The sequence below is a fragment of the Streptomyces sp. NPDC048182 genome, from assembly GCF_043202555.1.
Classification (GTDB): domain Bacteria; phylum Actinomycetota; class Actinomycetes; order Streptomycetales; family Streptomycetaceae; genus Streptomyces.
Genome location: NZ_JBIDAQ010000017.1, coordinates 57,672 through 173,014, shown reverse-complemented (window position 1 = coordinate 173,014; position 115,343 = coordinate 57,672). Strand labels below are relative to the sequence as shown.

The 115,343-nt window shown below is 74.0% G+C and carries 95 protein-coding genes, 2 pseudogenes and 1 riboswitch (2 of these 98 cut by a window edge); of the genes and pseudogenes, 66 read left to right on the top strand and 31 right to left on the bottom strand.

The genetic code is table 11. From position 1 onward, the window contains the following. From ACGFZL_RS28140 to ACGFZL_RS28100, 9 genes and pseudogenes are all read left to right on the top strand, one after another. Positions 1–566, top strand: partial view of a two-component system response regulator gene (locus ACGFZL_RS28140; RefSeq protein WP_393695850.1) — the 3' portion only. It extends 109 nt beyond the left edge of the window; the window shows 566 of its 675 coding nt (coding positions 110–675); the start codon falls outside the window, past its left edge; it ends in the stop codon at positions 564–566. Positions 567–710: 144 nt separating this feature from the next. Beyond that, the gene (locus ACGFZL_RS28135) at positions 711–3,467 is read left to right on the top strand and encodes a DNA translocase FtsK (RefSeq protein ID WP_393695848.1); all 2,757 of its coding nucleotides are present in this window, start codon (positions 711–713) and stop codon (positions 3,465–3,467) included. A gap of 273 nt (positions 3,468–3,740) precedes the next feature. Further along, positions 3,741–4,583: a helix-turn-helix domain-containing protein gene (locus ACGFZL_RS28130; RefSeq protein WP_355171566.1), complete on the top strand. Its 843-nt coding sequence runs from the start codon at positions 3,741–3,743 to the stop codon at positions 4,581–4,583. Between the two features lie 89 nt (positions 4,584–4,672). Next, positions 4,673–6,148 (top strand): 30S ribosomal protein S12 methylthiotransferase RimO, encoded by a 1,476-nt coding sequence (rimO, locus tag ACGFZL_RS28125; RefSeq protein ID WP_355171564.1) that lies wholly within the window; start codon positions 4,673–4,675, stop codon positions 6,146–6,148. Continuing rightward, a complete protein-coding gene (pgsA, locus tag ACGFZL_RS28120; RefSeq protein WP_355171562.1) occupies positions 6,145–6,957 on the top strand; it encodes a CDP-diacylglycerol--glycerol-3-phosphate 3-phosphatidyltransferase in 813 nt (270 codons plus the stop codon). Before rimO ends, pgsA begins: the two co-directional genes overlap by 4 nt. Then, the gene (locus tag ACGFZL_RS28115) at positions 6,954–7,499 is read left to right on the top strand and encodes a CinA family protein (protein WP_393695845.1); all 546 of its coding nucleotides are present in this window, start codon (positions 6,954–6,956) and stop codon (positions 7,497–7,499) included. The genes pgsA and ACGFZL_RS28115 overlap by 4 nt, the downstream gene beginning before the upstream one ends. A gap of 109 nt (positions 7,500–7,608) precedes the next feature. After that, positions 7,609–7,989 carry a helix-turn-helix transcriptional regulator gene (locus ACGFZL_RS28110; protein WP_355171558.1) on the top strand — a complete coding sequence of 127 codons (381 nt, stop codon included), beginning with the start codon at positions 7,609–7,611 and terminating at the stop codon, positions 7,987–7,989. 154 nt (positions 7,990–8,143) lie between these two features. Further along, positions 8,144–8,614, top strand: coding sequence for a DNA starvation/stationary phase protection protein (locus tag ACGFZL_RS28105; RefSeq protein WP_355171556.1), 471 nt, complete (start codon positions 8,144–8,146; stop codon positions 8,612–8,614). After that, positions 8,611–8,850: pseudogene (locus ACGFZL_RS28100) on the top strand (hypothetical protein); the annotation flags it as partial. The gene ACGFZL_RS28105 and the pseudogene ACGFZL_RS28100, both read left to right, overlap by 4 nt. A gap of 207 nt (positions 8,851–9,057) precedes the next feature. Here ACGFZL_RS28100 and ACGFZL_RS28095 read toward each other — a convergent pair. Together ACGFZL_RS28095 and ACGFZL_RS28090 are read right to left on the bottom strand one after the other, a co-directional pair. Further along, the gene (locus tag ACGFZL_RS28095; protein ID WP_355171552.1) at positions 9,058–9,897 is read right to left on the bottom strand and encodes a DNA-formamidopyrimidine glycosylase family protein; all 840 of its coding nucleotides are present in this window, start codon (positions 9,895–9,897) and stop codon (positions 9,058–9,060) included. An 18-nt stretch (positions 9,898–9,915) separates the two neighbouring features. Next, positions 9,916–14,985, bottom strand: coding sequence for an ATP-dependent helicase (locus ACGFZL_RS28090; RefSeq protein ID WP_393695842.1), 5,070 nt, complete (start codon positions 14,983–14,985; stop codon positions 9,916–9,918). 139 nt (positions 14,986–15,124) lie between these two features. Between ACGFZL_RS28090 and ACGFZL_RS28085 the strand changes: the two genes are divergently transcribed. From ACGFZL_RS28085 to ACGFZL_RS28075, 3 genes are read left to right on the top strand one after another with little or no spacing between them, the layout of a single operon-like run. Further along, positions 15,125–16,003 carry an AraC family transcriptional regulator gene (locus tag ACGFZL_RS28085; protein WP_393695840.1) on the top strand — a complete coding sequence of 293 codons (879 nt, stop codon included), beginning with the start codon at positions 15,125–15,127 and terminating at the stop codon, positions 16,001–16,003. Continuing rightward, a complete protein-coding gene (locus ACGFZL_RS28080) occupies positions 16,000–16,725 on the top strand; it encodes an AzlC family ABC transporter permease (protein ID WP_393695866.1) in 726 nt (241 codons plus the stop codon). Before ACGFZL_RS28085 ends, ACGFZL_RS28080 begins: the two co-directional genes overlap by 4 nt. After that, entirely contained in the window at positions 16,722–17,030 is a 309-nt protein-coding gene (locus tag ACGFZL_RS28075) for an AzlD domain-containing protein (protein WP_355171546.1), read from the top strand. Before ACGFZL_RS28080 ends, ACGFZL_RS28075 begins: the two co-directional genes overlap by 4 nt. A 19-nt stretch (positions 17,031–17,049) precedes the next feature. Here ACGFZL_RS28075 and ACGFZL_RS28070 read toward each other — a convergent pair whose 3' ends face one another. Beyond that, complete coding sequence (locus ACGFZL_RS28070) at positions 17,050–17,994, bottom strand: hypothetical protein (RefSeq protein WP_393695838.1); 945 nt, start codon at positions 17,992–17,994, stop codon at positions 17,050–17,052. A gap of 80 nt (positions 17,995–18,074) precedes the next feature. Between ACGFZL_RS28070 and ACGFZL_RS28065 the strand changes: the two genes are divergently transcribed. The 3 genes from ACGFZL_RS28065 (at position 18,075) to ACGFZL_RS28055 (ending at position 20,430) form a co-directional block, all read left to right on the top strand. Beyond that, positions 18,075–18,269 carry a DUF3046 domain-containing protein gene (locus tag ACGFZL_RS28065; RefSeq protein ID WP_393695836.1) on the top strand — a complete coding sequence of 65 codons (195 nt, stop codon included), beginning with the start codon at positions 18,075–18,077 and terminating at the stop codon, positions 18,267–18,269. A gap of 81 nt (positions 18,270–18,350) precedes the next feature. Further along, positions 18,351–19,586 (top strand): AI-2E family transporter, encoded by a 1,236-nt coding sequence (locus tag ACGFZL_RS28060; RefSeq protein WP_393695834.1) that lies wholly within the window; start codon positions 18,351–18,353, stop codon positions 19,584–19,586. A 169-nt stretch (positions 19,587–19,755) separates the two neighbouring features. Continuing rightward, positions 19,756–20,430, top strand: coding sequence for a hypothetical protein (locus tag ACGFZL_RS28055; RefSeq protein ID WP_393695832.1), 675 nt, complete (start codon positions 19,756–19,758; stop codon positions 20,428–20,430). A 120-nt stretch (positions 20,431–20,550) separates the two neighbouring features. Here ACGFZL_RS28055 and ACGFZL_RS28050 read toward each other — a convergent pair whose 3' ends face one another. After that, complete coding sequence (locus ACGFZL_RS28050) at positions 20,551–22,776, bottom strand: hypothetical protein (protein ID WP_393695830.1); 2,226 nt, start codon at positions 22,774–22,776, stop codon at positions 20,551–20,553. Between the two features lie 388 nt (positions 22,777–23,164). Between ACGFZL_RS28050 and recA the strand changes: the two genes are divergently transcribed. Together recA and recX are read left to right on the top strand one after the other, a co-directional pair. Continuing rightward, positions 23,165–24,292 (top strand): recombinase RecA, encoded by a 1,128-nt coding sequence (gene recA / locus ACGFZL_RS28045; protein WP_355171536.1) that lies wholly within the window; start codon positions 23,165–23,167, stop codon positions 24,290–24,292. Continuing rightward, a pseudogene (gene recX / locus ACGFZL_RS28040) lies at positions 24,259–24,939 on the top strand (recombination regulator RecX); the annotation flags it as partial. The gene recA and the pseudogene recX, both read left to right, overlap by 34 nt. 76 nt (positions 24,940–25,015) lie before the next feature. Here the strand turns inward: recX and ACGFZL_RS28035 are convergent. The 8 genes from ACGFZL_RS28035 to ACGFZL_RS28000 all read right to left on the bottom strand — a co-directional run bounded on the left by ACGFZL_RS28035 (position 25,016) and on the right by ACGFZL_RS28000 (position 31,546). Further along, complete coding sequence (locus ACGFZL_RS28035; protein WP_393695828.1) at positions 25,016–25,435, bottom strand: rhodanese-like domain-containing protein; 420 nt, start codon at positions 25,433–25,435, stop codon at positions 25,016–25,018. Continuing rightward, positions 25,432–25,974, bottom strand: a complete 543-nt coding sequence (locus tag ACGFZL_RS28030; RefSeq protein WP_393695826.1) for a cysteine dioxygenase — start codon at positions 25,972–25,974, stop codon at positions 25,432–25,434. The genes ACGFZL_RS28035 and ACGFZL_RS28030 overlap by 4 nt, the downstream gene beginning before the upstream one ends. A gap of 97 nt (positions 25,975–26,071) precedes the next feature. Then, a complete protein-coding gene (locus ACGFZL_RS28025) occupies positions 26,072–26,143 on the bottom strand; it encodes a putative leader peptide (RefSeq protein ID WP_309544753.1) in 72 nt (23 codons plus the stop codon). Between the two features lie 280 nt (positions 26,144–26,423). Then, positions 26,424–28,037 carry an FAD-dependent monooxygenase gene (locus tag ACGFZL_RS28020; protein ID WP_393695824.1) on the bottom strand — a complete coding sequence of 538 codons (1,614 nt, stop codon included), beginning with the start codon at positions 28,035–28,037 and terminating at the stop codon, positions 26,424–26,426. Positions 28,038–28,222: 185 nt separating this feature from the next. After that, on the bottom strand, positions 28,223–29,122 hold the full coding sequence (locus ACGFZL_RS28015; RefSeq protein WP_393695822.1) for an amino acid ABC transporter permease: 900 nt from the start codon (positions 29,120–29,122) through the stop codon (positions 28,223–28,225). Further along, a complete protein-coding gene (locus tag ACGFZL_RS28010) occupies positions 29,119–29,784 on the bottom strand; it encodes an amino acid ABC transporter permease (RefSeq protein ID WP_393695820.1) in 666 nt (221 codons plus the stop codon). The genes ACGFZL_RS28015 and ACGFZL_RS28010 overlap by 4 nt, the downstream gene beginning before the upstream one ends. A gap of 84 nt (positions 29,785–29,868) precedes the next feature. After that, positions 29,869–30,702, bottom strand: a complete 834-nt coding sequence (locus tag ACGFZL_RS28005; RefSeq protein ID WP_355171524.1) for a glutamate ABC transporter substrate-binding protein — start codon at positions 30,700–30,702, stop codon at positions 29,869–29,871. A 67-nt stretch (positions 30,703–30,769) separates the two neighbouring features. Then, the gene (locus ACGFZL_RS28000; RefSeq protein WP_355171522.1) at positions 30,770–31,546 is read right to left on the bottom strand and encodes an amino acid ABC transporter ATP-binding protein; all 777 of its coding nucleotides are present in this window, start codon (positions 31,544–31,546) and stop codon (positions 30,770–30,772) included. Between the two features lie 294 nt (positions 31,547–31,840). Between ACGFZL_RS28000 and ACGFZL_RS27995 the strand changes: the two genes are divergently transcribed. Together ACGFZL_RS27995 and ACGFZL_RS27990 are read left to right on the top strand one after the other, a co-directional pair. Continuing rightward, the gene (locus tag ACGFZL_RS27995) at positions 31,841–32,530 is read left to right on the top strand and encodes a response regulator transcription factor (protein WP_393695864.1); all 690 of its coding nucleotides are present in this window, start codon (positions 31,841–31,843) and stop codon (positions 32,528–32,530) included. 10 nt (positions 32,531–32,540) lie between these two features. Next, positions 32,541–33,962 carry an ATP-binding protein gene (locus ACGFZL_RS27990; protein WP_393695817.1) on the top strand — a complete coding sequence of 474 codons (1,422 nt, stop codon included), beginning with the start codon at positions 32,541–32,543 and terminating at the stop codon, positions 33,960–33,962. Here the strand turns inward: ACGFZL_RS27990 and ACGFZL_RS27985 are convergent. Next, complete coding sequence (locus ACGFZL_RS27985) at positions 33,941–34,936, bottom strand: TAXI family TRAP transporter solute-binding subunit (protein WP_393695815.1); 996 nt, start codon at positions 34,934–34,936, stop codon at positions 33,941–33,943. The two genes, ACGFZL_RS27990 and ACGFZL_RS27985, sit on opposite strands and share 22 nt — an antisense overlap. Before the next feature lie 108 nt (positions 34,937–35,044). Between ACGFZL_RS27985 and ACGFZL_RS27980 the strand changes: the two genes are divergently transcribed. Next, the gene (locus tag ACGFZL_RS27980) at positions 35,045–35,440 is read left to right on the top strand and encodes a MazG nucleotide pyrophosphohydrolase domain-containing protein (RefSeq protein WP_355171516.1); all 396 of its coding nucleotides are present in this window, start codon (positions 35,045–35,047) and stop codon (positions 35,438–35,440) included. Here ACGFZL_RS27980 and ACGFZL_RS27975 read toward each other — a convergent pair. Both ACGFZL_RS27975 and ACGFZL_RS27970 read right to left on the bottom strand, forming a co-directional pair. Then, complete coding sequence (locus ACGFZL_RS27975; protein ID WP_393695813.1) at positions 35,373–36,632, bottom strand: cation:proton antiporter; 1,260 nt, start codon at positions 36,630–36,632, stop codon at positions 35,373–35,375. The genes ACGFZL_RS27980 and ACGFZL_RS27975 overlap by 68 nt on opposite strands. 4 nt (positions 36,633–36,636) lie before the next feature. Next, a complete protein-coding gene (locus tag ACGFZL_RS27970; RefSeq protein ID WP_393695811.1) occupies positions 36,637–37,122 on the bottom strand; it encodes a cation:proton antiporter regulatory subunit in 486 nt (161 codons plus the stop codon). A gap of 236 nt (positions 37,123–37,358) precedes the next feature. On the opposite strand from ACGFZL_RS27970, the gene ACGFZL_RS27965 reads away from it, so the two are divergent. From ACGFZL_RS27965 to ACGFZL_RS27950, 4 genes are all read left to right on the top strand, one after another. After that, a complete protein-coding gene (locus tag ACGFZL_RS27965; protein WP_393695809.1) occupies positions 37,359–38,309 on the top strand; it encodes a sensor histidine kinase in 951 nt (316 codons plus the stop codon). Next, positions 38,306–39,004, top strand: a complete 699-nt coding sequence (locus ACGFZL_RS27960) for a response regulator (protein ID WP_393695807.1) — start codon at positions 38,306–38,308, stop codon at positions 39,002–39,004. The genes ACGFZL_RS27965 and ACGFZL_RS27960 overlap by 4 nt, the downstream gene beginning before the upstream one ends. Positions 39,005–39,080: 76 nt before the next feature. After that, entirely contained in the window at positions 39,081–40,598 is a 1,518-nt protein-coding gene (miaB, locus tag ACGFZL_RS27955) for a tRNA (N6-isopentenyl adenosine(37)-C2)-methylthiotransferase MiaB (protein ID WP_393695805.1), read from the top strand. Positions 40,599–40,747: 149 nt separating this feature from the next. Further along, positions 40,748–41,467: a class III extradiol dioxygenase subunit B-like domain-containing protein gene (locus ACGFZL_RS27950; RefSeq protein WP_393695803.1), complete on the top strand. Its 720-nt coding sequence runs from the start codon at positions 40,748–40,750 to the stop codon at positions 41,465–41,467. A gap of 16 nt (positions 41,468–41,483) precedes the next feature. Here the strand turns inward: ACGFZL_RS27950 and ACGFZL_RS27945 are convergent, their stop codons facing one another. Beyond that, complete coding sequence (locus ACGFZL_RS27945) at positions 41,484–41,789, bottom strand: antitoxin (protein ID WP_393695801.1); 306 nt, start codon at positions 41,787–41,789, stop codon at positions 41,484–41,486. Between the two features lie 111 nt (positions 41,790–41,900). On the opposite strand from ACGFZL_RS27945, the gene miaA reads away from it, so the two are divergent. The 6 genes from miaA (at position 41,901) to hflX (ending at position 50,281) form a co-directional block, all read left to right on the top strand. After that, positions 41,901–42,839 carry a tRNA (adenosine(37)-N6)-dimethylallyltransferase MiaA gene (miaA, locus tag ACGFZL_RS27940; RefSeq protein ID WP_393695799.1) on the top strand — a complete coding sequence of 313 codons (939 nt, stop codon included), beginning with the start codon at positions 41,901–41,903 and terminating at the stop codon, positions 42,837–42,839. Positions 42,840–42,947: 108 nt separating this feature from the next. Beyond that, positions 42,948–43,412 carry a hypothetical protein gene (locus ACGFZL_RS27935; protein ID WP_393695862.1) on the top strand — a complete coding sequence of 155 codons (465 nt, stop codon included), beginning with the start codon at positions 42,948–42,950 and terminating at the stop codon, positions 43,410–43,412. Positions 43,413–43,510: 98 nt separating this feature from the next. Further along, on the top strand, positions 43,511–44,380 hold the full coding sequence (gene dapF, locus ACGFZL_RS27930) for a diaminopimelate epimerase (protein WP_393695797.1): 870 nt from the start codon (positions 43,511–43,513) through the stop codon (positions 44,378–44,380). Positions 44,381–44,619: 239 nt separating this feature from the next. Further along, the gene (locus ACGFZL_RS27925; protein ID WP_393695795.1) at positions 44,620–46,821 is read left to right on the top strand and encodes a RelA/SpoT family protein; all 2,202 of its coding nucleotides are present in this window, start codon (positions 44,620–44,622) and stop codon (positions 46,819–46,821) included. A 241-nt stretch (positions 46,822–47,062) separates the two neighbouring features. Next, positions 47,063–48,637 (top strand): M1 family metallopeptidase, encoded by a 1,575-nt coding sequence (locus tag ACGFZL_RS27920; RefSeq protein WP_393695793.1) that lies wholly within the window; start codon positions 47,063–47,065, stop codon positions 48,635–48,637. Positions 48,638–48,784: 147 nt separating this feature from the next. Next, positions 48,785–50,281: a GTPase HflX gene (gene hflX / locus ACGFZL_RS27915; RefSeq protein ID WP_393695791.1), complete on the top strand. Its 1,497-nt coding sequence runs from the start codon at positions 48,785–48,787 to the stop codon at positions 50,279–50,281. Between the two features lie 78 nt (positions 50,282–50,359). Here the strand turns inward: hflX and ACGFZL_RS27910 are convergent, their stop codons facing one another. Then, entirely contained in the window at positions 50,360–51,598 is a 1,239-nt protein-coding gene (locus tag ACGFZL_RS27910) for a trypsin-like serine peptidase (RefSeq protein ID WP_393695789.1), read from the bottom strand. A 285-nt stretch (positions 51,599–51,883) separates the two neighbouring features. On the opposite strand from ACGFZL_RS27910, the gene ACGFZL_RS27905 reads away from it, so the two are divergent. The 4 genes from ACGFZL_RS27905 (at position 51,884) to ACGFZL_RS27890 (ending at position 57,642) form a co-directional block, all read left to right on the top strand. Next, positions 51,884–53,113 carry an aminotransferase class III-fold pyridoxal phosphate-dependent enzyme gene (locus ACGFZL_RS27905; protein WP_393695787.1) on the top strand — a complete coding sequence of 410 codons (1,230 nt, stop codon included), beginning with the start codon at positions 51,884–51,886 and terminating at the stop codon, positions 53,111–53,113. A gap of 74 nt (positions 53,114–53,187) precedes the next feature. Further along, a complete protein-coding gene (locus ACGFZL_RS27900) occupies positions 53,188–55,020 on the top strand; it encodes an IucA/IucC family protein (protein WP_393695785.1) in 1,833 nt (610 codons plus the stop codon). Then, positions 55,004–55,669 (top strand): GNAT family N-acetyltransferase, encoded by a 666-nt coding sequence (locus tag ACGFZL_RS27895; protein WP_393695860.1) that lies wholly within the window; start codon positions 55,004–55,006, stop codon positions 55,667–55,669. Before ACGFZL_RS27900 ends, ACGFZL_RS27895 begins: the two co-directional genes overlap by 17 nt. After that, positions 55,666–57,642 (top strand): ATP-dependent DNA helicase, encoded by a 1,977-nt coding sequence (locus ACGFZL_RS27890; protein WP_393695783.1) that lies wholly within the window; start codon positions 55,666–55,668, stop codon positions 57,640–57,642. The genes ACGFZL_RS27895 and ACGFZL_RS27890 overlap by 4 nt, the downstream gene beginning before the upstream one ends. 68 nt (positions 57,643–57,710) lie before the next feature. On the opposite strand, the gene lexA is transcribed toward ACGFZL_RS27890, so the two are convergent. After that, on the bottom strand, positions 57,711–58,490 hold the full coding sequence (lexA, locus tag ACGFZL_RS27885; protein WP_355171480.1) for a transcriptional repressor LexA: 780 nt from the start codon (positions 58,488–58,490) through the stop codon (positions 57,711–57,713). A gap of 452 nt (positions 58,491–58,942) precedes the next feature. Here lexA and nrdR point away from each other — a divergent pair, with 452 nt between their 5' ends. Next, positions 58,943–59,500, top strand: coding sequence for a transcriptional regulator NrdR (gene nrdR, locus ACGFZL_RS27880; protein WP_393695781.1), 558 nt, complete (start codon positions 58,943–58,945; stop codon positions 59,498–59,500). Positions 59,501–59,619: 119 nt separating this feature from the next. Continuing rightward, the gene (locus ACGFZL_RS27875) at positions 59,620–62,517 is read left to right on the top strand and encodes a vitamin B12-dependent ribonucleotide reductase (protein WP_393695779.1); all 2,898 of its coding nucleotides are present in this window, start codon (positions 59,620–59,622) and stop codon (positions 62,515–62,517) included. A 67-nt stretch (positions 62,518–62,584) separates the two neighbouring features. On the opposite strand, the gene ACGFZL_RS27870 is transcribed toward ACGFZL_RS27875, so the two are convergent. Then, positions 62,585–63,112 (bottom strand): TerD family protein, encoded by a 528-nt coding sequence (locus ACGFZL_RS27870; protein WP_355171600.1) that lies wholly within the window; start codon positions 63,110–63,112, stop codon positions 62,585–62,587. A 160-nt stretch (positions 63,113–63,272) separates the two neighbouring features. Between ACGFZL_RS27870 and ACGFZL_RS27865 the strand changes: the two genes are divergently transcribed. The 3 genes from ACGFZL_RS27865 (at position 63,273) to ACGFZL_RS27855 (ending at position 65,530) form a co-directional block, all read left to right on the top strand. Next, on the top strand, positions 63,273–63,878 hold the full coding sequence (locus ACGFZL_RS27865; protein ID WP_393695777.1) for a YdbC family protein: 606 nt from the start codon (positions 63,273–63,275) through the stop codon (positions 63,876–63,878). 61 nt (positions 63,879–63,939) lie between these two features. Next, the gene (locus ACGFZL_RS27860) at positions 63,940–64,599 is read left to right on the top strand and encodes a phosphoglycerate mutase family protein (protein WP_355171472.1); all 660 of its coding nucleotides are present in this window, start codon (positions 63,940–63,942) and stop codon (positions 64,597–64,599) included. Between the two features lie 22 nt (positions 64,600–64,621). Further along, positions 64,622–65,530: an ADP-ribosylglycohydrolase family protein gene (locus ACGFZL_RS27855; RefSeq protein WP_355171470.1), complete on the top strand. Its 909-nt coding sequence runs from the start codon at positions 64,622–64,624 to the stop codon at positions 65,528–65,530. A gap of 57 nt (positions 65,531–65,587) precedes the next feature. Here ACGFZL_RS27855 and ACGFZL_RS27850 read toward each other — a convergent pair whose 3' ends face one another. Next, a complete protein-coding gene (locus tag ACGFZL_RS27850; RefSeq protein ID WP_393695774.1) occupies positions 65,588–67,147 on the bottom strand; it encodes an MFS transporter in 1,560 nt (519 codons plus the stop codon). A gap of 145 nt (positions 67,148–67,292) precedes the next feature. Here ACGFZL_RS27850 and ACGFZL_RS27845 point away from each other — a divergent pair, with 145 nt between their 5' ends. The 3 genes from ACGFZL_RS27845 to ACGFZL_RS27835 all read left to right on the top strand — a co-directional run bounded on the left by ACGFZL_RS27845 (position 67,293) and on the right by ACGFZL_RS27835 (position 69,384). Continuing rightward, positions 67,293–67,925 carry a TetR/AcrR family transcriptional regulator gene (locus tag ACGFZL_RS27845; RefSeq protein ID WP_355171468.1) on the top strand — a complete coding sequence of 211 codons (633 nt, stop codon included), beginning with the start codon at positions 67,293–67,295 and terminating at the stop codon, positions 67,923–67,925. A gap of 74 nt (positions 67,926–67,999) precedes the next feature. Then, a complete protein-coding gene (locus ACGFZL_RS27840; RefSeq protein ID WP_355171466.1) occupies positions 68,000–68,701 on the top strand; it encodes a ribonuclease HII in 702 nt (233 codons plus the stop codon). Between the two features lie 68 nt (positions 68,702–68,769). Then, entirely contained in the window at positions 68,770–69,384 is a 615-nt protein-coding gene (locus ACGFZL_RS27835; RefSeq protein ID WP_393695771.1) for a hypothetical protein, read from the top strand. 29 nt (positions 69,385–69,413) lie between these two features. On the opposite strand, the gene ACGFZL_RS27830 is transcribed toward ACGFZL_RS27835, so the two are convergent. Together ACGFZL_RS27830 and ACGFZL_RS27825 are read right to left on the bottom strand one after the other, a co-directional pair. After that, positions 69,414–70,028, bottom strand: a complete 615-nt coding sequence (locus ACGFZL_RS27830) for a hypothetical protein (RefSeq protein ID WP_355171462.1) — start codon at positions 70,026–70,028, stop codon at positions 69,414–69,416. A gap of 289 nt (positions 70,029–70,317) precedes the next feature. Continuing rightward, positions 70,318–72,240, bottom strand: coding sequence for an RICIN domain-containing protein (locus ACGFZL_RS27825; RefSeq protein ID WP_393695769.1), 1,923 nt, complete (start codon positions 72,238–72,240; stop codon positions 70,318–70,320). Between the two features lie 207 nt (positions 72,241–72,447). Here ACGFZL_RS27825 and ACGFZL_RS27820 point away from each other — a divergent pair, with 207 nt between their 5' ends. The 9 genes from ACGFZL_RS27820 to ACGFZL_RS27780 all read left to right on the top strand — a co-directional run bounded on the left by ACGFZL_RS27820 (position 72,448) and on the right by ACGFZL_RS27780 (position 86,343). Further along, positions 72,448–73,050 carry a TetR/AcrR family transcriptional regulator gene (locus tag ACGFZL_RS27820; protein ID WP_355171458.1) on the top strand — a complete coding sequence of 201 codons (603 nt, stop codon included), beginning with the start codon at positions 72,448–72,450 and terminating at the stop codon, positions 73,048–73,050. Between the two features lie 79 nt (positions 73,051–73,129). Beyond that, complete coding sequence (locus ACGFZL_RS27815; RefSeq protein ID WP_393695767.1) at positions 73,130–75,346, top strand: DEAD/DEAH box helicase; 2,217 nt, start codon at positions 73,130–73,132, stop codon at positions 75,344–75,346. Positions 75,347–75,468: 122 nt separating this feature from the next. Further along, entirely contained in the window at positions 75,469–77,250 is a 1,782-nt protein-coding gene (locus ACGFZL_RS27810; protein WP_393695765.1) for a DUF4192 family protein, read from the top strand. Between the two features lie 366 nt (positions 77,251–77,616). Then, positions 77,617–79,572 carry a glycogen debranching N-terminal domain-containing protein gene (locus ACGFZL_RS27805; RefSeq protein ID WP_393695858.1) on the top strand — a complete coding sequence of 652 codons (1,956 nt, stop codon included), beginning with the start codon at positions 77,617–77,619 and terminating at the stop codon, positions 79,570–79,572. A gap of 87 nt (positions 79,573–79,659) precedes the next feature. Next, positions 79,660–80,418, top strand: a complete 759-nt coding sequence (locus tag ACGFZL_RS27800) for an NUDIX domain-containing protein (protein ID WP_393695763.1) — start codon at positions 79,660–79,662, stop codon at positions 80,416–80,418. Between the two features lie 90 nt (positions 80,419–80,508). Then, on the top strand, positions 80,509–82,470 hold the full coding sequence (locus ACGFZL_RS27795) for an ATP-binding cassette domain-containing protein (protein WP_393695761.1): 1,962 nt from the start codon (positions 80,509–80,511) through the stop codon (positions 82,468–82,470). A gap of 150 nt (positions 82,471–82,620) precedes the next feature. Next, positions 82,621–83,508, top strand: coding sequence for a FadR/GntR family transcriptional regulator (locus ACGFZL_RS27790; RefSeq protein WP_393695759.1), 888 nt, complete (start codon positions 82,621–82,623; stop codon positions 83,506–83,508). Between the two features lie 341 nt (positions 83,509–83,849). Next, on the top strand, positions 83,850–85,388 hold the full coding sequence (locus tag ACGFZL_RS27785) for an RNA polymerase sigma factor (protein ID WP_393695757.1): 1,539 nt from the start codon (positions 83,850–83,852) through the stop codon (positions 85,386–85,388). Between the two features lie 130 nt (positions 85,389–85,518). After that, complete coding sequence (locus tag ACGFZL_RS27780) at positions 85,519–86,343, top strand: S1 family peptidase (protein WP_393695755.1); 825 nt, start codon at positions 85,519–85,521, stop codon at positions 86,341–86,343. Between the two features lie 151 nt (positions 86,344–86,494). On the opposite strand, the gene ACGFZL_RS27775 is transcribed toward ACGFZL_RS27780, so the two are convergent. After that, complete coding sequence (locus ACGFZL_RS27775; RefSeq protein WP_055419847.1) at positions 86,495–86,725, bottom strand: hypothetical protein; 231 nt, start codon at positions 86,723–86,725, stop codon at positions 86,495–86,497. 442 nt (positions 86,726–87,167) lie between these two features. On the opposite strand from ACGFZL_RS27775, the gene ACGFZL_RS27770 reads away from it, so the two are divergent. The 3 genes from ACGFZL_RS27770 to ACGFZL_RS27760 all read left to right on the top strand — a co-directional run bounded on the left by ACGFZL_RS27770 (position 87,168) and on the right by ACGFZL_RS27760 (position 91,572). After that, complete coding sequence (locus tag ACGFZL_RS27770; protein ID WP_393695753.1) at positions 87,168–89,291, top strand: type IIA DNA topoisomerase subunit B; 2,124 nt, start codon at positions 87,168–87,170, stop codon at positions 89,289–89,291. Between the two features lie 113 nt (positions 89,292–89,404). Next, the gene (locus tag ACGFZL_RS27765) at positions 89,405–89,983 is read left to right on the top strand and encodes a DUF485 domain-containing protein (RefSeq protein ID WP_393695751.1); all 579 of its coding nucleotides are present in this window, start codon (positions 89,405–89,407) and stop codon (positions 89,981–89,983) included. After that, on the top strand, positions 89,980–91,572 hold the full coding sequence (locus tag ACGFZL_RS27760; protein ID WP_393695749.1) for a cation acetate symporter: 1,593 nt from the start codon (positions 89,980–89,982) through the stop codon (positions 91,570–91,572). Before ACGFZL_RS27765 ends, ACGFZL_RS27760 begins: the two co-directional genes overlap by 4 nt. A 6-nt stretch (positions 91,573–91,578) precedes the next feature. Here ACGFZL_RS27760 and ACGFZL_RS27755 read toward each other — a convergent pair whose 3' ends face one another. From ACGFZL_RS27755 to ACGFZL_RS27740, 4 genes are all read right to left on the bottom strand, one after another. Continuing rightward, complete coding sequence (locus ACGFZL_RS27755; RefSeq protein ID WP_393695747.1) at positions 91,579–92,265, bottom strand: response regulator; 687 nt, start codon at positions 92,263–92,265, stop codon at positions 91,579–91,581. Further along, the gene (locus tag ACGFZL_RS27750; protein WP_393695745.1) at positions 92,262–93,917 is read right to left on the bottom strand and encodes an ATP-binding protein; all 1,656 of its coding nucleotides are present in this window, start codon (positions 93,915–93,917) and stop codon (positions 92,262–92,264) included. The genes ACGFZL_RS27755 and ACGFZL_RS27750 overlap by 4 nt, the downstream gene beginning before the upstream one ends. Positions 93,918–94,006: 89 nt before the next feature. Continuing rightward, a complete protein-coding gene (locus ACGFZL_RS27745; RefSeq protein WP_393695743.1) occupies positions 94,007–94,951 on the bottom strand; it encodes a sucrase ferredoxin in 945 nt (314 codons plus the stop codon). Between the two features lie 88 nt (positions 94,952–95,039). Further along, the gene (locus ACGFZL_RS27740; protein WP_393695741.1) at positions 95,040–96,275 is read right to left on the bottom strand and encodes a citrate/2-methylcitrate synthase; all 1,236 of its coding nucleotides are present in this window, start codon (positions 96,273–96,275) and stop codon (positions 95,040–95,042) included. Between the two features lie 112 nt (positions 96,276–96,387). Between ACGFZL_RS27740 and ACGFZL_RS27735 the strand changes: the two genes are divergently transcribed. After that, positions 96,388–97,548: a citrate synthase/methylcitrate synthase gene (locus tag ACGFZL_RS27735; protein WP_393695739.1), complete on the top strand. Its 1,161-nt coding sequence runs from the start codon at positions 96,388–96,390 to the stop codon at positions 97,546–97,548. 31 nt (positions 97,549–97,579) lie between these two features. Then, positions 97,580–98,635 (top strand): CobW family GTP-binding protein, encoded by a 1,056-nt coding sequence (locus tag ACGFZL_RS27730; protein ID WP_393695737.1) that lies wholly within the window; start codon positions 97,580–97,582, stop codon positions 98,633–98,635. Here the strand turns inward: ACGFZL_RS27730 and ACGFZL_RS27725 are convergent. Next, a complete protein-coding gene (locus ACGFZL_RS27725; protein WP_393695735.1) occupies positions 98,632–101,091 on the bottom strand; it encodes a DNA topoisomerase (ATP-hydrolyzing) subunit A in 2,460 nt (819 codons plus the stop codon). The two genes, ACGFZL_RS27730 and ACGFZL_RS27725, sit on opposite strands and share 4 nt — an antisense overlap. Before the next feature lie 257 nt (positions 101,092–101,348). On the opposite strand from ACGFZL_RS27725, the gene ACGFZL_RS27720 reads away from it, so the two are divergent. From ACGFZL_RS27720 to ACGFZL_RS27705, 4 genes are all read left to right on the top strand, one after another. Then, on the top strand, positions 101,349–102,695 hold the full coding sequence (locus ACGFZL_RS27720) for a M16 family metallopeptidase (protein ID WP_393695733.1): 1,347 nt from the start codon (positions 101,349–101,351) through the stop codon (positions 102,693–102,695). Continuing rightward, positions 102,692–104,080, top strand: a complete 1,389-nt coding sequence (locus tag ACGFZL_RS27715) for a pitrilysin family protein (RefSeq protein ID WP_355171418.1) — start codon at positions 102,692–102,694, stop codon at positions 104,078–104,080. The genes ACGFZL_RS27720 and ACGFZL_RS27715 overlap by 4 nt, the downstream gene beginning before the upstream one ends. Before the next feature lie 201 nt (positions 104,081–104,281). Next, positions 104,282–104,445: riboswitch (cyclic di-AMP (ydaO/yuaA leader) on the top strand. 9 nt (positions 104,446–104,454) lie between these two features. Beyond that, positions 104,455–105,225, top strand: a complete 771-nt coding sequence (locus tag ACGFZL_RS27710) for a M23 family metallopeptidase (protein ID WP_393695731.1) — start codon at positions 104,455–104,457, stop codon at positions 105,223–105,225. Positions 105,226–105,349: 124 nt separating this feature from the next. Then, the gene (locus ACGFZL_RS27705; protein ID WP_393695729.1) at positions 105,350–106,015 is read left to right on the top strand and encodes a GntR family transcriptional regulator; all 666 of its coding nucleotides are present in this window, start codon (positions 105,350–105,352) and stop codon (positions 106,013–106,015) included. 174 nt (positions 106,016–106,189) lie between these two features. Here the strand turns inward: ACGFZL_RS27705 and ACGFZL_RS27700 are convergent, their stop codons facing one another. Continuing rightward, on the bottom strand, positions 106,190–106,471 hold the full coding sequence (locus tag ACGFZL_RS27700; protein WP_062671404.1) for an HPr family phosphocarrier protein: 282 nt from the start codon (positions 106,469–106,471) through the stop codon (positions 106,190–106,192). Between the two features lie 100 nt (positions 106,472–106,571). Between ACGFZL_RS27700 and ACGFZL_RS27695 the strand changes: the two genes are divergently transcribed. The 4 genes from ACGFZL_RS27695 (at position 106,572) to ACGFZL_RS27680 (ending at position 111,977) form a co-directional block, all read left to right on the top strand. Beyond that, positions 106,572–109,397, top strand: coding sequence for a GNAT family N-acetyltransferase (locus tag ACGFZL_RS27695; protein ID WP_393695726.1), 2,826 nt, complete (start codon positions 106,572–106,574; stop codon positions 109,395–109,397). An 87-nt stretch (positions 109,398–109,484) separates the two neighbouring features. Continuing rightward, positions 109,485–110,081 (top strand): DUF5998 family protein, encoded by a 597-nt coding sequence (locus ACGFZL_RS27690; protein ID WP_355171409.1) that lies wholly within the window; start codon positions 109,485–109,487, stop codon positions 110,079–110,081. Further along, complete coding sequence (locus ACGFZL_RS27685) at positions 110,081–111,274, top strand: alkaline phosphatase family protein (RefSeq protein WP_393695723.1); 1,194 nt, start codon at positions 110,081–110,083, stop codon at positions 111,272–111,274. The genes ACGFZL_RS27690 and ACGFZL_RS27685 overlap by 1 nt, the downstream gene beginning before the upstream one ends. Before the next feature lie 52 nt (positions 111,275–111,326). Then, positions 111,327–111,977, top strand: a complete 651-nt coding sequence (locus ACGFZL_RS27680; RefSeq protein ID WP_355171405.1) for a thymidine kinase — start codon at positions 111,327–111,329, stop codon at positions 111,975–111,977. A 13-nt stretch (positions 111,978–111,990) separates the two neighbouring features. Here ACGFZL_RS27680 and ACGFZL_RS27675 read toward each other — a convergent pair whose 3' ends face one another. Next, on the bottom strand, positions 111,991–112,761 hold the full coding sequence (locus ACGFZL_RS27675) for a VOC family protein (RefSeq protein WP_393695721.1): 771 nt from the start codon (positions 112,759–112,761) through the stop codon (positions 111,991–111,993). Positions 112,762–112,954: 193 nt separating this feature from the next. On the opposite strand from ACGFZL_RS27675, the gene ACGFZL_RS27670 reads away from it, so the two are divergent. Continuing rightward, positions 112,955–113,806 (top strand): sulfurtransferase, encoded by an 852-nt coding sequence (locus ACGFZL_RS27670; protein WP_393695719.1) that lies wholly within the window; start codon positions 112,955–112,957, stop codon positions 113,804–113,806. 63 nt (positions 113,807–113,869) lie between these two features. On the opposite strand, the gene sepH is transcribed toward ACGFZL_RS27670, so the two are convergent. Further along, the gene (gene sepH / locus ACGFZL_RS27665) at positions 113,870–114,928 is read right to left on the bottom strand and encodes a septation protein SepH (RefSeq protein ID WP_355171399.1); all 1,059 of its coding nucleotides are present in this window, start codon (positions 114,926–114,928) and stop codon (positions 113,870–113,872) included. Positions 114,929–115,320: 392 nt separating this feature from the next. Here sepH and ACGFZL_RS27660 point away from each other — a divergent pair, with 392 nt between their 5' ends. Then, positions 115,321–115,343 carry the beginning of a hypothetical protein gene (locus ACGFZL_RS27660; RefSeq protein ID WP_393695716.1) on the top strand. 886 nt of this gene lie beyond the right edge of the window, so 23 of the gene's 909 nt are visible here — the first part of the coding sequence; the start codon lies at positions 115,321–115,323; the stop codon falls past the right edge of the window.

The following is a 115,343-nucleotide window of genomic DNA, read 5'->3' as shown; positions in this document are numbered from 1 at the left end:
GGGAGGAAGCACTCAAGGCGCTGCTGACGGACGACTTCGCGGTGATCCTGCTGGACGTCCAGATGCCGGGCATGGACGGTTTCGAGACCGCGGCGCACATCAAGCGGCGGGAGCGGACCCGGGACATCCCGATCATCTTCCTGACCGCGATCAACCACGGCCCGCACCACACCTTCCGCGGGTACGCGGCCGGTGCGGTGGACTACATCTCCAAGCCGTTCGACCCATGGGTGCTGCGCGCGAAGGTCTCGGTCTTCGTCGAGCTGTACATGAAGAACTGCCAGCTGCGCGAGCAGGCCGCCCTGCTCAGGCTCCAGTTGGAGGGCGACGGCCGCGCCCCGGGCGCCGAGGCGAAGGAGCCGGCGGGCCTGCTCGCCGAGCTGTCGGCGCGCCTCGCCGCCGTCGAGGAGCAGGCCGAGGCGCTCTCCAAGCAGCTGGGCGACGAGTCGACGGACGCGGCGGCGGTGGCGACCGCGGCCCATCTGGAGCGCAAGCTCACGGGGTTGCGCCGGGCGCTCGACGCGCTGGAGCCGGGCACGACCGGGGGCCAGGCCGCGATCAGCTGAGGCCGCCCGCGTACCGCCGGTGGTGAGCCCCCGTCAGGAGCACTGACGGGGGGCGTCAGTTTGGCGCCTCCCCAGGGGCGACACGAACGGGTGAAGCGGTGGGCACACGTGTCGAGTGCCGCCTCCCCCGGTAATCTCCCACCTATGGCCTCACGTCCCTCCGCAGCCAAGAAGCCCGTGAAGAAGGCGGCAGCCCCCGCGAAGGCTCCGGTGCGGAAGGCCGCAGCGAAGAAGGTGCCCGCCAAGAAGGCGCCCGCCCGCAAGGTCGTCGCGAGGAAGGCCCCGCCCCCGCCCCCGCCGAGCGCCACCAACGGCGTCTACCGGCTGGTGCGGGCCCTCTGGCTGGGCCTCGCGCACGCCGTCGGCGCCGTCTTCCGCGGCATAGGGGCGGGCGCCAAGAACCTCGACCCGGCCCACCGCAAGGACGGCGTCGCCCTGCTGCTGCTCGGCCTCGCCCTCATCGTCGCCGCCGGCACCTGGGCCGACCTCAAGGGCCCGGTCGGCGACCTCGTCGAGATCCTGGTGACCGGCGCCTTCGGCCGCCTCGACCTGCTCGTGCCGATCCTGCTCGGTGCCGTCGCCGTCCGCCTCATCCGGCACCCGGAGCAGCCCGAGGCCAACGGGCGGATCGTGATCGGGCTGTCCGCGCTCGTCATCGGCGTGCTCGGCCAGGTCCACATCGCCTGCGGCTCACCGGCCCGCAGCGCGGGCATGCAGGCCATAAGGGACGCCGGCGGCCTCATCGGCTGGGGCGCCGCCACCCCCCTGTCGTTCACGGTGACCGACATGCTGGCCGTGCCGCTCCTGGTGCTGCTCACCGTCTTCGGCCTCCTCGTCGTCACGGCCACCCCGGTCAACGCCGTACCCCAGCGGCTGCGGCTGCTCGGGGTGCGGCTCGGCCTGATCAGCGACCCGGTCGCGGAGGCCGAGCTGTACGCCGAGGACGACGAGCGCTACGACGAGCAGTGGCGCGAGGCGCTCCCCGCCCGCCCCCGGGGACGGACCGCCGCCGTTGACCCGTACGACCCCGACGCCGCCGAGCAGGAGGCGCTCACCCGCCGCCGGGGCCGCCCGCGCCGCTCCGCCGTGCCGCAGCCCGACGGCAGCCGCCCGATGGACGCCGTGGACGTCGCCGCCGCGGCCGCCGCCGCGCTCGACGGCGCCGTACTGCACGGGATGCCGCCCTCCCCGGTGGTCGCCGACCTCACCCAGGGCGTGAGCACCGCCGACCGGGAGACGCCGACGCCCACCCCCACGCCGGTGCCGGCGGCGCGCCCGCAGCCGGGCAAGCTGAAGAAGGACCCGCGGCCCGAGGAGTCCCGCAGCGCGTCGGGCCGGGTCGAGGTCCCCGACCTCACCAAGACCCCGGCGCCCCCGCAGGAGCGGGACCTGCCGCCGCGCGCCGAGCAGCTCCAGCTCTCCGGCGACATCACCTACTCGCTGCCCTCCCTCGACCTGCTCACCCGCGGCGGCCCCGGCAAGGCCCGCAGCGCCGCAAACGACGCGATCGTCGACTCCCTCACCACCGTCTTCACCGAGTTCAAGGTCGACGCCCGGGTCACCGGCTTCACCCGCGGGCCCACGGTCACCCGCTACGAGGTCGAACTGGGCCCCGCCGTCAAGGTGGAGCGGATCACCGCGCTGACCAAGAACATCGCCTACGCGGTCGCCAGCCCGGACGTACGGATCATCAGCCCCATCCCCGGCAAGTCCGCCGTCGGCATCGAGATCCCCAACACCGACCGGGAGATGGTCAACCTCGGCGACGTGCTGCGGCTCGCGGAGTCCGCCGAGGACGACGACCCGATGCTGGTCGCCTTCGGCAAGGACGTCGAGGGCGGTTACGTCATGCACTCGCTGGCGAAGATGCCGCACATGCTGGTCGCCGGCGCCACCGGATCCGGCAAGTCGTCCTGCATCAACTGCCTGATCACCTCGGTCATGATGCGGGCGACCCCGGAGGACGTCCGGATGATCCTGGTCGACCCCAAGCGCGTCGAGCTGACCGCCTACGAGGGCATCCCGCACCTGATCACGCCGATCATCACCAACCCCAAGCGGGCCGCCGAGGCCCTCCAGTGGGTGGTGCGCGAGATGGACCTGCGCTACGACGACCTCGCCGCCTACGGCTACCGGCACATCGACGACTTCAACCGCGCCGTGCGCGAGGGCAAGGTGACGCCGCCCGAGGGCAGCGAGCGCGAGCTGCAGCCGTACCCGTACCTGCTGGTGATCGTGGACGAGCTGGCCGACCTGATGATGGTGGCGCCCCGGGACGTCGAGGACGCCATCGTGCGCATCACGCAGCTCGCCCGCGCGGCCGGCATCCACCTGGTGCTCGCCACCCAGCGGCCGTCCGTGGACGTGGTCACCGGCCTGATCAAGGCGAACGTGCCCTCCCGCCTCGCCTTCGCGACCTCCTCGCTGGCCGACTCGCGGGTCATCCTGGACCAGCCGGGCGCCGAGAAGCTGATCGGCAAGGGCGACGGCCTCTTCCTGCCGATGGGCGCGAACAAGCCGACCCGTATGCAGGGCGCCTTCGTGACCGAGGAGGAGGTCGCGGCGGTCGTCCGGCACACCAAGGACCAGATGACGCCGGTCTTCCGGGACGACGTGGTGGTCGGCACCAAGCAGAAGAAGGAGATCGACGAGGACATCGGCGACGACCTCGACCTGCTGTGCCAGGCGGCCGAACTCGTCGTCTCCACGCAGTTCGGCTCGACCTCCATGCTCCAGCGCAAGCTGCGCGTCGGCTTCGCCAAGGCGGGGCGGCTGATGGACCTCATGGAGTCGCGCAGCATCGTCGGTCCGAGCGAGGGTTCGAAAGCCCGTGACGTTCTTGTGAAGCCTGATGAGCTGGACGGCGTGCTCGCCGTGATCCGGGGGGAGTCTGAGGGGTAGGGAACAGTACGCGCGGAGCTTCCGGGACGGAGGGCCGCGGCGGCCGGACGGCCGCCGTGACCCACCCGTTAGGGATCACCGGGCAACCGTTTTCCCCAGGCACACGTCAAGTTGAGCAAAGCGACGCACAGGTACTCCACCATCGGGACGACGGGCCGTTCCGAAGGCGTTCGAATGGCGTACAGAGTCCGACCGCCCGGTTGCCCCACCCTTTTGCACCACCCCTAAACTGAACTCCCAGCGCAGGCGGCCACACGCTCGAAAGGCGCTCCCGTGTCCAACGGCAACCACCCCGAGAACGAGCGTCCGTCCGAAGACGTCTCCGAGGAAGCCACCCCCTCCGTCGGCCGCGCCCTCCAGCAGGCCCGGACGGCCGCCGGGCTGACCGTCGACGACATCAGCACCGCCACCCGGGTGCGGATCGCCATCGTGCACGCCATCGAGGCGGACGACTTCACCCCCTGCGGCGGCGACGTCTACGCGCGCGGGCACATCCGCACCCTCGCCAAGGCCGTCGACCTCGACCCCGCGCCGCTGCTCGCCCGCTTCGACCACGACCACGGCGGCCGGCCCGCGCCGACCCCGGCGGCACCGCTGTTCGAGGCCGAGCGGATCCGCCCCGAGCGCCGCGGGCCCAACTGGACGGCGGCGATGGTCGCCGCCATCGTCGCCGTGGTCGGCTTCGTCGGCTTCACCTTCGTCAAGGGCGGCGACGACGACGGCGGCTCCAAGGCGAGTGTCGCCGAGGGCGCCGAGGCATCCGAAGGCGCCTCCGCCTCGCCGTCCGCCAAGCCGAAGAAGCCCGCAGAGCCCAAGCCCGAGCCGACCGACGGCGCCATCGCCGCGGCCCCCCAGGACAAGGTCACCGTCCAGGTCAGCGCCACCGAGGGCCGCAGCTGGATCTCCGCCAAGGACCACAACGGGCGCCAGCTCTTCGACGGGACGCTCAAGGAGGGCGAGTCCAAGACCTTCCAGGACGACGAGAAGGTCGACCTGGTGCTCGGCGACGCCGGCGCGATCCAGCTCTACGTCAACGGCAAGAAGATCGAGGACGACTTCCGGCCGGGCGCCGTCGAGCGGCTGTCGTACACCAAGGGCGACCCGCAGGTGGGCTGACCGCCCTCCTACGCCCTCCTGCCGGCCGCCGCCGGACCGGTCAACCCCGTCGACATGGGCGCTCGGCGGGACGAAGTACTCTTGAGCCCATGCCTGAAAGCCGTACCGTCGCACTCGTCACCCTTGGCTGCGCCCGTAACGAGGTGGACTCGGAGGAGCTGGCAGGCCGTCTGGAGGCGGACGGCTGGCAGCTCGTGGAGGACGCCGAGGAAGCCGACGTCGCCGTCGTGAACACGTGCGGCTTCGTCGAGGCCGCCAAGAAGGACTCCGTGGACGCCCTCCTGGAGGCCAACGACCTCAAGGGCCACGGCAGAACGCAGGCCGTGGTGGCCGTCGGCTGCATGGCCGAGCGGTACGGCAAGGAGCTGGCCCAGGCGCTGCCCGAGGCCGACGGCGTGCTCGGCTTCGACGACTACGCCGACATCTCCGACCGCCTGAACACCATCCTCAGCGGCGGCGTCCACGCCTCCCACACCCCCCGCGACCGGCGCAAGCTGCTGCCGATCAGCCCCGCCGAGCGCCAGGAGGCCGGCGCCGCCGTCGCCCTGCCCGGGCACGGCCCGGCCGACCTGCCCGAGGGCGTCGCCCCCGCCTCCGGGCCCCGCGCGCCGCTGCGCCGCCGGCTCGGCACCTCCTCGCCGGTCGCCTCGGTGAAGCTCGCCTCCGGCTGCGACCGGCGCTGCTCCTTCTGCGCCATCCCCTCCTTCCGCGGCTCCTTCATCTCCCGCCGCCCCAGCGACGTCCTGAACGAGACGCGGTGGCTGGCCGAGCAGGGCGTCAAGGAGGTCATGCTCGTCTCCGAGAACAACACCTCCTACGGCAAGGACCTCGGCGACATCCGTCTCCTGGAGTCGCTGCTGCCGGAGCTGGCCGAGGTGGACGGCATCGAGCGGGTGCGTGTCAGCTACCTCCAGCCGGCCGAGATGCGCCCCGGCCTCATCGACGCGCTCACCTCGACGCCGGGCGTCGTGCCCTACTTCGACCTCTCCTTCCAGCACTCCGCGCCGAACGTGCTGCGGGCGATGCGCCGCTTCGGCGACACCGACCGCTTCCTGGAGCTGCTCGACACCATCCGCTCCAAGGCCCCCGAGGCCGGTGTGCGGTCCAACTTCATCGTCGGCTTCCCCGGCGAGACGGCCGGCGACCTCGCCGAGCTGGAGCGGTTCCTGAACCACGCCCGGCTGGACGCCATCGGTGTCTTCGGCTACTCCGACGAGGAGGGCACCGAGGCCGCCGGCTACGACGGCAAGCTGCCCGAGGACGTCGTCGCCGAGCGGCTCGCCCGGGTCTCCCGGCTGGCCGAGGAACTCGTCTCGCAGCGGGCCGAGGAGCGCGTCGGCACCACGGTGCGGGTGCTGGTCGAGTCGGTGGACGAGGAGGACGGCGTCCGGGGCCGCGCCGAGCACCAGGCACCCGAGACGGACGGCCAGGTGCTGCTCACGAGCGGCGAAGGTCTGGTCCCCGGTCGTATGGTCGACGCGAAGGTGGTCGGTACCGAGGGCGTCGACCTGGTGGCCGAAGCGCTGCCGGGGGCGGCCCCGGACAGTGAGGAGACGGGCAGATGACGGGAGTCCCGGCGTCCGCGGCGGGCGGTCCGCGGGGTGTACCGGGGACCGCGCAGGGCGCGGTGGAGCGGGGAGTCCCGCAGGGGGCGGTGCAGCGCGGGGCGGACGAACCGCGGCGCGGTACCGGCGGCTCCGCGCAGGGCGGGGCGGACGCGTCCGGTGCGGAGCGCGGTGCCGCCGACGCCCGGCGTGGCGGGAAGATCGCCGCGGCGGCGGTCGACCAGGCCAGCGTCTGGAACGTCGCCAACCTGCTGACGATGCTCCGGCTGGTCCTCGTGCCCGCCTTCGTGGCGCTGCTGCTCGGCAACGGCGGCTACGACCCGGCCTGGCGCTCCTTCGCCTGGGCGGCCTTCGCCATCGCCATGATCACCGACCTGTTCGACGGCCATCTGGCCCGCACCTACAACCTCGTCACCGACTTCGGGAAGATCGCCGACCCGATCGCCGACAAGGCGATCATGGGCGCGGCGCTGATCTGCCTCTCCGCCCTCGACGACCTGCCCTGGTGGGTCACGGCGGTCATCCTGGGCCGGGAACTCGGCATCACCCTGCTGCGTTTCCTGGTCATCCGGTACGGCGTCATCCCGGCCAGCCGCGGCGGCAAGCTCAAGACCCTCACCCAGGGCATCGCCGTCGGCATGTACGTGCTGGCGCTCACCGGGCCCCTGGCGACCCTGCGGTTCTGGGTGATGGCGGCGGCCGTCGTGCTGACCGTGGTGACCGGCCTCGACTACGTGAAGCAGGCGATCGTGCTGCGTCGCCGGGGAATCGCCGAGCGCCGGGCGGCGTTGAAGGAGTCCCAGGCTTGAGTTCCGCTGCTGCCGAGGCGGTGCGGCTACTCACGGTGAGGGGCGAGACCCTCGCCGTCGCGGAGTCCCTGACCGGCGGTCTGGTCGCCGCGGCGATCACGGCGGTCCCCGGGGCGTCGAAGGCGTTCCGCGGCTCGGTCACCGCCTACGCGACCGAGCTGAAGCACCGGGTGCTCGGCGTCGACGCGGAGCTGCTCGCCGCCCGCGGTGCGGTGGACCCGCAGGTCGCGGCCCAGATGGCGGCCGGCGTACGCGTGGCGATGGGCGCCGACTGGGGCCTGGCGACGACCGGCGTGGCCGGTCCCGAGCCGCAGGACGGGCAGCCCGTGGGCACCGTCTTCGTGGCCGTCGACGGCCCGTTCGGCGCTGGTGACGGTTCTGCCCCTGGCGGAAAAGTCCGGGAGCTGCGGTTGAACGGCGACCGGGCGGAAATTCGTAGAGAGAGTGTACGGAGCGTACTCGCCCTCCTGCTGGAGGAGCTGGCGGGCGAACGGACCGGGAATGCGCGGGCACAGGATACGGAACGGAACGGGGGGTTTTGATGTTTGCAGCCCTGAGTGAACACGACATCGCTCCCCGCACGGCCGCGGCGCGAGGCGGTACGGTGGGGCGTGAAGGATGCGGCTACGCGGTCCGAGGAGGGAGCCACCGATGATTCTGCTCCGTCGCCTGCTGGGTGACGTGCTGCGTCGGCAGCGCCAACGCCAGGGCCGTACTCTGCGCGAAGTCTCCTCTTCCGCCCGAGTCTCACTCGGCTATCTCTCCGAGGTGGAGCGGGGGCAGAAGGAGGCGTCGTCCGAGCTGCTGTCCGCCATCTGCGACGCGCTGGACGTACGGATGTCCGAGCTCATGCGCGAGGTGAGCGACGAACTCGCCCTCGCCGAGCTGGCCCAGTCCGCCGCGGCCACGCCCAGCGAGTCGGTGCCCGCCCCGGTGCGTCCGATGCTGGGTCCCGTCTCGGTGACCGGTGTGCCACCGGAACGGGTGACCATCAAGGCGCCGACGGAGGCCGTCGACGTCGTCGCCGCCTGATCGACGCGCACCTGTGCGCGCTCGGGGCCCCGGCCATGGCCGGGGCCCTTTCGCGTGCCGGCGCGCGGGGCGGCGCCGGTTGCCGGTACCGGCCCGCGCGGTCATCGTGGAGAGAGGCCGGGAGGGCCCGGGGGCCGGATCGCCGGAGGTGTGGATGTACGTCGTGAAGAGCCCGTTGTCCGACGCGGACCTGAAGGCCGTGTCCGAGGCACTCCAGGGCGCCCTCGTGGACCTCGTGGACCTCGCCCTGGTGGGCAAGCAGATCCACTGGAACGTGGTCGGCCCGCGCTTCCGCTCCGTCCACCTCCAGCTGGACGAGCTGGTCGACACCGCGCGCGCCCACTCCGACACCGTCGCCGAGCGGGCCTCCGCGCTCGGCGTCTCCCCGGACGGCCGTGCCGCCACGGTCGCCGTGGGCAGCGGGGTCGGGGTGACGCCCGAGGGCTGGGTGGACGACACGACCGCGGTCGGGACCATCGTGGAGGCGCTGGGAGCCGTGATCGGGCGGATGCGGGAGCGGATCGCCGCGACCGCCGACCCGGACCCGGTGAGCCAGGACATCTTCATCCAGGTCACCGCCGACCTCGAGAAGCAGCACTGGATGTTCCAAGCCGGCAACGGATGACGCGGACGCGGGCGGTCCCGCGGGCCGTCCGCCGCACGGCCGCGCTGGGGTTCGGCGCCCTGTGGTGGTGGGCGGTGCTCCGGCTCGCCCTCGTGCCCGACGCCGGCGTGGTCGAGGGGGCGGTCGCCGTCGGCGGGTGGGGGCTGAGCGTGCTGCCGGTGCACTGCGCGCCCAAGCGGCGGTCGGCGGGGGTGCTGGGCGCGGGGCGGTGGCGGCGGGCGTTCGCGGCTCGACGTGGCCCGGCAGCGGGCCGCGGTGGCATCGCCGAGGGCGGCCGTGGTGTGGTCGCGGCCGACGGTGGCGCCGGAGCCGGGCACGTGCTGACGCCGGAGGATCGCGTCGAGCATGTGCTGAGGCCCGAGGATGGCGCCGAGCCCGTGGTGAGGCCCGAGGATCGCCCGTTCGAGTGAATTCGCGGTGGCTGTCCCTGGGGCGGCGCGAGATCAGCGCGCCGGGCGTCGGGAGCCGGTCCGGGTGCCGGGCACCCTGCGGGGCGCGGGGCCCGTCTGGCAGGTGGGGCACCAGTACGTGGGGCGGTCGGTGGAGCCGTCGCCCTGGTCGGCCTTGCGGATGGACGTGCCGCAGCGCAGGCAGGGGCGGGGTGCGCGGCCGTAGACGAACAGGTCCTGGCCGCGCAGGCCCGTCGTGCGGCGGACGGGGCGGTCGCGGTTGGCCTCCAGGAGGCGCTTGCAGAGCGCCGGGAGCCGGGCGGCGTACGCCTCGGGCAGGTCGCCGACCGGGAGCCAGGGGGTGGCGCCGAGCAGGAAGCAGATCTCGCACTTGTAGACGTTCCCGACGCCGGCCAGATTGCGCTGGTCCAGCAGGGCCTCGCCGAGCGGCCTGGCGGGGTCCGCGCGGAGGTTGGCCAGCGCCAGCTCCGGGTCCCAGTCCGGGCCGAGCAGGTCGGGGCCCAGGTGGCCGACGGCGCGCTCCTCGTCGGCGGTGTGCAGCAGTTCGAGCACCGGGAGGCGGTAGCCGACGGCCGCGCGGTCGGTGTTGGCGAGGACCACCCGGATCTGATGCCCGGCGCCGCCGCCCCAGCGCTGACCGGGCGCGTACACCTTCCAGGCGCCGTCCATCCGGAGGTGCGAGTGGACCGTCAGGCCGCCCTCGACGCGGGTCAGCAGGTGCTTGCCGCGGGCGACGCAGTCCAGGACGCGGCGGCCGGTGAGGTCGGTCAGGGCGTACTTGGGCACGCGGAAGTCGCTGCGGGTCAGCACCCGGTCGGCGAGGGCCTCGTGCAGCCGCTTGGCGGCCTGGTAGACGGTGTCTCCTTCAGGCATGGCTCAAGGGTGGCAGGCTCACGCCCGGATCCGCAGGCCGCGCGGGGTGGCGACGAACCCCGCCTCCTCCAGGAGCGCGCCGAAGGGCGAGGTCAGCGCCGCCGCGCCATTGATCCGCTCCACCGTGACCGTGCCCAGCTTGCCGGCCCGGGCGGCGTCGGCCAGGGCCTCGGTGGCCGCGCGCGGCCGGGGGTCGTCGGCGGGGGCGCCCTCCGGGTCGGCGGGCCAGATCAGCAGGGTCTTGCCGCCGCGCTCCATGTAGAGCGCCGGTTCGCCCTCGACCAGCACCACCAGGGAGCCGGCCTTGCGGCCCGGCTTGTGCGTGGCACCGGCCGGCGGCTCGGGCCAGGGCAGGGCGGCGCCGTAGGCGTTGGCCGGGTCGGCGGCGGCCAGGACGACCGCCGGTGACCGCTCCGGGCCCCGGCGGCCGGCGCCCCGGCCGGCGAACCCGTTGCCGTGACCACCGCCCGCCCCGGCGTACCCGCCCTGTGGGAAGCCGCCCCGGGGGCCGCCGGCGCCGGGCTCGGCGTAGTCGCGGGGTGAGATGTAGTCACCGCGGGAGGGGCGGCGGCCCAGGTCCTCGCCGGGGGGTGCGAGGGGGTCGCGGGGGTGATCGGAGGCACCGCCGACGTCGGCCGGGAAGCCGTCGTCCTGGAAGCCTTCGAGCGGGAAGTCGTCGGCGGGGATGCGGCCGGCCGTCGGGAAGCCGTCGTGCGGGGAGCCGCCGGTGGACCAGGAGGGGTCGGGTGCCGGGCCGTCGGGCGCGAAGGCGTGATCCCCCGAGCCGTCGGCGCCGCCGGCGGGCGGGGCGGCCGGCCGGGCGGAGGCCCCGTCGCCCCGCTCCCGGGCGTTCGCGACCGCGCGCAGCCGGTCCACCGCGCCGTCCATGGCGAACTGGGCCGCGCCGAGCCCCTCCACCACATAGCCGCGCCGGGCCTGCCCGCTCTCCTCGAAGGCGGCCAGGATCCGGTACACCGCGGCGAAGCCGCCCTCGATCCCCTCGGCGGCGACGGCGCCCCGGGTCACCACGCCGTGCCGGTCGAGCAGGGTGTGGGCGGTGGCGTGGGCGCGCACCGTCAGGTCGCCCTCGCGGGCCGGGAGCAGGGACCAGCGGCCCGCCACGGTCGGCGGCCCGTTGCGGGAGGCGGTGCGGGCGGCGGCCGTCAGCGAGCCGTACCGGCCGCGGGGCATCGCGCGCTTGGCGCGGTGGGCCGTGGAGCCCGCGGTGCGGCCCGAGCCGAGCAGGGAGCGCAGCGGGGTGAGCGTGTCGTTGGTGAGCCGCCCTGACCAGGCCAGGTCCCACAGGGCGTCGGCCAGCTGCGGGTCGGTGGCCTCGGGATGGCCGGCGGCGCGGACCTGGTCGGCGATCTGGCGGAAGAACAGGCCGTACCCGCCCGACAGGACGTCCAGGACCGCCTGGTGCAGGCCCGTCAGCTCCAGGGGGTGCGCGGGCGGCAGCAGCAGCGGGGCGGCGTCCGCCAGGTAGAGCGAGACCCAGCCGTCCTTGCCGGGCAGGGACCCGACGCCCGCCCAGACGACCTCGCCGGCCGCGGTCAGCTCGTCCAGCATCGCCGGCGTGTAGTTCGCCACCCGGGACGGCAGGACCAGCTTCTCCAGGGCGGACGCGGGCACAGACGCGCCCTGGAGCTGCTCCACCGCGCGCACCAGTCCGTCGACGCCGCGCAGGGTGTGCCCCCGGCCGATGTGCTGCCACTGGGGGAGGAACTGGCCGAGCGCGGCCGGCGGCACCGGCTCCAGCTCGTGCCGCAGCGCGGCCAGGGACCGGCGGCGCAAGCGGCGCAGCACCGTCGCGTCGCACCACTCCTGGCCGATGCCCGAGGGGTGGAACTCGCCCTGCACCACCCGGCCGCTCGCGGCGAGGCGGTGCAGGGCGCCGTCGGTGACCGCGACGCCCAGGCCGAAGCGGGCGGCGGCGCCGGTCGAGGTGAACGGGCCGTGCGTGCGGGCATGCCGGGCGAGCAGGTCGCCCAGGGGGTCCTTGACCGGCTCGGTGAACGCCTCCGGCACGCCGACGGGCAGCGCCGTGCCCAGCGCGTCGCGCAGCCGCCCCGCGTCCTCGACCGCCGCCCAGTGGTCGGCGCCGGCGATCCGCACCCGGATGGCGCGGCGGGCGGCGGCCAGCTCCTCGGCCCAGCCCGGCTCGGCGCCCCGCTCGGCCAGCTCGGCGTCGGTCAGCGGCCCGAGCACCCGCAGCAGGTCCGCGACGCCCTCGACGTCCTTGACGCGGCGGTCCTCGGTGAGCCACTGCAGCTCGCGCTCCAGCTCGGTGAGCACGTCCGCGTCGAGCAGCTCCCGCAGCTCCGCCTGCCCGAGCAGCTCGGCGAGCAGCCGGGAGTCCAGGGACAGGGCGGCGGCGCGGCGCTCGGCCAGCGGCGAGTCGCCCTCGTAGAGGAACTGGGCGACGTAGCCGAAGAGCAGGGAACGGGCGAAGGGGGACGGCTCGGGGGTGGTGACCTCGACCAGGCGGACCCGGCGCGACTCCAGGTCGCCCATCAGCTCGACCAGGCCGGGGACGTCGAAGACGTCCTGGAGGCACTCGCGGACCGCCTCCAGGACGATCGGGAACGAGCCGTACTCGCTCGCCACCTCCAGGAGCTGCGCCGCGCGCTGGCGCTGCTGCCACAGCGGGGTGCGGCGCCCCGGGCTGCGGCGCGGCAGCAGCAGCGCGCGGGCGGCGCACTCCCGGAAGCGGGAGGCGAACAGCGCGGAACCGCCCACCTGGTCGGTGACCACCCGGTCGACCTCACCCTTGTCGAAGACGACGTCGCCCGCGCCGACCGGCGCCTGCCCGGCGTCGTACTCGGTGCCCGGGCGGCCCTGCTGCCCCGGCTCCTGGTCGAACAGATCCAGGCCCATCAGGTCGGCGTCCGGCAGGCGCAGCACGATGCCGTCGTCGGCGTGCATGACCTGGGCGTCCATGCCGTACCGCTCGGACAGGCGGGCGCCGAGGGCCAGCGCCCACGGGGCGTGCACCTGGGCGCCGAAGGGTGAGTGGACCACCACCCGCCAGTCGCCCAGCTCGTCGCGGAAGCGCTCCACGACGATCGTGCGGTCGTCGGGGATGTGGCCGCAGGACTCGCGCTGCTCGTCCAGATACGCGAGCACATTGTCCGCCGCCCAGGCGTCCAGGCCCGCGGTGACCAGGCGGAGCCGGGCGTCCTCCTTGCCGAGGGCGCCGACCTCGCGCAGGAACGCGCCGAGCGCGCGGCCCAGCTCCAGGGGGCGGCCCAGCTGGTCGCCCTTCCAGAACGGCAGCCGGCCCGGCACTCCCGGGGCGGGGGAGACCAGCACGCGGTCGCGGGTGATGTCCTCGATGCGCCAGGAGCTGGTCCCCAGGGTGAACACGTCCCCGACCCGGGACTCGTAGACCATCTCCTCGTCCAGCTCGCCGACCCGGCCGCCGCCCTTCTTGGGGTCGGCGCCGGCGAGGAAGACGCCGAAGAGGCCGCGGTCGGGGATCGTGCCGCCCGAGGTGACGGCGAGACGCTGCGCGCCCGGGCGGCCGGTGACGGTGCCGGCGACGCGGTCCCACACCACGCGCGGGCGCAGCTCGGCGAAGGCGTCGGAGGGATAGCGGCCGGCGAGCATGTCCAGGACGGCGGTGAACGCGGACTCCGGGAGCGAGGCGAAGGGGGCGGCCCGGCGGACCACGGCGAGCAGGTCGTCGGCCTGCCAGGTGTCCAGGGCGGTCATCGCCACGAGCTGCTGGGCCAGCACGTCCAGCGGGTTGGCGGGGACCCTGAGGGCCTCGATGGCGCCGCTGCGCATCCGCTCGGTGACGACCGCCGCCTGCACCAGGTCGCCGCGGTACTTCGGGAAGACCACGCCGGTGGAGACCGCGCCGACCTGATGGCCCGCGCGGCCGACGCGCTGGAGCCCGGAGGCCACCGAGGGCGGCGACTCGACCTGGACGACCAGGTCGACGGCGCCCATGTCGATGCCCAGCTCCAGGCTGGAGGTGGCGACCACCGCGGGCAGCCGGCCCGCCTTGAGGTCCTCCTCGACCAGGGCACGCTGCTCCTTGGAGACCGACCCGTGGTGGGCGCGGGCGATCACCGAGGGGGCGCCCTGGGCGGCGCCGGAGCCGCCCATCAGCTCGGCGGGGGAGTGGTGTTCCTCCAGGGGCTCGCCGGTGGCCCGCTCGTAGGCGATCTCGTTGAGCCGGTTGCACAGGCGCTCCGCCAGGCGGCGGGAGTTGGCGAAGACGATCGTGGAGCGGTGCGACTGGACGAGGTCGGTGATGCGCTCCTCGACGTGCGGCCAGATCGAGGGGCGCTCCGCCCCCTCATTGCCGTCGGCGACCGGGGAGCCGCCCAGCTCGCCGAGGTCCTCGACCGGGACGACGACGGAGAGGTCGAACTCCTTGCCCGACTCGGGCTGGACGATCTCCACCTTGCCGCGCGGGGCGAGGAAGCGGGCCACCTCGTCCACCGGGCGGACGGTCGCCGACAGGCCGATGCGGCGGGCCGGCCTCGGCAGCAGCTCGTCGAGGCGCTCCAGGGTGAGCGCGAGGTGGGCGCCGCGCTTGGTGCCGGCCACCGCGTGCACCTCGTCCAGGATCACCGTCTCGATGCCGGTCAGCGCCTCGCGCGTGGCCGACGTCAGCATCAGGAACAGGGACTCCGGGGTGGTGATCAGGATGTCCGGCGGCCGGGTGGCCAGGGCGCGGCGCTCGGCGGCCGGGGTGTCGCCGGAGCGGATGCCGACCCTGACCTCCGGCTCGGGCAGGCCGAGCCGCACGGACTCCTGGCGGATGCCGGTCAGCGGGCTGCGCAGATTGCGCTCCACGTCCACCGCCAGGGCCTTCAGCGGCGACACGTACAGCACCCGGCAGCGCTTCTTCGGGTCGGCCGGCGGCGGCGCCGAGGCCAGCTGGTCCAGGGCGGCGAGGAAGGCAGCCAGCGTCTTGCCCGAGCCGGTGGGGGCGACGACCAGCACGTCGGAGCCCTCGGAGATGGCCTGCCACGCCCCGGCCTGGGCGGCGGTGGGCGCGGAGAAGGCCCCCGTGAACCAGCCGCGGGTCGCGGGGGAGAAGCCGTCCAGGGCTCGGTGTGCGGAGCTGACCATGGCTCCATCCTGCACCCGCCCACTGACAATCGCCCTGAGCTGGGCGGATGCGGACGGAACGGACGCGCGAGCGGGAACGGCGAGGCCGGGGGAACGGTCCGGGGAGCCGGCTCGGTGGGGCGTGGCCGAGAATGAGGGCATGGCGGGATCGGTCGAACGGGCGCGGCACTGGCGGTACGCCGAGCTGCCCGGTGTCGACCTGCTGCGGGCCCGGTACGTGCGGAAGACCTTCGTCCGGCACACCCACGAGCACTTCGTCATCGCCGCCATCGCCGACGGCGTGGAGGTCTTCCACCACGGCGGCGGCGACCGGTCCGCGGGCCCCGGCTCCCTCGCGCTGATCAACCCCGACACACCGCACACCGGACGGGCCGGGGTGCCGGAGGGCTGGCGCTACGGCGCCGTCTACCCCTCGCCCGAGGTCGTGGCCGGCATCGCGGCGGAGACGACGACGCTGCGCGGCACCCCCGGCTTCGTACGGCCCGTCCTCGACGACTCGTACACCGTCCGCCTGGTGCACCGGGTGCTGCGCGCCGCCGACGAGGGCGACGCGCTGGCCGCCGACACGCTGCTGCGGGTGGCCGTGACCCGGCTGCTGCGGCTGAACGGCGGTCCGCTGCCGCGGCGGGAGATCCGCACGGCGGGCGCCCGGACCGCCGCACGCGCGCGTGCCGTGCTGGAGGAGCGGATGACCTGCCCGCCGAGCCTTCAGGCTTTGGCCGAGGAACTGGGCACCAGCCCCTTCGCGCTGCTGCGCGCCTTCCGTGACGCCTACGGCATGCCGCCGCACACCTGGCTGACCGACGCCCGGGTGCGCCGGGCCCGCGGCCTGCTGGACGCCGGGACCCCGCCCGCCGAGGCGGCCGCCGCCGTGGGCTTCACCGACCAGCCGCACCTGAACCGGCACTTCGCGCGGATCGTCGGCGTACCGCCCGGTGCGTACCAGCGCGAGCGCAAAAACGTACAAGACGCGGTCACGGGTCTGCTCCTACCGTGCGAGGCGTGGGAGAACAGATGACCGTCCCGGAGACGGGGACAGCGGAAGCAGACAAGCCGGACAGAGCCGTCGTGCGCGACGCCCTCGGGGTGGGGGTCGCGGTGGGGCTGTCCGGGTTCGCCTTCGGGGTGACCTCGGCCGGCGGCGGGCTGAGCGTGCTCCAGACCTGCGCGCTCAGCCTCCTGGTGTTCACCGGGGCGTCCCAGTTCGCCCTGGTGGGCGCCCTCGCGGCCGGCGGCAACCCGTTCACGGCCGCGGCGGGGGCCTTCTTCCTGGGCGTGCGCAACGCCTTCTACGGGCTGCGCCTCTCGCAGCTGCTGGCCCTCCCGCGCGCGTTGCGGCCGTTCGCCGCGCACTGGGTGATCGACGAGACGACGGCCGTCGCCCTCGCCCAGCCCAGCCGCCGCGCGGTCCGCCTCGGCTTCACCGTCACCGGCGCCACCCTGTACGTGCTGTGGAACCTCACCACGCTCCTCGGCGCGCTCGGCGCGGAGGCCATCGGGGACACCGACGCCTGGGGCCTGGACGCGGCCGGGCCCGCGGTCTTCCTGGCACTGCTCGCGCCGATGCTGACGACGGCCACCGAGCGCGCGGTGGCCGCCCTCGCCGTCGTCCTGGGGCTCGGCCTGCTGCCCGTGCTGCCCGCAGGGGTGCCGGTGCTGGTCGCGGCGCTGGCCGCGCCGGCCGTCCTGTGGGCCCGGGGCCGCCGCGCCGGTGACGCCGGACGGGAGGGGGAGCGGTGAACGTCTGGATCGCCATCGGCGTGACCGCCCTCGGCTGCTACGCCGTCAAGCTGCTCGGCCTGCTCGTGCCCGCCGGCGCGCTGGAGCGGCCCCTGGTCAGACGCCTGGCCGCCCTGCTGCCCGTGGCGCTCCTCGCGGCGCTCACCGCCCAGCAGACCTTCGGCGACGGGCAGGCGCTCGTGCTGGACGCGCGGGCGGCCGGTGTCGGCGCCGCCGCGGTGGCGCTGCTGCTGCGGGCGCCGTTCCTGGTCGTGGTCGCGGCGGCCGTGCTCGTCACCGCGGGGGTGCGGGCGATCGGGGGCTGACCGGGCCGGGCCGGCGGGCTCAGTGGATGCTCCTGCCGTACGCCCGCAGTGTGCCCAGCGCCTCGATGGTCACCTCGGGGCGTGCCTCAACGGCCCAGGTCCGCGCCGCGGAGGTGGCTTCGTGCGGGTGGCCCAGGGGCCAGCCGCCGTCCTCCTCCTGCGTCGCCGCGAGCCGGTCCAGGGAGCGCGTCATCTCCGCGTCCGTGAACCACGCGCGCGCGAGGGAGCGCGGCGCGGGGGCGTAGCAGTGCGGGAGGCAGGCCCCGCTCCGGGCACGCGCGTCCGTGTCGTCGGGACCCGGCGTCGTGTCGTCGGGACCTGGCACCGCGTCGTCGGGATCCGGCACCGCAGCTAGGTGACTCTCGCGCACCAGGCGGCCCAGCCGGGCGGCGGCCTCCTCCGCGCGCGTGCGGTCGGGGACGCGGTCCAGGAAGACCAGAGCGGCCCGGACCTCCGCGGCCCCGGGGGTGGTCAGCGCGTCGATCGCCTGCCAGCAGAAGTCCGTGGCCCGGAACAGCCAGGCGTGCCACACCTCGTTGCCGTGCAGCAGGCCGACCACCGGGGCGGTGGCGAGCAGGTCGCCGCGCGGGCCGTCCGCCGCCGGCAGCGCCCCGTCCGCGGCGGAGGCGGTGGCCAGGCAGCCGCACAGCCGCTCCACGCGCTGCCCGCCGCAGCAGCCCACCGTGTCCAGCACCCGCAGCGCCCGCGCGGCGTGCGCCGGTCGGCTGGCCGGGCCGCGCAGGGCGGGGTCCAGCGCGTGGCCGTAGCCGCCGTCCGCGTTGCGGTAGGCGTCCAGGGCGGTCAGTACCGCCTCGGCGCCCCCGCCCCGGAACCGGTGCGCGAACAGGCGCTGCTCCAGCACGCGCGCGGTGTGCCACACGAAGTGCTCCGCGCGGGCGAGCGGGGAGGGCGGCGGGGACGCGAGGGCGCCCGCCGGCGGGGCGGAGGGTCCGGTTTCGGCCATGCGTCAGACCGTAGGGCGGAAAGCGGTCCCGCCACCCGCCCCTGGGCGAGGGCCACTCTCAGGAGCGGGATACTGGTGTCATGCGGTTGACGGTCTTCTGGGAGCGGATGGCGGAGCACTTCGGTCCGGGGTACGCGGACACCTTCGCGCGCGACCACGTGATGGCGGAGCTGGGCGGACGCACGGTGCTCGAGGCGCTGGACGCCGGCTGGGACGCCAAGGAGGTCTGGCAGGTCGTCTGCACGGTCATGAACGTGCCACAGGAGCAGCGCTGACCTGTAACGAAGTCCGTCCGACCGGTCACGGAGTCCGCCCGACGGTTCTCCGCCGTCGGCGGCGTGGGCGAGACTAGGCCCGTGGCACCCACTGACGAGACCGGGCAGGCGGCCCGGCACGCATCCCCGCCCGGACCCACGCCGCCCGCCCCGCCGCCGGCCGGCACCACCGGGCCGGGTGCCCGCATGCCCCGCTGGCTGCCGCGCGCCATGGTGCTGGCGCTCTCGCTGGTCGCCGTCTTCCAACTCGGCAGCTGGGCCTTCCACCAGCTCACCGGGCTGTTGATCAATATCTTGATCGCGTTCTTCCTGGCCCTGGCCATGGAGCCGGCGGTCAGCTGGATGGCCGGGCGCGGGCTGCGCCGGGGCCTGGCCACGTTCCTCGTCTTCCTGGCCGTCCTGGTCGCCACCGCCGGCTTCGTCACCTTGCTCGGCTCGATGCTGGCGGGCCAGATCGTCAAGATCGTCGAGGACTTCCCGGACTACCTCGACTCCGTCATCAACTGGGTCAACGGCCACTTCCACACCGACCTGAGACGGGTCGACATCCAGGAGGGCCTGCTCCGCTCGGACTGGCTGCGCAACTACGTGCAGAACAGCGCCACCGGCGTCCTCGACGTCTCCGCCCAGGTGCTCGGCGGCCTCTTCCAGCTCCTGACGATCGTGCTGTTCGCGTTCTACTTCGCCGCCGACGGCCCCCGGCTGCGCCGCGCGCTGTGCTCGGTGCTGCCGCCCGCCCGGCAGGCCGAGGTGCTGCGGGCCTGGGAGATCGCCGTCGACAAGACCGGCGGTTACCTCTACTCACGCGGTCTGATGGCGCTGATCTCGGGCGTGGCGCACTACATCCTGCTGGAGATCCTCGAAGTCCCCTACGCGCCCGCGCTCGCCGTCTGGGTGGGCCTGGTGTCGCAGTTCATCCCCACCATCGGCACGTATCTCGCGGGCGCCCTGCCCATGTTGATCGCCTTCACGGTCAACCCCTGGTACGCGCTGTGGGTGCTGATCTTCGTGGTCGTCTACCAGCAGTTCGAGAACTACGTGCTCCAGCCCAAGCTCACGTCCAAGACCGTCGACATCCACCCGGCAGTCGCCTTCGGCTCGGTCATCGCGGGCACCGCCCTGCTCGGCGCGGTCGGGGCGCTGATCGCCATCCCCGCCGTCGCCACCCTGCAGGCGTTCCTCGGCGCCTACGTCAAGCGCTACGCCGTCACGGACGACCCCCGCGTCCACGGCCGCCGCCGCGAACGCCGGCCGTCCGGCCCCGGCCTCGTCACGCGGCTGCGCGGTCTGCGGGGCCGCCGGCCACCGCGACAGTAGGCCGTCAGCCCCAGGAGCACCACGGTCAGTGGTGCAGACCGGACCCAGGGGAAGGCGACGTGATCGGGACCGTCGGACATCGAGTGCGGTGCGGCGGCGTAGGCTTGTGTGATCAGATCGTCGTACTGTGCCCGGCACCCCGCCGCGCCCCGGACCCGAGGAACCACGTATGAGCGACCTGTCAGCCGGCACCGACCACGACAGCGCCCCGGGCGCCCTGCGCAACGTGTACCTGAGGCTGGTCGCCGAGGAGTCGATACCCGCGCAGGCGCGAGGGCAGTTCAGCTACCTGCGGTCGCTGGCCCCGGACCTGCTGGCGGGCATCGCCCTCGACACCCCGGAGAACGTCCGCGTCCTCGACGACCGCGACGTGGCCCTCGTCGAGTGGGACACCCTCGTGGCCGCCGCGCGGAGCAACCTGCTCAGCGAGCCGGTCGGCTACGACCACTTCGAGCTTCCCGGCGGCGCCGCCCTCCACATTCTCGGCCACCCGGAGTCGGTCTTCGCGGCCAGCAAGCTGCTCGTCCTCGAAGAGGCGGTGCGTGCCGCCGGCGGCCCCGAGATACCGGACGAGGGCGTGCTGCTGGTCGTTCCGAACCGGCACAACCTCGCCTTCCACCCGCTCGACGACCGGCACGTGGCCGAGGCCGTCAACGCCTTGGCGCAGTTCGGACAGGGCGCCTACGAAGAGGGCCCCGGGCGTCTCTCCCCCCGGGTGTTCTGGTGGCGTGCCGGCGCCTTGACGTCGATCACGGTCTTCGACCAGGAGAGCCGGACGATGAGCATCTCCCCGCCCGCCGAACTCATGACGATCATGCGTCGCCTGGCCGGCGGCGACGGCTGAGGCACGCCCGCACCCGCACTCGGACGGGCCGTCCTGTGCCATCGAACCTTGATCATGTGCCAGCGAAAGTTGAGTGATCGGCGGGTGCGCGAAGGCTGGTCGCGGTCCTTGGATGTGAGGTCAGTCGCGTTCGTACACCATCACCCGTCGTCCGCCGCTCTGGGTGCGGTCGACAGGGTGGAAGTACTGGTCCAGGACCTGCTGTTTGACGCGTTCTCGGGCGGTGCCCGGGGGGCGGGCGACGCTGTAGGCGTCGGTGACCAGGACGATGCGCTTGCGGGCGAGCATCGCGGCGCGGATCTGCTCCGGCGTGCGTTCCAGGCCCTTGAGCGTTCCCGACAGTGTTCCGCTGCTGAGCAGGGCGATGTCGTCCAGCCCGGCGAACGACTGGGGTGCGACGAGTGCGGTGTCGCGGCGGGCGGCGGGCAGGAAGAGCACGGCGTCGCCGGGTCGGGCGTCGTAGGCCACTGATTGGGCGGCGACGAGGACGTCGTCCACGCGGCCGGAGGACGTGCGGTCCCGGTTCTCCATCGGGTAGAGCACCGTCACGGCCGCGGTGGCGGCCAGCGGCAGCAGCAGCCAGGACTGGCGGTAGCGGTGATCGGTCAGGACGCGCACCGCGGCGGCCAGGGCGGTGCCGAGCAGGAGGGCGAGGCCGAGGTAGGTGTACAGGAGGTAGCGGTCCAGGTAGAGCGGCTTGACGGTGGAGACCAGCAGGAGCGCCAGGTGCGGGACGGCCAGCAGCGGCAGGGCGAGTCGTGCCGGGGTGAGCCGGCCGGCCCCGGGGGCCGGAATCCGGGCGCACAGGCCGGCGATCAGGAGCAGGGCGGCGGGGGCGATCAGGTCGGACCAGGACAGCGGGCGAATCCAGGAGACCTGGCCGGACTGCGCGCGGCTGGCCAGGATCAGCGGCAGCGTCGCCACCACCGCGGCGCCGGACGCGAGGGCCCATCGGCGGCGCGCGGTGCGGTCTGCACGGGCCAGTAGCAGGGTCAGGGCGTGGGCGCCGAGGGCGAGCAGGCAGAACCAGTTGAGCAGCGCCGAGATCCACACCGTGAGCGCGTAGAGGACCCACACCCCGCGCCGGCCGGGCTGGTCGTAGCCCTTGATCAGAAGCCACGTCGCGGCGGCCACTCCGGCGAGGACCAGGGCGTAGGAGCGGCCTTCCTGTGCGTACAGCTGCCCCGCCGGCACCACGGCCAGCACCGTCCCGGCGCCGATGCCGGCGGCCGCGCCGGCCAGGCGGGCACCGATCCGCGCGGTGAGCACGGTCGCCGTGACCACGGCCAGCACCGAGGGCAGGCGCAGGGTGTAGAGGCTGTCACCGAACAGCGCGAACAGGCCGTGCATCAGGACGTAGTACAGGCCGTGCACGAGGTCGACCTCGCCCAGCATGTGCCAGATCTCCGGCAAGGAGCGGTGGGCGACCTGCCAGGTGGCCGCCTCATCACGCCACATCGAGTCCCACCGCGCCAGCCCCCACAACCCCAGCCCGAGCGCGAACCCTCCAGGAACCAGCGGCACCAGCCACGCCCGGACCGTGCCCTCGGACAGCAGGGCCGGCAGGGCTCGCGGCACGGCCGGCGGCGCCTGGTGCAGGCGCCGAGCGACAACCACGGTCAGCGCCACGGCCAGAGCCGTCCAGACGGCCGTGTCGATCCACTGCACCGTCCAGTAAGCGGGCCGGTGCGGCGAACCCAGACCGGGGCGATGCGCCAGGTACTGCACCCACCGGGCTCCGGCCGTCACCGCGACGGTCGCCATCACCGCGAGCAGGGTGCGGCGCAGCAGCAGACCCACGGCCGCGCCGATGACGAGACCGCAGAGTGCGGCGGCCACCGCGGCCGGACCGGTCGCGTACACGATGGCGGGCCGATACCAGCCCAGCCCGTACACGGTGTCACCGGCCGGACTCCACCACCAGGCGACCAGCAGCCCCAGCCCGGCCGCCACCACGACCGTGCCGCCGGCCGCCGCCGCCAGACGCGCCAGGAACCACCGCACGCGCCCCGTGTCGTCACCGGGTATCGCCCAGGAGCCCTTCTCGGCGACCCGCGCGATCATCGGAGCACCCCACGCGGCCCCGGCCAGTGACGGAAGCGCGGCGCTCACCAGCCCCAGCGTCTCCAGCCGGTTCATCGACGCGAACGTCCGCTCCGCCAGACGGGCCGGTGAACACCCCGCCCCCGTACGGCATGCCTCCAGCGTGGAGAGCAGGCCCGTGCGCTCGGCGAGCGCCCAGATCGCGACTGCCACGAGGAAACCCACGACCGCCAGGCCCGCTAGCACCTGCCGACGCCGAATCGAGGGCAGCCGACTGCCGCCCACCACGTCAGTGGTCGCCATACCTATGTCCTCACCCGGCCGGAGCCCGCCCAGATCAGGGCGCCCTACAGCATGCGACGCGCTCGAAGGGCGGGTCAAAGCCATGCCCATGTCCCGCCCGCCCATGAGGGGGTCCCGGACTAACCGCGTCACGCAGCCTGCACTGATCAAACTTCGGTGACACAGGACAACGGGCCGCCGCGGGGCGGCGTGGTGTGCTTGACACGGAATTCGAACATCCATTCCGATGGAGGCGTCGACGCGGTTCGCGGTGGGTGATTCGTGCGGATTCAGGAGGGGAAGTGCCCGAGTTGTCCACAGGCGGAACCCGCATCGGGGCGCATTGTCAGTGGCAGGCATTAGCGTCGTGGACGTGAAGCGATCGAATCAAGCAAACCGGGTGGAACCCATGGCAGGCACGGACCGCGAGAAGGCGCTGGACGCCGCGCTCGCACAGATTGAACGGCAATTCGGCAAGGGCGCGGTCATGCGCATGGGCGACCGGACGATGGAGCCCATCGAGGTGATCCCGACCGGTTCGACCGCCCTCGACGTCGCCCTCGGCGTCGGCGGCCTCCCGCGCGGCCGGGTCGTGGAGGTCTACGGCCCGGAGTCCTCGGGCAAGACGACCCTGACCCTGCACGCGGTGGCCAACGCGCAGAAGGCCGGCGGCCAGGTCGCGTTCGTGGACGCGGAGCACGCCCTCGACCCCGAGTACGCGAAGAAGCTCGGCGTCGACATCGACAACCTGATCCTCTCCCAGCCGGACAACGGCGAGCAGGCCCTGGAGATCGTGGACATGCTGGTCCGCTCCGGCGCCCTCGACCTCATCGTCATCGACTCCGTCGCCGCGCTCGTCCCGCGCGCCGAGATCGAGGGCGAGATGGGCGACAGCCACGTGGGTCTGCAGGCCCGGCTGATGAGCCAGGCCCTGCGGAAGATCACCAGCGCGCTGAACCAGTCCAAGACCACCGCGATCTTCATCAACCAGCTCCGCGAGAAGATCGGCGTCATGTTCGGCTCCCCGGAGACGACGACCGGTGGCCGGGCGCTGAAGTTCTACGCCTCGGTGCGCATCGACATCCGCCGCATCGAGACGCTGAAGGACGGCACGGACGCGGTCGGCAACCGCACCCGCTGCAAGGTCGTCAAGAACAAGGTCGCGCCGCCCTTCAAGCAGGCCGAGTTCGACATCCTCTACGGCCAGGGCATCAGCCGCGAGGGCGGCCTGATCGACATGGGCGTGGAGCACGGCTTCGTCCGCAAGGCCGGTGCCTGGTACACGTACGAGGGCGACCAGCTCGGCCAGGGCAAGGAGAACGCCCGCAACTTCCTGAAGGACAACCCCGACCTCGCCAACGAGATCGAGCGGAAGATCAAGGAGAAGCTGGGCGTCGGCGTGCGTCCCGAGGAGCCGGCCGCCGACGCGGGCACGGACACCGCCGTAGCCACCGCCCCGGCCGACCCGGCGGCCGCGGTGCCCGCCCCGGTGACGGCCAAGGCCACCAAGTCCAAGGCCGCGGCAGCCAAGAGCTGACCGTGACACGACGGACCGACTGGGCCGACCGGGCCGAGTCCGACAGCGAGTACGCCGGTGAGGGCGGCGGGCACGGGGCGGAGCCGGCCGCGACCGCACAGGACGGAGGCGCCTCCATCTCGTCGAGGGCCGAGAAGGAGGAGCTTCCGCGGGACCCGGTGGAGCGGGCGCGGGCGATCTGCCTGCGCCTGCTCACCGGGACCCCGCGCACCCGCAGCCAGCTCGCCGACGCCCTGCGCAAGCGGGAGATCCCCGAAGAGGCCGCCGAGGAGGTGCTGTCCCGGTTCGAGGAGGTCGGACTGATCGACGACGGCGCCTTCGCGGACGCCTGGGTGGAGTCCCGGCACCACGGGCGCGGGCTGGCGCGGCGCGCGCTGGCCCGGGAGCTGCGGACCAAGGGGGTGGACGCCACGGTCATCGACGCGGCGGTGTCCCGGCTGGACTCCGAGCAGGAGGAGGAGACCGCGCGGGAGCTGGTCACCCGCAAGCTGCGGGCCACGCGCGGCCTCGACCGCGACAAGCGGCTGCGCCGGCTCGCCGGCATGCTGGCTCGCAAGGGCTACCCGGAGGGCATGGCGCTGCGCGTCGTCCGCCGGGCGCTGGAGGAGGAAGGCGAGGACACGGAGTTCCTCGGCGGCGAGAACTGACGGGACCAACGAGGGCTGACGGAGACCGACGACGACCGAGACGAGGGCCGACGGAAGCGGCGCGGAGGCCCCGCGGCTACGAAGCCCCCGCAGCCCCCATCGGTTCGGCCGGCTCCACCGGCAGGCCCGCCGCCCGCCAGGCCTGGAAGCCGCCGACCAGGTCGGTGGCCCGGCGCAGGCCCAGGCGGTGCAGGGACTCCGCGGCCAGGCTGGAGGCGTAGCCCTCGTTGCACACCACGACGACGCGCAGGTCATGGTCGGTGGCTTCGGGCAGGCGGTGGCTGCCCTGGGGGTCCAGACGCCACTCCAGCTCGTTGCGCTCGACCACCAACGCGCCGGGGATCAGGCCGTCCGCCTCGCGCAGGGCGGCGTAGCGGATGTCCACCAGCAGCGCCTCACCGGCCTCGGCGGCCTCGTGGGCGGCGCCCGGCTCGATCCGCCGGTAGCCCCGGCGCACCTCCTCCAGGAGCGTGTCGATCCCGGTCGGTTCGCTCACTGCCAGTCCTCCGGTCGCTCGACCTGCTCCAGGCGCAGGATGGGCCCGCTGCGACTGTAGCGGCGGATCTGCGGCAGGGGCGGGTAGTAGGCGTGGACGGAGACCGCGTGCAGTTCGGCGGACTCGTTGAGCACCTCGTGCACGTGATGCCGGCCGAAGGCGCGGCCCTTCCCGGTGGGCAGCCGGCGGTCCCGGTCCACACCGTCGCTCAGTTCCAGGGTCCGCCAGCCATCGGTGGGCAGCCGGACGGCGAGCGCGTGCTCCGTCAGCTCGCCGGCCGCGGTCACGAAGGCGCCCACCGAGTCGGCGTGGTCGTGCCAGCCGGTGCCCGAGCCGGGCGGCCAGCCGATCAGCCAGGCCTCGCTGCCGCCGGGCCCCTCCAGGCGGATCCAGGTGCGGCCCTCCGGGTCGAGCGGGAGCGAGGCGACCAGCTCGGCGTCGGCGGCCGTGCGGCGGGCGAAGTCGAGGAGTTCGGCCTGGGTGGGGGCGGGAGCGGTGGTCGCCGGGGCGGGGGAGGGGAGGGGTGAGGAGACAGACACGGGTACCGTCCTGGGGAGTTCGCGGGGTGGCGCGCTACGGCACGTCGGACGTGCCGGACACGTCGAGGCGCGTACGCGCGGGAGAAGGGATGCGAATTCAGCAGGACGGACGACACACGCAGCCCGCATAGCGGACGAGGTCCATATGGACCCTCCGCCACAGGCGCACATTGGTGTCGGTCACGGTCCGGAGTAGACCATGACGGCGGGGGCCGGTCAACTCACCCTCAGCATGCGGACGCCGTCCGGCGGAGGGGTGGAGCGCCGCACCCGCCTCGGCGCGATGACCAGGTCTGCCCCGGCCGCGCACCCCCCGTCCGGCACCGTGAGGCAGAGGGCCGGGCCGAGGCCGTGCCGGCGGCGCTCGACCGAGAGTCAGCCGGGAGCCGACCCGTCCCACCGCTGTGCCGCCACCGCCGGGCCGCCCGCCCGACCCCGATCCGTACCGTTCAGCGTGAGCCGGCCGGCGCCCCCGTGCGTGTGGCCCTCGGGGGGCCGCCGAGGGCCGTCTCCGTCGCCGTGTAGAGGTCCGCCGGGCGGACGCCGCCGAGGGCGGTGACCAGGTGGCCGTCCGGGCGGATGAGGAGGACCGTGTGCGGGGCCGCGCCGGGGTAGTCCTCGGCGACCAGCAGTTCGGCGGGGTGGGGCAGCGCGGTCACCGCGGCGGCCAGGCGGGGCATGATGCCGGCGGTCACCCAGTGCTTGCGCTCCCAGACCCCCGTCCCCGGCGCGATCAGCACCACGAGGAGCGCCCCGCGCCCCAGCCGGTCGCGCAGCCGCACGAAGGTGCCGTCCTCCGCCGTCACCCGCACGTCCGCGACCTGGCCCCCGGCCGGCGTTCCGACGGCGGCCTCCCCCTCCAGGGGTGGGGGAGCGAGCGGCGAGTCGGCGTACGCCCCCGGGGCGCCCAGCGCCCCGCGCCCCAGGTGGCCGTCGGCGAGCAGCGTGTCGTGGCCGCGCGCCGCGCCGGGCACGTACCCCCTGAGGCCGCCCCCGCCGCGCAGCAGCGGCAGCGTCTGGTCGGCGGCGCGCAGCCGGGCGGCGAGGGCGGTGCGCCGTTCCTCCTGGTAGCTGTCGAGCAGCGCCTCGTGCGGCCCGTGGTGCCAGGCCAGGGCCAGTTTCCAGGCGAGGTTGTCGGCGTCGCGCAGCCCCTCCTCCAGGCCCTGCGTACCCAGCGCGCCGAGGAGGTGTGCCGCGTCCCCGGCGAGGAACACCCGGCCCGCCCGCCAGCGCCGGGCCAGCCGGTGGTGCACGGTGTGGACGCCGGTGTCGAGCAACTCGTAGGCCGGGGCCGCGCCCTCCGTCCAGCCCGACAGGGTCTCCCGCACCCGGTTGACCAGCAGTTCGGGCGTGACCAGGTCCTTGCCGGGCGGCAGCAGCCAGTCCAGGCGCCAGGCGCCGTCCGGCAGCGGACGGGCGGTGACCTCGCCGGCCGACGGCCCCGAGGTCCGCCAGGGAGGCATGCGGTGCAGTACGGCCTCGTCCGGCCGGGGCAGCTCGGTGCGCAGCGCGGCGACGGCGTAGCGCTCGACGGCCGTGCGGCCGGGGAAGCGGATGTCCTGGAGCTTGCGCACGGTCGAGCGGGGGCCGTCGCAGCCGACCAGGTGGCTGCCGCGCCACCAGGTGCCGCCGGGGCCCCGGGTGTGCGCGGTGACGCCGGAGGTCTCCTGCTCGATGCCGTCGAGGCGGCTGTCCACCGCGATCCGCACCCGCGCCTCGCGGGCCAGGGCCGCGCGCAGGACGCCGGTCAGCTCGTGCTGGGCGAGGTGCAGGGGCGCCGGACCGGCGTCGCCGCCCTCGCCGAAAACGACCTCGCGCGTCACCTGCCTGCGCCGCAGCGACCGCCATCCGGCCCAACGCAGGCCCGCCTCGGCGAGGGACGCGCCGGTCAGCCGCTCCACCAGGGCGACGGTCTCCTCGCCGAGCACGACGGTCCGCGCCGGGCGCTGTTCGTCCTTGCCGGGCCCCTCGTCCAGGACGACGCAGGGCACCTCCTGCCTGGCCAGCGCCAGGGCGAGCGTGAGCCCGACGGGCCCCGCGCCGGCGATGATCACCGGGTCCACGGCGCTGCGCCCCCTGCCTGCGACGGCGTCCCCGGGGACGTGGGTGAACAGGACGTTGGGGCAGGGTGCACGGTCACAGAACGTATGCAACCTATTGCCGCTGCTTGCGTCAAGTGACGGCGGGCAGTGGCGATCACGCCGCTGCCCGCCGTCGATGGTCCGATGACCTGACTGGATGTCAGGTGTCAGATGCCTCCGCCGCCCGCGCCGGTGGCCGCCGTCCCGGGAGCGTTCGCGTCGTCGGCCTTGAGCACCGCCCCCGTCGACTTCTTGCCCCGCCGCAGCCGCCTCTCCAGCCAGCTCGCGAAGGTGGTGAGGGCGAAGTTGAGCGCGATGTAGATCAGGGCCACCACCGTGAAGCTGGCGATGGTGTTGGCGCCGTAGTAGGCGCTCATCGTGTTGGCGGAGGAGAGCAGCTCGGAGTAGGTGAGGACGGCGCCGCCGAGCGCGGTGTCCTTCACGATGACGACGAGCTGGCTGACGATGGCCGGCAGCATCGTGGTGACCGCCTGCGGCAGCAGGATCTGCCGCATCAGCTGGCCCTTGCGCAGGCCGATCGCCATCGCCGCCTCGGACTGGCCCTTGGGCAGCGCGAGGATGCCCGCCCGGACGATCTCGGCCAGCACGGAGGCGTTGTAGAGCACCAGGCCGGTGACGACGGCGTACAGCGGACGGTCGTCCGAGGACACGTCGGTGTACTCGGCGAAGAGCGCCAGGCCGAAGATCATCAGGACCAGCACCGGGATCGACCGGAAGAACTCGACCACGACCGAGGCGATGACCCGCACCCACACGTGGTCGGACAGCCGGGCGATGCCGAACACCGCGCCCAGCGGCAGCGCGATGACCACCGCGAGGGCGGCGGCCTTCAGCGTGTTCTCCAGGCCCGGCCAGATGTAGGTGGACCACGCCTCGGAGCCGGAGAAGAACGGCTTCCACAGGGCCCACTCCAGCTGGCCCTTGTCGTTCAGGGTGCCGAACACCCACCACAGCAGGGCCGCGACGGCGGCCAGGAAGACCACCGTGAGGACGATGTTGCGCCGCTTGGCGCGCGGGCCCTGGGCGTCGTACAGGACGGAGCTCATCGCTTCACCGCCACCTTCTTGCCCACCCAGCCGAGGATGAGGCCGGTCGGCAGCGTCAGGATCACGAAGCCGACCGCGATGACCGCGGCGATCAGCAGCAGCTGCGCCTCGTTCTCGATCATCTCCTTCATCAGCACCGCCGCCTCCGCGACGCCGATCGCGGCGGCCACCGTGGTGTTCTTGATGAGGGCGATCAGCACGTTCGCCAGCGGGACGACCGACGAGCGGAACGCCTGCGGCAGCACCACCAGGCGCAGCACCTGGGTGAAGTTGAGCCCGATCGCCCGGGCCGCCTCCGCCTGCCCGACCGGCACCGTGTTGATGCCGGAGCGCAGTGCCTCGCAGACGAAGGACGACGTGTAGAGGATCAGGCCGAGGACCGCGAGGCGGAAGTTGATCGTCTCGACGTCGTCGGCGCCCAGCGAGACCCCGAGCGTCTGGTTCAGGCCCAGCGACGTGAACAGGATGATCACGGTCAGCGGGATGTTGCGCACGGTGTTGACGTACGCGGTCCCGAAGCCGCGCATCAGCGGCACCGGGCCGACCCGCATGGCGGCCAGCAGGGTGCCCCAGATCAGGGAGCCGACGGCCGAGAGCGCAGCGAGCTGCACCGTCGTCCAGAAGGCCCCCAGCAGGTCGTAACCCTCAAGAAAGTCGAACACGATCTCCCGCGCTTCCGCGTGTAGGGATACCCGCCCCGGTGCGCCGCCCCGTCCGGCGGGCGGCGCACCCCGTCAGGCGCGGACTCAGCTCTTGATGTCGCCGATCTTGGGCGCGGGCTCGTTCTTGTAGTTCGCCGGGCCGAAGTTCTTCTCCACGGCCGTCTTCCAGGCGCCGTCGGCGACCATGGCCTCGAGGGCGTCGTTGATCTTCGCCTTGAGGTCGCTGCCCTTCTTGACGCCGATGCCGTAGTTCTCGTTGGTCAGCTTGAAGCCGCCCAGCTTGAACTTGCCCTTGAACTGGGGCTGCGCGGCGTAACCGGCGAGGATCGAGTCGTCGGTGGTCAGCGCGTCGATGGCGCCGTTCTGCAGGCCGGGCAGGCAGGCGGAGTAGGTCGGGTACGGCTGGAGCTGCGCCTTGGGGGCCAGCTTGTCCTTGATGTTCTGGGCGGACGTCGAGCCGGTGACCGAGCAGAGCTTGGCGTTGTTCAGGTCCTCCGGCGACTTGATCTTGTCGTCGTCGGCCTTGATCAGCACGTCCTGGTGGGCCAGCAGGTAGGGGCCGGCGAAGTCGACCTTCTCCTGGCGCTCCGGCGTGATCGAGTAGGTGGCGGCGATGAAGTCGACGTCACCGCGCTGGAGCATCGTCTCGCGGTCGGCGCTCTTCGACTCCTTCCACTCGATCTGGTCCTCGGAGTAGCCGAGCTTCTTGGCGACGTAGGTCGCCACGTCCACGTCGAAGCCGGAGTAGCCCTTGGGCGTCTTCTGGCCGAGGCCCGGCTGGTCGAACTTGATGCCGACGGTGACCTTCTTGCCGCCGCCGCCCGAACCGCTGTCGTCGTCGTCGCCGCCACAGGCGGTGGCGGCGAGGGCGAGGGCGAGCACGGTGGCCGAGGCGGCGGTGACCTTGCGGAGCTTCATGGTGAACATCCTTCGGGAGAGCAAGTGGGCGGCGGCGGACGCCGACGGGGCAGCGGACGCCGGTGTGTCAGTGGTGCAGGATCTTCGACAGGAAGTCCTTGGCACGGTCGCTGCGCGGAGCGCTGAAGAACTGGTCGGGCACCGCCTCCTCGACGATGCGGCCGTCCGCCATGAAGACCACGCGGTTCGCGGCGGAGCGGGCGAAGCCCATCTCGTGGGTCACCACGATCATGGTCATGCCGTCGCGGGCCAGCTGCTGCATGACCTCCAGGACCTCGTTGATCATCTCGGGGTCGAGCGCCGACGTCGGCTCGTCGAAGAGCATGACCTTCGGGTCCATCGCCAGCGCCCGCGCGATCGCCACGCGCTGCTGCTGGCCGCCGGAGAGCTGCGCCGGGTACTTGTCCGCCTGGGCGCCCACGCCGACCCGGTCGAGCAGGGAGCGCGCCTTCTCCTCGGCCTTCTTGGCGTCGACCTTGCGCACCTTGACCTGGCCGAGGGTCACGTTCTGCAGCACGGTCTTGTGGGCGAAGAGGTTGAAGGACTGGAAGACCATGCCGACGTCGGCCCGCAGCCGGGCCAGCTCCTTGCCCTCCTGGGGCAGCGGCTTGCCGTCGATGGCGATCGCGCCGGAGTCGACGGTCTCCAGGCGGTTGATGGTGCGGCACAGCGTGGACTTGCCGGACCCGGAGGGCCCGATGACCACCACGACCTCACCGCGCTTGATCGTCAGATCGATGTCCTGGAGCACGTGCAAGGCGCCGAAGTGCTTGTTGACGCTCTTCAGGACGACCAGGTCGCCGGTCGCGGCCGCGTCCTGCTCGGCCACCGATACTTCGGTCATCGCTTTCGGGCTCCGTCCTCCTCGGTTTCGCAGGACAGTAGTGAGGCCGGTCGAGCCGCGTCTGCACATCTGAGGGGAATCTGAGGATCACGATCCGGTAGCAATCGGACACCTGTCGTAGCACTTGCGAGCAGGGCGCATATCGGCCGGGTAACTTCATGCGCTCGCGCCCCGCACGCCCTTGACGCCGTCCCCTCGGATCGGCGTCACTGCACAGGTGCCCGCGCGCGTGCACACACTTTGTCCATGTTCGCCGCTGTCGATGGTACGGCCGACGAACCGAGGGAGGCCCGGATGCGACTGCTGCTCGTCGAGGACGACAACCACGTGGCCGCCGCGCTGTCCGCCATCCTGGTACGGCACGGCTTCGACGTCACCCACGCGCGCAGCGGCGAGGAGGCCCTGGAGGCGCTGGTCCCGGAGAGCGACGGCTTCGGCGTCGTCCTGCTCGACCTCGGCCTGCCCGACCAGGACGGCTACGAGGTCTGCGGCCGGATCCGCAAGCGCACCGCCACCCCGGTGATCATGGTGACCGCCCGCGCCGACGTCCGCTCCCGCATCCACGGCCTCAACCTCGGCGCCGACGACTACGTGACCAAGCCGTACGACCCCGGTGAGCTGCTCGCCCGGATCCACGCCGTCAGCCGGCGCACCGCCCACGAGGAGGCGCCCGGCACCGCCGGCGAGGACGTGCTGCGCCTCGGCCCGGTCCGCATCGACCTGCCCACTCGCCAGGTCACCGTCGGCGACTCGGCCGTCCAGCTCACCCGCAAGGAGTTCGACCTGCTCGCCCTGCTCGCCCAGCGCCCCGGGGTGGTCTTCCGCCGCGAGCAGATCATCAGCGAGGTCTGGCGCACCAGCTGGGAGGGGACCGGCCGCACCCTGGAGGTGCACGTCGCCTCCCTGCGCGCCAAGCTGCGGATGCCGGCGCTCATCGAGACCGTACGCGGCGTGGGCTACCGCCTCGTCGCGCCCGGCGCGTAGCGGGGCCGGATTGCGCACCCGCCTGCTCCCGCTGCTCATCGTGCTGATGGCGGCCGTGCTGCTGGCGCTCGGCGTGCCGCTCGCCGTCAGCGTGGCGCGGACCGAGCAGCAGGAGGTCGTCGTCGACCGCATCGACGACACGGCGCGCTTCGCGGCGCTGGCCCAGTTCGTCACGGAGACCGCCCCGGGCGGCTCGCGGCGCACCACCACGGACGAGCGCCTGGAGACCCTCCAGACCGAACTCACCAGCTACTACGAGGTCTACGGCATCCGCGCGGGCGTCTTCTACCGCAACCACTTCGCCATGGCCAACGCGCCGACCACCTGGTTCCTGCCGGGCGCCGGCGAGGTGCGGGCCGCCTTCGACGAGGCGCTGCTCAGCCGGCGCAGCCACGACCCCGGACAGGTCTGGCCCTGGCAGGACGGCCGGATCGTCGTCGCCTCGCCGGTCATCCGGGACGGGGACGTCATGGCGGTGGTGGTCACCGACTCGCCGACCGGCGCCATGCGCTCGCGAACCCTCAGGGGCTGGCTGGTCATCGTGGCCGGCGAGATCGCCGCCATGCTGCTCGCCGTCGGCGCCGCGCTCCGGCTCACCGGGTGGGTGCTCCGCCCGGTGCGGGTGCTGGACGCCACCACGCACGACATCGCCACCGGGCGGCTGAAGTCCCGGGTCGCCCCGGCCGGCGGGCCGCCGGAACTCCGCCGGCTGGCCCGGTCGTTCAACGAGATGGCCGACCACGTCGAGGACGTCCTCGAGCAGCAGCGCGCCTTCGTCGCCGACGCCTCCCACCAGCTGCGCAACCCCCTCGCGGCGCTGCTGCTGCGCATCGAACTGCTCGCCCTCGAACTACCGGAGGGCAACGAGGAGATCGCCTCGGTGCGCACCGAGGGCAAGCGCCTCGCGCAGGTCCTGGACGACCTGCTCGGCCTCGCCCTCGCCGAGCACACCGAGGCGGAACTGCGGCTCACCGACATCGGCGAGCTGGCCGCCGAACGGGTGGCCGCGTGGGCGCCGGCCGCCGAGGCCAAGGAGGTGCGGCTGGCCGGCCGGTGCCCGGCGACCACCGGCTGGGCCGACCCGGTCGCGCTGTCCAGCGCGCTGGACGCGGTCATCGACAACGCCGTGAAGTTCGGCCCGCCCGGCTCCACGGTCCGGGTCGCCGTCGCCTCCACCGGCGACACCGCCACCGTCGTCGTCACCGACGCCGGACCCGGCCTCACCGACGAGGAACTGGCCCGCGTCGGCGACCGCTTCTGGCGCAGCGGCCGGCACCAGAACGTCAAGGGCTCCGGGCTCGGCCTCTCCATCTGCCGCGCCCTGCTCGCCGCCGGCGAGGGCACGCTGACCTTCGGCCACCACGCGCCGACCGGCCTGGAGGTGACGGTGACGGTGCCGCGCGCGAAGCCTCAGGGCTTGGCCGAGCGGTAGTAGCGCCGGGCGCCCTCGTGCAGGGCCAGCGGGGCGGTGTAGATCGCCGTGCGCAGGTCCACCAGCTGGGCGGAGTGCACGTGCGCGCCGATGCCGTCCCGGCTGTCGAGGACCGTGCGGGTCAGCCACCGGGTGAGCCGCGGGTCCATGTCGGCGCGGGTCATCAGCAGGTTGGAGACCGCCATCGTCGGCACCGCGACGCCGTTCTGCATCGCCGGGTACGCCGACTCGGGCATGTTCGTGCCCCGGTAGTAGCGGGTCGCGCCGCCGGAGGCGTGCAGCGCGGAGACGAGGTCCGGGCCGATCGGCACGAACCGGAAGGCGCCGCTCCGCGCGATCCGCTTCAGACCGTCGGTCGGCAGTCCGCCCGACCAGAAGAACGCGTCGAGGCCGTGCCCCAGCCGCCCGGGCCCGGTGTCGATGCCGTCCGCGCTGGGCGTGACGTCCTTCTCCGGGTCGAGACCGGCGGCCTTCAGCAGCCGGTCGGCGATCAGCCGCACCCCCGAGTCGGGCAGCCCGATCGCCACCCGCTTGCCCCGCAGGTCGGCCACCGTCTGGATGTCCGAGCCGGCCGGCACCACCAGCTGCACGTAGTCGTCGTAGAGCCGGGCCACCCCCCGCAGCCGGTCGGCGCCGGGCCGCCCGGCGATCTCGTACGTCTCGACCGCGTCGGCGGCGGCGATGGTGAAGTCGGCCTTCCCCGAGGCCACGCGCTCGACGTTCTCCTGCGACCCCGCGCTGGTCAGCAGCCGCACCGTGAGGTCGGGCATGTCCTTGCGCAGCGCGGCGCGCAGCAGCTCGCCGTACTTCTGGTACACCCCCGCGCGCGTGCCGGTGCTGAAGGTGATCGTGCCGCTCGGGGGCTTCTCACCCAGCGGCAGCAGCCACCACAGCAGCAGCCCGAGGGCGACGGCGCCGGCGACCGCCCCCTGGACGGCCCGGCGCCTGCCGATGCGGGCGAGCAGCGTGGACACGGTCGCGATCCTGCCAGCCGGCGACCGGGCTGACCAGGGGCGGGGTCACAGGGACGCGGCGCGGGAGGCCGGGCCGCGCCGGCCACGGCGGCCGTTAGGGTTGTCCGCATGACCTCCTCACCCGCCGAACTCGTCCGCGCCTTCCACGAGGCCTGCGGTCTCCCGGCCCGCAGTACACCGGCCGAGGTGGCCCCCGACCTCGCCGCCCAGCGCGGCGTGCTGCTCGCCGAGGAGGCCGCGGAGGTCGCCGAGGTGTCCGTGGCGGGCCCGCTCGACAAGCTCGCGCACGAGCTGGCCGACGTGGTCTACGTCGCCTACGGCACGGCCCTGGTCCACGGCATCGACCTGGACGAGGTGATCGCCGAGATCCACCGCTCCAACATGACCAAGCGGGGGCCCGACGGACGGGTCGCCCGCCGGGCCGACGGCAAGGTGCTCAAGGGCGACCACTACGAGGCGCCGGACGTGGCGGCGGTGCTGCGCCGGCGGGGCTGGGCGTCCTGAGGGCCGCCTCGTCCGGTTCCACGGGCGGTGCCGGCGGCCGGCGGGGGAACAGGCGGGAGGCCAGCGGCTCGGTGAAGCGGGCGGTGAGCGGCCCGAGGACGACCAGGATCAGCACGTAGGCCGTGGCCAGCGGGCCGAGGGACGGCTCGATGCCCGCCGAGACGGCGAGGCCGGCGATGACGATCGAGAACTCGCCGCGCGCCACGAGCGCCCCGCCGGCGCGCCAGCGGCCCTTGACCGAGATGCCGGCCCGCCGCGCCGCCCAGTACCCGGTGGCGATCTTCGTCACCGCGGTGAGCAGCGCGAGGGCCAGCGCGGGCAGCAGCACCGGCGGGATGCTGGCCGGGTCGGTGTGCAGGCCGAAGAAGACGAAGAAGACGGCGGCGAACAGGTCGCGCAGCGGACTCAGCAGCGTGTGCGCGCCCTCCGCGACCTCCCCGGACAGCGCGATGCCCACCAGGAACGCCCCCACCGCCGCCGACACCTGGAGCTGCTGCGCCAGCCCCGCGACCAGGATCGTCAGGCCCAGCACCACCAGGAGCAGCTTCTCCGGATCGTCGCTGGAGACGAACCGGGAGATCAGCCGCCCGTAGCGCACCGCCACGAACAGCACCAGGCCCGCCGCGGCCAGCGCCACCGCAAGGGTGACGCTCCCGGTCAGCAGCCCGGCGCCGGCGACCAGCGCGGTGACGATCGGCAGGTACACCGCCATCGCCAGGTCCTCCAGGACCAGCACGCTGAGGATCACCGGTGTCTCCCGGTTGCCGACCCGGCCGAGGTCGCCGAGCACCTTGGCGATGACACCCGAGGACGAGATCCAGGTCACCCCGGCCAGCACCACGGCGGCCACCGGGCCCCACCCGAGCAGCAGCGCGGCCAGCGCCCCGGGCACCGCGTTCAGCGCGCAGTCGACCAGCCCCGCCGGGTAGTGCGCCTTGAGGTTGGTGACCAGGTCACCGGCCGTGTACTCCAGGCCCAGCATCAGCAGCAGCAGGATCACGCCGATCTCGGCGCCGGTGGCGACGAACTCCTCGCTCGCCCCCAGCGGGAGCAGCCCGCCCTCCCCGAAGGCCAGGCCGGCCAGCAGGTACAGCGGGATCGGGGAGAGGCGGTAGCGGCCGGCGAACCGGCCGAGGAGCCCGAGCCCGAGGATGATGGAGCCGAACTCGATCAGCAGGACGGCAGAGTGCACCGGCTCACTCCCGACCGAGTATCGCCGCGGCGGCGTCGACGCCCTCGCGCGTGCCGATCACGATCAGGGTGTCGCCGCCGACCAGCCGGAAGTCCGGCGCGGGGGACGGGATCGCCTCGGCGCGCCGCAGCACCGCCACCACCGACGCGCCGGTGTCGGTCCGCATCCGCGTGTCGCCGAGCACCCGGCCGTTGTAACGGGAGGCCGCGGAGATCTCGATGCGCTCGGCGACCAGGCCGAGGCCGGAGGTGTGCAGCAGGTTGGGGCTGTGGTGGGAGGGCTGGAGCGCGTCGATCAGCGCGCCCGCCTCGGAGCCGGTCAGCCGCAGCGAGTGGGCGCAGGAGTCCGGGTCGTCGCTCCGGTAGACGTTCACCGTGCGGGCACCGTCGCAGTGCGCCACCACCGACAGATGGCGGTGTTCCCGGGTGACCAGGTCGTACTGGACCCCGAGACCCGGCAGCGGCGTCGTCCTCAGGCGTGGAGCTGACACGTACGTCCCTTCGATCGTCGTGGCTGGTGAACGGCCGTGCCGCCGCCACCGGCAGGTGAGCGCGCGCACGGCTCCGCCATGCTGGCATCCGCACGTACGGTGGCGATATGGGTGTCGTGACGGATATACGGCTTCGGCCGCGGGGCGGGAGGCTGGCCGCGGGCCGTTCATGGGCGGCAGCCGTGGCCTGGTCACGGGCGGGTTCCGGGAGCGGCGAGGGGAGTGGCAGGCGCACCGTGTCGCTGTTCTGGCGGATCTTCTCGCTCAACGCCGCGGGCCTCGTCCTCGCCACCGGGCTGCTGCTCGGACCGGTCACCGTGTCGACCCCGGTGCTGCCGCACGAGGCTCTGATCCTGCTCGGCGGCCTCACCGCGCTGCTCGCCGGCAACGCGCTCGTGCTCTGGTTCGGGCTCGCCCCGCTGCACCGGCTCGGCCGGGCGATGGCCACCGCCGACCTGCTGGTGCCGGGCGCGCGGCCCGCGGTCGCCGGTCCCGCCGAGGCGGCCGAGCTGATCGCCACGTACAACACGATGCTGGACCGGCTACGGGCCGAACGCGCCGCCGGCGCGGGCCGCGCCCTGCACGCCCAGGAGCGCGAGCGGCACCGCGTCGCCCAGGAGCTGCACGACGAGGTCGGCCAGACCCTCACCGCCGTCCTGCTCCAGCTCAAGCGGGTCGCCGACCGGGTCCCCGCCGAGCTGCGCGACGACGTCTCGCTGGCGCAGGAGTCCACCCGGGCCGGCCTTGACGAGATCCGCCGCATCGCCCGCCGGCTGCGCCCCGGCGTCCTGGAGGAGCTGGGCCTGGCCAGCGCCCTGCGCGCGCTGGCCGCCGAATTCACCCACCACGGGCTGACCGTCCGCCACCAGGTGCCCGGCGCCCTGCCCCCGCTCACCCCGGAGGCGGAACTCGTCCTCTACCGGGTCGCCCAGGAGGGCCTGACCAACACCGCCCGGCACGCCGCCGCCGACCGCGCCGACCTCACCCTGCGCCCGCTGCCCGACCGGGTCGAACTCCTGGTGAGCGACAACGGCACCGGGCTCGGCGCGGCCCCCGAGGGCGCCGGGATCCGGGGCATGCGCGAGCGGGCCCTGCTGGTGGGAGCCGAGCTGCGCCTCGGTGACGGCCCCGACGGGGGCGCCGGCCTGCGGCTGAGCGTGCCACTGCCGGCGGAGGCGGGTCGATGAGGCCGCCCGTCCGGCCCCTCGGGGGAGGTCCGGCGACGCCCGCCCGGCCGCCGATCCGCGTCCTGCTCGCCGACGACCACACCCTGGTGCGCCGCGGGGTCCGGCTCATCCTGGACGGCGAGCCGGACCTCACCGTGGTCGCCGAGGCCGGCGACGGCGCGGAGGCGGTCGCGGCGGCCCGCGCCACCGAGGCCGACCTCGCCGTCCTGGACGTCGCGATGCCCCGCATGACCGGCCTCCAGGCCGCCCGCGAACTCTCCCGCCGCCTGCCGGACCTGCGCATCCTCATCCTGACCATGTACGACAACGAGCAGTACTTCTTCGAGGCGCTCAAGGCCGGCGCCTGCGGCTACGTCCTGAAGTCGGTCGCCGACCGCGACCTGGTCGAGGCGTGCCGGGCGGCGATGCGCGACGAGACCTTCATCTACCCCGGAGCCGAACGCGCCCTGGTCCGCGCCTACCTGGAACGCCTGCACCGGGGCGACGGCCTGCCCGAGCGGCCGATCACCGAGCGGGAGGAGGAGATCCTCAAGCTCGTCGCCGAGGGGCACACCTCCAAGGAGATCGGCGAGCTGCTCTTCATCAGGGCCAAGACCGTCGAGCGCCACCGCGCCAACCTGCTCCAGAAACTGGGCCTGCGCGACCGCCTGGAGCTGACCCGGTACGCGATCCGGGCGGGCCTGATCGAGCCCTGAGGCCGCTTACCTGACCCCCGCGAGAGGTTGTCCACAGGGGCAAGGGCCACTGCCGCGGAGCGCCTACCCTTGTCGCATGAGCAGCATCGACCGGAGCCAGTCAGTGGGCGGCACACGCACGTACGAGGTCCGCACCTACGGATGCCAGATGAACGTCCACGACTCCGAGCGATTGTCAGGACTGCTGGAGGACGCGGGCTACGTGCGGGCCCCGGAGAGCGCCGACGGCGACGCCGACGTGGTGGTCTTCAACACCTGCGCGGTGCGGGAGAACGCCGACAACAAGCTGTACGGCAACCTCGGCCACCTCGCCCCCAAGAAGGCGAGCCGGCCCGGCATGCAGATCGCGGTCGGCGGCTGCCTGGCCCAGAAGGACCGCGACACCATCGTCAAGCGCGCCCCCTGGGTGGACGTCGTCTTCGGCACGCACAACATCGGCAAGCTCCCCGTGCTGCTCGAGCGCGCCCGCGTGCAGGAGGAGGCGCAGGTCGAGATCGCCGAGTCCCTGGAGGCGTTCCCGTCCACGCTGCCCACGCGCCGCGAGAGCGCGTACGCGGCCTGGGTCTCCATCTCCGTCGGCTGCAACAACACCTGCACCTTCTGCATCGTCCCGGCGCTGCGCGGCAAGGAGAAGGACCGCCGGCCCGGCGACATCCTCGCCGAGGTCGAGGCCCTGGTCGCCGAGGGCGTCTCGGAGATCACCCTGCTCGGCCAGAACGTGAACGCGTACGGGTCGGACATCGGCGACCGCGAGGCGTTCAGCAAGCTGCTGCGCGCCTGCGGGAGCGTCGAGGGCCTGGAGCGCGTCCGCTTCACCTCCCCGCACCCGCGCGACTTCACCGACGACGTGATCGCCGCGATGGCCGAGACACCGAACGCGATGCCGCAGCTGCACATGCCCCTGCAGTCCGGCTCGGACCCGGTCCTGAAGGCGATGCGCCGCTCGTACCGCCAGGAGCGCTACCTGGGGATCATCGAGAAGGTGCGGGCCGCCATCCCGCACGCGGCGATCACCACCGACATCATCGTGGGCTTCCCCGGCGAGACCGAGGAGGACTTCGAGCAGACCCTGCACGTGGTGCGCGAGGCCCGCTTCGCCCAGGCGTTCACCTTCCAGTACTCCAAGCGGCCCGGCACCCCGGCCGCCGAGATGGACGGACAGATCCCCAAGGCGGTCGTCCAGGAGCGCTACCAGCGGCTGGTCGCCCTCCAGGAGGAGATCTCCTGGGAGGAGAACAAGAAGCAGGTCGGCCGCACCCTGGAGCTGATGGTCGCCGAGGGCGAGGGCCGCAAGGACGGCACCACCCACCGGCTGTCGGGGCGCGCCCCGGACAACCGCCTCGTGCACTTCACCAAGCCCGACGAGGAGGTCCGCCCGGGTGACGTGGTGACCGTCGAGATCACCTACGCCGCCCCGCACCACCTGCTCGCCGAGGGCCCGGCGCTCGCCGTGCGCCGCACGCGCGCGGGCGACGCCTGGGCGAAGCGCAACGCGGCCGAGGCCGCGGCGCCGGCCGGTGTGCTCCTCGGCCTGCCGAAGATAGGCGTCCCGGAGCCGCTGCCGGCCGTGGCGAGCGGCTGCGGCTGCGACTGAGCGGACGGCCGGGAGCGACTGCCGGAGCCGGCTGCCGGAGTCGACTGCCGGGCGCGGCTGCGAGACGGATGCAGGGACCGGTGCGCGGGCGACTGCGAGACGGGTACAGGGGCGGGTGCGCGGGCGGCTGCGGGGTTACGCTGCCGATCATGCTTGTCGCCGCCGCAGTCTGCCCCTGCCCGCCGCTCCTCGTCCCGGAGGTCGCCGCGGGCGCCGCGCCAGAGCTCGAGCCCGTGCGCGCCGCGTGCGCGGACGCGATCGGCGCCCTCGCCGCGGCCCGTCCCGACCGCCTGGTGGTCGTCGGTCCGGCGGAGGGCGCCGGTTCCGAGGTCTACCCGGAGGGCGCCCCGGGCGGCTTCCAGGGCTTCGGAGTGGACGTGCGGGTGCGGCTCGGCCAGCACAAGGACGCGGGAGCGGTGGCGGACCTCCGGCTGCCGTACGGGCTCGCCGTGGGCGCCTGGCTGCTGGAGCGGGCCGGCTGGACGGGCCCCGTCGACGGGCTCGGCGTGGGCGACGCCCTGCCGCCCGAGACCTGCGCCGCCCTGGGGCGGGACCTGACCTCGGGCGCGGTGCGCACGGCGCTGCTGGTGCTGGGCGACGCCAGCGCCTGCCGCACTCTGAAGGCCCCCGGCTACCTCGACGAGCGCGCCGCGCCCTTCGATGCCGCGGTGGGCCGGGCGCTCGGCGCGGCGGACGGCACCGCCCTGGCCGCCCTCGACACCGGCCTGGCCCGCGAGCTGCAGGTGTCGGGGCGGGCGCCCTGGCAGGTCCTGGCCGGCGCCGCCGAGGGCGCGGCCCTCACCGGCACGCCCCGGTACGAGGACGCGCCGTACGGCGTCGGGTACGTGGTGGCGAGCTGGGCGGCCTGAGCCTTCCGGGCGCCGGTCAGGAGGCCGGCGGCGGACCGCCCGGGGCGTTGCCGGGAGCGCTCGAGGTGCCCGGCGTGCCGTGCGTACCACCGCCCCCGGGCGACCCGGCGTCGTCCTGGTGGGCGAGGCGGTCCATGGCCTCCTTGGCCTTGCCCGTGCCCGTGTGGATCCGGTCGCTGTACTTGCCCTTGGTCCGCTCGTCGACGGTCCGCGCCACCTTGTCGAGCCCGCGGTCGATCTTGTCCCCGTGCTGCTGCGCGAGGTCGGAGACCTTGCCCTTCGCCGGTCCGAGCCGGGCCTTCAGATTGTCCAGGAGTCCCATGGTTCGCCTTCCCTCGGGTTGCCTTCCCCCACATAACGCCCATACCGACTCCATACGCTACTCGTACGGGCGCCGTCCCGCGGCGCACGGCGGGTTTGCGAGACTGGGTCGGTGAGCAGCGCACCCTCCGCCCCCCGCGTCATCGCCGTCGTCGGCCCCACCGCGGCCGGCAAGTCCGACCTCGGGGTCTTCCTGGCCCGGCACCTCGGCGGCGAGATCGTGAACGCCGACTCGATGCAGCTCTACCGGGGGATGGACATCGGCACCGCCAAGCTCACGCCCGAGGAGCGCGGCGGCGTCCCGCACCACCTGCTGGACATCTGGGACGTGACGGAGACGGCCTCCGTCGCCGAGTACCAGCGCCTCGCCCGCGAGCGCGTCGACGCGCTGCTCGCCGCGGGCCGCGTGCCGGTCCTGGTCGGCGGCTCGGGGCTGTACGTCCGCGGCGCCGTGGACAACCTGGAGTTCCCCGGCACCGACCCCGAGGTCAGGGCCCGCCTGGAGGAGGAGCTCGCGCTGCGCGGCCCCGGCGCGCTGCATGCCCGCCTCGCCGCCGCCGACCCGGGGGCCGCGCGGGCCATCCTGCCCGGCAACGGCCGGCGGATCGTGCGGGCCCTGGAGGTCATCGAGATCACCGGCAAGCCCTTCACCGCCAACCTCCCCGGCCACGACTCCGTCTACGACACGGTGCAGATCGGCGTCGACGTGGGCCGCCCCGAGCTGGACGAGCGCATCGCGCGCCGGGTCGACCGGATGTGGGAGGCAGGCCTGGTCGCGGAGGTGCGGGCGCTGGAGGCGCGCGGGCTGCGCGAGGGGCGCACGGCCTCGCGCGCCCTCGGCTACCAGCAGGTGCTCGCGGCGCTGGCCGGGGAGTGCACGCTCGACGAGGCGCGGGCCGAGACCGTCCGCGCCACCAAACGCTTCGCGCGCCGTCAGGATTCGTGGTTCAGGCGGGACCCGCGGGTGCACTGGCTGAGTGGGGCCACGGCGGACCGCGAGGAACTTCCGGGGCTCGCCCTGTCGTTGATCGAACGACCGGTCACAGCCTGATCACGTGATGGCATCGGGACGCTCCGTGCGTCATCCGGGCCTCCGGCGCCGTGCCATCATCGAGCTTCGATCGACCGAGTGAGTCCTATGTTGGGAGGGCGCGTGGCGATGGAGGCCGGCCCTCGCGACACCGCACCGGACACCGGGTCCGGCACCGCCGGGCCGGGCGTACCGGAGCCGGAGGCGGGCACGCTGAGCCCCGACGGCCCGGCCCCCGAGGAGATGTACGGGGACGAGGTCGAGGTCGAACTGCGGCCCCAGCGACGGCTGCGCCTCTGGCAGCTCGCGCCCATCGTCTGCCTCGCCTCGCTCGGCTCCCTGATGTTCGCCTTCCCGCTCGCCTTCGACTTCGGCGACAGCGGGGCCGTGATCGCGATGCTGGGGCTGCTGATCTGCTCCTGCGCGGCCGGCTGGGGCATGATGGCCGCCCGCCGGGTCGGCCACACCTGGCCGGGCCTGCCGCAGCGCGGTTCGGGCCGTCGCGCCGACTGGCGGGTGATCCTCGCCTACGTGCTGACGGTCACGGCCGTCGTCGTCCTCGCCGTGTGGCGGGTCGCCCGGCTGCGCGGCTGACGTCCCTCTCGCGCGGGCCGCCTGTGGACAACCGGCCTGCACGGAAGCGCCTGTGGACAACTCGGCGGCACCGTCGCGGCACCCCGTACGATCGAGGGATGAGCACGCGGATCGCCTTCCTCAAGGGCCACGGCACCGAGAACGACTTCGTGATCCTCCCGGACCCGGAGAACGCCGTCGACCTGCCGCCCGCCGCCGTCGCCGCCCTGTGCGACCGCCGCGCCGGGATCGGCGCCGACGGGGTGCTGCACGTCGTGCGCTCCGCGGCGCACCCGGAGGCCCGCGCCATGGCGGCCGAGGCCGAGTGGTTCATGGACTACCGCAACGGCGACGGCTCGGTGGCCGAGATGTGCGGCAACGGCGTGCGCGTCTTCGCCCGCTACCTCCAGCGCGCCGGCCACGCGGCCGAGGGCGACCTCGCGGTGGCCACCCGCGGCGGCGTCAAGCGCGTACACCTCGCGAAGAACGGGGACGTGACGGTCGGCATGGGCCGCGCCCGGCTGCCGGAGGGCGAGGTCACGGTCCGGGTCGGCGAGCACAGCTGGCCCGCGCGGAACGTGAACATGGGCAACCCGCACGCGGTGGCCTTCGTCACCGACCTCGCCCACGCCGGGAGCCTGTACGAGCCGCCGCCCTTCACCCCGGCCGCCGCCTACCCGGACGGGGTCAACGTGGAGTTCGTGGCCGACCGCGGCCCCCGCCACGTCGCCATGCGGGTGCACGAGCGCGGCTCCGGCGAGACCCGCTCCTGCGGCACCGGCGCCTGCGCCGTCGCCGTCGCCGCGGCCCGCCGGGACGGCGCCGACCCGGCGGTCACCGGCACCCCGGTGACGTACACCGTCGACCTGCCCGGCGGCACCCTGGTGATCACCGAGCACCCGGACGGCGAGATCGAGATGACCGGCCCCGCCGTGATCGTCGCCGAGGGCGAGCTGGACGCCGACTGGCTGGAAGGGGTGCCGGTCTGAACCAGAGCCTCGTGGAACCACTCACTGACGGTCAGGCGATGACACTCAGTGCGAAAACGTAAACCTCGAATCCATCGCTCGAATGGGTGATCCGTTTCACGCTCGGCGAGAGGCGGTCAGCCGCACGTGATGGGCTCGATAGCATCAAGCACCGGCCCGGACGGGGGAGCGACACGATCCCCTGAGCCGCGTCCGCCCTGGGACTCCCCGTCCGCCGGTCCGCGCAGCCGGAGGTGCCCATGAATGCGGAGGCCGTGAATCCCGCGAGCCCAGGCCCTGTCACGCCGCCGGTCACCGGCGCCGTCGCCCCGGCGCCGCGCCGCAAGTCACGCGCCCGGATCGACCTGCGCCGCCTCGGCCGGGCCGCACTGCTCGGCGGCTCCGCCACCCGGGGCCGGCTGCCCGACGCCATCGGGCACGTCGTCGAGGCCCACCGCGCCCACCACCCCGACGCCGACCTCGAACCCCTGCGCCGCGCCTACCTGCTGGCCGAGTCCTCGCACCGCGGCCAGATGCGCAAGAGCGGCGAGCCGTACATCACGCACCCCCTCGCCGTCACCCTGATCCTCGCCGAACTCGGCGCGGAGACCACCACCCTGACCGCCTCCCTGCTGCACGACACGGTCGAGGACACCGAGGTCACCCTGGACCAGGTCGGCGACGAGTTCGGCGCCGAGGTCCGCTATCTGGTGGACGGCGTCACCAAGCTGGAGAAGGTCGAGTACGGCGCCGCCGCCGAGTCCGAGACCTTCCGCAAGATGCTCCTCGCCACCGGCAACGACGTCCGCGTGATGTCGATCAAACTCGCCGACCGGCTGCACAACATGCGCACCCTCGGCGTGATGCGCCGCGAGAAACAGGAGCGCATCGCCAAGGTCACCCGGGACGTCCTCATCCCGCTCGCCGAGCGGCTCGGCGTCCAGGCGCTCAAGTCGGAGCTGGAGGACCTCGTCTTCGCGGTGCTCCACCCCGAGGAGTACGCCCGCACCAGCGACCTCATCGCCGAGAACGCGGCGCGTCCCGCCGACCCGCTCGCCCTCGTCGCCGACGAGGTCCGCGGGGTGCTGCGCGAGGCCGGCATCCCGGGCGAGGTGCTGATCCGGCCCCGGCACGCCGTCTCCGTGCACCGCGTCTCGCGCAAGCGCGGCCCGCTCGGCGGCGCCGACTTCGGCCGGCTCCTGGTCCTGGTCCAGGAGGACGCCGACTGCTACGCGGTCCTCGGCGAACTGCACACCTGTATGACGCCGGTGGTCTCGGAGTTCAAGGACTTCATCGCCGTCCCCAAGTTCAACCTGTACCAGTCGCTGCACACCGCCGTCGCCCGCGCCGAGGACGGCCAGGTCGTCGAGGTCCTCATCCGCACCCAGCAGATGCACCAGGTCGCCGAGGCCGGCGTCGTCGCCCTCGGCAACCCCTACGCCGTGCCCGCCGAGGAGCAGAGCGCCGCCGACGGCGAGCGGATCGACCCCACCCGGCCCGGCTGGCTCTCCCGGCTGATCGACTGGCAGCGGGACGTCCCCGACGCCGACACCTTCTGGTCCGGGCTGCGCGAGGACCTCGCCCAGGACCGCGAGATCACCGTCTTCCGCCCAGGCGGCGGCACCCTCGGCCTGCCCGACGGCGCCACCTGCGTCGACGCGGCGTACGCGCAGTACGGCGAGGACGCGCACGCGGCGATGGGCGCGCGGGTCAACGGCCGCCTCGCGACGCTCGGCACGGTGCTGCGCGACGGCGACACCGTGCAGCTCCTGATGGGCCAGGACCCGGCGTCCGAGCCCTCCCGCGAGTGGCTGGAGCACGCCCACACGCCGGCCGCGCGGATCGCCATCCAGCGCCGCCTCGCCGCCCGGCCGGCACCCACGGAGACCGGCATCGATGCCGATGCGGACGCCGACACCGATGCCCGAGCCGAGGCCGGGCCGGTGCCCGAGCGCCCGCAGGGCTCCCGCGTCCCCGCCGCCGACGAGGCGCCCGCCCCCCGCCCCGCCGCCTCCGACGTCCTCGTCGACCTGCCCGGCGCGTCCGTCCGGCTGGCCGGCTGCTGCACTCCCGTACCGCCCGACCGGATCACCGGCTTCGCGGTGCGCGGGGGAGTGGTGACCGTGCACCGCGTGGAGTGCGCGGCGGTGGCGAAGATGACGGACGCCGGCCGCCCCGAGGTCGGCGTGCGCTGGGGCGAGGGCTCCGAGTGCCGGGTCACCCTCCTCGCCGAGTCCTTCGGCCGCCCCCACCTGCTGGCCGACCTCACCGAGGCGATGGCCCAGGAGGGCGCCGAGATCGTCTCCGCGACCGTCGAGCCCCCCGACCGGCAGCGCGTCCGGCACAGCTACACCGTCCTCCTCCCGGACGCCGCCCGGCTGCCCGCCCTGATGCGGGCGATGCGCGAGGTCCCGGGCGTCTACGACGTGACCCGCGCCCAGCCGCAGACGGCCGGCGTCTGACCAGCCCGGAGTCGGCGTCTGACCGTCCCCGAGTCGGCGTCTGACCGCCCCGAGCGGCGTCTGCCCCGCCCCGAGCCCGTATCTGACGCGGCCCCGAGCCGAGGCCCGACCCGCGCCCGAGGAGCCGTACGGCCGGCCCCGACGGCGAGCCGTACGACGGCCCCCGGCGGCGCGGACCCGTTCGGGTGGGCCGGGCGCGCGCCGTCGGCGTCGGCGGCGCGCGCGCTGATAGCCGTGGGGGATGCCGCACACCCCCCGCACCCCGGCGCCGGCCGCCCCCGCCCCTGCCGACGCCCCCCGCCCGCGTGCCCGCCGCCGGCTCCGGGCCGCCGCCCTGCTCGCCTCCGCCGTCTCCGTCTGCCTGCTCGCCGCGAGCGCCCCGCCCACGCCGCTCGGCGTCGGCGACCGCCTCTACCCGCACCTGGGCAACCCCGGCTACGACGTGGCCGCCTACGACCTGGACCTCACCTACACCGGCGACAACAGCAAGCCGCTGCGCGCCGTCACCACCATCGACGCCCGGACCACCGCCGACCTGGACCGGATCAACCTGGACTTCGCCCACGGCACGGTCGACTCCGTCGAGGTCGACGGCGAGCCCGCCGGCTTCGAAACCGCCGGCGAGGACCTGGTGATCACGCCGGACGACGCGCTCGACCCGGGCAGCTGGACCCGGATCACCGTGCGGCACACCAGCGACCCGGTGTACCCGGAGGACCGCGAGGGCGGCTGGGTGCGCACCGCCGACGGCCTCGCCATGGCCAACCAGGCCGACGTCGCCCACCTGGTCTTCCCCTGCAACGACCACCCCTCCGACAAGGCCCGCTTCACCTTCCGGATCACCGCCCCCGACGGCCTGACCGCCGTCGCCAACGGCCTCCCCACCGACGTGGACCGGGCCGGCACCACCACCACCTGGACCTACCGCACCGAGCACCCCATGGCGACCGAACTCGCCCAGGTCTCCATCGGCCGCTCCGCCGTGCTGCACCGCGCCGGACCACACGGCCTGCCGGTGCGGGACGTCGTGCCCGCCGGGCAGCGCGCCGCACTGGAGCCGTGGCTGGCGAAGACCCCCGGCCAGATCGCGTGGCTGGAGGGCAAGGTCGGCCGCTACCCCTTCGAGACGTACGGCCTGCTCATGGCGGACGCGGCCACCGGCTTCGAGCTGGAGACCCAGACCCTCTCGCTCTTCGAGCGGGAACTCTTCACCGAGCCCGGCTACCCCGCCTGGTACCTGGAGTCGATCATGGTGCACGAGCTGGCGCACCAGTGGTTCGGGGACAGCGTCAGCCCGAAGACCTGGTCCGACGTCTGGCTCAACGAGGGCCACGCCACCTGGTACGAGGCCCTGTACGCCGAGGAGAAGGCCGGCAAGACCGTCGCCGCCCGGATGAAGGCCGCCTACGGCGCCTCCGACCGCTGGCGCGCCGCGGGCGGCCCCCCGGCCGCCCCGAAGCCGCCGGCGCCCGGCAGCAAGACGGGCATCTTCCGGGCCAACGTCTACGACGGCGCCGCCCTCGTCCTCTACGCGCTGCGCCAGGAGATCGGCGCCCCGGCCTTCGAACGCCTGGAGCGCGCCTGGGCCGAGCGGCACGCGGACGCCACCGCCTCCACCGCCGACTTCGTCCGCCTCGCCTCCGACGTCGCCGGGCGCGACCTGACCGGCTTCTTCCAGGGCTGGCTCTACGGCGCCAAGACCCCGCCCATGCCCGGCCACCCCGACTGGCACCCCACGGCCACCGACACGCCCTCCGCGGACAAGGCCGGACCGCACGCCCGGCTGCCGCACGGGGGCGTACGACAAGCCGGATAAGCCGGTGACGAGACGGCCCGTGCCGTGCGACCATCGTCAGGTCGGCGCGACACGGGCCGCGGGGAATCTCCCGGGGGGCCCACGCGTTGTGACGGGTGCCGCGGCACCCGCTTCCGGCCACCCGAGCCCCAGACACGTAAGGATCCAATGACCCACTCTTCATCCCCTTCCCAGGACGCCGAGCGCCGCGCGCGCACCTACAACGACGGCCTGCGGGCCGATGCCCTGATGGAAGAGGACGTCGTCAGGGGCAACGAGATCGACTCGGAGCGGGACGGCGAGCAGTACGACCGCTCCGAGCGTGCGGCGCTGCGCCGGGTGGCGGGCCTCTCCACCGAGCTGGAGGACGTCACCGAGGTCGAGTACCGCCAGCTCCGCCTGGAGCGGGTCGTGCTCGTCGGTGTGTGGACCTCGGGCACGGTCGAGGACGCGGACAACTCCCTCGCGGAGCTGGCCGCCCTCGCCGAGACCGCCGGCGCGTTCGTCCTCGACGGCGTGATCCAGCGCCGCGACAAGCCGGACGCCGCCACCTACATCGGCTCCGGCAAGGCCCTGGAGCTGCGCGACGTCGTGGTCGAGACGGGCGCCGACACCGTCATCTGCGACGGTGAGCTGAGCCCCGGCCAGCTCATCCACCTCGAAGACGTCGTCAAGGTCAAGGTCATCGACCGCACCGCCCTGATCCTCGACATCTTCGCCCAGCACGCCAAGTCCCGGGAGGGCAAGGCGCAGGTCGCGCTCGCGCAGATGCAGTACATGCTGCCGCGGCTGCGCGGCTGGGGTCAGTCGCTGTCCCGGCAGATGGGCGGCGGCAAGGGCGGCGGCCTCGCCACCCGCGGCCCCGGTGAGACCAAGATCGAGACGGACCGTCGCCGGATCCGCGAGAAGATGGCGAAGATGCGCCGGGAGATCGCGGAGATGAAGACCGGCCGCGAGATCAAGCGCCAGGAGCGCAAGCGCCACAAGGTGCCCTCCGTCGCCATCGCGGGGTACACCAACGCCGGCAAGTCCTCGCTGCTCAACCGCCTCACCGGCGCGGGCGTGCTGGTGGAGAACGCGCTGTTCGCCACCCTCGACCCGACCGTGCGCCGCGCGGAGACGCCGAGCGGGCGGTTGTACACCCTGGCGGACACCGTCGGCTTCGTCCGGCACCTGCCGCACCACCTGGTCGAGGCGTTCCGCTCCACCATGGAGGAGGTCGGCGAGTCCGACCTGATCCTGCACGTGGTGGACGGCTCGCACCCCGCCCCGGAGGAGCAGCTGGCCGCCGTGCGCGAGGTGATCAGGGACGTCGGCGCCACCGACGTGCCCGAGTTCGTGGTGATCAACAAGGCCGACCTGGCCGACCCGCTGGTCCTCCAGCGGCTGCTGCGGACGGAGAAGCGCTCCCTCGCGGTGTCCGCCCGCACCGGCCAGGGCATCCCCGAGCTGCTCGCCCTGATCGACAACGAGCTGCCCCGGCCGTCGGTCGAGATCGAGGCGCTCGTGCCGTACACCCACGGCAAGCTGGTCGCCCGCGCCCACGACGAGGGCGAGGTGATCTCCGAGGAGCACACCGCGGAGGGCACCCTGCTCAAGGTCCGGGTGCACGAGGAGCTGGCGGCGGAACTGACGCCGTACGCCCCGGCGGCCTCGGCGCGCTGACCCGAGCACGCGAGCACGGAACGGCCCGCCCCTCTCCTGCACAGGGAGGGGCGGGCCGTTCGCATGTCCGCTACGCGCTCACTGACCGGCGAACTTGCCGCTCACCGCGTCGTACACGCCCTTGGCCTCCGGACCGAGCCGGGGACCGGCCAGCCAGCCGGCCGTCACCGGGCCGATGGAGGTGTTGGACACCAGCGCCGGCTTGCCGTCGGAGCCGGCCGCGACCCAGCCGCCGCCCGACGCACCGCCGGTCATCGAGCAGCCGATGCGGTACATCGTCGGCTGGCCGGTGTCGATGGACAGTCGGCCAGGCTTGTCCGCGCACTGGAACATCCGCTGCCCGTCGTACGGCGGCGCGGCCGGGTAGCCGGTCGCCGTGACGCTCTTGACCTGCGGCACCGCGGGCGCGGCGAAGTCCACCGGCAGCGCCCCGCCGACGGTCTCCTCCAGCGACCTGCCGGTGCTCCCCTTCTCCGGCGTCACATGGATGACGGCGAAGTCGTAGGGGGCGCCGTCGCCGCCGGTGGAGCCGCCCTGCTCGATCCACTGGTCCGAGGTCTGCGCCCAGTCGCCCCACCAGACACCGTAGGGAGCGACCTCCTCCTTGGTGGCGTCCTGGAGTTCGGCGGTCGACGCGCCCGCGTCGTTGTACGACGGCACGAAGGCGATGTTGCGGTACCAGCCGCCCTTCTTGCCGGCGTGCACGCAGTGGCCGGCCGTCCAGACCAGATTCGACTTGCCGGGGTGCGCGGGGTCCGTCACGACGGTCGCCGAGCAGACCATCGTGCCCTCGGGCGCGTCGAACAGCAGCTTGCCGGCCACCGGGACGCTGTCGTGGTACTTCGGCGCCACGCCCTTCGCCCGCACCGGCACCGGCTCCGGGTCGGTGACGCCCTGGTCACCGGAGAGGTCGTTCTCGTCGACACCCTGGTCGGGCTCCTGGGCGTCCCGCATCCGCTCCGGGTCCCACAGGCCCTCGATGATCGGGTTGACGAAGTCCTGCGCCTCGCGCAGCCAGTCGTCCTTGCTCCAGTCCTTCCAGGCGCCGTTCTTCCACTCGTCGACGTCGATCCCGTGCTGCTTCAGCTTGTCCTTGATGCCCTGCGGAACACGGATCTTTCCGTCACCCTTGTCGTCGCCGGGCGAGGACGCGGCGGCCGAGGGATCACCGCCCGCCTCGTCGTCGCCGCTGTCGCAGGCGGTGGCGGTGAGCGCGAACACCGAGACGAGCGCCACGGCGGCGTACGGCACAGGGGACGTCCGGCGCCGCCCGGTCCGGCGCCTTCGTGCGGTGGCCGACGGCCGTATCAGTCGCATGTGGTGGACTCCCCCAGGTGTGAACGAACGCGGCGCCGAGGCGCCCTGGAACGGTTCCACAGACTATGCGGTGGCTGTGGGCGGGATCTGACGGGTCGGCAACGGTTCGGATACAGCGCACTGACCAGGTGTCACCCGCGACACGCCGATCGCGGGCGGGAACTCGGGTCCGACCCGTGACCCCTGGCGCGGCCGGGGGTTGTAGCGGTGAGGGGGCCGCCGTCCAACGGCCCCCGGACCGTGGGGAGGCGGGGAGCGGTGACGGGACCGGCGTGCGGGGAACGGATGGCGACGGTACGGCCGGGCGGTGCGCGGCACACACCCTCCCGCGAGCCGGCGGCGCGCGCCTCCCCGGGTGCCGCCCTGCCGATCGTGCCGGTGCGGGCGCGGGGCCTGACCGTCGAGGGCGCGGACGGCCGCCGCTACCTGGACTGCGTCTCCGGCGGCGGAAAGCTGGTCCTCGGCCACAACCACCCGGTCGTCCTGGCGGCCGTCCGCAAGATCCTCGACTCCGGCGCGCCGCTGCAGGGCATGGGCCGCACCACACCGGCCGAGGACGCCTTCGTCGCGGAACTGCGGCGCACCCTGCCGCCCGGCCTCGGCGACGACGCGCGCGTACGGTTCTGCGGGGTGGGCGGCGCGGACGCGATCGGCGCCGCCGTCGACCTGGTCCGGGCGGCGACGGGGCGGGAGCGGGTCCTCGCGTGCACGCCGGTGGCGGGCGGGCGAGGCCTTGGACCGGTCCCGGCACCCTACGAGTCCTACGAGACCTGCGACTCCTGCGGCGACCTTGGCGAACTCGGGCCGGGCGCCGACCGACCGGCCGGCGTGCTCCTGGAGCCCGCCCACGGCCCCGGCGGCCTGCTGTGCGCGCCCGACGCCTGGGTACGCCGGCTGCGGCAGAGCACCTCCGCGCACTCCGTCGCCCTGATCGCCGACGAGAGAGGCACGGGGGCGGGGCGGACCGGCGCCTTCTGGGCGGTGGACCACAGCGGGGTCACTCCCGACGTCCTCGTGCTCTCCGACGCCGTCGGCGGCGGCCTGCCGCTGGCCGCGCTGGCGCACCGGGCCGAGCTGGATCCCGGGCCGTCCGCCCGCGCCGCCTTCCGCCCCAACCAGCTCGCCCTCGCCGCGGGCACGGCGACGCTGGCCCACCTCCGCGAGAACCGGCTCGCCGAGCACGCCGCCGCCCTGGGCGCCCGGATGCTCGCCCGGTTGCGGGAGCTGGGGGACTCGGCGCCCGTCGGGGCCGTGCGAGGGCGCGGGCTGTTGATCGGCCTGGAGCTGACGGCCCCGGACGGCGACGCCCGCCTCCTCGCCGACACCGTGCGGCGGGAGTGCCTGCGCCGCGGACTGATCGTCGACGCCGCGGGCCCGGCCGTACGGCTGCTGCCGCCACTGACGATCACGGAGGAGCAGGCCACGGCGGTACTGGACCGCCTGGCGGACGCGGTCCAGGCGGCGTCCCGGCCCCGGGGCGGCCCGGCCCCGCCGCGGTCGCGCGCGATCCGCTGAACCGCTGGCCCGTCCGCTTGTCCGCTTGTCCGCTCGACAATCGCCACCGCCACCGCACGTCACGAGGATCCGCGTTGTCCACCACCGCCCCCGAGCCCCTGCCGCCCGCCCCCGCCGAAGCGCGTGTCCCCGCGCAGGGCGGTCCCCCCGCACCGGGCGGCGCCGACGCGGCATGTCACCGCCTCGCCGACCGCGTCGCCGTGGAGACCCTGCTGTGCTGCTGGACGCGTGAGGCCGGCCCCTTCGCCCCGACCGGCGAGCTGCTGCGCGTGCCGTTGCCGGCCAGCGGCACCGCGCTGACCGTCCCCGTCCACCACTGGTCCGCCACGGGACGGCACCGCCTCGGGGCCGCCCGCCTGGAAGGCGCCGGCGATGCGGCGCCGCCCCTCGACGCCGTCACCGTCGCCGCGCTGCTGGCCCGGGAGGCGTCGGCCGGCGGGCCCGAGGGGACGGAACTCGTCGCCCGTGTGGCCGACTCCGTGCGCCGCACGGCCTGCTACGTCCGTGACCGCCGCGAACGCCCCGCGGACGCCGGCCGCGACCTCTTCCTCGACGCCGAGCAGGCCCTCGTCCTCGGGCACCCCCTGCACCCGACCCCGAAGAGCCGCGAGGGCCTCACCGAGACCGAGGACCGGTGCTACGCGCCCGAGCTGCGCGGCTCGTTCCCGCTGCACTGGCTCGCCGTCGCCCCCTCCGTGCTGGCCGCCGACTCGGCCTGGACCGAGGCCGGACGCCCGGTGTCCGCGCCCCGGCTCACCGCCCGCCTCGCCGGCCGTCCCACCGGCGACCGGCCTGCGCTGCCCGCGCTCCCGGACGGCTACGCGCTCCTGCCCGTGCACCCCTGGCAGCTCCGCGAGGTCCGCCGGCGGCCCGAGGCCGCGGCACTGCTGGACGCCGGGCTGCTCCGCGACCTCGGCGCGCACGGCGAGCCCTGGCACCCCACCTCCTCCGTGCGGACCGTCCACCGCACGGGCGCGCCCGCCATGCTCAAGCTCTCCCTGGCACTGCGGATCACCAATTCCCGCCGGGAGAACCTCCGCAAGGAGCTGCACCGGGGCGTCGAGGTGCACCGCCTGCTGCGGGCCGGCCTCGCCGCGCGGTGGCGGGCCGCCCACCCGGACTTCGACATCGTCCGCGACCCGGCCTGGATCGCCGTCGACACCCCGGACGGCGCCCCCGTGCCCGGCCTCGACGCCGTCGTGCGGCACAACCCCTTCCGGCCCGCCGACGACGTCTCCTGCGTCGCCGCCCTCACCGCACCGCGCCCCGGCCGGGACGGCACCCTCGCGCAGTCCAGGCTGGCCGACATCCTCACGCGACTCGCCCGGCGCACCGGCCGCCCGCGCGGCGCCGTCGCCGCAGAGTGGTTCCTGCGCTACCTCGAACACCTGGTCCGCCCCGTGCTGTGGCTGGACGCGGAGGCGGGCATCGCCCTGGAGGCGCACCAGCAGAACACGCTGCTCCTCCTCGACGCCGAAGGCTGGCCGGCGGGCGGCCGCTACCGGGACAACCAGGGCTACTACTTCCGCGACTCCCGGCGCGCCGGGCTGGACGCCCTGCTACCCGGGGTCGGCGCGGCCAGTGACACCTTCGTCGCCGACGCCGTCGCCGACGAGCGCTTCGCGTACTACCTCGCCGTCAACAACGTCTTCGGCCTCGTCGGCGCCCTCGGCCACGAGGGGCTCGCGGACGAACGGCTGCTGCTCGCCGCCTTCCGCCGCTTCCTCGCCCCCCTCGCCGCCGGCCCGGCCCGCGGCCGAGGCACGCTGCCGGGCCACCTGCTCGACTCGCCGGTGCTGCGCTGCAAGGCCAACCTGCTGACCCGGCTGCACGGCCTGGACGAGCTGGCCGGCCCGGTCGACACGCAGTCGGTGTACGTCACCGTCGCCAATCCCCTGCACGCCTGAGCGAAAGGAGCGGTCCGTGGCCCCCAGCGATCCGCCCACCGCGACCGTCCCCACCCCAGCCGGCCCCTTCCGCCTCGTGCCGGTGCGGATCCACCGGGACCTGCCCCTGATCGCCCGCTGGATGAACGACCCCGCCGTCGCCGCCTTCTGGGAGCTGGCCGGGCCGCCCGCCGTGACCGGGGAGCACCTGCGGGCCCAGCTCGCGGGCGACGGCCGCAGCGTGCCGTGCCTCGGCGTCCTCGCGGGCCGGCCGATGAGCTACTGGGAGGTCTACCGGGCCGACCTCGACCCGCTCGCCCGCCACGTGCCCGTACACCCCCACGACACCGGCCTCCACCTGCTGATCGGCGACGCCGCCGACCGGGGCCGGGGCCTGGGCACCGCCCTGCTGCGGGCCGTGACCGGCCTTGTCCTCGCCGCGCGCCCGCGCTGCACGCGCGTGCTGGCCGAGCCCGACGTGCGCAACGCCCCCTCCGTCGCCGCCTTCCTCGGCGCCGGCTTCCGGCGGGAGGACGACGTGGACCTGCCGGGCAAGCGGGCCGCCCTCATGGTCCGCGACCGGCTCCCGGCCGAGCACCCCCGGCCGCCCGCCGGACCACAGGCGACCGCCCGATTGTCGGTGCCGGGCCGTAGGGTGGTCGGGCTATGACGAAGCCCTCACTCCCCGAACTCCTGCACGCCGCCGTCACCGCCGTCGGCGGCACGGAGCGTCCCGGCCAGGCCGCCATGGCGGAAGCCGTCGAGGAAGCCATCGACAACGGCTCCCATCTGCTGGTCCAGGCCGGCACCGGCACCGGCAAGTCCCTGGGTTATCTGGTGCCCGCGCTGGCGCACGGGGAGCGGGTGGTCGTGGCCACCGCGACGCTCGCCCTCCAGCGCCAGCTCGTCGAGCGCGACCTGCCGCGCACGGTGGACGCGCTCCACCCGACGCTGCGCCGCCGCCCGGAGTTCGCGATGCTCAAGGGCCGGTCCAACTACCTCTGCCTGCACCGCCTGCACGAGGGCATGCCGCAGGACGAGGAGGAGGGCCTGTTCGACCAGTTCGAGGCGGCCGCCCCCACCAGCCGGCTCGGCCAGGACCTGCTGCGCATGCGGGACTGGGCGGACGAGACGGAGACCGGCGACCGGGACGACCTGACGCCGGGCGTCTCCGACCGGGCCTGGGCCCAGGTGTCGGTGTCCTCCCGGGAGTGCCTGGGCGCCTCGAAGTGCGCGTACGGCGCGGAGTGCTTCGCGGAGAACGCCCGGGAGCGGGCCAAGCTCTCCGACGTCGTCGTCACCAACCACGCGCTGCTCGCCATCGACGCCATCGAGGGCGCCCCGGTGCTGCCCCAGCACGAGGTCCTGATCGTGGACGAGGCGCACGAACTCGTCGGCCGGGTCACCGGCGTCGCCACCGGCGAACTCACCCCAGGCCAGGTCAACCGCGCGGTGCGCCGGGCCGCCAAGCTGGCCAACGAGAAGGCCGCCGACCAGCTCCAGACCGCTGCCGAGGGCTTCGAGCGGCTGATGGAGCTTGCCCTGCCCGGCCGCCTGGAGGAGATCCCGGAGGACCTCGGGTACGCGCTGATGGCGCTGCGTGACGCCTGCCGCACGGTCATCTCCGCCATCGGCGCCACCCGCGACAAGTCCGTCCAGGACGAGGACGCGGTCCGCAAGCAGGCGCTGGCCTCCGTGGAGGCCGTGCACGACGTGGCGGAGCGGATCACCAACGGCTCGGAGTGGGACGTCGTCTGGTATGAGCGGCACGACCGCTTCGGTGCCTCGCTGCGCGTCGCCCCGATGTCCGTCTCCGGGCTGCTGCGCGAGAAGCTCTTCACCGACCGCTCCGTCGTCCTCACCTCGGCGACGCTCAAGCTGGGCGGCGACTTCAACGGCGTCGGGGCCTCGCTGGGCCTCGCCCCCGAGGGCACGGAGGGCGAGGACGTCCCGCGGTGGAAGGGCGTCGACGTCGGCTCGCCCTTCGACTACCCCCGGCAGGGCATCCTGTACGTCGCCAAGCACCTGGCCCGCCCCGCCCGCGACGGCGACCGCGGCGACATGCTCGACGAGCTGACCGAGCTGATCCAGGCGGCGGGCGGGCGCACCCTCGGGCTGTTCTCCTCGATGCGCGGCGCCCAGCTCGCCGCCGAGGAACTGCGCTCCCGGCTGCCCGAGTTCCCGGTGCTGCTCCAGGGCGAGGAGACCCTCGGCGAGCTGATCAAGAACTTCGCCGCCGACCCGAAGACCTGCCTGTTCGGCACCCTGTCGCTCTGGCAGGGCGTGGACGTGCCGGGTCCCAGCTGCCAGCTGGTCGTCATGGACAAGATCCCGTTCCCGCGCCCGGACGACCCGCTGATGAGCGCCCGCCAGAAGGCGGTGGAGGAGGCCGGCGGCAACGGCTTCATGGCGGTCGCCGCCACACACGCCGCGCTGCTGATGGCGCAGGGCGCCGGCCGCCTGGTGCGCGCGACCGGAGACCGGGGCGTGGTCGCCGTCCTCGACCCGCGGCTCGCCACGGCCCGGTACGGCAGCTACCTCAAGGCCTCGCTGCCCGACTTCTGGTACACCACCGACCGCAACCAGGTGCGCAGGTCGCTGGCCGCCATCGACGCGGTGGCGCAGGCGACGGAGGCCGGCTGACGGGCGGGGCCGGACAGCACAGGACCCCGGAACCGGCGCAGGGGGTTCCGGGGCCCGGTCGGGGCGGCTCAGACGCGGCGCAGTACGGCCACCACCTTGCCGAGAATGGTCGCGTCGTCACCGGGGATCGGCTCGTAGGCCGCGTTGTGCGGGAGGAGCCACACGTGGCCGTCCTCGCGCTTGAAGCGCTTCACGGTGGCCTCGCCGTCGAGCATGGCGGCGACGATGTCGCCGTTCTCCGCGACCGGTTGGCGGCGGACCGTCACCCAGTCGCCGTCGCAGATGGCGGCCTCGATCATCGAGTCGCCGACCACCTTCAGCACGAACAGCTCGCCGTCGCCGACCAGCTGCCGCGGCAGCGGGAAGACGTCCTCGACGGACTCCTCGGCGAGGATCGGGCCACCGGCGGCGATCCGGCCGACCAGCGGGACGTACGACGCCGCCGGCTTGCCCGCGGTGTCCGTGGGCTGCACCGAGCTGGCCTGGTCGGAGCCGCGTACCTCGTAGGCGCGCGGGCGGTGCGGGTCGCGGCGCAGGAAGCCCTTCCGCTCGAGGGCCATCAGCTGGTGCGCCACGGACGAGGTGCTGGAGAGGCCGACCGCCTGGCCGATCTCCCGCATGGACGGGGGATACCCCCGGCGCTGCACGGAGTCCCGGATGACCTCGATCACCCGGCGCTGGCGGTCGGTGAGGCCCGAGCTGTCCGCCCGGATGCCGGGAGGTCGGCCCGGCAGGGAGCGCTTGTGCGCCTCGGGATGCGCGGCGTCGCTCATCGCGTGCACCGGCTCAGGGCGGCCCTGGGGGCGGTCCTGAGCGGTGAGCGCGGCACTGTCGGCGGTGGTGGTCACGTCGGCCCCTCTCGATGGTCTCCCTGCGCATCACAACGGTAGTAGCTTTCGAAAGGTTGCGCCAAACACACGTTCGAGTGAAAAACCGCGATTCGTCTATTCGGATGGCGGACCTCGGTGTATAGGGCGCCGATTCGCTCTGCCGGAGGGGGCGGTCCGCTGCGGTAGCCTTCACCGCCGTGGCGGCTCCCGAGGCGGGCCCGCCCAGTCTGCCATCCGCTCCCGCCCAGGTCGGGGACCGCCCCGCGCGCACGCTCGGGAGCGACACGCGCGCGGATCGTGTTTATCGGCGCCGAATCCCACATCTAGTGGTTGGATGGCATCAGCGGCCCAGAAGTTGTGGTCCCCCGGGTCATCGGACCCGGTGCCATCGCCTATGCTGGGGGCTGCTTCGAGGGGCCCGTGAGGTCTTTCGAGGCCATCGAGTCTGCTGTGAGGAGGGTTGGGAGTACATGCACTGCCCCTTCTGCAGGCACCCCGACAGCCGCGTCGTCGACAGTCGTACGACCGACGACGGCACGTCGATCCGCAGGCGCCGCCAGTGCCCCGACTGCTCCCGTCGCTTCACGACCGTGGAGACGTGCTCGCTCATGGTGGTGAAGCGGTCCGGGGTCACCGAGCCCTTCAGCCGCACCAAGGTGATCAACGGCGTGCGCAAGGCCTGCCAGGGCCGGCCCGTCACCGAGGACGCCCTCGCCCAGCTCGGCCAGCGGGTCGAGGAGGCGGTGCGCGCCACCGGGAGCGCCGAGCTGACCACGCATGACGTGGGGCTGGCCATACTCGGCCCGCTCCAGGAGCTGGACCTCGTCGCCTACCTCCGCTTCGCCTCCGTCTACCGGGCCTTCGACTCGCTCGAGGACTTCGAGGCGGCGATCGGCGAGCTGAGGGCCGCGACGGGACACCACGGCGAGGGCGGTGACGGCGGCGACGCCGGTGCCGCGAGCCCGCCGGACGACCGCGGGAGGGCGGGGACCGCACAGGTGCCCGAACCCGCGTCCGCCGCCGACTGACGACGCGGCGCCAAGACCTGTCGCGGGCGGGCGCGAGACGCCCGCGACACCAGACAGCACACCGTGCCACGGGAACAACGGGGCACTTCAGGGCGTTTTCGCCCGTACAGGGAGGCGGCATGACAGAGACGGCGAGCGGTCCGGCACGGAGCTCCCGCGCCAAGGGCACCAAGGCGGCCAAGGGACTCCGTATCGAGCGCGTCCACACCACCCCCGGGGTCCATCCCTACGACGAGGTGGCCTGGGAGCGTCGTGACGTCGTCATGACCAACTGGCGCGACGGCTCGGTCAACTTCGAGCAGCGCGGCGTCGAGTTCCCCGAGTTCTGGTCGGTGAACGCGGTCAACATCGTCACCAGCAAGTACTTCCGCGGTGCCGTCGGCACCCCGCAGCGCGAGACCGGCCTCAAGCAGCTGATCGACCGCATCGTGAAGACGTACCGCAAGGCCGGCGAGGACCACGGCTACTTCCCCTCGCCCGCCGACGCGGAGATCTTCGAGCACGAGCTGGCGTACGCCCTCCTGCACCAGATCTTCAGCTTCAACAGCCCCGTCTGGTTCAACGTGGGCACGCCCCAGCCGCAGCAGGTCTCCGCCTGCTTCATCCTGGCCGTCGACGACTCCATGGAGTCGATCCTCGACTGGTACAAGGAAGAGGGCATGATCTTCAAGGGCGGCTCCGGCGCCGGCCTGAACCTCTCCCGGATCCGCTCCTCCAAGGAGCTGCTCTCCTCCGGCGGCAACGCCTCCGGGCCCGTCTCCTTCATGCGCGGCGCCGACGCCTCCGCCGGCACCATCAAGTCCGGCGGCGCCACCCGCCGGGCCGCCAAGATGGTCATCCTCGACGTCGACCACCCCGACATCGAGGACTTCATCGAGACCAAGGTGAAGGAGGAGGAGAAGATCCGCGCCCTGCGTGACGCGGGCTTCGACATGGACCTGGGCGGCGACGACATCACGTCCGTCCAGTACCAGAACGCCAACAACTCCGTCCGCGTGAACGACGAGTTCATGAAGGCCGTCGAGCAGGGCGGCAAGTTCGGCCTGCGCGCCCGGATGACCGGCGAGGTCATCGAGGAGGTCGAGGCGAAGTCCCTCTTCCGCAAGATGGCCGAGGCCGCCTGGGCCTGCGCCGACCCGGGCATCCAGTACGACGACACGATCAACCACTGGCACACCTGCCCCGAGTCCGGCCGCATCAACGGCTCGAACCCGTGCAGCGAGTACATGCACCTGGACAACACGTCCTGCAACCTCGCCTCGCTGAACCTGATGAAGTTCCTCAAGGACGACGGCAAGGGCAACCAGTCCTTCGACGCCGAGCGCTTCGCCAAGGTCGTCGAGCTGGTCATCACCGCGATGGACATCTCCATCTGCTTCGCCGACTTCCCCACCCAGAAGATCGGCGAGAACACCCGCGCCTTCCGCCAGCTGGGCATCGGCTACGCCAACCTCGGCGCCCTGCTGATGGCCACCGGCCACGCCTACGACTCCGACGGCGGCCGCGCGCTGGCCGGTGCCATCACCTCCCTGATGACCGGCACCTCCTACCGCCGCTCCGCCGAGCTGGCCGCGGTCGTCGGCCCGTACGACGGCTACGCCCGCAACGCCCAGCCGCATCTGCGCGTCATGAAGCAGCACGCCGACGCCAACACCGTCGCCGTGCGCGTGGACGACCTGGACTCGCCGATCTGGGCGGCCGCCACGGAGGCCTGGCAGGACGTGCTGCGCCTCGGCGAGAAGAACGGCTTCCGCAACGCCCAGGCGTCCGTCATCGCCCCGACCGGCACCATCGGCCTGGCGATGTCCTGCGACACCACCGGGCTGGAGCCCGACCTCGCGCTGGTCAAGTTCAAGAAGCTGGTCGGCGGCGGCTCGATGCAGATCGTCAACGGCACCGTCCCGCAGGCCCTGCGCCGCCTGGGCTACCAGGAGGAGCAGATCGAGGCGATCGTCGCCCACATCGCCGACAACGGCAATGTGATCGACGCCCCCGGTCTCAGGACCGAGCACTACGAGGTGTTCGACTGCGCCATGGGCGAGCGCTCCATCTCCGCGATGGGCCACGTCCGGATGATGGCCGCGATCCAGCCGTGGATCTCCGGCGCCCTGTCCAAGACGGTCAACCTGCCGGAGTCGGCGACCGTCGAGGACGTCGAGGAGGTCTACTTCGAGGCGTGGAAGATGGGCGTCAAGGCGCTCGCCATCTACCGCGACAACTGCAAGGTCGGCCAGCCGCTCTCCGCCAAGACCAAGGAGAAGTCCGCGGCCGACGCCGTCACCGAGAAGACCGAGGCCGCGATCCGGGAGACGGTCGAGAAGATCGTCGAGTACCGCCCGGTCCGCAAGCGCCTGCCCAAGGGCCGTCCCGGCATCACCACGTCCTTCACGGTCGGCGGCGCCGAGGGTTACATGACCGCCAATTCCTACCCGGACGACGGTCTGGGCGAGGTCTTCCTGAAGATGTCCAAGCAGGGCTCGACCCTCGCGGGCATGATGGACGCCTTCTCCATCGCGGTCTCCGTCGGCCTCCAGTACGGCGTGCCGCTGGAGACGTACGTCTCGAAGTTCACCAACATGCGCTTCGAGCCGGCCGGCATGACGGACGACCCGGACGTGCGGATGGCGCAGTCGATCGTCGACTACATCTTCCGCCGCCTGGCGCTGGACTTCCTGCCCTTCGAGACGCGCTCCGCGCTCGGCATCCACTCCGCCGAGGAGCGCCAGCGCCACCTGGAGACCGGCTCCTACGAGCCGTCCGAGGAGGAGCTGGACATCGATGGGCTGTCCCAGTCGGCGCCGCGCGCCCAGGAGCTGAAGGCGGTCGGCACCCCGAAGGCCGAGGCCGAGACGGCGAAGCCGGCCCCGCAGCAGGCGCACACCAGCGCCGAGCTGGTGGAGATGCAGCTGGGCATCCAGGCCGACGCCCCGCTGTGCTTCTCCTGCGGCACGAAGATGCAGCGCGCCGGCTCCTGCTACATCTGCGAGGGCTGCGGCTCGACCAGCGGCTGCAGCTGACGCCTGAGTTCCGCTGAGTAAGGGGCGCCCGCAATGGCGGGCGCCCCTTACCGTGTTTCCCGGACCGTCAGGGGCGGCGGCCCATGACCGAGGTGAACCTCGCCGGGTCGCCCTCGAAGCCGCGGACGCCGGCGTGGAACTCCCAGGCGCCCGTGGCGTCCCGCACGAACTCCGCCACCGTCGCCGCCGTCGCGGCGGGCACGCCGGTGAAGTCGTCGGTGGCCAGGTCGGTGTAGCCCTCGCGGACGCGCAGGCCCGGGGCGGCCACGCCGGCGAAGGTGCGGTCGGCCGTGCGCTGCTGGATCACCACGCCGACCACCACGCGCGCGTAGCGCACGTCGAGCCGCGCCAGCTCCAGAGTCATCACCTCGTCGAAGCCGAAGCCCTTGCCGTCCGTGCTGTCCCGGTCCAGGGCTATGGTGCCGTCCGGGGAACGGCTGTCGAAGTGCACCGCGTAGGCAGGCTCGCCGTAGGGATCGCTCGCCGAGTAGGTCGCGGCCACCAGATCCAGGTCCGTGGGCGGCTGCCCGGTCGGACTCGGGTCCCACCGCAGCGCGACCTCGACCTTGCCGACGCCCTTGCCGATGCCGTTCACGACCACGTCTCCCTCCCGCTCACCGTCGTCTGCCCCGACCTGCCAACTCCCGAACCCCGGGAGTCGGTTGACCATCCTGCCACGGTCCGGGCGGGCGGCCGGGAGGGGCGGTCCGGCCGAAGGTGACCGGCGCCGCGCCCACCGGCCTTACCATGGCGCGGTGCTGGTCAAGTGGATTCGCTGCACCGTGGTGGACCGCCGCGGGTTCGAGCGCGGGCAGCGGAAGTGGGCGGGGCTGCCGGGAGAGCCGGGTTTCCGCGGGCAGGGCGGTGGCTGGAGCCGGCGCCGGCCCGACGTGGCGCACGTCTTCGCCTTCTGGGAGAGCCGCGCCTTCTACGACTCCTTCATGGCCCGTTCCCACGACCGGCTGGCCTCCGCGCAGGCGGGCACCTTCAAGGATCCCCGGGTCCGGCTCTTCGACCACCGCTTCGACGTGAAGACCGGCTTCGAGCCGCGCTTCACCGACGCCGACGTGGTGCGGGTGGCGCACTGCCGGGTGCACGAGGAGCGGGCCGAGCACTTCGTGCTGATGCAGGAGAAGGTCTGGAACCCGGCGATGGCCGGCTCGCCCGGCATGGTCCGCGGCCTGTTCGGCGAGGCGCCGCTCGACGAGTACCTGGTGCTGTCGATGTGGCGGTCGGCCGCCGAGCACGGCAAGTACCGCGCCGAGCGGGTGGAGCGGCTGGCGCTGCGCGCCCAGACGGAGGCGGACGTCGCGGCGCTCACCGGCGACATCGTGGAGCTGGAGTCCACCTGGACGGTCTGAACGGGCGGCGTGGACGGGCGGCCCGAACAGGCGGTCCGACCTGCCCCGGTAGGGTGCCGGTATGGCACGACCACGGCGTATCGTCCTCGTCCGGCACGGGGAGTCGACCGGCAATCACGACGACTCCGTCTACGAGCGCGAACCCGACCACGCGCTGCCGCTCACCGAGCGGGGCCGGGCCGAGGCCGAGGAGACCGGCGGCCGGCTGCGCGAGGTGTTCGGGCGCGAGCGGGTCAGCGTGTACGTCTCCCCGTATCTGCGCACCCACCAGACCCTGCACTCCCTCGGCCTCGATCCGGAGCTGATACGGATCCGGGAGGAGCCCCGGCTGCGCGAGCAGGACTGGGGCAACTGGCAGGACCGCGACGAGGTGCGCAAGCAGAAGGCCTACCGGGACGCCTACGGCCACTTCTTCTACCGCTTCGCCCAGGGCGAGTCGGGCGCCGACGTCTACGACCGGGTCGGCGGCTTCCTGGAGAGCCTGTTCCGCAGCTTCGAGGAGCCCGACCACCCGCCGAACGTCCTGCTCGTCACGCACGGCCTGGCGATGCGGCTGTTCTGCATGCGGTGGTTCCACTGGACGGTCGCCGAGTTCGAGTCGCTGTCCAACCCGGGCAACGGCGAGACGCGGATGCTCGTCCTCGGCGAGGACGGCAAGTACCGGCTCGACCGTCCCTTCGAGCGGTGGCGTGACCCGGAGCCGTACGGGATCACCGGATGAAGTCCGTATAGAGTGCCGGGCGATGACCACCCACACATCTTCTGACGGGCGCCTGGAGCGGGCCCTGTCCAGCCTGCGCGGACTGTCGGTGGGGGACGCGCTCGGCTCCCAGTTCTTCGTACCCGCCAACTACCCCCTGCTGGGGCGCCGCGAACTGCCCGCCGGCACCTGGCAGTGGACGGACGACACGGAGATGGCCTGCTCCGTGGTCGCCGTCCTCGCCGCGCACCACCGCGTCGACCAGGACGCCCTGGCGCACTCCTTCGCCGCGCACCACGACTTCGACCGAGGCTACGGCCCCGCGGTCAACCGGCTCCTCCGCCTGGTCCGGGAGGGCGGCGACTGGCGGGAGCTGGCCGCCGCACTCTTCGACGGCCGGGGCTCCTGGGGCAACGGCGCCGCGATGCGGATCGCCCCGCTCGGCGCCTGGTACGCGGACGACCCCGAGCAGGCGACCCACCAGGCCGAGATCTCGGCCTACCCGACGCACCAGCACCGTGAGGCGGTGGTCGGCGCCATGGCGGTGGCCGCCGCGGCGGCGCTGGCCGCGGACCCGGCAGGACCGCCCGAGCCGCACCGGCTCCTGGACGGCGTGATCGGCCTGGTGCCGGCCCGCAGCGCGGTCGGGGCCGGGCTGCGCCGCGCGCGGGACATGCTGGACTACGCCGACACGGCCACGGTGGCGGCGGTGCTGGGCTGCGGCCGGCGGACCAGCGCGCACGACACGGTGCCTTTCGCGCTCTGGTCCGCGGCCCGTTCGCTCGGTGACTACGCATCCGCCTTCTGGTCGACGGCCCAGGCCGGCGGCGACGTGGACACCACCTGCGCCATCGTGGGCGGCGTCGTCGCCGCGCACCCGGCCGGCGCGCCGCCGGCCGGCTGGGCGGACCGGGTGGAGGCCCTGCCGGACTGGATGCGGGTCACGGCGTAGGTGCCGGGCCCCGGTCCGGCCGTCGCCCGTCGGCCCATCCCCGGCCCGCCGTGCCCGTCAGCCCATCCCCGACCCCGCCGTGCCCGCCAGGGCCTCCAGGTCGCTCTTGCGGACCCGGATCACCAGCCAGGCCGTGGCCAGGGCGAGGACGGCCATCGCGGCGGCCGGGATGAAGGCGGCCGAGATGCCCTGGGCCAGTACGTCGTGGCCCCAGGGGGCGGGCAGCTGCTGGGTCCTCGCGAACTCCGCCTTCTGCGCCGGCGAGGCGTTGGCGAGGAAGTCCGGCACCTGGCTCTTCGCCTCGTCCCGGCTCGCCGTGCCGAACACCGTGGTCAGGATGGCGAGGCCGATCGAACCGCCCACCTGCTGCATCGCGTTGAGCAGCCCGGACGCCGCGCCCGCCTCGTGCGGGGCGACCCCGGAGACCGCGGTGAGGGTCAGCGTGACGAAGTTCAGGCCCATGCCGAAGCCGAAGACCAGCATCGGGCCGAGCACGCCGCCCACGTAGGAGCTGTCCGCGCTGATCAGGGCCTGCCAGCCCAGGCCGAGCGCCGCCAGGGCGGAGCCCACCAGCATGAAGGGCTTGGGTCCGAAGACGGGCAGGAAGCGCTGCGAGAGGCCGGCGCCGATCGCGATCACCACCGTCACCGGCAGGAACGCGAGACCGGCCTGGATCGGGGTGTAGCCCAGCACGTTCTGCACGAACAGCACGATGTAGAAGAACATGCCGAACATCGCGGCGGCCAGGCACAGCATGATCACGTAGGTGCCGGAGCGGTTGCGGTCGGCGAACATCTTCAGCGGGGTGATCGGTTCCTTGGCCCGCGACTCGATGAGCACGAACGCCGCGAGCAGGACCACCGCGGCGGCGAAGGACCCGATGGTCAGGCCGTCCCGCCAGCCCTCGTCGGCGGCCCGGATGAAGCCGTAGACCAGCAGGGCCATGCCGGCCGTCGAGGTCACCGCGCCGGCGATGTCGAAGCGCCCGGTGTGCCGCTCGGACTCGTTGATGTACAGCGGCGCAAGGACCGCGATCAGCAGGCCGATCGGCACGTTGACGAAGAGCACCCAGCGCCAGTCGAGCCACTCGGTGAGCATGCCGCCGGCCAGCAGCCCGATCGCGCCGCCGCCCGCGGAGACGGCCGCGAAGACGCCGAAGGCGCGGTTGCGCTCCGGGCCCTCCGGGAAGGTCGTGGTGATCAGCGCCAGCGAGGTCGGCGACGCGATGGCGCCGCCCATGCCCTGCAGGACGCGGGCCGCGAGCAACTGCCAGGGCTCCTGGGCGAAGCCGCCGAGCAGCGAGGCGAACGTGAACAGCAGGATGCCGGTCATGAACACCCGGCGACGGCCCAGGATGTCGCCGGCCCGGCCGCCGAGCAGCAGCAGACCGCCGAAGGTGAGCGTGTAGGCGCTGACCACCCAGGTGAGGTCCGTGGTGCTGAAGTCGAGCGCTTCTTGAATGTGCGGGAGCGCGATGTTCACAATCGTCGCGTCGAGGACCACCATGAGTTGGCAGGCCGCGATGACGGCGAGTGCGATGCCGGGATGCCCGTCCCGGCGGGCCGCTCCCGGCTTCTGGTCAGGGATCAGGGAGGAAGAGGTCGAAGAGGTCGTCACTATGTGTCCCCCAGGAATGACTTAGTGAACGCTCGCGTTCACTGTTGCGTCAACCGTAGTGAGTGTTCGACAGTGAACGCAAGCGTTCACTGCACGCCGTGTCCCCGAGAGCGCCGCTCGCTCTCCGTCCCCAGGAGATGTCCCCATGGCCTCCCCGCACTGGGCGGCTTCCCCGGCCGCCCAGCCGCCCGCCCGCCGCCGTGGCGCCGTCCTGGAACGCGCCATCCTCGACGCCGCCCTGGACCAGCTCGGCACGGTCGGCTGGAACAGCCTGACGATGGAGGGCGTCGCGGCCGGCGCCCAGACCGGCAAGGCGGCGGTCTACCGGCGCTGGTCCTCCAAGGAGGAGCTCGTCGCGGACGCGCTGAGGTCCGGACTGCCCGTCTTCGACACCGTGCCCGACCTCGGCAGTGTGCGCGAGGACCTGCTGGCGCTGTGCCGCCGTGCGCGCGACGCGATGTTCTCCCGGTCCGGCTTCGCACTGCGCTCGGTCATTCACGAATGCGACAGCATGCAGGCGGAGCGCTTCCATGCGGTGATCATCAAGGGGGTCGTGGACCCCACGGTCGCGATGCTCCGTGAGGTCGTCGACCGGGGAATAGAACGGGGAGACGTCCGACCCGGGGCGGCGAACGGCTACGTCCTGGACGCCGTGCCGGCGGTGATGATGTACCGCTCGAAGATTAGCGCCTGCGAATGGACGGACCGGGAGATCGAGGAGATGATCGACCAGCTGATGGTCCCGCTGCTGCGCCCGCACGGGACCCGCGGGACCTGAGACCTCGGAGCGTCCCTGTTGTGCGGGGACCGGGGTGTCGCGGCGGTCCGGCGGCGGCGTAGGCTGAGGACGCCATGCCGTACGAACCACCCACTCACACCGTCGAGCGCTCCTTGCGTGCCACGACCGGGGCGAAGGTCATAGCCGGTGTCGACGAGGTGGGACGCGGTGCCTGGGCCGGACCGGTCACCGTCTGCGCCGCGATCACCGGGCTGCGCCGCCCGCCGACCGGACTCACCGACTCCAAGCTGCTCACCGTCAAGCGACGCACCGCCCTGGCCGCGGAGTTGTCCGGCTGGGTCACGGCGCACGCCCTGGGGCACTCCTCCCCGGAGGAGATCGACACCCTGGGCATGACCGCGGCGCTGCGACTGGCCGCGGTGCGCGCCCTGGAGGCCCTCCCGGTCCGCCCCGACGCCGTCATCCTGGACGGCAAGCACGACTACCTCGGCACGCCCTGGCGGGTCCGCACGGTCATCAAGGGCGACCAGTCCTGCGTGGCCGTCGCGGCGGCCTCGGTGCTCGCCAAGGTGCAGCGCGACAAAATGATGGCCGAACTCGGCCTCGACCATGCAGACTTCGCCTTCGCGGACAACGCCGGGTATCCCTCACCCGTGCACAAGGCCGCGCTGGCGGACCGGGGCCCCACCCCGTACCACCGGTTGTCGTGGGCGTATCTTGATGCGCTGCCCCAGTGGCGGCACCTCAAGAAGGTCCGCAGCGGGGTGGACGGAAGCGTTCCGGAAACCGACGGTCAGCTCGGCTTCGATTTCTGACGGTCCCACTCGCGGATACCCGCCACCCGGCGACGCGAGCCGCACCACTGTTTGATAGACATCAGCCCATGCCTCTCAGTCCCGAGGAGCCTCAGATTACCGAGATGGCCCAGGGTCCCCGCGCCACGCCGGCCGGCGCCCGCATCGCGCAGACCCCCCGCCCCGTTCCCGGCCCCCGTCCCGCGGCCCCGCCGCGCCCCGGCCGCCCCGGTCCCGCCCGGCCGGCGCCGCCGGTCCAGCGCACGCGCGAGACCGCCCCGGCGGCCCCGGTGGCCGCCCCCGCCCCGGCGGCCACCCCACAGATCCAGCTGATCCCGGCCTCGCCCGACGGTGCGCTCGACGCCGCCGAGGAGGCGGTGGACCTGCTCCTCGACTCGGGCCGCAACCCCGGCGAGGTGCTGGTGATCACCACCGGTGAGGCGCATCCGTGGGCCGCCCACGAGCTGTCCTTCGGCGACGCGTCCTACTGGGCGCAGCACGACGCGGGCGACGACGTCTTCTACGCGGACGCCGCCGTGGCCGCCCGTGCCGCCTCGCGGCCCGTCGTCGTGGTGGCGGTGAACGGCGGCGCCGAGTCCGCCGCGGCCACCGCGCTGTCCGCGGCGCACGGCCGGGCCGGCGCCCTGCTGATCGTCTGCGGCGACCCGCAGCGCGTCAACTCGGTGCTGGGCGCGGGCGTCTGACGCCCTGACGGGCCGCGCGGCGCGGGCGGCTAGCGCGCCGCGGCCCGGCGCAGTACCTCCGAGGCGACCCCGCCGGTCCGCGGCAGCGGCGGCGGGGCCTCCGACGTGGCGAACGGCTCCGGTGCCGACAGGGCGTTCGGGCGGCGCCCGCCCCGGCCCTCGCCCAGGACCTGCCAGCCGTCCCGGGTCAGCGTGATGTACGCCCCGCAGCGCAGTCCGTGCAGCGTGCACGCGTCGCGCAGCCCCCACATCCAGGCGCCGTCCTCCGGCGTCCACCGCGCGTCGCCCTCGCGGCAGTGCAGCAGCACCGCGGTGCGGACCGGGGCCCGGCGGCGCAGGTCGTGCGGGATGATCCGGCGCAGTTGGTCCAGGAGTGCGTTGCGGAACACCCAGCCGTCGGCCGCGGCGGCCCTGCGGGTGAACGAGGCGCTGGCGCGCAGGCGTTCGTCCGGGTCGAGCACGGCCACCACCGCGGTCGCGAGCCCCGGGCGGTGCCGTGTGTGCAGCCCGCTGACCACCTCGCGCGGGCTGCGCAGCAGCGGGATCCCGGCGGCGGCCCACTCGGCGGGTTCGAGCACCCGGGTGGCGGAGGCGGCGGACACCGGCGTGGGTGCCGCAGGGGACGAGGCGAATCCGAAGGTCACGGTTCTCCCTTCGGCTGCGCGCCCGCGCTGCGGGCGGGGTCGGATGTCGGGGGAGCGCGCACCGCAGCGAAGCCCTGCCTGATCACGGCCGGGCCGTGCGGGGAGCGGACTTCGATTCTTCCTGCCGGACCGGGATGCGGCAACGAGCAATTGGGGCCGGGGACCGTTATCGGACGATGCGTGCGCTATCTCCCCACCCGGCGTTCCTGCCCGGATGGGGAGACCCCCGGCGCGGTCAGCCGGTCGCCGGTGAGCCGGTCGCCCGTCAGCCCGTCAGCCCGTCAGCCCGTCAGCCGGTCAGGGCGAAGCGCTGGGCGGCCGAGCCGTCGCACGGGCGTTGAGACAGCTTGGCCCCGTTGGCCGTCGAACCCCCGTCCACCGCCAGGCACTTCCCGCTGTGCCGGGCCACGAAGCGGAACTGGCCGGCCGCGCCGGCCGCTTCGGGGCGCCACTGCTGGTTGCTGCCGCCGACGTAGCTCCACAGGTGCACCTTCACGCCGTCGGCGGTGGCGCCGGGACCGCCGTCGACGTCCCACACCTTGCCGTTGTGCCGGTTCACGACCTGGTAGTAGCCGCCGCTCGTCGGCCGGAACTGCCAGTACTGGTTGGCGCCGGTGGTGCAGGTCCACTGCTGGAGCGCGGTGCCGTCGGCGGTGCCCCAGTCGGCCGCGTCCAGGCAGGCGCCGCCGCCCGCGCCCGCGACGCGGTACCAGGTGGCCGGGTCGACGGTGCCGGGCGGCGGGTCGGTGGGACCGCCGTCGGTGCCGGTCCACACGAAGGTGGCGACGGCGCCCGCGGGCAGGGTGTACGCCAGGGACCTGCCGTTCTCGGTGATCGAGAACCGCTGGGCGGACGTAGCGGAGTTGACGACATAGGCGGCCCGGCTGCCGTCCGGGTTCTGGTAGACGACGTCCTGCACGCCGCCCGCGCCCTGGCTGGTGGAACCGACCCGGGTGGCGCCGGCCTTGACGAACTTGGTGAGGTGGCCGAGGACGTAGTACTCCGCGTTGCGGGTGACGTTGCCGTTCGCGATCTCCACCACGCCGTTGCACCGGTTGGCGCAGTTGCCCTGGTGCGGGCCGCCGTTCTGGTCGAGGGCGAGGTTCCACAGGACCGTCGTCTCGCCGCCGTAGCGCATGTTCTGCACCACCAGGTTCGCCGCGTGCCACTGGAGGGTGTCCGCGAAGGTCTTGGAGGTGTCGGCGCTGTCGGTGCCGGAGCACTCGGTGAAGAACACCCGCTTGCCGGCGTTCACCACCTGCTGCTGCGCGTCCGGGGTGCCGCCGTAGCAGTGGAACGCGGCGCCGATCACCCGCGCGATGCCCGACGTGCGGGAGAACACGTCCAGCGGGTAGTTCGGGTGGTCCCAGTTGTGGTCGTAGGCGAGGACGTTGGTCGGCAGGCCGTTCGCGGTCAGGGTGCGGTCGAGGACCTTCAGGAACTCGGCCTGCTCGGCCGAGGTCATCGCGGTCGACGGGTAGGTGGTGGCGAACTCGGGCTCGTTCTGGACGGTGAGGTCGGTGAGCGTGATGCCCTGCTGCCCGTACGCCTTGATCGCCTTCACCAGGTAGTCGGCGTACGCCTGGTAGCGGTCGGGGCGCAGGCCGCCGCCGTTGAGGGAGTTGCCGGTCTTCATCCAGGCGGGCGGGGACCACGGGGTGCCCATGAAGCGGATGGCCGGGTTCAGCACGGTGGCCTGCTTGAGGACCGGGATGATCTCCGCCTGGTCGTGCGCGATGGAGAACTGGCCCTGGGTGTCCTCGTACGTCCAGAAGGTGTTCGCGGCGTTGAAGTCGGTGCTGCCGAGCGGCTGGCGCAGGTAGTTGAGCCCGATGCCCTCGGCCGGGGAGAACAGCGACTTCATCAGGTCGGCGCGCCTGTCGGCCGGCAGGCCCTGGACGAGGTGCGCGGAGGCCTCGGTGACGGAGGCGCCGGCGCCGGTGAAGCGCTGGGCCCGGGTGGCGGTGTCGACGCGGATGTCGACGGCCTGGGGCGTGGCGGTGAAGGGCACGCTGCCGTCGGCGGCGAGCCGCTTGGCGCCGTCGGCGGTGGTGACCCAGACCTGGGCGGCGGGGTCGGCGGCCTGGGCGGTGCCGGTGGCGGTCGCGGTGGCGGTCGCTGTGCCGCCGAGGGCGGCGGCGAGGGTGAGGGCGAGGGCGGCGCGACGGATTCTCGGGGGGCGGTGACTTCGGGGCGGGCTCTGTGGGGACACGGTGCGGCTCTCCTTCGGTGGGGGTTCCGGCAGCCCTTCGGTGAGGGTTCCGGCAGCCTGGGCGGCGCCATGAAAGCACACCTACTAAGTGGTTAGTAAGTGGTCTGCATCACATTGCTGCCGTCTCTCCCGCGGCCTGCCCCTAAGCTCGTGCGCGTGAGCAACCAGCCAGGAGGCAGGCCGGCGCGCGGGCCTCGGCGGCCCCGCGTGCCGCGCAGCCCCGAAGCCCAGCAGCGGCAGCGCGACATCCTCCGCATCGCCATGGACACGTTCGCGGCGCGCGGTTACCACAACGCCTCCCTCGCGGAGATCGCCGACCGCGCCGACCTCACCCAGGCCGGCGTGCTGCACTACTTCCGCAGCAAGGCGCTCCTGCTCACCAGCGTCCTGGAGCTGCGCGACCAGACCGACATCGAGCAGCTCGGCCCGGAACGGCCGCACGGCCTGGCCTTCCTGCGCCACCTCGTGGACACCGCGCACCGCAACGCCGAGCGCGAGGGCATCGTGCGGCTGTACGCGGTGCTCTCCGCCGAGTCCGTCACCGACGACCACCCCGCCCAGCAGTACTTCCGCGACCGCTACAGCGGCCTGCGGGCCTTCGTCGCGGACGCGCTGCGCGAGGCGTGCGGGCTGCCGGGCGACGACCCGCGCGCGGAGCATGCCGCGAACGCCGTCATCGCCGTCATGGACGGGCTCCAGGTGCAGTGGCTGCTCAGTCCCGACGCGGTGGACATGGCCGCCTCGACCGACCTGGCGGTGTCCGCGCTGCTGACGGCGTTCGCGCCGGGGAGGTTTCCGGCGGCGGGTTGACGGTGTCCGGGCCCGACCCGCGCCCGGGGCATACGGCCCGAAGTGGCCGACCGCGGGGGCGATCGGGTTGCATGGGGGCATGAACGACCACGAGCCGGGCCCGGACGCCGGCGCGCAGCACCCCGGCGGCGCGCAGCACCCCACCGACACCCTGCGCACCGAAGCCGACGCCGTCCTCGCCGAGCTGGTCGGCGACCCGAGCGGCACGGCGCGGCTGCGGGAGGACCAGTGGCAGGCGGTGGCGGCCCTGGTGCGCGAGCACCGGCGGGCGTTGGTGGTGCAGCGCACCGGCTGGGGCAAGTCGGCGGTGTACTTCGTCGCCACGGCGCTGTTGCGCCGGCGCGGCGCGGGCCCGACGGTCATCGTCTCCCCGCTGCTGGCGTTGATGCGCAACCAGGTGGAGGCCGCCGGGCGGGCCGGCATCCGCGCCCGCACCATCAACTCGGCCAACCCGGAGGAGTGGGACACCATCCACGCCGAGGTCGACCGCGGCGAGACCGACGTTCTCCTGGTCAGCCCCGAACGCCTCAACTCCGTCGACTTCCGCGACCAGGTGCTGCCCGGACTCGCCGCCACCACCGGGCTGCTGGTCGTGGACGAGGCGCACTGCATCTCCGACTGGGGCCACGACTTCCGCCCCGACTACCGCCGGCTGCGCGCGATGCTGGCCGAACTCCCCTCCGGCACGCCGGTGCTGGCCACCACCGCGACCGCCAACGCGCGCGTGACGGCCGACGTGGCCGATCAACTGGGCACCGGCGCGGGCGAGGCCCTGGTGCTGCGCGGCCCGCTGGAACGGGAGAGCCTGCGGCTCGGCGTCGTGCGGCTGCCCGACGCCGCGCACCGCCTGGCCTGGCTCGCCGAGCACCTGGACGAGCTGCCCGGGTCGGGCATCGTCTACACCCTCACCGTGGCCGCCGCCGAGGAGGCCACCGCCTATCTGCGCGGGCGCGGCCTGCGGGTGGACTCGTACACCGGCCGCACGGAGAACGCCGACCGGCTCCAGGCGGAGAACGACCTGCTGGGCAACCGGGTCAAGGCGCTCGTCGCCACCTCGGCGCTCGGCATGGGCTTCGACAAGCCCGACCTGGGCTTCGTCGTCCACCTCGGCTCGCCGTCCTCCCCGATCGCCTACTACCAGCAGGTCGGCCGGGCCGGGCGCGGCGTCGCCCACGCCGACGTCCTGCTGCTGCCCGGCAAGGAGGACGAGGCGATCTGGCGCTACTTCGCCGACACCGCCTTCCCGCCCGAGGCCCAGGTCCGCCAGACCCTCGCGGCCCTCGCCGAGGCGGGCCGGCCGCTGTCCGTGCCGGCCCTGGAGGCGGTGGTCGACCTGCGCCGCACCCGGCTGGAGACCATGCTGAAGGTGCTCGACGTGGACGGCGCCGTCAAGCGGGTGAAGGGCGGCTGGACCGCCACCGGGGAGCCCTGGGCGTACGACGCCGAGCGCTACGCCTGGGTCGCCCGGCAGCGCGCGGCCGAGCAGCAGGCCATGCGGGACTACGTCGGCACGGACGCGTGCCGGATGGAGTTCCTGCGCCGCCAACTCGACGACGAGGGCGCGGCCCCGTGCGGCCGGTGCGACAACTGCGCCGGGGCGTGGGCGGACCCGGGCGTCTCCGCCGAGGCGCTGACCGGGGCCGTCAAGGAGCTGGACCGCCCCGGCGTCGAGGTCGAGCCGCGCCGCATGTGGCCCACCGGCATGCCGGCCCTGGGCGTCGACCTCAAGGGCCGCATCCCGGCCGGCGAACAGGCCGCCACCGGGCGTGCCCTGGGGCGGCTGTCGGACATCGGCTGGGGCAACCGCCTGCGCCCGCTGCTCGCGGAGCACGCCGCCGACGGCCCGGTGCCGGACGACGTCCTGCGGGCCGTGGTGGACGTCCTCGCCGACTGGGCCCGCTCCGCCGGGGGTTGGGCGCCGAACGTCCCCGACGCCACCGCCCGGCCGGTCGGCGTCGTGGCCGTGCCCTCCCTGACCCGCCCGCACCTGGTCGGCTCCCTGGCCGAGGGGGTGGCCCGCGTCGGCCGGCTGCCCTTCCTCGGCGCCCTGGCGCACACCGGGCCCGACGGCCCCCATGTGGCGCGCCGCAGCAACTCCGCGCAACGGCTGCGGGCGCTGTCCGCCGCCTTCGCCGTCCCGGACGACCTGGCCGCCGCGCTGGCCGTGACACCGGGGCCCGTGCTGCTGGTGGACGACTTCACGGACTCCGGCTGGACGCTGGCGGTCGCGGCGCGGCTGCTGCGGCGGGCCGGGGCGGGGGGTGTGCTGCCGCTGGTGCTGGCCGCGGCGGGGTGAGCGGGGGAGGGCCCCGGGTCGGGCGGGGTCTCGCGGTCGGCAGTCGGCGGTCGGAAGTCGGCAGTCGGTGGGGGTTATCCACAGGCCAACCGGAATTCTGGAATCCGCGAGATCGTCGAGCCATGACGAACCACAGCGAAACGACAGGAACTCCCGGCAACTCTGGCAACCCCGGCAACTCCGGCGACGGTGAGGGAGATGCCGAGGGCGTTGCCGGCATCGAGCATCAGATCACCCTGCGCACCCCGGCCGAACTGGCCGACGCCCTGCCCTACCTGCTCGGCCACCGCCCGGAGGACAGCATCGTCCTGGCCGCCCTGCGCGACCGGGACGGCGGCGGACGCTTCGGCGGCCGGGCCCGGCTCGGGATCCCCGCGAACAGCGACGACTGGGCCGGCGCGGCGGGCCAGTTGGTCCACGGCCTGGTGACCGGCAGCGAACGCCGGGGCGTCCGGCCCGAGCAGATGGTGGTCTACCTCTGCCAGGAACCGCCGCCGGGCGGGACCGGCCAAGAGGTGATGACCAGGCTCAGGCCGCTGGCCCAGCAGCTCAGGGTCGCCTGCGGCGCACTCGACGTCCCGGTGGTCGAGGCGCTGTGCCTCTCGGACGGCCGCTTCTGGTCCTACTGCTGTGACGACCAGGCGTGCTGCCCCGCCGAGGGCACCCCGATGGGCCTGGCGGGCACCTCGGTGCTGGCCGCCGCCGCCACGTACGCCGGGGTCCAGGTGCGGGGTTCGCTCAGGGAACTGCGCGCCCGGCTGCTGCCGCGCGAGGATCCGAGTGTCCCCGCGCAGAAGGCGGCCCTGGACGCGACCGCCGCCTCGGTGGCCGTCCGGATCCTCGACGACGCCGGGCCCGGCCGCGTGCAGCTCGCCGAGGAGACGCTGGCCCTCGCGGAGCGGGTCATGCGCCGGCTGGCCGCTGCCCCGCCCGTGCCCGCGGCGTCCGCGGCGGACGCGCGGGACGACGGGCTGCTCGGTCACGACGAGGCGGCGGCGCTCATCCTCGGCCTCCAGGACCGCACCACCCGGGACAGCGCGGCGGCATGGATGGAGGGCGAGGACGCGGCACCCGCGCTGCGCCTGTGGCGGGCGCTGGCCCGCCGCTGCGTCGGGCCGTACGGGGAGCACGCGGCCGCGCCGCTCACCCTCGCCGGGTGGGTCGCCTGGTCGACCGGGGACGAGTTGGAGGCCCGCGAGGCCCTGGCCATGGCGCTGGGCGCCGACCGGGACTACCTCTTCGCCCGGCTCCTGCACCAGGCGTGCAACGAAGGGCTGGACCCGGAGACGATCCGCCGGTGCCTGCGCGCCGGAACGGAGGCTGACGGGGCGGGGGCGTCGGCGGCCGGGGCCGGGTCCGACGTCCCGGTGGCCGGGGCTGGGCGCGGCGCCCCAGTGGTCGGGGCGGGGTCCGACGTCCCGTTGGTCGGGACGGGTGCCGACGTCCCGATGGTCGGGGCCGGGTCCGACGCCCCAGTGGCCGGGACCGGACCCGCCGCCCCGGTGTCCGAGTCCGGTACCGACGCCCCAACGATCACTACCGGTTGGGGCCACCCCGACGCCGGCCGCCCCACCCCCGATGCCCGTCATGCCAACGTCGGCCGACCCACCCCCGATGCCGGCCGCCCCACCTCCGATGCCGGCCATGCCGACGCCGACCCGTCGGCCGCATCTGACGCCGATCCGTCGGCCGTACCCGACCCGGCGCCCGGCCGGCGCCGTCGCATCCGCCCGGCGGCGCCCCCGAGTGGCCCCCGGCGCCACGCCCGGACCACCCCCCGCCGCACACCGGCGCCGGGCGCCGCACGTACTTCCGGTACGGGCGCGGGCGTGGGCGTGGGCGCGAACCATCGGGCCGGTACCGGCGGCACATCCGGCGAGCCGCAGACGCGTCCCTCGGCGTGACCCTCCCCCCTTCGGACGCCGTGACCCCGCCCGCGCCCGGGCATGTTCCCGGCCCCTCGGCGTGACCCCGAGGGCGTCCACCCCGTTCATCTGTGGGGCGGTTGCCCGCGTCGGCCGGGAGCACGGCCCGTCCGTTCCCGCCGACCATCACCCGGCGCCGCCAGGTCACCCACGGCGCACAGAGCGCGGAGGAAGCCGCACATGGACCAGCCGACGTCGCCCGCCGGCGGACTCGTCCCCCCGATCCTCGGACAGCGAGCGGCGCAGGGCCCCGCCCCCGACCCGAAGGCGTCGGCTCCCGCCACCCCACGACCGTCACCGACACCCCCACCACCCCCACCGGCCGCGGCACGCCGACCGCGCGAGGTGCCGCCCGTGCACACGGCCCTGATCGGCGTCGCCCTCCCGCACCTCACCGTCTCCCCGGAGCACGGCCAACTGACCGGCGCCGGCGTCGAAGGGTTCTACCGCGCGGGCAGACGGCTGCTGTCCCGATGCCGGCTGCGCGTGGCCGGACGCGACCCGGTTGCCTCCCAGGCCGGCATGACCGGTGCCGACCGCACCCGGTTCGTGTCGACGGTGCGCACACCGTCGGCGCCGGGCCCGGACCCGGACGTCATGGTCGAGCGAGTCCGCCACGCCGAGGGCACGGAGCGGCTCACCCTGCGCAACTTCTCGCCCCGGCCGCTGCGCCTGCCCGTCGAGGTGGCCCTCGGCACCGACCTGGCCGACCTCGGGGCCATCGCCTCGGGCGGCGCCGGGCCCGACCTGCCGGCCAGCGTCCACGACGCGGGGCTGCGCTGGGCCTCGGCGGCGGGCAGCGTGTCGGTCACGGCGACGCCGGCCCCCGCCGACGCCCTGGCCTCCGCCGGTCTGCTGCGCTGGGAGTTCCCGCTCCCTCCGGGCGGGGAGGTGACGGTGGAGCTGCGGGTCCGCCAGGAGGGCACCGGCCCGGTCCGCCCACCGGGCCGCGCCACCCCGGGCGTGTTCGCCCCCGCGCGGGCCACCGGCGACGACCCGGCCGTCGACACCCTCCTGCGCACCTGCGTCGAAGACCTCCGGGCGCTGCTCGTCCGCGCCCCGGCACACCCGGCCGACCTCCACCTCGCGGCGGGCGCCCCCTGGCGGGCCGGCGGTCCGGCACCGGCCGAGGCACTGGCCGCCGCCCGGATGGCGCTGCCCCTGGGGACGCGGCTGGCCGCCGGCACCCTGCGCGCCCTGGCCCGCACCCAGTACACGGGCCCGGGCCCCCGGGGCGGCCTGATCCCCGGCCCGCGCCGGGACGCCGGCCCGCACCTACCGCCCGGCTGCACCGGCACGGAGGCGACCCTGCTCTTCCCCGTCCTCCTCGCCGAGGCCCGCCGCTGGGGGCTCACCGACCGGGAGACCGAGGAGCTGCTGCCCGCCGCCGAGCGGTGTCTGCGGCGGTTGCCCGACACCGTCGGCGACGGCGTGTACGTGACCGACTGGACGGGCGACGCGGGCCCCGGAGGGCTCGCCCGGTGTGAGATCCAGGCGCACGCCCACCGGGCCGCCCTGCTGGGGGCCGAGCTGCTCGACGCCTGCGGGAGACCGGGCGGCCGGGGCCTGCGGGAGTGGGCGGAGCGGCTGCGCGGCGCCTTCCGGCGGGAGTTCTGGATCGAGGACCCGTCCGGCGGCCGGCCCGCCGCGGCCCGCACGGCGGACGGGCGTCTCGTGCCGCACCTCGGCGCCGCCGCCGCGCACCTCCTCGACACCGGGCTGCTCGCCGGCGGCGCCCTGGCGCCCGGACTGCTCGACGCCGCGCAGACCGGCCGGCTGGCCCGGCTGCTCGCGAGCCCGGCGATGGACTCGGGCTGGGGGCTGCGGAGCCTGTCGGCGCGGGAGGCCGAGTACAACCCGTTCGGGCACCGGGCCGGAGTCGTGCGGGTCCAGGAGACGGCGGTCGCGGTGGCCGGTCTCGCCGCCGCCGGGCACGAGAGGGAGGCCACCTCGCTGCTGCGCGGCGTGCTCGCCGCGGCCGGCGGCTTCGGGCACCGGCTCCCGGAGATGTACGCCGGCGAGCAGCGCACCGGGCACGGCGCCCCCGTGCCCCACCCGGCGGCCTGCCGCCCCGCCGCCACGGCCGCCGCCGCACCGGTGCTGCTCCTGACCACGCTGACCGGCGTCCGCCCCGACGCCCCGGCCGGCACCGTGACCCTGCGCCCCCTGCCCGGCGCCCCGCTGGGCGAGCTGGGCCTGACGGGACTGCGCGTCGCGGGGGCCCCGTTCTCCGTCCGGGTCAGCCGGCTGGGCCTGGCCATGGTCGAGGAGGCCGCCGACGGGCTCCAGCTGGGGGTGTGACCCGGACCGGCGAGAGGGGGAGGACCGGCCGGCGGCGGGACCGTCCGAAAGAGTGTTTATCGTCAGGCAGACGACTATGATCGCCGCATGCCCTACGACCCGTCAGCCTTCCCGCCCTTCGCCGTCACCGTGGACCTGGTCGTGCTGACCGTGCGCCGCCACTCCCTGTGCGCGCTGGCGGTGCGCCGGGGTGAGCCGCCCTTCCAGGGCCGCTGGGCGATGCCGGGCGGCTTCGTCCGGGAGGACGAGGACCTCGCGCAGGCGGCGGCGCGGGAGCTGGCCGAGGAGACCGGGCTGCGGGCCCACGACCCGGGGGCCCCGAGCCAGGACAACGGTGCCCACCTGGAGCAGCTCGCCACCTACGGCGACCCGGACCGCGACCCGCGGATGCGCGTGGTCAGCGTCGCCCACCTCGCCCTGGCCCCCGACCTGCCGGCGCCCCGGGCGGGCGGCGACGCCGGCGACGCGCGCTGGGCACCGGTCGAGGAACTGCTGGAGCAGGGCGGCCCCGGCCTCGGCGGCGAACCGTCGGCGCCGCTCGCCTTCGACCACGCGAAGATCCTCGCCGACGGGGTGGAACGGGCCCGCTCCAAGATCGAGTACTCCTCGCTGGCCACCGCGTTCTGCCCGCCCGAGTTCACCGTCGGCGAGCTGCGCCGGGTCTACGAGGCGGTGTGGAGCGTGGCCCTCGACCCGCGCAACTTCCACCGCAAGGTGACCGGCACCCCCGGCTTCCTCGTGCCGACCGGCGGCACGACGACCCGGCAGGGCGGCCGTCCCGCCCAGTTGTTCCGGGCCGGCGGCGCCACCCTCCTCAACCCCCCGATGCTGCGCCCGGAGGCGTGAGGCCGCGCCGGCCGCCCGCGTCGTCCCGGCGAAGACGCCGCCCGGGGCCAGTTGTGCCGGAATGGCCGGATTTGGCGCTATGTTGCTGCGGTGATCCAGGTCTTCGGATTGACCAGTAGCCCCCGCAAGGACCTCCCGCCCGCCGTCGACGACATCTCGTTCGAGGCGCGCGCGGGCCGGGTGACCGCACTGCTCGGAGCGGCCGGCGCCGGCAAGACGACGGCGCTCAGACTCATGCTCGAACTCCAACAGGGCCGCGGCATCACCTACTTCCGGGGCCGCCCCCTGCACCGCATCGCCCACCCCTCACACGAGGTCGGCGTGCTCCTCGGCGACGTGCCGGGGCATCCGGCGCGCACCGTCCGCGGCCACCTGAGGATGATGTGCGCCGCGGCCGGAGTGCCCGTCCGCCGGGGCGACGAGGTCATGGAGGCCGCCGGTCTGGCCGGCCTGCGCGACGAACGCCTCGGCACCCTCTCCCGCGGCATGGACCGGCGCCTCGGACTGGCCTGCGCCCTGCTCGCCGACCCGCACACCCTGGTGCTCGACGACCCGGCCGCCACCCTCGGCGCCCGGGAGGCACGCCGGCTGCACGAGGCGTTGCGCGCCCACGCCGTCCAGGGCGGGGCGGTGCTGTTCACCACCGCCGACCCCAAGGAGGCCGCGCGCGCCGCCGACCAGGTGGTCACGCTGGACAAGGGGCGCGTCGTCGCCGACCAGGCCGCCGCGGACTTCTCCCGCACCCGGCTGCGCCCCCGCGTCGTCGTCCGCAGCCCGCACGCCGCCCGCCTGGCCGCCCTGTTGACCAAGGAGGCGCGGGCGGACCGCCGTTCCGTCGAGATCGTGCGCGAGGGCGGAAACCGGCTGGCGGTGTACGGCAGTACCTGCGCGGACGTCGGCGACACCGCCTTCCGCCACGGCGTGCTCGTCCACCAACTGGCCGACCAGGTCGGCGACATGGGGCCCGGCGCCGCTGACGGACCGGCGGGAGGGGCCTCCGGCGGGGTGCCCCCGACCGGTCACGCCGTCGCCGCGGACCTCATCGAGGTACAGCAGCCCGAAGCGTCTCAGCCAACCCGGCCGCCTCACCCCTCGCCCGAAGACGCACCGACCCCCACCGAACCGTCCCAGCCGCTTCACGACGCACCTGAAGGCACGCCGACCCCGGCGTCCTCGCCGGCCGTCGGCGGCGCCGCCTCCCGCCGCCCCTCCCTCAACCCCGCCCCCCGCTCCGCCCGCACCGGCCTCCCCGTCCTCCCGCCCCCCATCTCCGTCCGCTCCGCCCCCAGCCCCCTGTCCCCGGTCCGCTACGAGCTCCGCCGTGCCGCCGGGGTGCGCGCCGGCTTCCTGACCGGCGCCCTCGTGCTGGCCCTGTCGGCCGTGACCGCCGTGGTCCTCGCGCGCGTCGGGCACACCCCCCAGCCGCGCCTGCTGGCGGCCTGGCCGAGGGAACTGCCGCTGCCGCCCGCCGCACTCGGCGCCGGGCTGCTCGGCGCGCTGGCCTCCGGCGACGAGTTCCGCCACCCCGCCCTGGCCGCCGACCGCGGCACGGTGCCCCGTCGCATGGGGCTGCTGACCGCCAAGCTCCTCGTCTCCGGCGTCGTCGCGCTGATCCTCGCCGCGCTCACGGTCGGCGGGGACGCCGCGCTGCTGCACCTGTTCTACGGGCGGGAACTGAGCCGGGTCCCCGCCGACTGGCCGGCGCTCGGCGCCGGTTGGCTCGCCCTCGTCGTCGGCTGCGCGTGGTCCGGCGTGCTGGCCGCGGGCGTCTTCCGGTCCACGACGGCCGGACTGGCCGCGGTGGTCGCCGTGCCCGTCCTCGGCGTACCGCTCGTACAGAAGCTCTGGGGCGGGCCGTCCGTGCGAGACGCCGCCGGACTGCCGCTCCGGGTGCGCGAGACGCTGCTCACGCAGTGGCCCTTCGGCGGGCAGCGTCAGGTGGCCGAGGTGCTGCGGGTGCTGGGCCAACCCGTGGGCGGGGCCATGACGTTGTCGCTGACCACGCTGCTCTGCGCCTACCTCCTGACCACCCTGCGCCGTCGCGCTCGGTGACGGCCGCGGTCCGACGATGTGCACAACTCCCCGGGGAAAGCCCAATTCTTTCCGATAAGGCGTCAATTGCGACGGGGTGAGCGATCACCCTTTCGTGTGCTTTTCACCAAAGACCTCAAGGGAGTTGGAACCGGCGCCGACAAAGGATGCGTGAGTACCCTTGCGCACACCATGATGACCGCCGCCCGCTCCGCCGACTCCGGCCTCGCGACCCCGGGCGAACTCGACCGCTACCCCTTCGCGGAGGCGCCCGCCGTCGACCGTGTCGGGACACCCGCCTGGGAAGGGGTGGAATCCGACCTCGGCCGCGTGGGCCGGCGCACCGCGGGCAGCCGCGGTCGCGGGCTGCACGGACAACTCGTCCAGCAGCTGGGTCAGATGATCGTCTCCGGCGACCTGGGCGCCGACCGGCCGCTGGTGCCCGAGGAGATCGGCCAGCGTTTCGAGGTGTCCCGGACCGTCGTCCGCGAGTCGCTGCGCGTCCTGGAGGCCAAGGGCCTGGTCAGCGCCCGCCCGAACGTGGGCACGCGGGTACGACCCGTGAGCGACTGGAATCTCCTGGACCCGGACATCATCGAGTGGCGCGCCTTCGGCCCGCAGCGCGACGACCAGCGCCGCGAGCTGAACGAGCTGCGCTGGACGATCGAGCCGCTCGCCGCCCGGCTCGCCGCCGGGCACGGGCGCGAAGAGGTCCAGCAGCGCCTGTCCGACATGGTGGGGATCATGGGCCACGCGATGAGCCAGGGCGACGCGCTCACCTTCTCCCGCGCCGACGCCGAGTTCCACGGCCTGCTCATCCAGGTCGCGGGCAACCGCATGCTGGACCACCTCTCCGGGATCGTGACCGCCGCCCTCCAGGTCTCCGGCGGCCCGGTCACCGGCTGCGACCGGCCGAACGACGCCTCGCTGGCGCAGCACGGCCGGATCGTCGACGCGCTGGCCGCCGGAGACGGCGGCGCCGCCGAGGCCGCCATGCGGCAGCTGCTGACCGTCCACCCCGAGGTGGAGCGCGTGGTGCCCGCCCCGCGCGAGCACTGAGCCGCCGCCGGACCCCGCCGCCGGACCCCGCCGGGACGCTGACGATCCGGCGGGGTCCGACGTCTTCCGGTGTCGTTCTCTGAACAGATTCATGCGCTTCTGACAGGTTTTGCATGCTTACGGGGTGTGACTCGGGCCACGCGGATTGGGCGTAACGCTCGTGGGGGCAGCGCGATGACCTAAGAGGTGACAGCCGCGGAAGGAATACAGACGCCGTTCACGGCGCTGTGTCTCTCCCCAGTCCCCGCCCGCGCCGTCGGCCCATCCCCAAGCCGGCGGTCGGCTCCCGTCCCTCGCGGACGGTGCCGGAAGCCGTTTTCCAACGTTCCGAGAGGTTGTTCGTGTCGGCCAGCACATCCCGTACGCTCCCGCCGGAGATCGCCGAGTCCGTCTCTGTCATGGCGCTCATCGAGCGGGGAAAGGCTGAGGGGCAGATCGCCGGCGACGACGTGCGTCGGGCCTTCGAAGCTGACCAGATTCCGGCCACTCAGTGGAAGAACGTACTGCGCAGCCTCAATCAGATCCTCGAGGAAGAGGGTGTGACGCTGATGGTCAGTGCCGCAGAGCCCAAGCGCACCCGCAAGAGCGTCGCAGCGAAGAGTCCCGCCAAGCGCACCGCCACCAAGGCGGTCGCGGCGAAGCCGGTGACCAGCAGGAAGCCGACCGCCCCCGCCGCCCCGGAGGCGCCCGTCGCCGAGCCCGAGGCCGAGGAGGAGGCCACCGCCACCAAGGCGGCGGCCAAGAAGACCACCGCCAAGAAGGCGGCCGTGAAGAAGACGGCGACCGCCAAGAAGACGGCCGCGAAGAAGACCGCCGCCAAGAAGGAGGACAGCGAGCTTCCCGAGGACGAGGCGGCCGAGGAGCCGAAGGCCGCCACCGAGGAGCCCGCCGAGGGAGCCGAGCAGGCGGGCTTCGTCCTGTCCGACGACGACGAGGACGACGCGCCGGCCCAGCAGGTCGCCGCCGCGGGCGCCACCGCCGACCCGGTCAAGGACTACCTCAAGCAGATCGGCAAGGTCCCCCTGCTCAACGCCGAGCAGGAGGTCGAGCTGGCCAAGCGCATCGAGGCGGGGCTGTTCGCCGAGGACAAGCTGGCCAACTCGGACAAGCTCGCCCCCAAGCTCAAGCGCGAGCTGGAGATCATCGCCGAGGACGGCCGCCGCGCCAAGAACCACCTCCTGGAGGCCAACCTCCGCCTGGTGGTCTCCCTGGCCAAGCGCTACACCGGCCGCGGCATGCTCTTCCTGGACCTCATCCAGGAGGGCAACCTCGGTCTGATCCGCGCGGTCGAGAAGTTCGACTACACCAAGGGCTACAAGTTCTCCACGTACGCCACCTGGTGGATCCGGCAGGCGATCACCCGCGCCATGGCCGACCAGGCCCGCACCATCCGCATCCCGGTGCACATGGTCGAGGTCATCAACAAGCTCGCGCGCGTGCAGCGCCAGATGCTCCAGGACCTGGGCCGCGAGCCCACCCCGGAGGAGCTGGCCAAGGAACTCGACATGACCCCGGAGAAGGTCATCGAGGTCCAGAAGTACGGCCGCGAGCCGATCTCCCTGCACACCCCGCTCGGCGAGGACGGCGACAGCGAGTTCGGCGACCTCATCGAGGACTCCGAGGCCGTCGTCCCGGCCGACGCGGTCAGCTTCACCCTCCTCCAGGAGCAGCTGCACTCGGTGCTCGACACCCTGTCCGAGCGCGAGGCGGGCGTGGTCTCCATGCGCTTCGGCCTCACCGACGGCCAGCCGAAGACCCTGGACGAGATCGGCAAGGTCTACGGCGTGACGCGCGAGCGCATCCGCCAGATCGAGTCCAAGACCATGTCGAAGCTGCGCCACCCGTCGCGCTCCCAGGTGCTGCGCGACTACCTCGACTAGGTCGCGCACGACGCCCGGGGCCCGGTTCCGCCACCCGCGGAGCCGGGCCCTTCGCATGCCCAGCGGGTGCGGGGCCGGACCCGCTGCATGACTCTGGGTGCTCCATCACCACTCGCAGTGAGGAGCCTGCATGCGTCGCCTCTTCACCCGGGCCCTGGCCCGGCCGCTGGTCTTGGCGGCCGCCGCCACCGCGATACCGCTGGTGTCCGCCGTGCCCGCAGCCGCCGACAGCATCGTCGTCGGGGGCTTTCCGGTCGACGTGTCCGAGAGTCCCTGGACCGTGGCCCTGTCCAGCCGTGACCGGTTCGGGGGTAGCCGGGCGGGTCAGTTCTGCGGGGGAGTGGCCGTCGGCCGCACCACCGTGCTCACCGCGGCCCACTGCCTGCGCGAGGAGGTGCTCGGCTCGCCGCCCGACCGCGTGCCCGACCTCAAGGTCATCGCGGGCCGCACGGACCTGCGCGCGGACGCCGGCCGTGAGATCCCCGTACGCGGCGTCTGGGTGAACCCGGCGTACGACACCGTCTCCAAGGCCGGTGACTTCGCCGTGCTCACCCTGTCCGAGGCGCTGCCGGAGGGTTCCGCCATCGGGATGGCGGCCGAGGGCGACACCGCCTACGCGGCCGGCACGGAGGCGCTGGTCTACGGCTGGGGGGACACCTCGGGCGCCGGGGAGTACGCGAACGGGCTGCGCGCGGGACGCGTGCACGTCCTCGCCGACTCGCTCTGCCGCCGGGCGTACCCGGGCAGCGGTGACGGCAGGTACCTGTCCGGCTCCATGCTGTGCGCGGGCGAGGAGGAGGGCGGCCGGGACGCCTGCCAGGGCGACAGCGGCGGGCCGCTGGTCGCGCGGGGTCGCCTCGTCGGCCTGGTGTCGTGGGGGAGCGGCTGCGCCCGTCCGGGCAGTCCCGGGGTCTACACGCGCGTCTCCGCCGCGCTGCGGACGCTGGGGTGGTGACCCCGGCCCGGGTGGCCGACGGTCCCTGTGAGGCCCGCTGAGAGGCTCTGGAGGTCCCGGACACGAGCACGGGCGGCCGTCCCCGTTGACGGGGGACGGCCGCCCGTTGTGTCGGCCTGTGCCGACTCGCTCGTCGTCGGACGCGTAGTGCCTAGCGCTCTTCCTCGGGGGAAGACTCCGGAACGGCCGTCAGCCGCTCCGTCTCGTCCTGTATCTCAGCGGCGATCTTCTTGAGTTCCGGCTCGAACTTGCGTCCGTGATGGGCGCAGAAGAGCAGTTCTCCGCCGCTCAGCAGGACGACGCGCAGGTATGCCTGGGCGCCGCAGCGGTCGCATCGGTCGGCGGCCGTCAGCGGGCTTGCGGAAGTCAGAACAGTAGTCACGTCGCCTCTTCTCTAGCTCGACGAGCTGTCGTACCAGGGTCAACATCCAACCAGCCCCAAAACGTTCCCGCTCGTGGCTTTTCCTCGAACTTTTCTTCCGAGGCGGCCGGCTGTCGCCGGTTGGCGGCGAATGTGCCGTAGTGCGTGTCTGTGTGTCGTACGGTTTCGCGCTGTCGGTCAGGGTCCTGTCCCGCCGGCTGGATTGCCGGTTTGTTGCTGAGGACGTGCCCGGAGCCTAAATGGTTCATGCCTCCAATGGAACGTGATGTGCGCTTCACTCCATCGAGGGATCGAACAGGCATGCGACCGTGGACTAGGCTGAGATCCGGGCGCGGGTGGCGTGACAACGGCTCTACCAGGCGTCTGTACCCTCTGACCGGTGAACAGCGCCGCGCCCTTACCCAGCGGGGCCCCATCTGAAATTCAGCGAGGAGCGAACCGCGTGACCGCCGATACGTCCGTGCCGTCCACTGCGCTGCTGGCAGGAGCAGACCGGGACGGATCCAATTACACCGCGCGGCACCTGCTCGTCCTCGAGGGGCTCGAGGCCGTGCGCAAGCGTCCGGGCATGTACATCGGATCGACCGACAGCCGTGGCCTCATGCACTGCCTGTGGGAGATCATCGACAACTCCGTCGACGAGGCCCTGGGCGGCCACTGCGACCGCATCGAGGTCGTCCTCCACGACGACGGCTCGGTCGAGGTGCGGGACAACGGCCGGGGTATCCCGGTCGACGTCGAGCCCAAGACCGGCCTGTCCGGCGTCGAGGTCGTCATGACCAAGCTGCACGCGGGCGGCAAGTTCGGCGGCGGCTCCTACGCCGCCTCCGGCGGTCTGCACGGCGTCGGCGCCTCCGTGGTCAACGCCCTCTCCGCCCGCCTCGACGTCGAGGTGGACCGCGGCGGCCACGCGCACGCCATCAGCTTCCGGCGCGGCGTCCCGGGCGCCTTCTCCGGGGGCGGGCCCGACGCGAAGTTCGAGGCCGGCAGCGGCATGCGCAAGGCCCGGAAGGTCCCCAAGGGCCGCCTCGGCACCCGCGTGCGGTACTGGGCGGACCGCCAGATCTTCCTCAAGGACGCCAAGCTCTCCCTGGACCACCTGCACCAGCGCGCCCGCCAGACCGCGTTCCTGGTCCCCGGCCTCACCCTCGTCGTCCGCGACGAGTACGGGCTCGGCGAGGGCGGCAGCAAGGGCGAGGAGTCGTTCCGCTTCGACGGCGGCATCAGCGAGTTCTGCGAGTATCTGGCGAAGGACCGACCGGTCAACGACGTCCTCCGCTTCAGCGGCCAGGGCTCCTTCAAGGAGACCGTCCCGGTCCTCGACGAGCACGGGCAGATGACCCCCACCGAGGTCACCCGCGACCTCGGGGTCGACGTCGCGATGCGCTGGGGCACCGGGTACGACACCACGCTCAAGTCCTTCGTCAACATCATCGCCACCCCCAAGGGCGGCACCCACGTCGCCGGCTTCGAGCAGGCGGTCGCCAAGACGATGAACGAGGCGCTGCGCGCGAAGAAGCTGCTGCGCGTCGCCGAGGACGACATCGTCAAGGACGACGCCCTGGAGGGCCTCACCGCGGTCGTCACGGTCCGCCTCGCCGAGCCCCAGTTCGAGGGGCAGACCAAAGAGGTCCTCGGCACCTCGGCGGCCCGCCGCATCGTGAACAACGTCATCAGCAGGGAGCTGAAGGCGTTCCTGACCTCCACCAAGCGCGACGCCGCCCAGCAGGCCCGGGTCGTCATGGAGAAGGCCGTCGCCGCCGCCCGCACCCGCATCGCGGCCCGGCAGCACAAGGACGCCCAGCGCCGCAAGACGGCCCTGGAGTCCTCCTCCCTCCCCGCCAAGCTCGCCGACTGCCGCAGCGACGACGTGGACCGCAGCGAGCTGTTCATCGTGGAGGGCGACTCGGCCCTCGGCACCGCCAAGCTGGCCCGCAACTCCGAGTTCCAGGCCCTGCTGCCGATCCGCGGCAAGATCCTCAACGTCCAGAAGTCCTCCGTGACGGACATGCTGAAGAACGCCGAGTGCGGTGCGATCATCCAGGTCATAGGAGCCGGCTCGGGCCGCACCTTCGACATCGACGCGGCCCGCTACGGCAAGATCATCATGATGACCGACGCCGATGTGGACGGCTCCCACATCCGCACCCTGCTGCTGACCCTGTTCCACCGCTACATGCGGCCCATGGTCGAGGCCGGCCGGGTCTTCGCCGCGGTGCCGCCGCTGCACCGCGTCGAGCTGGTCCAGCCCAAGAAGGACCAGGACAAGTACGTGTACACGTACTCCGACCGCGAGCTGCGCGACAAGCTCATGGAGTTCCAGAGCAAGAACATCCGCTACAAGGACTCCATCCAGCGCTACAAGGGCCTCGGCGAGATGGACGCCGACCAGCTGGCCGAGACCACCATGGACCCGCGCCGCCGCACCCTGCGCCGGATCAACCTCACCGACCTCGACTCCGCCGAGCATGTCTTCGACCTCCTCATGGGCAACGACGTCGCGCCCCGCAAGGAGTTCATCTCCAGCTCCGCCGCCACCCTGGACCGCTCCCGCATCGACGCCTGATCCGGGCGCCCCGGTGACCTGCCCCGCCCTCACCAGCGGGTCAGGTCACCTGATGGGGTGAAGCGCCCGGGGAAGGAAGGTCGGGGATCTTCCCGTTCTGTCCATCCTTGGGCATGCAGTCAAGCAACGAGCACCGCGCCGGCGCCGAGAGCGGCCCCGACGGCGCGGTCGGCGAGCGGGCCGGCGCGCCCGGGGACGTGGCCGAGGCGCCCGCGCACCCGGGATACGACGACCCCTGGTACGACGCCCTGGCCGCCGGCTGGGGCGAGCCGGCGGCGGGGCGCCCCCGGCCGGAGAAGGCCCCCACCGTGCCGGCGAGCCGGGAGCCGTCGCCCCGGGAGCCGCGCCGGGCCGACGCCGACGCCGACGTGTACACGCAGGTCCAGCGCAGCGCCGCCTTCCAGGAGGTCCGCAGCCGGTACCGCGGCTTCGTCCTGCCGGCCACCGCCGGCTTCCTGCTCTGGTACGTGGCCTACGTGGTGGCCGCGACCACCGCGCCCGGCCTGATGGCCCGGCCGGTCACCGGCGCGGTCAACGTGGCGATGGTCGCCGGCCTCGGCCAGTTCCTCACCACCTTCCTGCTCACCTGGGCCTACGCCCGCCACGCCCGGCTGCGCCGCGACCGCGCCGCCCTCCAGCTGCGCTGGGACACCCAGGAACTGGCCAGAGGCGCCCGGGGCGGTGCGGCGTGACCGGCCACCACCAGACACTCGCGCTGCTGCTCTTCAGCACCTTCGTCGCCGTCACCCTGGGCATCACCACCTGGGTGGGCCGCAACCGGCAGGGCTCGGCCGAGGAGTTCTACGCCGGCGGCCGGCTCTTCTCCCCGATGGAGAACGGCTTCGCCATCGCCGGCGACTACATGTCGGCGGCGTCCTTCCTCGGCATCTCCGGCCTCATCGCGCTCTACGGCTACGACGGCATGCTCTACTCGGTCGGCTTCCTGGTGGCCTGGCTCGTGGTGCTGCTCCTCGTCGCCGAGCTGGTCCGCAACTGCGGACGCTTCACCCTCGCCGACGTCGTGGCGGCGCGGATGCGGGAGCGGCCGGTCCGCATCGCCGCCGGCACCTCCTCGGTCACCGTCTCCGTGATGTACCTGGTGGCGCAGATGGTCGGCGCCGGCAGCCTGGTCGCCCTGCTGCTCGGCGACACCGGCGCCGCCGCGCGCTCCTGGACGGTCGTCGGGGTCGGCGCGCTGATGGTGATCTACGTGTCGCTCGGCGGGATGCGGGCCACCACCTGGATCCAGATCGTCAAGGCGGTGCTGCTGCTCGCCGGCACCATCGCGCTCACCGTGCTGGTCCTGGTGCGCTTCCACGGCGACTTCGACCGGCTGCTGCTCACCGCCGCCGACCGCAGCGGCCACGGCGCGGCCTTCCTCGGCCCCGGACTCAAGTACGGCGGCGACTGGACCGCCCGCCTGGACTTCATCAGCCTCGGCATCGCCCTCGTCCTCGGCACGGCGGGCCTGCCGCACATCCTGTCCCGCTTCTACACCGTGCCCACCGCGCGGGCGGCCCGGCGCTCCGTCGTCTGGTCGATCGGCCTGATCGGCGGCTTCTACCTGATGACGATCGTCCTCGGCTTCGGCGCCGCCGCCGTCGTCGGCCCGGACACCGTGCGCGCCTCCAACGCCGCCGGGAACACCGCGGTGCCGCTGCTCGCCCTGGACCTCGGCGGCGGCCCGGACTCCACCGGCGGGACCGTCCTGTTCGCGGTCGTCGCCGCCGTCGCCTTCGCCACCATCCTCGCCGTGGTCGCCGGCATCACCCTGGCCTCCTCGGCGTCCGTCGCCCACGACCTGGTCGCCTCCCTGCGGCGCCGCCCCACCGAGCCGCACGAGGAGGTCGCCGTCGCGCGCGTGGCCGCCGTCGGGGTCGGCGCGGTCGCCATCGCCCTCGGACTGCTCGCCCGGGACCTCAATGTGGCGTTCCTGGTCGGCCTCGCCTTCGCGGTCGCCGCCTCCGCCAACCTGCCGGTGCTGCTCTACTCGCTGTTCTGGCGCGGCTTCACCACGCGGGGCGCCGTCTGGGCGGTCTACGGCGGGCTGATCCCGGCCGTGCTGCTCGTGGTGGTCTCGCCGGTGGTGTCCGGCGACCCGGAGTCGCTGTTCCCGGGCGTCGACATCCAGTACTTCCCGCTGCAGAACCCCGGCCTGGTCTCCATCCCGCTCGGCTTCGTCGCGGGCTGGCTCGGCACGGTGACCTCGCCGGAGCTGCCCGACGAGGCCCGGCACGCCGAGACGGAGGTGCGGTCGCTGACCGGCGCCGGGGCCGTATGAGGGCCCTCAGGGCGTGCGGGGCTGCCACTCGTAGCGGTGCTCCGGGCGGCCGGCCTCGCCGTACCGGAGCGTCAGCCTGGCCCGTCCGGTGCGCTCCAGGAGCTTGAGATAGCGCTGGGCGGTCTGCCGGCTGACCCCGGTCCGCTCGGCGATCTCCTGTGCGCTCAGGGACCCCTCGGCCCCGCGCAGGCACCGGCGCACCAGCTCGGCGGTGGTGGGGGAGTGCCCCTTGGGCAGCCCCGGCTCGGTCGGCGCGGACAGCGCGCCGAAGATGCGGTCCACCTCGGCCTGCTCCGCCTCGCCGCCGCCCTCCAGGGTGCGGCGCAGCCGCGCGTACGCCTCCAGCTTGGTGCGCAGGCCCGCGAAGGCGAACGGCTTGACCAGGTACTGGAGCGCGCCGTGCCGCATCGCGGCCTGCACCGTCGCCACGTCCCGGGCGGCCGTCACCATGATCACGTCGGTGGGCCGGCCGCGCCGCCGCAACTCCGCGACCAGGTCCAGGCCCGTCCCGTCGGGCAGGTAGTGGTCCAGCAGGATCAGGTCGACCCGGGGCAGCTCCGCCACCCGCCCGAGGGCCTCCCCGGCGCTGTGCGCCACGCCGGCCACCCGGAAGCCCGGCACCTTCTCGACGTAGGCGGCGTTCACCCGGGCCACCCGGGGGTCGTCGTCCACGACCAGCACCTCGATGGTCATCGGACGCCCTCCTCGACGCCGACGGCTCCCCGGGCGGCGTCCGGCGGTGCCAGGGCCTCGGGCAGCACGACCACGAACTCCGCGCCCGAGCCCCCCGCAGCGCCCACGGCCACGGTGCCGCCCTGCCGCTCGGCGAGCCGGCGGACCAGGGAGAGACCCAGGCCGCGCTGCCGGTGCGCCGGAGGCTCCTTGGTGGACCACCCCTCCGTGAAGACCAACTCGCGCCGGTCCGGCGGGATCCCCGGGCCCGTGTCGCGCACCCGGAGGGTCACGGTCCGGCCCTCGGCGCGCAATTCGACCTCCACGCGCGCGTGGCGCGTGCCCGCGGCGGCGTCGAGCGCGTTGTCGACCAGGTTGCCGACGACGGTCACCAGCCCGCCCGGGTCGACCAGGCGGCCGGGCAGCCCGGTCCGGTCCGACACGGACAGCGCGACGCCGCGCTCCGCCGCCACGGTCGCCTTGCCCACCAGCAGGGCGGCCACCAGCGGGTCGTGGATCCGCTCGGTGATCTGCTCCGACGTGGCCCGGTGGTCGCCGACCACGTCGCCGACGAACTCCGCCGCGTCGTCGTACATCTCCAGCTCCAGCAGGCCGAGCAGCGTGTGCATGCGGTTGGCGTGCTCGTGGTCCTGGGCGCGCAGCGCGTCGATCAGGCCCCGGGTGGAGTCCAGCTCCCGGCCCAGCTGCTCCAGCTCGGTGCGGTCGCGCAGGGTGGCCACCGCGCCGCCGTCGCCGGTGGGCATCCGGTTGGCGACCAGTACGCGCGGGCCGCGCACGGTCAGCAGGTCGGTGCCGGTGACCCGGCCCGCCAGGACGTCGGCCGTGCGGCCCGCGCCGAGCGCCTCGTCGGGGGAGCGGCCGACCGCCTCGCCGCCGACGCCCAGCAGGCGCTGCGCCTCGTCGTTGAGCAGCCGAACCCGGCCCGCGCGGTCCAGCGCCACCACGCCCTCCCGGATGCCGTGCAGCATCGCCTCGCGCTCGGCCAGCAGCCCCGCGATGTCGGAGAAGGCCAGGTCGCGGGTCTGCCGCTGCACCCGGCGCGAGATGAGCCAGGCGGCCAGGGCACCCACGGCCAGGGCGCCGCCCGCGTACGCGAACAGCCCCGGGACGGCGTGCACCAGGCGGTCCCGGACGCTGTCGTAGGCGATGCCGACTGAGACGGCGCCCACGATCCGGCCCGTCTCGTCCCGCAGCGGCACCTTGCCGCGCGCCGAGCGGCCGAGCGTGCCCTCGTCGATCTCCATGACCTCGCGGCCGGCCAGCGCGCGCCCGGGGTCGGTGGACACCACGGCGCCGATCCGCGCGGGGTCGGTGTGCGACCAGCGCACCCCCTGCCGGTCCATGACGACGACGTACTCCGCGTGCGTCGTCCGGCGGACCCGCTCCGCTGCCCGCTGCACGGGACCGTCCGGCGCCGGCCGGGTGTCCCGCACGTCCGCCGCGAGGCGCGGCTGCTGGGCGGTGGTCTGCGCGATGGCCAGCGCCCGGCGCATCGCCTGGTCGTCCAGCTGGTCGCCGAGCGGCGCGAGGAACAGGCCGGTGGCGAGCACCGCGACGCCCGCGGCGATCGCCACCTGCATCAGCAGCACCTGCGAGAACACCCGCCGGGGCAGCCGGATGCGCCGGCGGCGCGCGGATGCGGTGGGACTCATACCCCAGACGGTACGGGGCGGGCGCGGGCGCCCGTGGGGCGGTGTGGCGGGGATCTCGCGGGCCGGGCGGGCGGCCGTCTCCGGAGCCGTCAGCCGGCCAGGGCCGCCGTCAGCCTCAGCTCCCGTACCGCCACGACCGCCATCCCGGCCGGCGAGCCCAGGACGGCGGCGCCGCAGCTCTCCGGGCGCGGCGGCTGGGAGGCGCTCTGGGCGACGGTGACCCGCCAGTGGCGGCCGTCGGTGTGGGCAACGGTCACCTCCCAGCGCGGGGCGGCACCGTCCGTGCGGACCACGCTCAGCGCATCGGCCGCCGCCACGCCCGCCGCGCTCCGCACGGCCAGCTCGGCCGCCTGACCGGGCCGCTCCCAGGCGGTGCGGCCCCGGCAGCCGTCCAGGACGACGCGGCCCTCCCGTACCCCGCACAGGACGTCCTTGACGACGTGCGCCGCCACCCGGCCGTACACATAGCCGTACGGCAGGACCAGCAGGGTGGGGGAGAAGCGGTGGCCGCCGAGGTGGGTGACCTCCCAGACGTCGCCGGTGCCGGAGGCGGCCAGCTCCGCGGCGAGCGGCCGGCCGAGGAGCGCGCAGCACCGGTCGCGTCTGCCGTTGGTGCACACCAGGGTGAGCGGTTCGCCGGTGTGCGGCCGGCCGCCGAGCGCGCTGTCGAAGCCGCGCCGGTCGCCCCGCCCGAGGGCGGCGAGGTCCAGGCCGAGCAGGCGGCGGGGGTCGGTGAGCGCGGCGCCGCGCAGCCAGCCGCCGTCCGGTGCGGTGTGGGCCGCGTAGACGCGGCGCTCGGCCGGCTCGTGCCGGTCGGCGTGCGGGCCCGGGCGGCGGATCAGCGCGATCCGTACGCCGGTGCCCTTCGCGGCGGCCTCCAGGGCGCGGCCGACCGCCGGATCGAGGTGGCTCGACGTGAGCGCCTTCGCGCCCCACGGGCCGGGCTGTTCGAGCAGCAGCCAGGTCCTCGCGACGGGCGCGGTGCCTTCGAGGGGCTCGTCGAGGTCCCGGGAGACGGTTGAGCACGTACTCACAGAGGTGAGCCTAACCTGACCTGGGCGCCGACGGCGCACGGCACACCCGGCACCGGGGCACGGCCCGACGCCGCGCGGGCCCCGGTCGCTACGGCACCGGCTGCGGCGGCCTCGGTCCGGTGTAGACGCCGCTCGGCCGCATCCGCAGCGGACGCTCCCCGTACTCCTCCAGCGCGTGCGCGATCCAGCCCGCCGTGCGGGCCACCGCGAAGATCGTCTCGGCCGCCGTGGCGGGCATGCCGGACGAGGCGGTGAGCACCGCGAGCGCCAGGTCGACGTTGGCGTGCAGCGGCGCGTGGCGGGCCACGGTCGCCTGGACGTCGCGGGCCGCCGCCAAGGCGGGCGCGGCCCGGGGGATGTCCTCCAGGAGGGCGAACAAGGCACGCGCACGCGGGTCCTCGCCGGTGTAGAGGCGGTGGCCGAGCCCCGGGACGCGCCGGCCGGCCCGCAGCTCCTCGGCGACCACGGGCCCCGCGTCGCCCTGGTCGAGCACCTCCAGGAGCAGCCGGTGGGCGAGTCCCCCGGCGGCGCCGTGCAGCGGGCCCTCGATGACGCCGAGTCCGGCGGACACGGCCGCGTAGGCGTGCGCCCGGGCCGAGGCGGCGACGCGCACGGCGAGGGTGGAGGCGGCCAGGTCGTGGTCGGCGAGCAGGCCCAGGGCCGTGTCCAGCGCGTGCAGGGCCGCCTCCTCGGCGGGCAGGCCACTGAGCCGCGCCCAGAGGCGGTGGGCGAGCGGGCCCTGCTCCGGGTGGCCGCCCCAGGCCGGTGGCAGCGCGGCGACCAGCGTCGGGAGGAGGACCCGGGCGGTGCCCAGGACGGCGTCCTCCGACAGGTCGAAGCGCAGCGGGTCCGCGGTGGCGGCGGCGACGGCCGCCACCCGCAACCGGTCGGTGGGCGTGGTGTGCTCGGGCAGCGCGGCGGCGGCGTGCCGCGCGGCGGTGGCGGACGCCTCGGGGGCGGTGAGGACGGCACCGGGAGAGGGCCGCCCGGTCCACAACCACTCGGCGACCTCCTCGTAGCTGTGCCGCAGGGCCAGCTCGACGGCGTCGACGCCCCGGTAGTAGTACCGGTCCCCCTCGATGAGCGTGAGCCGGGTCCGGACGGACAGCTCCTGACCGGAGGCCGCGCCGGACCCGCCGCCGTCCCGGCGACCACGGCGGGCCAGGGCCCGCACCTCGTCGGCGTCGAAGGTGCTGCCCCGGCCGCCGGGCGCGCGCCGGCTGCTGAGCTGGCCGCGGCTGACGTAGGCGTAGACGGTCTCGGGCTTCACTCCGAGCAGTTCGGCGGCCTCGCGGGTGGTGAGGCGCGGCTCTTGATCGCGCATGGGGGTCACCGTATCGATCGGCGGGAATGTGCACTCGTGCATGTTGATGAAATCAATGTTGACAACATACTCGTCAAGTATGGACAGTCATGTCAAGAACAGGGAGGCAATCATGTCTGTCACACAGGTACCGCGCGGACTCGCCGGCGTCGTCGTCGCCGACACCGAGATCGGCGACGTCCGAGGCCGCGAGGGCTTCTACCACTACCGCCAGTACTCCGCCGTGGACCTGGCGCACCACCGCCGCTTCGAGGACGTCTGGCACCTCCTGGTCGACGGCGAACTGCCGGACGCCGCCCGCGCCGAGACCTTCGCCGCCGAGACCGCCGCCCTGCGCCGGCTGCCCGCCGAGGTGCTGGCGGCCCTGCCCGCGCTCGCCGGGGCCGGGGGCCGCTCCGGCCCGCTCGCGGGGATGCGCACGGCCCTGTCCCTGCTCGGCGCCGCCAAGGGCTTCCGGCCCGTCTACGACCTGTCCGCCGCCGAGCGCCGGCAGGACGCCCTCGCCGCTGCCGCCGCCGTGCCGACCCTGCTCACCGCGCTGTACCGGCTCGGCAAGGGACTCGCGCCCGTGGAGCCCCGCGAGGACCTGTCCTACGCCGCCAACTACCTGTACATGCGCACCGGCACGGAGCCGGACGCCCGGCGCACCCGGGCCGTCGAGCAGTACTTGATCTCCACCATCGACCACGGATTCAACGCGTCCACCTTCACGGCCCGCGTCATCGCCTCCACCGGCGCGGACGTGGCGGCCTGCCTCACCGGGGCGGTGGGCGCCCTGTCCGGGCCCCTGCACGGCGGGGCGCCCAGCCGAGCCCTCGACACCCTGGACGCGATCGGCACGCCCGACCGGATCGACGCCTGGATCCGCGAACGGGTGCTGGCGGGCGACCGCATCATGGGCTTCGGGCACGCGGTCTACCGCACCGAGGACCCGCGGTCCCGGATGCTGCGGGAGGTGGCCCAGGACTTCGGCGGCCCGCGCGTCGCCTTCGCCGTCGAGGTCGAGCGCCAGGTGGAGGCGATCCTCGCCGAGCTGAAGCCGGGTCGCGAACTGCACACCAACGTCGAGTTCTACGCCGGCGTGGTCATGGAACTGTGCGGCCTGCCGCGCGAGATGTTCACCCCGACCTTCGCGGCGGCGCGCGTGGTCGGCTGGAGCGCCAACATCCTGGAGCAGGCGGCGGACTCGAAGATCATCCGGCCGGCGGCGCGGTACGTCGGACCGGCGGCACCGGTGGCCGTGCCGCCGGCTCGTATCCTGGGCCGGACGTGAGACGTACGCGCAGGTGAGAGAGAGGTCGCAGGTGGGGCAGCGCCCGACTCCGCAGCAGATCCCGGTCGTCGTGCTCGCCGGGTTCCTCGGCTCCGGCAAGACCACCCTGCTCAACCACCTGCTGCACCGAAGCGGGGGCAGCCGGATCGGCGCCGTCGTCAACGACTTCGGCGCCATCGAGATCGACGCGATGGCCGTCGCCGGAGCGCTCGGCGACTCCACCGTCTCGCTCGGCAACGGCTGCCTGTGCTGCGCCGTGGACGTCGGCGAACTCGACGGCTATCTGGAGCGGCTCGCCCGGCCCGAGGCCCGCATCGACGTCATCGTCATCGAGGCCAGCGGGCTGGCCGAACCGCAGGAACTCGTGCGGATGGTCCTCGCCAGCGAGTGCCCGCGCATCGAGTACGGCGGGCTCGTGGAGGTGGTCGACGCCGCCGAGTTCGACGCCACCCGCGCCCGGCACCCCGAGATCGACCGGCACCTCGCCCTCGCCGACCTGGTCGTCGTCAACAAGACCGACCGCGCCCCCGACGCCGACCGCGTGCTCGCCCTGGTCCGCTCGCTGGCCGGCGCCGCCGCCGTCGTCCCCGCCGTGCACGGCCGCGTCGACCCGGAGCTGCTCTTCGACCGCCGGCCCAGCGAGGAGCGCCTGGGCCAGCTCTCCTTCGACGACCTGCACCACCCTCACGACGGCGCCGACGGCGACAGCCACGCCGGACACCTGCACGCCGCCTACGACAGCCTGTCGTTCACCTCGAAGGCGCCCCTCGACCCGCGCCGCCTGATGCGCTTCCTGGACGGCCGACCCGAGGGCCTCTACCGCATCAAGGGCTACGTCGACTTCGGGCCGTACGACCCGCGCAACCGGTACGCCGTCCACGCCGTGGGCCGCTTCCTGCGCTTCCACCCCGAGCCCTGGCCGGCCGGCCGAGAGCCCGCCACCGAGCTGGTGCTCATCGGCGCCGGCATCGACGCGCCGGCGCTCGACGCCGCACTCCACGCGTGCGTGAGCGACGCCCCGCACGCCGACGAGCACGGCATGTGGGGCGTCCTGCGCTACGTACCCGGCGCGGAGGACGCCCCCTAGAGCGGCGGCCCCGCCACCACCGCCACCGGCTTGCCCAGGGAGATCCCCGAGCCGTCCCGGCGCGGGTCCTGCTCCGGCAGCGCCACCGGCGTGCCGTTCTTCTGCGCGGCCAGCGCCGGCACCGGGCCCGCCCAGGCCAGGGACAGGCAGTCCTCGCCCTTCAGGAAGCGCTGGCAGCGCACGCCGCCGGTGGCGCGGCCCTTGCGCGGATACTGGTCGAAGGGGGTCAGCTTGGCCGTGGTCTGCACGGAGTCGTCCAGCGTGCCCCGCGAACCGGCGACGGTGAACACGACGGCGTCCGCGGCCGGGTCCACCGCCGTGAAGGAGATGACCTTCGCGCCCTCGGTGAGCTTCACGCCCGCGACCCCGCCCGCCGGGCGGCCCTGCGGGCGGACCTGCGCGGCCTGGTAGCGCAGCAGTTGGGCGTCGTCGGTGATGAAGACCAGGTCCTCCTCGCCGGTGCGCAGCTCCACCCCGCCGACGATCCGGTCGCCGGGCCGCAGCGTGATGACCTCCAGCTCCTCCTTGTGGGAGGGGTAGTCGGGCACCACGCGCTTGACGACGCCCTGGGCGGTGCCGAGCGCCAGGCCGGGCGAGGACTCGTCAAGGGTGGTCAGGCAGACCACCGACTCGTCGTCCTCCAGGGACACGAACTCCGCCAGCGGGGCGCCCCCCGACAGGTTCGGCGCCGCCGTCTGCTCCGGGAGCTGGGGCAGGTCCACCACGTTCACCCGCAGCAGCCGGGCCCCCGAGGTCACCACGCCCACCTCGCCGCGCGCCGTGGCGGCCACCGCCGAGACGATCACGTCGTGCTTGACGCGCCTGGCACCGGCCGCCCCCTCCAGGGGGGCGTCGTCCGCGGTCCGGGCGAGCAGGCCGGTGGAGGACAGCAGCACCCGGCACGGGTCGTCCGCCACCTGGAGCGGCACCACGGCGGCCGGCACGCCGGGCGACTCCAGGAGCAGCGTGCGCCGGTCGGTGCCGAACTTCTTCGCCACCGCCGCCAGTTCGGCCGAGACCAGCTTGCGCAGCTCGGCGTCCGAGTCGAGGATCCTGGTCAGCTCCGCGATCTCGGCGTTGAGCCGGTCCTTCTCGGACTCCAGCTCGATGCGGTCGAACCTGGTGAGCCGGCGCAGCGGCGTGTCGAGGATGTACTGGGTCTGCGTCTCGCTCAGCGAGAAGCGGTCCATCAGGCGCTGCTTGGCCTGCGCGGAGTTGTCGCTGGAGCGGATGAGGCGGATCACCTCGTCGATGTCCACCAGCGCGGTGAGCAGGCCCTCCACCAGGTGCAGCCGGTCGCGCTTCTTGGCCCGGCGGAACTCGCTGCGGCGCCGCACCACGGTGAAGCGGTGGTCCAGGTAGACCTCGAGCAGCTCCTTCAGGCCCAGCGTGAGCGGCTGGCCGTCCACCAGGGCGACGTTGTTGATGCCGAAGGACTCCTCCATCGGCGTCAGCTTGTACAGCTGCTCCAGGACCGCCTCCGGCACGAAGCCGTTCTTGATCTCGATGACCAGGCGCAGCCCGTGCTCGCGGTCGGTGAGGTCCTTGACGTCGGCGATGCCCTGGAGCTTCTTCGAGCCGACCAGGTCCTTGATCTTGGCGATGACCTTCTCCGGGCCGACCGCGAAGGGCAGCTCGGTGACGACCAGGCCCTTGCGGCGGGCCGTGACCGTCTCCACCGTCACCGTGGCGCGGATCCTGAAGGTGCCGCGGCCGGTCGCGTAGGCGTCCCGGACGCCGGGCAGGCCGACGATCCGGCCGCCGGTGGGCAGGTCGGGGCCCGGCACGTGCTTCATCAGGGCTTCGAGGTCGGCGTTCGGGTACCGGATCAGGTGCCGGGCGGCGGCGATGACCTCGCGCAGGTTGTGCGGCGGCATGTTCGTCGCCATGCCGACGGCGATCCCGGAAGAGCCGTTGACCAGCAGGTTCGGGAAGGCGGCGGGCAGGGCGACCGGCTCCCGCTCCTGGCCGTCGTAGTTGGGCCCGAAGTCGACGGTGTCCTCGTCGATGGAGTCCGTCATCAGGCTGGTCGCCTCGGCCATCCGGCACTCGGTGTACCGCATGGCGGCCGGCGGGTCGTCGTTGCCCAGCGAGCCGAAGTTGCCGTGGCCGTCGACCAGGGGCACGCGCATGGAGAACGGCTGGGCCATGCGCACCAGGGCGTCGTAGATCGACGCGTCGCCGTGCGGGTGCAGCTTGCCCATCACCTCGCCGACGACACGGGCGCACTTCACGTAGCCGCGCTCGGGGCGCAGGCCCATCTCGCTCATCTGGTAGACGATGCGGCGGTGCACCGGCTTCAGGCCGTCGCGGGCGTCCGGCAGGGCGCGCGAGTAGATGACCGAGTACGCGTACTCGAGGAAGGAGCCCTGCATCTCGTCGACGACGTCGATGTCGAGGATCTTCTCCTCGTACGGGTCGTCGGACGGCGGGGTCTTCGTACTACGGCGGGCCATCGCTGCCGGCTCCTTGCTGAAGCGTGGACGGTGATCTGACGCGGACCATTGTGGCCCGCGGCACTGACAGCGACCGACCGGGACCCGGCGCGCGCTGCCCGCAGGGTACCGACCCACCGGGCCGATTCTCGCTGTGGGCGTAGCCGCCACGGGAACGGCGCCGGTGGCCCGCACGCTTGCATACAGTGGCGGGAGCGGCGGGAATGCGGCACTTCCGCGCCACCCGGCACCAAGATTCCGCGATCGAAGGGACGTACATGCCCATGGGTCACACGGCCACAGCCCAGGCCGGCTCCGGCGGCCTGACAGCGACCGAGCACCGCCTGGCCAACGGCCTGCGCGTGGTGCTCTCCGAGGACCACCTGACCCCCGTCGCGGCGGTGTGCCTCTGGTACGACGTCGGCTCCCGCCACGAGGTCAAGGGGCGCACCGGCCTGGCTCACCTCTTCGAGCACCTGATGTTCCAGGGCTCCGCCCAGGTCAAGGGCAACGGCCACTTCGAGCTGGTGCAGGGCGCCGGCGGCTCGCTGAACGGCACCACCAGCTTCGAGCGCACCAACTACTTCGAGACCATGCCCGCCCACCAGCTGGAGCTGGCGCTCTGGCTGGAGGCCGACCGCATGGGCTCCCTGCTGGCCGCCCTGGACGAGGAGTCCATGGAGAACCAGCGGGACGTGGTGAAGAACGAGCGCCGCCAGCGCTACGACAACGTGCCCTACGGCACGGCGTTCGAGAAGCTGACCGCCCTCGCCTACCCGGCGGGCCACCCCTACCACCACACGCCGATCGGCTCGATGGCCGACCTGGACGCGGCGACCCTGGAGGACGCCCGCGCCTTCTTCCGCACGTACTACGCGCCGAACAACGCGGTGCTGTCGGTCGTCGGCGACATCGACCCCGAGCGGACGCTCGCCTGGATCGAGAAGTACTTCGGCTCCATCGCCTCCCACGACGGCAAGCCCGCCCCCCGGGACGGCTCCCTGCCGGACGTCATGGGCGAGGAGCTGCGCGAGGTCGTCGAGGAGGAGGTCCCGGCGCGCGCGCTGATGGCGGCCTACCGCCTGCCCGAGGACGGCACGCGCGCGTGCGACGCGGCCGACCTGGCGCTCACCGTGCTCGGCGGCGGCGAGTCCTCGCGCCTGTACAACCGCCTGGTGCGGCGCGACCGCACCGCCGTCGCGGCCGGCTTCGGCCTGCTGCGGCTGGCCGGCGCGCCCTCGCTCGGCTGGCTGGACGTGAAGACCTCCGGCGACGTGGAGGTGCCGGTCATCGAGGCCGCCATCGACGAGGAACTGGCCCGGTTCGCCGAGGAGGGCCCGACGGCCGAGGAGATGGAGCGCGCCCAGGCCCAGTTGGAGCGCGAGTGGCTGGACCGGCTCGGCACGGTCGCGGGCCGCGCCGACGAACTGTGCCGGTACGCCGTGCTGTTCGGCGACCCGCAGCTCGCCCTCACCGCCGTGCAGCGGGTCCTGGAGGTGAGCGCCGAGGAGGTCAAGGAGGCCGCCCGGGCCCGCCTGCGCCCGGACAACCGCGCGGTGCTGGTCTACGAGCCCACCGCGCCCCAGACCGCCGAAGGCGACGAGAACGAGGAGGCGGCCAAGTGACCGACCTGGCCACCATGGAATTCCACGGGCAGCCGCAGGCCGGCGAGCCCAAGCCGTGGGCCTTCCCGGCCCCCGAGCGCGGCAGCCTGGACAACGGTCTCACCGTGCTGCGCTGCCACCGCCCCGGCCAGCAGGTCGTCGCCGTCGAGGTGTCCCTGGACGCCCCGCTGGACGCCGAGCCGGCCGGCCTGGACGGCGTCGCGACCATCATGGCGCGCGCCTTCTCCGAGGGCACCGACAAGCACAGCGCCGAGGACTTCGCCGCCGAGCTGGAGCGCTGCGGCGCCACCCTCGACGCGCACGCCGACCACCCCGGCGTCCGGCTCAGCCTGGAGGTGCCCGCCTCCCGCCTGGAGAAGGCCCTCGGCCTGCTCGCCGACGCGCTCAGGGCGCCCGCCTTCGCCGACAGCGAGGTCGAACGCCTGGTGCGCAACCGGCTGGACGAGATCCCGCACGAGCTGGCCAACCCCTCGCGCCGCGCCGCCAAGGAGCTGTCCCGGCAGCTCTTCCCGGCCGACGCCCGCATGTCCCGCCCCCGGCAGGGCTCCGAGGAGACCGTCGCGGCCATCGACGCGGGCGCGGTGCGCGCCTTCTACGAGCGCCACGTGCGCCCCGCCACGGCCACCGCCGTGGTCGTCGGCGACCTCACCGGGCTGGACCTCGACGCGCTGCTCGCGGACACCCTGGGCGCCTGGACCGGCTCCGCCGCCGAGCCGCGGCCGGTGCCGCCGGTCACCGCCGACGACACCGGCCGCGTCGTCATCGTGGACCGCCCCGGCGCCGTCCAGACGCAGCTGCTCATCGGGCGCACCGGACCCGACCGGCACGACCGGGTCTGGCCCGCGCAGGTGCTCGGCACCTACTGCCTGGGCGGCACCCTCACCTCCCGCCTGGACCGCGTCCTGCGCGAGGAGAAGGGCTACACCTACGGCGTCCGCGCCTTCGGGCAGGTGCTGCGCTCCGCGCCCGACGGCACCGGCGCCGCGATGCTCGCCATCAGCGGGTCCTTCGACACCCCCAACACCGGGCCGGCGCTGGCCGATCTGTGGACCGTGCTGCGCACCCTGGCCGACGGCGGCCTCACCGACGCCGAGCGCGACATCGCGGTGCAGAACCTGGTGGGCGTGGCGCCGCTGAAGTACGAGACCGCGGCGGCCGTGGCGAGCACCCTGGCCGACCAGGTCGAGCAGCACCTGCCCGACGACTACCAGGCGGCGCTCTACCGCCAACTCGCCGCCACCGGCACGGTGGAGGCCACCGCCGCCGTGGTCAGCGCCTTCCCGGTGGACCGGCTCGTCACGGTCCTGGTGGGCGACGCGGCGCAGATCAAGGCGCCCGTCGAGGCGCTCGGCATCGGCGAAGTGACCGTGGTGGCCGCCGAGTAGCGGCACGCGCGCGCGGCAGGCCCCCGCACGGCCCTGGTACGGAAACGTCACCAGGGCCGTGCTGTGTCCGAATTGGGGAGAGACTGCCTCTCTGTGCTGTGGTGTGCGCAACAAAACCGGTGTTGCGTTTGAGAATTGAACACAGCCGCGTTTAGCGTCATCCGGGCTGTTCGTCAGGCAGTGCGCCGCACCCGCGGCACCGGACAGCCATCGCCGAGTCCCCGTACGGCGCGAGCCAGGGGAGCCGGGGACCCATCGCAGTCCCTGGGGTGAATCGGACGCCCGCGCGCGAGCGAGGGGGCCCGTAGGAGACCTTCCTGCTCCGAACCCGTCAGCTAACCCGGTAGGCGAGAGGGAAGGAAAGGACGAGCCTCTTGGCGTTCACGCGCGCCACCGGGAAGCACCGCCGGCCCAGCCGGATGCAGCGCACCACCGCCCGTGCCGCGAGCGTCGCGGCCCTCACCGCCACCGGCGTCGTCGGCACCCTGGCCGCCCCGGCGCTGGCCGCCCAGGCCGAGCCCGCGCCGGAGACGACCGGCCTCACCCCCGTCATCACCATCGGCGACTCGATAGCCGATCAGATCGACGCCCAGGCCGCCGCCCAGGAGCAGGCCGCCGCGGACGAGGCCGCCCGCAAGGCCGCCGAAGAGGCCGCGCGCGAGCGGGCCGCCGAGGCGGCCAAGGAGGCCCACGAGGCCAAGGAGCGGGCCGCCCGCGCCGCCGAGCGCAAGCGCCTCGACACCTTCGTCGCGCCGATCAGCGGCTCCTACGTCTCCACCGGCTACCAGTCCAGCAGCTCGCTGTGGTCCTCCGGCAGCCACACCGGCATCGACTTCCACGCCGCGAGCGGCACCACGGTGCACGCCGTCGGCACCGGCACGGTCGTCACGACCGGCTGGGGCGGGGCGTACGGCAATCAAGTCGTGATCAAGATGCATGACGGCACGTACACCCAGTACGGGCATCTGTCGTCCATCAACGTCTCGGTCGGCCAGTCGGTCACCCCCGGCCAGCAGATCGCGCTGTCCGGCAACACCGGCAACACCACCGGACCGCACCTGCACTTCGAGGCCCGCACCGGTCCGGAGTACGGCTCGGACATGGACCCGGTCGCCTACCTCCGCTCGCACGGCGTCCACGTCTGAAAAACATCCCCGAATTCCGGTCGGCGGTCGGAAAGAACGCCGAATTGGCCTAGAGTCTTGACCCAGAGTCGCTGAGGACGCGTCCGTCGTCGGCGTTTCACGGGGATTAAGGCGGAGGTCGGCCATGCGAATTCCGGCGCACTCGGTGTGCGCGGCGATCCGGGACGACATCGTCGCCGGGGTGCACCCGCGCGGCAGCCGCCTCACCGAGGAACTGCTCGCCCGCCGCTACGGCGTCTCCCGCGTCCCCGTCCGCGAGGCGCTGCGCACCCTGGAGGCCGAGGGCTTCGTGGTGACCCGGCGGCACGCGGGCGCCTGCGTCGCGGAGCCCAGCGAGCAGGAGGCCGCCGACCTCCTGGAGGCCCGCGCCCTGCTGGAGCCGCTCGGCGCGGGGCGGGCCGCCCGACGCCGCAGCGAGGCCCACCTGAAGGTGCTGCGCGGACTGGTCCGCCTCGGCCAGGAGCGGGCCGGCCAGGGCGGGTCCGAGGACCTGCGCGCCCTGGGCGGCTGGTTCCACGAGACCCTGGCCCAGGCCGCCGGCAGCCCCTCCCTGACCGCGCTGCTCACCCAGCTGCGCCACAAGATCGCCTGGCTCTACGTCGTCGACGTGCCGGCCGGCGCGGTGCAGTGCTGGGCGGAGCACGGCGCGATCGTCGACGCGGTGACCCGCGGGGACGGGGAGCGGGCGCGGATGCTGATGGCGCTGCACGCCGAGCGCTCGGCGCCGGCCCACCGGCTGCGGGTGAGGAGAATGCAACCTGCCGTAAACACACCGAGCGCGGGGAATTAACACGGGCGCCGTATACAAGAGGGGAATTCCCGGCGGGATCTCGAAAGGGGAGTTTGGGAGGATTTCCCTTTGACCGGGGGTGCTTCTCGTAACGGGAAAGGCCGGCCCGCGCCCTCGAAATGAGGGCGCGGCCCGGCCCACGCGAAATGCCCGCAGTGGCGTCGGGTCGCGGTGTCAGACGGTCTCGGGAAGCTCCTCGAGGCCCTCCGCGACCAGCTTCGCCAGCCGCTCCAGGGCGGCGTCGGCGCCCTCGGCGTCCGAGGCCAGGACGATCTCCTCGCCGCCCTGCGCGCCCAGGCCGAGGACGGCCAGCATGGAGGCCGCGTTGACGGGGTTGCCGTCCGCCTTGGCGATGGTCACCGGGACCCCGGTGGCCGTGGCGGCCCGGACGAAGATGGAGGCGGGGCGGGCGTGGAGACCCTCGGCCCAGCCGACGTTGACGCGGCGCTCAGCCATGTGATGCTGCCCTTCGAGTGGTGCAGGGTTGACCTGGTGCAGGGTTGTCTAGACCAGTTTCCCACATCGCGCGGCATGCGCGAGCCGTACGCTGGGGCGCATGCAGACCTCGCCGGACCGGCACGCGTATCCCGCCCACTGGGAGGCCGACGTGGTGCTGCGCGACGGCGGCACCGCGCGCGTGCGGCCGATCACGGTCGACGACGCCGAGCGCCTGGTCAGCTTCTACGAGCAGGTCTCCGACGAGTCGAAGTACTACCGCTTCTTCGCGCCCTACCCCCGGCTCTCCGCCAAGGACGTGCACCGCTTCACCCACCACGACTTCGTGGACCGGGTCGGTCTCGCCGTCACGGTCGGCGGCGAGTTCATCGCCACCGTGCGCTACGACCGGATCGGCCCCGGCGGCACCCCCGCCTCCGCGCCGGCCGACGAGGCCGAGGTCGCGTTCCTGGTCCAGGACGCCCACCAGGGGCGCGGGGTCGCCTCCGCGCTCCTGGAGCACATCGCCGCCGTCGCCCGGGAGCGCGGCATCCGCCGCTTCGCCGCCGAGGTGCTGCCCGCCAACACCAAGATGATCAAGGTGTTCATGGACGCCGGGTACACCCAGAAGCGCAGCTTCGAGGACGGCGTGGTGCGCCTGGAGTTCGACCTGGAGCCCACCGACCGCTCGCTCGCCGTGCAGTACGCGCGCGAGCAGCGCGCCGAGGCGCGGTCCGTGCAGCGGCTGCTCCAGCCCGGCTCCGTCGCGGTCGTCGGCGCCGGACGCGCGCCGGGCGGCGTCGGCCGCAGCGTGCTCGGCAACATCCTGGACGCCGGCTACACCGGCCGGCTGCACGCCGTGAACCGGGGGCTCGCCGAGGGCGAGACGGAGATCGGCGGCGTGCCGGCCCGCCGCTCGGTGCGCGACATCGACGGGCCCGTGGACCTCGCCGTGGTGGCCGTACCCGCCGAGCGGGTGCCCGAGGTGGTCGACGAGTGCGGCGAGCACGGCGTGCAGGGCCTGGTCGTCGTCTCCGCCGGGTACGCCGACAGCGGGCCCGAGGGCCGCGAGCGCCAAAGGGCACTGGTGCGCCAGGCGCGCTCGTACGGCATGCGGATCATCGGCCCGAACGCCTTCGGGATCATCAACACCGCGCCCGAGGTCCGGCTCAACGCCTCCCTCGCCCCCGAGTCGCCCCGCCCCGGCCGGATCGGCCTGTTCGCCCAGTCCGGCGCCATCGGCATCGCCCTGCTGTCCCGGCTGCACCGGCGCGGCGGCGGGGTCACCGGCGTCACCGGGGTGTCCACCTTCGTCTCGTCCGGCAACCGGGCGGACGTCTCCGGCAACGACGTCCTGCAGTACTGGTACGACGACCCGCACACCGACGTCGCCCTGATGTACCTGGAGTCCATCGGCAACCCGCGCAAGTTCACCCGGCTCGCCCGGCGCACCGCCGCCGCCAAGCCGCTGGTCGTCGTCCAGGGCGCCCGGCACGGCGGCGTCGCACCGCAGGGGCACGCGGTCCGGGCGACCCGGCTGCCGCACGCCACGGTCTCCGCGCTGCTGCGGCAGGCCGGCGTGATCCGCGTCGACACCATCACCGAGCTGGTCGACGCGGGCCTGCTGCTCGCCCGCCAGCCACTGCCGGCCGGGCCCCGGGTGGCGATCCTCGGCAACTCGGAGTCGCTCGGCCTGCTGACGTACGACGCGTGCCTCTCCGAGGGGCTGCGGCCCCAGCCCCCGCTCGACCTGACGACGGCGGCCGCCCCGGCGGACTTCCACGCGGCGCTGGCCCGCGCGCTGGCCGACGACACGTGCGACGCGGTGGTGGTGACCGCCATCCCGACGCCGGGGGAGGGCGCCCCGGGCGACGCGGCGCTGGCCGTGGCCCTGCGCACGGCGGCGGCCGAGGTGCCGGCCAAGCCGGTCCTGGTGGTCCACGTGGAGCTGGGCGGCCTCGCGGAGGCCCTCTCGGCGGCGACGAGCACGGCCCCGCAGGCGCGGCCGGCGGCCCCGGTGGCGAGCACCCCCGCGTCTCCCGCCTCCCCCGCCCCGCCCGCCCCCGCGGCACCCTCCGAAGAGGCCCGCCTCATCCCCGCCTACCCCGCCGCCGAGCGCGCCGTCCGCGCCCTCGCGCAGGCCGTCGCCTACGGGCAGTGGCGGCGCGAGTCAGCCGATCCCGGCCGGGTGCCGGAGTACGACGACATCGACGAGAAGGGCGCCGCCGAGCTGATCGCCGGCCACCTCGCGCGCGCGGAGGGCCCCGCCCTCGACCAGGCGGCGACCTGCGAACTGCTCACCCGGTACGGCATCCGCGTGCACCGCGCCCTGCCCGCGCCCACCCCCGACGACGCCGCGGAGGCCGCCCGCGCCCTCGGCTACCCGGTCGCTCTCAAGGCGACCGCCCCGCACCTGCGCCACCGCGCCGACCTGGGCGGCGTCCGCCTCGACCTCGCCGACGAGGAGCAACTGCGCCGGGCGTACGCCGAGTTGACCGAGTTGTTCGGCCGCCCCGAAGAGCTGCGCCCGGTGGTGCAGTCCATGGCGCCGCGCGGCGTGGACACCCTGGTCCGGGCCGTCATCGACCCGGCCGCAGGCGCCGCGCTCTCCTTCGGGCTCGCCGGGCCCGCCACCCAGCTGCTCGGCGACACGGCGCACCGGCTCATCCCGGTCACCGACCGCGAGGCCACCACCCTGATCCGCTCGGTGCGCACCGCCCCGCTGCTGTTCGGCTGGCGCGGCTCGGCGCCGGTGGACACCAAGGCCCTGGAGGAGCTGCTGCTGCGCGTCTCCCGGCTGGTCGACGACCACCCCGAGGTCGTCGCCGTCACCCTCGAACCGGTCGTCGTCGCCCCGAAGGGCCTGAGCGTCCTCGGCGCGACCGTCCGCCTCGCACCGCCGCCCGCCAGGGACGACCTCGGCCCGCGCACCCTCCCGGCGTACTGACCCGGCCGGGGCCCGACCGGCGTCCGGCCGGGGTCCCGCCCGCGGGGGCCGCACGACCGTGCCGCGCAGTCGGTGGGCCCCCGTAGGATGGACGCCATGGCCAAGACCAGTACGACGACCCAGGGGCTGCGGGCGGCGATCGAACGCAGCGGCTACTACCCGGCTCTCGTGGCCGAGGCGGTGGAGGCCGCCGTGGGCGGCGAGCCCGTCCGGTCGTACCTGGTCCACCAGGAGACGACGTTCGACCAGAACGAGGTGCGCCGGCACGTCACGGTGCTCGTGCTCACCGGCAACCGCTTCATCGTCAGCCACACCGACGAGCAGGCCGCCGACGACACCTCCCCGACCCCGTACGCGACCACGTCCACGGAGTCGGTGAAGCTCGGCCGGATCTCGTCCATCGTCGTCAGCCGCGTGGTCGCCAACCCGGAGCAGTACAAGCCGGGCACCCTGCCCCGCGAGATCGTGCTGACCATCGGCTGGGGCGCCGTCGCCCGGCTCGACCTGGAGCCCGCCGCCTGCGGCGACCCCAACTGCGAGGCCGACCACGGCTACACCGGCTCCTCGACCGCCGACGACCTGAGCCTGCGCGTGAGCGAGGCCGGGGACGGCCCGGAGACGGTGCGCCAGGCGCTCGCTTTCGCGCAGGCGCTCTCCGAGGCGACCGCGGACACCACCCGCTGATGGCGCAGCCCGCCGCCTGGGACACCCACCCGGAACCACTCCCCGTCGCCTCCGCCCCCGTGCCCGAGTACGGCACCGGCTCCCTCGCCGACCTGCTGCCCACCCTGGCCGCCGGCCTCGGCGTTCCCGGCATGACCGCCTCGATTCCCGAGCTGGCCCCGACCGACCGGGTCTGTGTGTTCCTGATCGACGGCCTCGGCTGGGAGCAGCTGCGCGCGCACCCGGACGACGCCCCGTTCATGACCTCGCTGCTCGGCACCTCGCGCGGCGGCACCGGCCGCCCGGTCACCGCCGGCTTCCCCGCCACCACCGCCACCTCCCTCGCCTCCGTCGGCACCGGCCTGCCGCCCGGCGCGCACGGCCTGCCCGGCTACACCGTGCGCGATCCGGCCACCGGCGCGCTGATGAACCAGCTGCGCTGGCAGCCCTGGACCGAGCCGGCCGCCTGGCAGCCGTACCCCACCGTCTTCCAGCGCGCCCACGAGGCCGGGGTGCTCGCCGCCCAGGTCTCCTCGCCGACCTTCGCCGCCACCCCGCTGACCAAGGTCGCGCTCAGCGGCGGCACCTTCCACGGCCGGCTGCCCGGCGAGGAGCGCATGGACCTCGCCGCCGAGGTGCTCGCCGGCGCCGACCGCGCGCTGGTCTACACGTACTACTCCGAGGTCGACGGCGCCGGACACCGCTTCGGCGTCGACTCCGACTCCTGGCGCGGCCAGCTGGGCCGCGTCGACCGTCTCGTCCAGCGCCTCGCCGAGCAGCTGCCGCCGCGCAGCGCCCTGTACGTCACCGCCGACCACGGCATGATCGACGTGCCCTTCGACGAGGAGCACCGCTGGGACTTCGACGAGGACTGGGAGCTGCGCGCCGGCGTCGCCCTGCTCGGCGGCGAGGGCCGCGCCCGGCACGTCTACGCCGTCCCTGGTGCCCAGGGCGACGTGCTGGCCTGCTGGCGCGAGGTGCTCGGCGAGCAGTTCTGGGTGGCCTCGCGGGACGAGGCGATCGCGGCCGGCTGGTTCGGCCCGCGCGTGGACGACCGGGTGTACGGCCGGCTCGGCGACGTCATCGCCGCCGCCCGCGACGACGTCCTGCTCATCGCCTCCGAGCGGGAGCCCAAGGAGTCCGCGATGGTCGGCAACCACGGCTCGATGACCCCGGCCGAACAGCTCGTCCCGCTGCTCGAAGCACGCGCCTGACCCCCACCGACCGATGCCCCGTCCACCCCTGGTGAAAGGTTCCCGCCCCGTCATGCCCGAGCTGGTGTTCTTCTCCGGAACGATGGACTGCGGGAAGTCGACCCTGGCTCTGCAGATCGAGCACAACCGCTCCGCCCGCGGCCTGGCCGGCGTGATCTTCACCCGCGACGACCGGGCCGGCGAGGGCAAGCTCTCCTCCCGGCTCGGCCTGGTCACCGACGCGGTGGAGGTCGAGGACGGCCAGGACCTGTACGCCTACCTGGTCGACCACCTCTCCCGGGGCGGCCGGGCGGACTACGTGATCGCCGACGAGGCGCAGTTCCTCGCCCCCGGCCAGATCGACCAGCTCGCGCGCGTGGTGGACGACCTCGGCCTCGACGTCTACGCCTTCGGCATCACCACCGACTTCCGCTCCAAGCTGTTCCCCGGCTCCCAGCGCCTGGTCGAACTCGCCGACCGCGTCGAGGTGCTCCAGGTGGAGGCGCTGTGCTGGTGCGGGGCCCGGGCCACGCACAACGCCCGCACCGTGGGGGGCGTCATGGTCGTCGAGGGCGCCCAGGTGGTCGTCGGCGACGTCGCGCAGTCCCCGGACGAGGTCGGCTACGAGGTGCTGTGCCGGCGCCACCACCGCCGCCGCACCACCGCCGCGACGGCCCGCGCGGCGGCGCTTTCCCCGGACGTCCTCCCGGTCCAGCACGCCTGAGCGGAGCCCCTCCTCAGGCCCGGCGGCTCTCCAGCAGCGCGAACCGCGCCCCCTCCGGGTCGGCCACCATCGCCTCCCGGCCCCGCCCCGACTCCCGTACCGGCCGCAGGACATGGCCGCCCAGCTCGGTCAGCCGCTCCACCGCCTCGGCGGCGTCGGCCACCTCGAAGTACGTCAGCCAGTGCGGCCCCCGGTCGCGGGGCAGAGCGCCGCCCAGGCCCCGCACGCCGGCGACGGGCCGGCCCTCGCGGGACAGGGTGACGTAGTCGAGGTCGGCGGAGACCTCCGGCTCGGGCTCGCAGCCGAAGACGCGCTCGTAGAACTTGGCGACGCTCGCCGACTCGAAGGTCAGCAGCTCGTTCCAGGCCGGGGCGCCGGGGACGCCCGTGACCGCGGTGCCCAGGTGCTCCGCCGCCTGCCAGACGCCGAAGACGGCCCCCGAGGGGTCGGAGCCGATGGCCAGCCGCCCGGCGTCGCCGGCGTCCAGCGGGCCCACGCCGACGGTGCCGCCGCACGAACGCACCGCCTGCGCCGTCCGGTTCACGTCCTCGGCGGCGAAGTACGGGGTCCAGGCCGGCGGCAGCCGGCGATCCGGGGGGACCCGGCCGATGCCGGCCACCTCGCGGCCGTCTAGCAGTGCCCGGACGTAGGGGCCGAGCTGCTGCGGCCCGGGCCGGAACTCCCAGCCGAACAGCTCCCCGTAGAACTCCTGCGTCGCGGCCGGTCCGTGCACCATGAGGCTCACCCAGCAGGGTGCGCCGGCCGGACCCCGTCCGTCGGTCATCGCCACTTCTCTCTCGGCCCCGTGCGGGCCGTGCGTCCGCTTCCGCTTGGACGGACCCGTGCCGTGCGGGCGGCCCGGCTGCTCGGGTGATACAGCATGTGCCCGATCCGGCACGCCTCGTGATCGGTGTTGTCCGGCGGGCAGAGTAGCCCGACATGGACGGCCGGGCCACTCGGTACGCCAGGATGGGGACATGAACGCCATCATTTCCGCAGCCGATCTCGCCACCGAACTGGCGGGCGCCCACCCGCCGGTGGTCCTGGACGTCCGCTGGCAGCTGAGCACCGCCAAGGCGGACGGCGCCCCGCCCTTCGACGGCCGCGCCGCCCACGCCGCGGGCCATGTGCCCGGCGCCGTCTATGTGGACCTGGACGAGGAGCTGGCCGGCGCGGCCGGCCCGCGGGGCCGCCATCCGCTGCCCGACGTGGCCGAGTTCGGCGCCGCGATGCGCCGCGCGGGCGTCTCTGCGAGCCGGCCGGTCGTCGTCTACGACGGGGGACAGGGCTGGGCGGCGGCCCGCGCCTGGTGGCTGCTGCGCTGGACGGGTCACCCGAACGTGCGGGTCCTGGACGGCGGGTTGCCGCTGTGGGAGGGGCCGCTGTCCACGGAGCAGCAGGCCGTCGCCGAGGGCGACTTCACTCCTGAGCCCGGTGCCGCGGGGCTGCTCGACGCCGACGGGGCCGCGGCGCTGGCCCGCTCCGGAGTGCTGTTCGACGCCCGCGCGGGGGAGCGGTACCGGGGCGAGGTCGAGCCGATCGACCGGGTCGGCGGCCACATCCCGGGCGCCGTGTCCGCGCCGACCACGGAGAACACCGGTCCGGACGGCCGCTTCCGGCCCGCCGGTGAACTGCGCGCCCGCTTCGCGGCGCTGGGCGCGGAAGAGGGCGGGCAGGTCGGCGTCTACTGCGGCTCGGGCGTCTCCGGTGCGCACGAGGTGCTGGCCCTGGCGGTGGCCGGCATCCCGGCGGCGCTGTACGTGGGGTCCTGGTCGGAGTGGTCCGCCGACCCGGCGCGGCCGGTGGCGGTGGGGACGGAGCCCCAATAGCGGCCGGAGGCCGGGCCCTTCAGGGGCCCGGCCTCCGTTCTTCCGTCCGTCCTACTCCTCTTCCTACTCCTGCTTCTTGCGGCGCGTCCCGAACACGATCTCGTCCCAGCTCGGGACCGCCGCCCGGCGCCCGGGGCGGACGCCGTCCGCCTCGGCCTGGCGGTCGGTCGAGCCGGTCAGGCGGTCGCGGTGGCTGCCCACCGAACGCGGCATCAGGATGTCGGCGTAGGCGGAACCGGCCGACGCCGCGGGCGCCGGGGGCTCCTCCGCCTCCGCCTCCTCCACGGGCTCCTCGGCCGGTGGCTCCGTCGGGCGCTCCGGGACGACCAGGTCGCCGCGGAAGCTCGGCACCGCCTCCAAGAGGCTGGTCAGCGAGTCCCGTTCCCGCTCGGCCGGAGCCTCCTCGGCCGCGTCGGCGGCGGCCGCGGGCAGGCTGGGCCGCTCCCGCGGCTCGCGCAGCTCGCGGTCGAGGCTGCGGTCCAGGGGCCTATCGCGCGGCAGCCTGGCGATGCGGGGCACGAAGGGGAAGCTGGGCTCGGGCGCGGCGAGGTCGTCGGTCTCGCCGATCAGGGCGCGCGCCTCGTCGTCGACGGCCTGGACGAGCCGCCGGGGCGGATCGTACGTCCAGCTCGCCGAGTGGGGTTCGCCCGCGACCCGGTAGACCAGCATGACCTCCCAGGTGCCGTCGTCGCGACGCCAGGAGTCCCACAGGGTGGTGTCCTTCTCGGCGCCGCGCAGCAGCAGGCGCTCCTGGACGGCCTCACCGAGCGGCGGCCCGGAGTTCTCGCCGGGCCGGCGGACGGAAGTCTTGCGGGCCCGCTCCGCCATGAAGGCGCGCTCGGCGAGCACGGGACCCTCGAAGCGGCGCACGCGCTCGACGGGGATGCCGGCCATCTGTGCGACCTCTTCCGCGGTCGCGCCGGCGCGTATCCGCGCCTGGATGTCGCGGGGGCGGAGATGGCTCTCCACCTCGATCTCGATCTGGCCGAGACGGGGACGGTCGCCGCGCACGGCGGCCCGGAGCCGCTCGTCGATCGGCAGCGTGTACTCCGTGCTGTCCGCAGCCTTCAGCACCAGCCGTGTGCCGTCATTCGAGACGGCCACGACACGCAGTTCGGGCATGGGGACCTCCCGGGTGGTGCCTGCCGACGTCACGTGCGTCGCTGCTTCCGCTCTGTCGAGTGTGGCCTGCCCGGGTGCAGCCTGCCACAACCTTGCCGAGTTGGTCCTTGAGGGTGCGGGCACCCTGTGGGGTCCGGACCCAGGGCTCGCCACAGTACTCCATTCGGGCCATGTCCGTAGGTGGGCACGCCGTGCGGCTTCCGGCAAGAGCGGCTCTCCGGCCGTCGCGCACGGGGTCTCACGATCTTGGACGTGGCGAAGTTCACGCAATCACCAGAAACGGAACTAATGGTTTCCGGTCGGACGTCCTCCTCTCGTGCGGGCGTCCGACCAGGAAGCGGATGCCCGGACTCGCGAACCGCACACACGGGAAAGGCAGGCAGGGTACCGGGATGCGTGAGAAGCCCGAAGCCGT

Coding starts and splice junctions, on each gene's coding strand:
- ACGFZL_RS28135 (WP_393695848.1), top strand. CDS start 711: ATGGCCTCACGTCCCTCCGCAGCCAAGAAGCCCGTGAAGAAGGCGGCA.
- rimO (WP_355171564.1), top strand. CDS start 4,673: ATGCCTGAAAGCCGTACCGTCGCACTCGTCACCCTTGGCTGCGCCCGT.
- pgsA (WP_355171562.1), top strand. CDS start 6,145: ATGACGGGAGTCCCGGCGTCCGCGGCGGGCGGTCCGCGGGGTGTACCG.
- ACGFZL_RS28110 (WP_355171558.1), top strand. CDS start 7,609: ATGATTCTGCTCCGTCGCCTGCTGGGTGACGTGCTGCGTCGGCAGCGC.
- ACGFZL_RS28105 (WP_355171556.1), top strand. CDS start 8,144: ATGTACGTCGTGAAGAGCCCGTTGTCCGACGCGGACCTGAAGGCCGTG.
- ACGFZL_RS28095 (WP_355171552.1), bottom strand. CDS start 9,897: ATGCCTGAAGGAGACACCGTCTACCAGGCCGCCAAGCGGCTGCACGAG.
- ACGFZL_RS28090 (WP_393695842.1), bottom strand. CDS start 14,985: ATGGTCAGCTCCGCACACCGAGCCCTGGACGGCTTCTCCCCCGCGACC.
- ACGFZL_RS28085 (WP_393695840.1), top strand. CDS start 15,125: ATGGCGGGATCGGTCGAACGGGCGCGGCACTGGCGGTACGCCGAGCTG.
- ACGFZL_RS28080 (WP_393695866.1), top strand. CDS start 16,000: ATGACCGTCCCGGAGACGGGGACAGCGGAAGCAGACAAGCCGGACAGA.
- ACGFZL_RS28070 (WP_393695838.1), bottom strand. CDS start 17,994: ATGGCCGAAACCGGACCCTCCGCCCCGCCGGCGGGCGCCCTCGCGTCC.
- ACGFZL_RS28065 (WP_393695836.1), top strand. CDS start 18,075: ATGCGGTTGACGGTCTTCTGGGAGCGGATGGCGGAGCACTTCGGTCCG.
- ACGFZL_RS28055 (WP_393695832.1), top strand. CDS start 19,756: ATGAGCGACCTGTCAGCCGGCACCGACCACGACAGCGCCCCGGGCGCC.
- ACGFZL_RS28050 (WP_393695830.1), bottom strand. CDS start 22,776: ATGGCGACCACTGACGTGGTGGGCGGCAGTCGGCTGCCCTCGATTCGG.
- recA (WP_355171536.1), top strand. CDS start 23,165: ATGGCAGGCACGGACCGCGAGAAGGCGCTGGACGCCGCGCTCGCACAG.
- ACGFZL_RS28015 (WP_393695822.1), bottom strand. CDS start 29,122: ATGAGCTCCGTCCTGTACGACGCCCAGGGCCCGCGCGCCAAGCGGCGC.
- ACGFZL_RS28005 (WP_355171524.1), bottom strand. CDS start 30,702: ATGAAGCTCCGCAAGGTCACCGCCGCCTCGGCCACCGTGCTCGCCCTC.
- ACGFZL_RS28000 (WP_355171522.1), bottom strand. CDS start 31,546: ATGACCGAAGTATCGGTGGCCGAGCAGGACGCGGCCGCGACCGGCGAC.
- ACGFZL_RS27995 (WP_393695864.1), top strand. CDS start 31,841: ATGCGACTGCTGCTCGTCGAGGACGACAACCACGTGGCCGCCGCGCTG.
- ACGFZL_RS27980 (WP_355171516.1), top strand. CDS start 35,045: ATGACCTCCTCACCCGCCGAACTCGTCCGCGCCTTCCACGAGGCCTGC.
- ACGFZL_RS27960 (WP_393695807.1), top strand. CDS start 38,306: ATGAGGCCGCCCGTCCGGCCCCTCGGGGGAGGTCCGGCGACGCCCGCC.
- miaB (WP_393695805.1), top strand. CDS start 39,081: ATGAGCAGCATCGACCGGAGCCAGTCAGTGGGCGGCACACGCACGTAC.
- ACGFZL_RS27950 (WP_393695803.1), top strand. CDS start 40,748: ATGCTTGTCGCCGCCGCAGTCTGCCCCTGCCCGCCGCTCCTCGTCCCG.
- ACGFZL_RS27945 (WP_393695801.1), bottom strand. CDS start 41,789: ATGGGACTCCTGGACAATCTGAAGGCCCGGCTCGGACCGGCGAAGGGC.
- ACGFZL_RS27935 (WP_393695862.1), top strand. CDS start 42,948: ATGGAGGCCGGCCCTCGCGACACCGCACCGGACACCGGGTCCGGCACC.
- dapF (WP_393695797.1), top strand. CDS start 43,511: ATGAGCACGCGGATCGCCTTCCTCAAGGGCCACGGCACCGAGAACGAC.
- ACGFZL_RS27925 (WP_393695795.1), top strand. CDS start 44,620: ATGAATGCGGAGGCCGTGAATCCCGCGAGCCCAGGCCCTGTCACGCCG.
- ACGFZL_RS27920 (WP_393695793.1), top strand. CDS start 47,063: ATGCCGCACACCCCCCGCACCCCGGCGCCGGCCGCCCCCGCCCCTGCC.
- hflX (WP_393695791.1), top strand. CDS start 48,785: ATGACCCACTCTTCATCCCCTTCCCAGGACGCCGAGCGCCGCGCGCGC.
- ACGFZL_RS27910 (WP_393695789.1), bottom strand. CDS start 51,598: ATGCGACTGATACGGCCGTCGGCCACCGCACGAAGGCGCCGGACCGGG.
- ACGFZL_RS27905 (WP_393695787.1), top strand. CDS start 51,884: ATGGCGACGGTACGGCCGGGCGGTGCGCGGCACACACCCTCCCGCGAG.
- ACGFZL_RS27890 (WP_393695783.1), top strand. CDS start 55,666: ATGACGAAGCCCTCACTCCCCGAACTCCTGCACGCCGCCGTCACCGCC.
- nrdR (WP_393695781.1), top strand. CDS start 58,943: ATGCACTGCCCCTTCTGCAGGCACCCCGACAGCCGCGTCGTCGACAGT.
- ACGFZL_RS27875 (WP_393695779.1), top strand. CDS start 59,620: ATGACAGAGACGGCGAGCGGTCCGGCACGGAGCTCCCGCGCCAAGGGC.
- ACGFZL_RS27860 (WP_355171472.1), top strand. CDS start 63,940: ATGGCACGACCACGGCGTATCGTCCTCGTCCGGCACGGGGAGTCGACC.
- ACGFZL_RS27855 (WP_355171470.1), top strand. CDS start 64,622: ATGACCACCCACACATCTTCTGACGGGCGCCTGGAGCGGGCCCTGTCC.
- ACGFZL_RS27845 (WP_355171468.1), top strand. CDS start 67,293: ATGGCCTCCCCGCACTGGGCGGCTTCCCCGGCCGCCCAGCCGCCCGCC.
- ACGFZL_RS27840 (WP_355171466.1), top strand. CDS start 68,000: ATGCCGTACGAACCACCCACTCACACCGTCGAGCGCTCCTTGCGTGCC.
- ACGFZL_RS27835 (WP_393695771.1), top strand. CDS start 68,770: ATGCCTCTCAGTCCCGAGGAGCCTCAGATTACCGAGATGGCCCAGGGT.
- ACGFZL_RS27815 (WP_393695767.1), top strand. CDS start 73,130: ATGAACGACCACGAGCCGGGCCCGGACGCCGGCGCGCAGCACCCCGGC.
- ACGFZL_RS27810 (WP_393695765.1), top strand. CDS start 75,469: ATGACGAACCACAGCGAAACGACAGGAACTCCCGGCAACTCTGGCAAC.
- ACGFZL_RS27800 (WP_393695763.1), top strand. CDS start 79,660: ATGCCCTACGACCCGTCAGCCTTCCCGCCCTTCGCCGTCACCGTGGAC.
- ACGFZL_RS27780 (WP_393695755.1), top strand. CDS start 85,519: ATGCGTCGCCTCTTCACCCGGGCCCTGGCCCGGCCGCTGGTCTTGGCG.
- ACGFZL_RS27765 (WP_393695751.1), top strand. CDS start 89,405: ATGCAGTCAAGCAACGAGCACCGCGCCGGCGCCGAGAGCGGCCCCGAC.
- ACGFZL_RS27755 (WP_393695747.1), bottom strand. CDS start 92,265: ATGACCATCGAGGTGCTGGTCGTGGACGACGACCCCCGGGTGGCCCGG.
- ACGFZL_RS27750 (WP_393695745.1), bottom strand. CDS start 93,917: ATGAGTCCCACCGCATCCGCGCGCCGCCGGCGCATCCGGCTGCCCCGG.
- ACGFZL_RS27740 (WP_393695741.1), bottom strand. CDS start 96,275: ATGCGCGATCAAGAGCCGCGCCTCACCACCCGCGAGGCCGCCGAACTG.
- ACGFZL_RS27735 (WP_393695739.1), top strand. CDS start 96,388: ATGTCTGTCACACAGGTACCGCGCGGACTCGCCGGCGTCGTCGTCGCC.
- ACGFZL_RS27725 (WP_393695735.1), bottom strand. CDS start 101,091: ATGGCCCGCCGTAGTACGAAGACCCCGCCGTCCGACGACCCGTACGAG.
- ACGFZL_RS27720 (WP_393695733.1), top strand. CDS start 101,349: ATGCCCATGGGTCACACGGCCACAGCCCAGGCCGGCTCCGGCGGCCTG.
- ACGFZL_RS27705 (WP_393695729.1), top strand. CDS start 105,350: ATGCGAATTCCGGCGCACTCGGTGTGCGCGGCGATCCGGGACGACATC.
- ACGFZL_RS27700 (WP_062671404.1), bottom strand. CDS start 106,471: ATGGCTGAGCGCCGCGTCAACGTCGGCTGGGCCGAGGGTCTCCACGCC.
- ACGFZL_RS27695 (WP_393695726.1), top strand. CDS start 106,572: ATGCAGACCTCGCCGGACCGGCACGCGTATCCCGCCCACTGGGAGGCC.
- ACGFZL_RS27690 (WP_355171409.1), top strand. CDS start 109,485: ATGGACGCCATGGCCAAGACCAGTACGACGACCCAGGGGCTGCGGGCG.
- ACGFZL_RS27685 (WP_393695723.1), top strand. CDS start 110,081: ATGGCGCAGCCCGCCGCCTGGGACACCCACCCGGAACCACTCCCCGTC.
- ACGFZL_RS27680 (WP_355171405.1), top strand. CDS start 111,327: ATGCCCGAGCTGGTGTTCTTCTCCGGAACGATGGACTGCGGGAAGTCG.
- ACGFZL_RS27675 (WP_393695721.1), bottom strand. CDS start 112,761: ATGACCGACGGACGGGGTCCGGCCGGCGCACCCTGCTGGGTGAGCCTC.
- ACGFZL_RS27670 (WP_393695719.1), top strand. CDS start 112,955: ATGAACGCCATCATTTCCGCAGCCGATCTCGCCACCGAACTGGCGGGC.
- sepH (WP_355171399.1), bottom strand. CDS start 114,928: ATGCCCGAACTGCGTGTCGTGGCCGTCTCGAATGACGGCACACGGCTG.